The organism is Collinsella aerofaciens (assembly GCF_028206795.1).
Lineage (GTDB): Bacteria > Actinomycetota > Coriobacteriia > Coriobacteriales > Coriobacteriaceae > Collinsella > Collinsella aerofaciens_AX.
The window spans coordinates 1-83,968 of the sequence record NZ_JAQLFJ010000011.1 but is presented as its reverse complement, the minus strand read 5'-3'; the positions used below and the strand labels follow the sequence as shown (position 1 = coordinate 83,968).

The window sequence follows — 83,968 nt, the reverse complement described above, 5'->3', positions numbered from 1 at the left end:
GCTAGAAATCATATGACGGGGCGCGGGCCGTGTTCCGCTATGCGGTTGTCAATTTGCGAAAGAAATTATGCGTCACCCATTTGTTAAGCAACAAGTGCGAGCGGTAGGTATTGATCTACAACCGTTGGGGATTGAAAAAAGCAGTAGCCGAAAACGTAATATCTTCCGATTTGCGCGGCATAAAAAAATAGAGGGCGTCCCATAAAGAGAAGCCCCCTTGCAAAACGGCCGAACCGCTTTTCGAAGTGGGAAATATTTTGCACCAGATGCCTAGGAATCGCAAGAAGGCATATCTTCAGCGTCACAGAAATACCATGCGCCGATCACTTTCGACAAAAACGAGAAGGAGGAAGTTATGACCTCCGCACCTTTATAGTAGTTGATGTTGCGATTTGCCCTAGAAATAAACTTGGAAAGCGATTGTGCTTTGTGCTTAATAACGCCTTTAGAAGACACCTCTTTGTGCAGATATAGCGTTGTGACAATCTGGCGTATTCGCTCATTGCTCATCCTTGCCTTACGCTGATAAGAGCCAATCCCATCTATTTTGCTCAATGCCTTCATAACACCGTTATTTGCCCTTCGGGCATTCTCACCCGAAGCAAGACCATTAAGAATGCAACTATTGTGAGCACACGCGTTGCGGAGATCTTTTGCCACGCGAAGCAAATAAAACCTATCGCGAAGCTCATCATCGTCAAACCGTTTGGCGCAAAACAAAATGAATGAATTAAAGGCGCCAAAGGTAATAACTTCCAGAAAGGCCCAGACAGGCATATTAAAACCACTGTATTTTGCAAGAATGCCTGCAGAATAGGCACTCGACTCACAACGTGAAATCTCTTTTTTGACCCAGTTGGTCACATTCCCCTTGCTATCAAATGTATCCTGCTCGCTTAAATAGTCTTGAACGATTTCGTAACCGTCCTCGGCATGCTGCTCTATCCTGCCCAGCAAGTCAACTTTGCAGAAGTGCTCAATATCAAGAGTGCGCGAAATCATCTCGTTTCGAAGCAACATATCAATAATCGAAAGGTCAACAAGCATCTTGAAATCTAAGTTGACATATTCACCCTTGCGTTTTCCATCAGAAACCTTTGGAAATCCGGTGCGGTACGAGCGCAAGCGAAAGTAATTGTTGTTCTTCGTCAGATACTCGACCGCCTCTGCCTCGCTCATATAGCGGAAACGGACACCCTTGCTCTTAAGATGGGAGACTTGTTCCCAAGGAGTAAGCCAAGGCTTTTGATCGCACATATCTTGTTGACGAATAGGACTATTCATTGCGCTCTCCAGCGTATTTGATGAAATAACAAATCTAATTTTATCCTAACTGTAAATACCTAATAAACAGCCGGACGCTCATGCAAATACATCATGGCACGCCGCCGCCCTATGCTGGATTTCCACATCACCTCGCACTATAGCGAGAAGTACTCGCTCTCGGCAGATAGGTTCGGCCCCAACCATGGATCGCCCGTCAAGAAAAACTCAGGCCAGCGCTGCATGAACAGCGCTTGCTCGCGCTTCCAGCGGCGCAGCTTTTCCTCGTTGGCCTCTTCCCTGCCACGCGAGGTGAACTCGTAGTGATACAGCTCGGCATAGGGCGTATAGATGGTGCGGTAGCCCGCCTCCCATACGCGCAGGCAATAGTCTGCGTCGTTAAAGCCAACGGCGAATTCCTCGTTGTAGCCGCCGACGCGCTCAAATACGTCGCGTCGCACCATCTGGCAGGCACCCGTTACGGCGCTAAAGTTGCCCGGGCGCACAGCGCGGGCAAGATAGCCCTCGCGCTTTGCCGAGAAGTCCTGGTTGGCATGGGCAAGTGCGCCACGCACGCCAACCACAATGCCCGCGTGCTGCACCAGATGATCGGCAAAGTAGAGCTTGGCGCCCACCACGCCCGCATCGGGACGCTGCATATAGCCCATCATCTCTTCGATAAAGTAGGGGCTTATGACCTCGGTGTCGTTGTTCAGCAGCAGAAGGTAATCGCCCTTGGCATGCTCCACGCCAAAATTAATGATCTGAGAGTAATTGAACTCGCCCGGCCAGTACACAACGCGCGCGATGCCCTTGCCTTCAGATGCTGCAGCCACGCGCTCTGGCAGGGTTTCGTAATACGCAAACGTCTCCGGGGCTTCGCTGTTGTTCTCCACCAAGACAATCTCGTAATTGGCATACGTGACTCTCTGGGCGATCGACATTACACAGGCGTCGAGCGTCTCAATGTGATCCTTGGTGGGAATCACAATGCTCACCAGCGGCGCAGGCTCCGGCAGCGCATAGCGCATGCGGTAGACAAACGGCGTCTCGGTCTCCTCGACCGTCCCGTGAACGCCCAACGAATCAAAGTGGCGCTGCAGCGCAAGGCGCCCGGCCTCGATGGCATACGGCTTGCTATCGGCAGAACCATCGGCGGTCGATCCCGGATGCACGCGCCAGTGATACAGCACGTGCGCAACATGTTCAAACCGTGCGCCCGCCGCAAGGCAGCGGAGCGTCAGGTCGTAGTCCTGGGCACCCGCAACATCTTCCGGAGACATGCCAATGCGATCGATAAGTGCCTTCTCCACCATCAGAAAATGCGTCACGCAGTTATGGCTATAGAGCAGGTCGACGTTGAGCCGCGTCTTAAAGACCGGCTGGCCCCACTCCCCCGTTTTCTGGAACATGTCCTCGTCGCAGAACAGGACCTGGGGACGCTCGCCCTCGGCAACCTTGTTCAGCGCGGCAACATAGTGGAATAACGCGTCCGGTTCCAGGATGTCATCGTGGTCCAAGAACGCGATGTAGTCGCCCGTCGCTTGCTCAATACCAGCGTTGGTGTTGAGCACAATGCCGCCGTTGCCGGGAAGCTCGATGCGACGAACGCGCTCGTCATGAGCGCCTGCCGCAAGGGCGGCCACCGCGTCCCATTCGGGCGAGGCGTCCATAAGGAGCAATTCCCAGTTGTCATAGCTCTGGGCTAGCACCGAGTCCAGCAGCTCGCGCAGGTAGACCCGATCAGTCTTGTAGCACGGCACCACAATGCTCACAAGCGGCCTATAGGCAAAGGCCGCCGAAGCGACACGCTGGCACACCAAATCGGCCGGCTTTGCGCGATGTTGCTCAAACCAACGCCGATAAGCTGCGTCGTCTGCACGCGCGTCCTTCATGCGGTTCCAGCTATCGTCGACCATGCCGTTGTACAGGCGACCATCCATAGCGCAAAACCCGTTCTGGATCCGCTCTGTGGGATCGCTCACAATCGCGACAAAATCTCGTATATCCTGAGGCATCTCTACGCTCAGATACGTTTTATTGACACGGCATCCGTTCTGCTGCGGCACATTGACCTGCGATTCGAACACATGCACGGTGACATCGATGGCATTCATATGCGTATCGAAGATCTGGAGCTCAGGTGCGCACTGGGGGTCTCCCGCCCAGGTAACCTCATAGCGCCACACCGCGCCGGCGTCTGCCGGCAAATAGCGAATGGCATCGATCTCGTAGAGGCCGCAGTGTTCGCCACGCTGCGCATCGCGGATAAGCGCACACAGCGCAGGCTTAGCTTTGTAGTTAATCTTGGATTCCAGCTTGGCCACGCGGCTATCGAGGCGAATGGAGCCCAACCTTTGGTCACCGGATGCAAATGTGACGTCAATCGTAGAGCCGTCCAAAAAGGGAAGCACCAAGACGGCGAGCTCGCGCTCGTAATCGGAAACGGAAGGGCAAAGCGCCAGTACACGGCCATGATCGACCGGGAACGCCAGCGACGGCACAGAAGAACCGCTCGTCGTCGCATGGGCAAACGCTTGAGAACCCTCCCGCTCAATAAGCGCGGCGACATCCTGACCGGCAAAACGAAGCAGCACAAACAGACGGCCCTGACTGCGGCAAAGTGCCAAACGCTTGATACTCATCTACACTTCTCGCTTTCCCAGGGCGTTCGCTGCCATGCGCTTGCAGGCACCCAGACACCCAAACCTCAAGACGTCGTAATCGAACATGAGCTTTTTGCACGTGCGGCCACTGGGGGCCTCGCTGGCAAGCGCCGCACGCACCATGGCAGCAACCGAAGGTACGCACTGTGTGAGCGCGGCATCACTGCCCACGGGAGAACCGGCGAGCGCAGCAGCGGCGGCGGCAAACACCTTGCCGCAGCCCATCCCCAACAACCTGAGCGCGTCATACAGTACCAGATCGCACAGGAAATATGCCAGGTCGTCCGCATGCTTGGCATCAAGCCCATCGCGGTGCCAATCATTCAGTACCGCGGAGTATATCTTCACGTGCTCCAACAGGCGCGTCTCGTCGTCATAGCGCATGGTGTCCATGAGCGAGCCCTTGCGCGCCACGCGGTAGTCATACAGCCTGTTCGAGATAAGCGCGGTCTTGCGCGAACGACCGTACACGGCAAAATCGAAGACCTGGTCCTCGCCATACTTGACGGTTTCGTCGAACACGATCCCGTTGCCCAGCAAAAACTCACGCTTGCAAGCGGTGCGCCATGCAAAGGGGCGAGACGCTTCCTTAAACAGCAGGTCGGAGCCATAGCCTTCAAACGACACATCGCGCGGGCTCAGTACATAGTTAAGCCACGGATACCCCGCCTCCAGCGGATACGGATTCGCGCCAAAGGTCAACACGTCGCAATCCTCGCGTTCAAAGGCATCGACGATCACGCGGCATGCATCGGGCGTAAACCGGTCGTCGGAATCCAAAAACGCGACGATAGGCGCCGTGGACGCAGCGATGCCGGCATTACGCGCACTCGACAGGCCCCCGTTTGGCTTATCGACCAGCGTAAAGCGCGCGTCCTTTTCGCAATACGCAGCCGCAATATCGCGCGAACCGTCCGGCGAGCCATCGTTGACCAGCACGCCTTCCCAATCGGGCATGTCCTGCGCAAGCAGGGAGTCCAGGCACCAGGCCAGGCACTCCTCCACGTTATAGATAGGAACGACAACGGAAATCTTGGGGGTAGCCATAGTCAAGTGCTCCTACTGTGCGACCGGAACGTCATCGGGGTGCGGGTTGTCGCCGTAGGCGCGCTGATACGTCAGCACGCGCCAGACCAGCGGCAGGCCGCCGATCTTAAAGTAGTGTTTAAACGTATTGAGCTTGCCCGGCTTCTTAAAATCAAAGCGCGAATCGATATAGGCGCGGGGCGACTTGACCATCAGTCGCAAGTCGGTCTCGCCACGCGGGTCGAAGAGAGACAGGTCAAAGCGACCGGCATCCCAATCGGCCTTGAGCTCGGGAGATGCCTTCTCCCAAAACTGCTCGCGCAATTCATCGACCAGGCGCTCATCATTCCAACGGTACGTATCGACCTTCATGCGCATTAAAATACCCTGAAGCTGAGCCTTAAGCTCGGGGCGTTCATCCAAAAAGCGCTGCATCTCGGTATATTCGTCGCACACGCAAAACACCTTGTTAGGAGAATTAACGGAGCTCTTCTCGTTATCTTGGCGATAGCACAAAATGGGGTCCGCGATAAACGCAGCACGCTCGGCGCATGCCCAGACCTTAAAGTTAAAACCCGCATCCTGATACGAAGCACCTGGCGTGGGAAGAAACCGAATCTGATTGTCGTTGAGGAACTCGCGCCGGTAGATAGCCGACCAAATGGAAGGTTTGCGGTAGAAGATGCCCGGGCGATCGACGGGGCGATACGCGGCGCCCGTCATATGCTCGTCGATGATCCCAAACAGCTCACGCCGCTCGCTGGGCGTGGACCAATACAGGTAAAAGTCGCCCTTTACCACATCGGCATGCTCGGCATCGGCCTTGGCGACCAGCTTTTGGAGTGAATCCTCAAACATAAAGTCGTCGGACTCAAGGATGCCCACGTACTCGCCGCGCGCCATCTCCAGGCCGCGGTTCATCGAGTCGCCGTAGCCGCTGTTGGCCTTGTCGATCATCTTTACACGGGGGTCGCGCTCCATGTACTCGCGGATGATATCTGGCGAGCTATCGGTGGAGCCGTCGTTGATGCAGATGATCTCGATGTCCTTGAGCGTCTGCGCCACGGCGGAATCGAGGCACTCACGCAGGTAGCGCTCAACATTGCAGATGGGAACAAGAAGCGAAACTTTAGGGGTATCAGAGTTCTGCAAGAGAACCTCCTGTTGAATAGCGTGTAACAGGGTTATTTTAGCAGCCGAGTTGCGGCGGGCGGCAGCGCTTGGAATTAGATAAAACGCTCCAGGCAGGCTTTGAGACCGCGAGTCGAAAGATAGAACAGCGCGGCATCTGCCATCGAAACGCCCGAGGTCGCCGCAACGAGCTTGTGGGCAACACGGCGAACGGCGCCCTTAGCAGGCATATCCGCCCACTCCGTTCCCAAAAACGTCGTGAGGTCCATGTTGACGCGAGCCGCCACGCGATGGAAGTCATCGGCATCCAAGCGCGCCAGGTCGAACACAATGAGGTCCAGGAACCAGGTGATCAGCTCGCCGGGGCACAGGTCCAAAAGACCGTAGGCCGCCCAGCCCTCCAAGACCTCCTCGAGCATTCTCATGTGGGCGTCAAGCTTTTTGGCGCGAGCCTCGGCACTGTTGAACTCGTGCGTCGCCGATTCGCTCTCCATCACGTAGTGGTAGAACTTGTCCGGCATGACGACGGTCTTGCGGGCAAGCGCATAAGCCGCAAATTGGAAGACGACGTCCTCGCCCAAAGCCAAACCGGGGGCGAAGCGAATGCCTTCGCGATTGAGCAGCTCGCGCGAAAAAGCCACGCGGCAGGCATAGGGCTGCGCATTCGAATGGAACAGAAGTTGGGGATCACGGGCGTCGAAGGTACCGGCTTTGGGGCTCATGAGTTGATGGACGCGTTTGGGGGCAGCATCGGCTGGTTCACAGACGCCGCCAAAAACGGCGGCCTCGGCATCTGCAGACTCCATGGCATGCAGTACGCGCTCGACCGTCTGGGCATCGATATAATCGTCGGCGTCCACAAAAAAGACGGTCTCGCCCTCGGCGGCATCGATACCGGCATTTCGAGCACACGAGACACCCGCATTTTCCTGGTCAATCACCAGTACGCGATCGTCGGCCTGCGCGACCTGGCGCAACACGTTCAACGAATCATCAGTCGAACCGTCGTTGACGCAGACAACCTGAATCGAGCGTTCGGACTGAGCCAACAGCGAATCGAGGCATCGCTGAATGGAGCGCGCAGAGTTGTAAACGGGGACGACAATGGTCGCTTTGGGGGTCAAAGTCTCTCCCATGTCGACCTACCCCCTCAGCGATTCGATGAGGAAGGCAGCAACCACGCCTGGGCCTCCAACCGAGGCGTAATACTTAGCACGCCCCAAGGCACCATCCGTCGCAAAACTCGGATGCTCGTCAACCCAGCCCTCAGGATCTTTGAGGATGGCAGCGAGATTTGCGCGCTTCCACGGCTTGAGGTCGTCAAGCGAAAACTCCCCCGCGTCCAAGGCCGCTTGGAACTCCTTGGCCATCTGAACCAGGAACTCCTTATAGAACTTAGGCGCCAAGCGCACGTAGTTCCACATATACGAATCGTACTTAATGAGTTGGTTGAACTTGAGCATGCGCGCGACGTCATCACTTGCGTGGTCGCGGGCATAATCCTCTCGAATCCAACGCTCAATCTCGGCATACTCGGTATTGACGCAAAAGACCTTAGCCGAAGAATTGACCGAGGAATTCTCGTTGTCCTGGCGATACGACAACACGGCATCATGCAGGTAAATAGCCTTTTCGGCACACGCGATCACCTTAAAGGCAAATGACGTGTCCTGAAAGGATGCCCCCGGAGTCGGCAGGAACTTGATACCGTTGCGCTCAAGAAAATCACGACGGTACACGGCCGACCAAATCGACGGTTTTTGCTTAAAGAACTGCGTCGTATTGCTGGGATGCACCGGTTTGCCACAATCCCTTGCCTTAAACATCTCGTGCAGCGAACGACGCTCCTCGGGCTTAGACCAGTAGAAATCAAAGTTCGCCTTCGCAAAGTCGGCATTATTGCTATCGGCGGCCGAGACAAGCTTTTCGAGTGCGTCGGGCGCCATAAAGTCATCGGACTCCAAGATGCCAACGTACTTGCCACGCGCCATCTCCAGACCGTGGTTCATCGAGTCGCCGTAGCCGCTGTTGGCCTTGTCGATCATCTTGACGCGCCCATCGCGCTCCATATACTCGCGGATAATCGCCGGCGAGTTGTCGGTCGACCCGTCGTTAATGCAGATGATCTCAATATCCTTGAGCGTCTGCGCCAGGGCGGAATCGAGACACTCGCGCAGGTAGCGCTGAACATTGTAAATGGGAATAAGCAGCGACAGAACAGGGCTGCCAGAGGCGTTAGTAGACAAATGTGCTCCTTAGGAAATACCTGTCGTTTCATGGTATCAAAGGGTCAGCGCGCCAGCGGGCGTTTATATAATCTATGGAGCTCACAGAGGAGAAACCGATACGAAAGGACGTCATGCAGCCCAAAGCCGCACGCAACATACCCATCGAAGCGCTGCGCTTAATCGCGGTCGCCGGTATCGCGGTGTTCCACACCTTTCAGTGGACCTTCCAGGCAACCTGTGCCGGCTTGCCGGAATACGTGCCGCTTGCCGCCTTCCCCCATTCCGGCGTGCTCGGTTTTATTAACTTGCTGGGCTGCTGGGCCAACGAGGTCTTCTTTATGATCTCGGGCTATTTTCTCATCGCTTCTGCCGCGCGTGCTTGGGACGGTGGGGCAACGTGGAAGTCGCAAATGCAGCGAACGGCGCAGCGCCTAGGCAAGGTCGTTATGCCCACTGCGTTTTATTGCGTCGTGGCGCTCGCGTGGTCCACGGTCGTCTCCCCCATTCCCGATGTTACCCTCAACACGCACTACTGATACACGCTAGGCCTTGAGTTTATCTGGGTCTATGCCGCCACGGTCTTCATGGCGCCATGGTTTGGACTGGCTAAGTGTCGACTCTCCCAGAAGAGCTACACGACGACGGTCATCGCCGTTGGCATCCTCGCATTTGTTGTTAACGGGTATTTGGCCGCCATGAGTGCGACAAGCGCCGGCGAGTTTTCTTGGCTCCAGAAACTCATGAGCGCTGCCACGTACGTAATCGCGTTTTTGATCGGCGGGCTGCTCCGCGACGTTACCGATGCCGTGGATTCGGACAGGGCGGGCGCCTTGGGCATGCGGTCGCTCGCAGCGGTTTTGGCGCTCGCCACCATCCTGGAAGGAGCACTCTCCTTCACCGGCAACCTCACGGCGATGGCAGCCCTCTCCTACAAATCGACCTCGCTGATCTCGTTTGCCCTCGCTGCCGCCTCCTTGCTCTTTGCGGCAACCCGACGCAGTGCCTCAGGCAATCCGCGGACTGCGGGTGTCATCGTCACCTTATCGACCGCCACGCTCGGTTTCTATGTGATGCAGTCGCTCACCAGTAGCCTGTGGCGTCCCGTCTCCAATACGTTGCTCGCAAACATGCTGGCCAGCCAAAACAGCCCGGCAGCTATATGTATCATCACGGGTACCGTCATTAGCATCGTCTTTGCTCTGGCGCTCCTCATCATCGATGCAGCTAGAAGCCTTATCGTTCGCAAGCTCAAGCGGCAATAGACACGCTGCCGTCAGACGTCAAAGCCGCTACACCCGTGGCAGGTTCCTGCGTTTTATTCAAAGCTTGCCGTCAAGGTGCGCCGAGCCTTTACAATAGGACAGTCCCAAGGACGTATTCGATAGCTTCCGCGCAGCGCTCGCCCGCCGCGCGTGAAAGGATATATTGCCCCATGCCTTCAACCCTTCCCACTCCCATCGATAAGCTCGCCATCGTTGTCGTTACGTACAAGCGCCAGGAACTCCTGGCCAACCTGTTCGACTCCATGACCGAGCTCACGGCAACGCCCTGGCGCATCGTGATTGTCGATAACGAGAATTCGCGCGAGACCGAGGCCATGTGCACCGCATTCAACGAGCGCCTGGCCAGCCTGTGGGGCATCGACACCGAGCAGCCCGACGCGCAGGGCGGCACCGACCGTGTCATCTACGCGCCGCAACTCGAAAACGGCGGCGGCGCGGGCGGCTTCTCCGCCGGCACCAAATGCGCCTACGACCTAGGCGTCCAGTGGTTCTGGGTGATGGACGACGACGTGCTCGTCATTCCCGAGGGCATCGAGCGCCTTGCCAAGTGGACCGACCGCTACGACGTCATCCAGGGCTCACGCCTAGACTTCGACGGTGGCGCGTTCTTTTGGCAGTACCAGCTGATCCTTTCGCTTGGTATCCCCAATCCCATCGCCAAGTGGGACTTGGGCCCCGAGGGCTATCGTCCTATGAACCAGTTGTGCTTTGAGGGCGGCCTGTTCTCGCGTCGCGTTGTCGACAAGATCGGCCTGCCCGACGCGCGCTTCTTCATCTATGGCGACGACGCCTGCTACGGCTATGTCGCCAGCCAGCACTTCCCCGCCGCCGTGGTCGCCGACGTGGTGCTCAAGCGCGCCCGCGCCGTCTCCAACTGGGACATCGCCGGCAAGCGCCAACTCAACTCCACGAGCGACACCAACCGCTACTACATCATGCGCAACCGCGGTTATCTGGCACGCTACATGCAGATCTACGGCGACTACCACCCAGTGCTGTTCCGTCTGGGCAACGCCGCGACCTTCTGCAAGGAATTCATTCGCCTGGCCGCCGTTGACAAGTGCTTTAAGACCGGCATTCCGGCGCTGCGCCGCGGCATGAAGGACGCCCGCAAGATCATCAAGGACCCCAACTGGAAGCCCATGCCGCCCATGAAGGACGCAGAACAGTAAAGGGCTTTCGCCCGCCGCTACAGTCGTTGGCACACCACGGACACACGCTGACCGTCAAAACCAAAGCCCCAACGCATGCGCCCGACGGCGGGGCGCGGCACGCGGATATCATCGATGCCGTCGCGCTCTATGTCGAGCAGCGCCTGAACCGCTAACAGTTCCAGGCCCAGGGCATCGACGCCAGGGTCATACAACATGTTGATCGTAATGAGCGGTCGCTCATCGAGCATGCCGAGCGTGTCGGCCACGTCAAACACCCGACCGGTGGGAATCACCTGGATATCCCAGCGATCCGAGACGCCACTTCGCTTGGAGCTGGGATTGCAATAGCCGGACAGTCCAAAGCAAAGCCCCTGCAGCGCCAGATGATAGGCTGTCGGCATATCTGATTTGTCCACATCGATGCCCAGATCGCCGATAGCACAGCTCAAAGCTTGCTTTACAGCGTCCTCGTCTCCTCGACACAACCCGTCATGGAACGAGTCGATAACTCCAACGTCCTCAACGGCGCACTCAAACCATTCCAGAATTACAAGACGGAGCGCCTGACGCACTTCGTTGTTAGGCAGGCGCAGGGAACGAAGGCACGCGCCGTCCTCCGAATGCCCTGTCATGTCCGTCGTAAGAAATCCAGACAGATACAGCGCAGTCCAGATATCTTCGGGCTTGGCGGCATCGACCTCCTCGGCATGCACATGCACTGGCGCCTCAATAAACCCATGCGGCTCAACCAAATCGAACAATGCGGACAGGCGCATGAGATTCCAGTCACCGACGCATGCGCTCAGACGGTCGGCGTAACCATACAGATCCGCCCGAACGGGCGCGACGCAATCGCGCTGTGCGTAGTCCACCACGCGCTCCGGGCTCGAGCAATAAAAACCACCAAACAGATAGCCCTCGAGCCACTCACGCGCGTCATCCAGACAGCCGTTGCGACCGATGCAATCCAACAGCACTTGGACTTCGTCGTCCGAAAAACCGAACCATCGATCACACCAACTCGACAACGCTGTCGCCGACCGATAGGAAACCCCACGTTGGGACAACGCAAACTCGGCATGACCGGGGCGCTCGCCCATCAGACACGTCAATCGCAACGAGTCGCCGGCATCGGCAATGGTGTCGAACAACATTCGGCTGAGCGACTCTAGGGAATCCACGCTACCGTCGTCCTTAGCGTCCAAACGCTTTGGACATACCGCGTCGTAGTCGTCTATCAGAAGAACAACCTGCTCATCGAAAGCTGCCTGGAGCAGCTTGATAAGCACGCCAAGCGCCGCATCGATCTCCTTATCGCTGGCCACCCCACGCGCCGCCCTCTCGATAAGACGGACTTCACGTCTTGACAGATCAGGTGCGGCAAGCAGCGGCAGCAATCGGGCGCACTCGTTCGCGACAGCGCTGCGAATAGCCGCCGCAGCATCGGCGTCGCGCCCCGCAGCGGCAGCTGAAAAGTCGAGCGTGATGACCGGATAACTCGCGTACTCATCACGATAGCGACCGCCGCCCGCCTGCCAAATCTGGGTACCAGCGAACAGGCTTCGATCCGGCAGCCGGTGATCAGGTCGTTCCAAATAGCACTTGAGCATCGATAAATTCATGCTCTTGCCAAAACCCTTGGGCCGACAGCAAAACGCAACAGGTGCTTCACTGTCCAATATATCGGCAATAAACATAGTCTTATCGACGAGCAAACACCGATTGATTGCATCGGAAAAGTCGTGTGCATCAACCGGTAGAGCTGCGCTATCCGCATGATTGAGCAACCGTGCACCAAACGCATGAGTAAAACCACAATTCACCTGTTCAGACACCGTAGACTCTCCTTCTAACGCAGCACGATGCCCATTGTAGCGAGCGGGTAGAGCACAATAATATCGACATGCAAACGTTTCGGGCAACGGTAGCAACAGACCCCCGAGGGGGCATAACAAATCGTTGCACAACAAAAAAGGGGCCCGATGCCGCCGCACCGGACCCCGTCCCAAACTTTTATAGAAAACGATCTAGAAGATTACTCCTCCGAGCCGTCCTCCCCAGAAGCCTTCTTCTGCTGATCGAGCTTATGCTTACCACTTACGATAGACGTAGCGCCCAGTGTGGCCAAGCTTGCACTAGCAAGGCTCGCCATCACGATCAAGTCGCCCGTCTTGGGCATGTTGCCGCCCGAGGACTTGGTAGTTGTAGTCGTCGTGGTCGTGGTGGTCACCGTTTTGGAGTCATTTTGCTCTTGGACCCGGTTGTCAGCACCGCTCTTGTCGTCGTCTTCGGACTGTTTCTTTTCGCCCTCGGCCTTGCTCTTGTCCTTCTCCTCAGATTCAGACTTCTTATCCTCGTCCTTCTTCTGTTCGGACTTGTCGCTCTTCTCCTCAGAGCTAGAACCCTTATCGGATTCGGTCTTCTCGGAAGCCTTGTCCTTGGAGTCGCCCTTTGCGGCTTCGATCTTTTCCGTGGAAACCTGATCAGAGTTGCCCTTGTTCTGGGTCGAGCCGTTATTGACGCCAGCCATCAGCGAAGAGCCCAGCGTAGAACCAAGCTGCTCGGAGAAAGAAGGCTTCTTGTCCGGCGAAGCAACGGGAACGTCCGGCGCCTTATTCGAGTCATCCTTGGAAGCATCGGAACCAGGGGTTGCGTCAGAGCCGGAGCCGTTGTTAGAGCCGGTGCCAACGGACGAATCGCTCGAGCCGGTGGATGAGTTAGAGGTGCCAGCGCCGGTCGAACCAGAAGCGTCGCTGTCCGTATTGCCGGCAGAGCTTGAAGACGAATCGCCCGCAGCAGAGCCGTTTGAATCGGAGCCGTTCGAGGTAGAGCCGTTGTTGGTAGTGCCACCAGCAGAGCCATCACCGTCAGCACCGGTCGAGGGCGCATCCATCCTGTCATCGTTGGCATCGTCGCTCGAGTCGTCATTCGAATCAGGCGTCGGCGAGGGCGCCGGCGTGGGCTCGGGCTGCACGGGCGTCGCAGCGGCAGCGGCCTCGTCCTCGGCGATATAAACCAAGCAGTCCTTCAGCTCGTTGCGGTAGCGGTTCTTCCAGCCCTCATGATACTGGGGCTGGCTCGAATACTTGGTCGCCACGTTATTGACCACACTGTTGGAAAGCGCCGTCACAAACTCGCGATCAGTCATACTGTTAGAAAGGTTTGCCCAACGGAAGAAGTCCCTGCAGCCACCGGTGCCGCACATGTTGGTGATGCTCCACACCATGCCCTTAACGCAATCGGCACGGCCCGAAATATCAATGCCCAGGCCGCTCTTGAGCCACGCCTCGGTCACCGCATAGTACGAGTTGTACGCATACGCATCCTGCAGAGCCGAGAACTCAACAGGGTCGGTGTTATAAGCACCTTGGAAAGCCTCCTGCGCAATACGGCCCAACTCGGTGAGCTGGCCGTTCTCGTACATGGCATTGCTCGTGTTGGAAATCTCGCTGCCGCGATCAATCGCATCCTTGAGCATGCTGTATTTTTCGGGGTTGTAGTTGTAGGCCTGCTTCATAAACGGAATGAGCGACCATCGACGGTCGAACTGGTAATAACCCAGCGCGTTATAGCCGTCGCCATACGAAAAGCCCTGGTTATAGTTGCCATGGCTCTCGTACTTGGTAAAGTACTTCATCTCGGGGGTCACGTTAACAAACGAAACGCCCTGGACCGACCTCAGCACGCCCGAGAAGGACTGCTGGGTATAGAGACCCTTATCGATATCGGTCGCATCCGAGGCAACGCCCGGCGTGGGCTCCTCGGCAGCGGCGGGTGCCGGCACGGAAACGGCGCCAAACGAAAGCGCCAGCGTCAGGCCCGCGACAATAGCAGAATGCTTGCGCTGCATAAGATCCTCCCTGCATTGGTGTAGTTAAAGTGCAGTTTGCAAAGATAGAATTAAGTATTGCAGCTCACCCGTTGTTGCACAACAACCCCTCGGTAAACGGCAACAACCCTCCGCGAAATCTTAAGGAATTGCGCTAAACCTACAGCTTGATGTTGAAGTTGACTTCGGGGACGGCGGCCAGGTCGGCCAACGTCACGCCGTCGACGTACTTTTCGATCACGTCGTCCAGGCCGCGCCAGAACTTGACGGTTGAGCACAAATCGCTGCGGGTGCAGCTGTTGTCGATGCCGTCGCACGCCACGGGCGCCGTGCTGCCCTCGACAGCGCGCAGGATGTCGCCAGCACGCACCTCGGCGGGGTCCTTGGCCATCATGTAGCCACCGCCTTTGCCGCGCACGCTCTTAAGCAGGCCCGCCTTCATGAGCGGACGAACCAGCTGCTCCAAATACTTTTGCGAGATATGTTCACGGTCGGCAACCTCGCGCAAAGCAATCTTGCCCTCGGCGTCACCCAGCGCCGCGATATAGATCATTAACCGGAGGGCATAGCGGCCCTTAGAAGAAATGAGCATACCTACCCTCCCATCGCATCTGGAACAACATAACCAGGTTTGTTTGTCCCAAATCTTAAGTAAGTGGGACAAACACAACAGGTTATTTTGTCCCAGAATTTGAAAAGTCGAGTGGATTAGTCGGGTTTTCCCTTGACTAACGCCGAACCCATAGTAACTTTATTCCGAGAAGATTCCTAGGGTTTAGTACACCTATGAGTACACCATATACAGAGAGGGACAGCATGAGCGCAAATCCGCTGCTTTCCATCGAAGGTCTCACCGCCTCCGTGGACGAGAAGACCATCCTCCACAATGTCAACCTCAACGTCGCCGCCGGCGAGACCCACGTGCTGATGGGCCCCAACGGCGCCGGCAAGTCTACCCTCGGCCACCTGGTCATGGGCGACCCCGTCTACACGGTCAACGACGGCCGCATCGTCTTTGACGGCCAGGACATCACCGAGCTCACCACCGACAAGCGCTCGCGCGCCGGCCTGTTCCTGAGCTTCCAGGCCCCTGTCGAGATCCCCGGCGTGCCACTGTCGAGCTTTTTGCGCGCCAGTATCGCCGGCCGCCCCGGCCTGGAGATGAAGGGCAAGGAATTCCGTCGTCGCGTCAAGGAGCTCGCGGCCGAGCTTAACATGGATACCGCCTACCTCAACCGTGAGCTGGGCGTGGGCTTCTCGGGCGGCGAGAAAAAGAAGGTCGAGATGCTCCAGCTTCTGCTGCTGCAGCCCAAGCTCGCCATCTTGGACGAGACCGACTCCGGCCTGGACGTCGACGCCCTGTCCACCGTCAGCCACGGTATGGACGCCTACCGCAAGAGCTGCGACGGCTCCATGCTCATCATCACGCACAACACGCGCATCCTGGAGCACCTGGATGTCGACCGCGTCCACGTTATGGTCAAGGGCCACATCGTGCGCGAGGACGATGCCTCGCTGATCCCCTGGATCGACAAGAACGGCTTTGAGACCTTCGAGCGCGAGGCCGCCGAGCAGCGCGCCCAGGCCGAGGCCGCCGCTGCCGAGCAGCAGGCGTAAAGGGGCGACGCAATGACCAAGAACCGCACCGAGGTCGCGGACATCGACCGCAGCCTCTACGACTTCACCTACGGCGAGGAGGGATTCGAGCGCCTCGACGCCGGCATCACGCCCGACATCGTGCGCGAGATCAGCGCCAAGAAGGACGAGCCACAGTGGATGCTCGATCTGCGCTTAAAGTCCCTCGAGATCTTCAATCGTTTTCCCGACCCGACGTGGGGCCCCTCCATCGAGGGCCTGGACATGGACAACATCGTCACCTACGTCAAGCCCAACACCGACCAAAAGCACGACTGGGAGTCGGTGCCCGACGACATCAAGAACACCTTTGAGCGCCTGGGCATCCCCGAGGCCGAGCGCAGCTACCTGGCGGGCGTCGGCGCGCAGTACGACTCCGAGCTGGTCTACCACAACATGCAGGACACCGCGTCCAAGATGGGTATCGTCTATTCCGGCATCGAGGAGGCCCTGCACGACCCGCAGTGGGAGCCGCTCATCCACGAGAAGTTTATGACGCTCATCCCGCCCACCGACCACAAGTTTGCGGCCCTGCACGGCGCCGTATGGTCGGGCGGCTCGTTTGTCTACGTGCCCAAGGGCACCAAGTTGGACTTCCCGCTGCAGAGCTACTTCCGCCTTAACGCCAAGGGCGCCGGCCAGTTTGAGCACACGCTCATCATCGTCGAGGACGACGCCGACCTGCACTTCATCGAGGGTTGCTCCGCGCCCAAGTACAACGTTGCCAACCTCCACGCCGGCGCCGTCGAGCTCTTTGTGGGCAAGCGTGCGCACCTGCGCTACTCGACCATCGAGAACTGGTCCAAAAACATGTACAACCTCAACACCAAGCGTGCGCGCGTGGACGAGGATGGCGACATAGAGTGGATCAGTGGCTCCTTCGGCAGCCACGTGGGCTACCTCTACCCCATGAGTGTGCTCAACGGCCGCCGCGCCCGGTCGAGCTTTACCGGCATCACCTTTGCCGGCGCCGGGCAGAACCTCGATACCGGCTGTAAGGTCGTGCTCAACGCCCCCGAGACCTCGGCAACCGTCGAGACCAAGGGCATCTCCAAGAGCGGCGGCATTCAGACCTTCCGCAGCTCCATCGTGGCCACGCCCAAGGCCGAGGGTTCCAAGGCAACCGTGAGCTGCCAGTCGCTCATGCTCGACGACCAGAGCCGCTCCGACACCATCCCCGCCATGGACATCCGCGCCAAGAACGTTGACATCGGCCACGAGGCCACCATCGGCCGCATCGGCGACGACAAGGTGTTCTACCTGATGAGCCGCGGCATCTCGGAGGAAGAGGCCCGCACCATGATCGTCAACGGCTTTGCCAACCCGGTCTCCAAGGAGCTGCCGCTGGAGTACGCCGTCGAGATGAACAACCTGATCAAGCTCGAGATGGAAGGAGCGATCGGATAATGAAACAGGAAACCAACACCGCTGCTACCACCCTTGAGCAGGTCAACGCGATGCCGGCTGCCACTTGGGGCTGGCTGAAGATGAATCAGACCAAGCTCGAGCTCTCTGACGAGCTTGCCGCCGCTCCCGCGGAGGCCGTTGAGGTCGAAGGCTTGGGCGAGCAGTTTATTGGCGTGACAGACGCGTTCGACGCCACCATGGACGCCATGGCCGAGCACTTCCCCGAGCGCCGCTCCTCCGCCCCCGGTGATGCCGCCGACCGCGCCCGCATCACGCCCGAGACCGAGCTCGACGTGCCCGCCACCTCCGTCTACCAGGCCGGCGCCATCAAGCTCGAGGAGGAGCTCTCCCCTGCTGAAGCCTTCGAAACCGGCATGGGCGAGGCTGCCTACGCCTACTTGGCCGAGCACGCTACCAAGCGCATCGTCATCGATGTGCCCGCATACCAGCACGCCACGGTTACCGTCCGTGTGAGCGGTGTCGATGCCGCCGCGGCCATCGCCGCCATCGACGTCGTCGCTCGCCCGCAGGCAACGCTCGACCTGCATATTGCCCTAGACTCTCCTGTTACCGGCGAGGGTGTCGTGGGCTCCGTGCTACGCGTGTGCGCCCACGAGTACGCCACCGTCAACGTGACCTGCACGCAGACACTCGACGACAGCTGGATCGCACTCGACGACACCGGCCTGTTCCTGGACGAGGGCGCGCGCGTCAACGTGCAGCACACCGTCCTGGGTGCCGGCGCCAGCGCCACCGGCCTTGCCGGCGACCTGCTGGGCGACACCGCCAAGGTGACCATCGATACCGATTACCTGGGCGCCCGCGAGCAGGTGCGCGACTTTAACTACGAGCTGCGCCACCGCGGTCGCAAGACCGAGTGCGAGATCGACGCCAACGGCGTGCTGACCGGCACGTCCAAGAAGGTCTACCGTGGCACCATCGACCTCGTGCACGGCTGCAAGGGTGCAACCGGCACCGAACGCGAGACGGTGCTTTTGGCCAACAAGGGCGTCGACAACAAGACCGTTCCCGTCATTCTCTGTGACGAGGACGACGTCGCCGGCAACCACGGCGCCACCATCGGTCACGTCCGCGACGAGCAGCTGTTCTACCTCGCCTGCCGTGGCCTTGACCAAAACGCCGCCGAGGACCTGTTCATCCGCGCCAAGCTGGAGGACGCCGCGCTTTCCGCCACCGACGAGCGCACCCGCGCCGCCGTCGTCCGCCTAGGCAACAACCTGATCGACAACTTTGAAGAGGAGCTCGCATGATCGACACCGAGCACGTTAAATGCGATACCTGTACTGCCCCCGAGCCCATGGAGCTCGACGCCAGCGACGAGGCTTCGCGCTGCTGGCCCACCGTGGACATCGAGACCAACCCCTACAAGGGCCAGTTCCCGCTGTTCCAGCAGCACCCCGAGATCGCCTTCCTCGATAGCGCCGCCACCGCGCAGCGCCCTGCCTGTGTGCTCGACGCCGAACGCGACTTCTACCAGCGCATGAACGCCAACCCCCTGCGCGGCCTGTACTCGCTGTCCGTCGAGGCCACCGACGCCATCGCGAAGGTCCGCCAGCAGATCGCTGACCTCATCGGCGCCTCACAGGCCAACGAGGTCGTCTTCACCCGCAACACGAGCGAGTCGCTCAACCTGGTCGCTAAGAGCTTTGCGCCCACAGTGCTCGAACCGGGCGACGAGGTCGTCATCACCATTATGGAGCACCACTCCAACCTGATTCCGTGGCAGCAGGTCTGCCGCGAAACCGGCGCCAAGCTCGTCTACCTCTACCCCACCAAGACCGGCCAGCTCACCACCGAGGAGGTTCTTGCCAAGGTGGGTCCCAAGACCAAGATCCTAGCCGTGGGACAGGTCTCCAACGTGCTGGGCGTCGAGAACCCGGTCAAGAACCTCGGCAAACTCGTGCACAAGTACGGCGGCTACCTGGTCGTCGACGGCGCGCAGTCGCTGCCGCACATGCCGGTCGATGTGGCCGACCTGGGCGCCGACTTCTTTGCCTTTAGTGCGCACAAGGCCATGGGCCCCATGGGCATCGGCGTGCTGTGGGGCAAGATGGACCTGCTCAACGCCATGCCGCCCATGCTTACCGGCGGTGAGATGATCGACTCGGTTACTGAGCAGGACGCCGTCTGGGCTCCCGTCCCCGAGAAGTTCGAGGCCGGCACGCAGGACGCCGCCGGCATCTTCGCCACAGGCGCCGCCCTCGACTACCTCGTCAACACGGTGGGCTACGAAAACATCCAGGCACGCGAGCAGGCACTCGTCCACTACCTGATGGGCGAGCTCATGCAGCTCGACTTTGTCCAGATCATCGGCTCAATCTATTGGGATAACCACCACGGTGTCGTGAGCTTTAATGTCAAGGGCATCCACCCGCACGATGTCGCGAGCATCATGGACATGGACGGCGTCTGCATCCGCGCCGGTCACCACTGCGCGCAGCCGCTGCTCACCTGGCTGGGCGTCGAGAACCTTGCCTGCTGCCGCGCCAGCGTGGCCTTCTACAACGACAAGGCCGACATCGACAAGTTCATCGCCGGCCTGCATCACGTTTGGAGCACATTCAATGGGTAATCTGTACACCTCCACCACATTTATGGAGCACAACTCGCACCCCGACTATAAGTACGAGATGGATGCTCCCACGCACGAGCACGACGGCATCAACCCCAGCTGCGGAGACGAGCTCACCTTGCAGCTGCGTGTCGAGAACGGCGTGATCGAGGAGGCCTCCTTTACCGGCCACGGCTGCGCCATCAGTCAGGCCAGCGCCGACATCATGGCCGACCTCATCACCGGCGAGACGATCGAGGAAGCGCGTCGCTTGGCAGGGCTCTTCCTCGCCATGATCCGCGGCGAACAGCTCTCCGAGGAGGACCTGGAAGATCTGGACGAGGCCGCCCAGCTCCAGGACATCTCGCACATGCCCGCCCGCGTCAAATGCGCCGAGCTCGCCTGGCGCACCCTCGACGGCATGCTCGAGGGGCAAGCAAACCAGTAGCGTATGCCCCGAATCCAAGGTTTTTGATTGCCGAGCCGCCCGATACGGGCGGCTCTGTTTTTTCTAATGAGCGCGAACGCACAAAGTCCGCGCGTCCGGCACCCCGTCTGTCATTTACCACACAGCCAGACGCGAACACGGGCGTTTTCCACAGCACCAAAGGCCTGCGGCAGGGCCACGAGCACGCCTAGCATCGTCCCATGCCCCATCCAGCTGGGCTCCGATTCGCTTCGCGCCTGCTGCAGACGGGTCCCATAGGGAGCGACGTGCATTTTTGCGAATATTCAGCACGCCAAGCTGTGTGTATACGCATCGAAAGCGTTAATCAACGTCTCCAGGCGCATATATAGTGCGTTTTAGAACAAGCATCGTGGTCTCAGGGGCGCAAACATGAGCTTCGGGAGCGCATCGGCAGGCATAAATAGCTTCGGGGCCCGTATGTTGCAAAATTGCGACGGTAGTGGCAGTACCGCGATGCTGAAAACTCCATTTTTTGCACGGCGCAGATGGGGGTAGGCACGGGCAAACCCGGACTGAGCCCTTATTTTATGCAAGATGGCGATTGTTCTATGCATATTAAGAAGTGCAGTTGCCGCACCAAGCTTTTGAACGCTTGTTGCGGCGTATGGACGACCCCATCTGCGGCGCACAGGCGACCCTACATCACGTTTCCGCCAGTCCGCATCGCCGTCCGCGCGCGGGCACGCACAATACGAGAGACGGTACTTTTGCCAATCCCGGTATAGCGCTCAATCTGGCGCACCGTGAAACCGGCATCGTGCAATCCAAAAATAACGGTATCGCGCTGCGCCGGCGGTGCGGCTTTAACCCCGCGAAGCGGAACCCCGAGTTCCTTAGCCATCTTGCCGGCAAAGGCGTGGCGTTCCCACTCCGTCTCTTTCATATCGCCCAGCGCTGGCTCGCCGCCGTCGGGCGTCGAAAGTGAATAGGCAATAAAGCCCTCGGCAGAACCAAAGAGCTCAAGCACGCAAGAAGGATCGGAAAATCCCCTCGCGACATCAGCCGCGTCACCGTCGTAAGCGCGCAAATGCTCCGCAAAGCTGCTCCAGGGATAACGCTCGATTAGGCCAACGCCCGCCTCCTGTGGATCGGCGTGTACGGAGCGAATAGCCTCCATCACCTGCCAGTCGGTATCGAGCGAGCGCCGGTCAAAACGGTTCTGGAACAGATGACCCGTGCGCCCCGTGCGTTTATTGAACCGCCGCGCGTACGTCAAAAGCAGCCGGTGCATCGCCGCGCTCATCGCGTCCTCGTAATCTGCAAGCACCAGATGCACGTGATTGCCCATAAGGCACCAGGCGATAACCGTCACGCCCGCCTCGCGGCAGCACTCGCGCATCAGCTCCAAAAACTCCCACCGGTCTTCATCGCCCTCAAAGATGAGCTGCTTGCCCACACCGCGGGCACAGACATGGTAAAAGCCGGTAACCGTTCTCCAAACGCGCTGCATGGCGCTCCCTTCGCCGGGATCTGATTGCCATCCAATACAGCACGATTGAAGCGTGCCATCAAAACATTCACGCAAAACAATACACTCGCGCGGCCAAAGGCAGTAAACGGGCGGCGAACGGCACCGTTGCAACAGGTCAACCCCTGCAACGCTTACAAGAGCTGACCAAAAGCTTGCCCAAGACGAACCCCCTCTACGGAAATTCGCGACCACAGAACATATAGTTAAACCGTTTCAATTAAAACTTCCGGACTTCTCGCTACGAAAACTGAGCCGTTCGCCGAATATTCCGTGCATTTCGCGGTATTATAGGGGCTGCATGTCATGTCCCTTTCGAAGGGTCGCCCGGCAATCGCCAGCCACGACCCCCAGACGGGACGCCAACACGATAGAGAGGAGAGGCATGCAGTACTCACAGGAAGTGGAGAACATGTGCCCCGTTGCCAAGGGTGCATACCACGGCCCCGCACCCATCCCCGAGGAGGGCAAGTGGGTCCAGGCTAAGGAGATTTCCGACATCTCCGGTCTTACGCACGGTGTGGGTTGGTGCGCACCTCAGCAGGGCGCCTGCAAGCTCACGCTGAACGTCAAGGACGGCATCATCGAGGAGGCCCTCGTTGAGACCATCGGCTGCTCGGGCATGACCCACTCTGCTGCCATGGCTTCCGAGATCCTTCCCGGTAAGACCATCCTCGAGGCCCTCAACACCGACCTCGTCTGCGACGCCATCAACGTTGCTATGCGCGAGATCTTCCTGCAGATCGTTTACGGCCGCAGCCAGACCGCGTTCTCCGAGGGCGGCCTGCCCGTGGGCGCCTCCCTCGACGACCTCGGCAAGGGCCTTCGCTCTCAGGTTGGCACCATGTTCGGCACCAAGGCCAAGGGCGCTCGTTACCTTGAGCTCGCTCAGGGCTACGTCACCCGCATGGCTCTCAACGACAAGAACGAGATCATCGCATTCGAGTTCCTGAACCTCGGCAAGTTCACCGACGCCGTCAAGGCCGGCAAGACCCCCGAGGAGGCCATCGCTGGCGCTATGGGCCACTATGGTCAGTGGGAGAACGCTGCCAAGTACATCGACCCGCGCACCGACGAGGAGACTCACTCCGTCGCCAGCGTGTTCCCGGTTCACGAGTAGAAAGGGAGGGAAATAACTATGACTGTTACGTTCGAAGGTTACGAGCGCCGCGCTGACAAGATCAACAAGTGCCTCGCCGACAACGGCATCGCCTCCCTCGAGGAAGCTCTGCAGATCTGCACCGACAAGGGCTTCAACCCGCGTGAGATCGTCAACAACACCCAGTCCATCGCCTTCCAGAACGCCGAGTGGGCCTACACCCTCGGTTGCGCTCTCGCTGTCAAGCGTGGCGCCAAGACCGCTTCTGAGGCTGCCGCCATCATCGGCGAGGGCATCCAGGCCTTCACCGTTCCCGGCTCCGTCGCCGAGGACCGCAAGGTCGGTCTGGGCCACGGCAACCTGGGCGCTATGCTGCTCTCCGACGACACCGAGTGCTTCGCCTTCCTGGCTGGCCACGAGTCCTTCGCTGCCGCTGAGGGTGCTATCGGCCTGGCTCTGAACGCCAACAAGGCTCGCAAGAAGCCGCTGCGCGTCATCCTCAACGGTCTGGGCAAGGACGCTGCTCAGATCATCGCCCGCATCAACGGCTTCACCTACGTGAAGACCCAGTTCGACTACTACACGGGCGAGCTCAAGGTCGTCGAGACCATCCCCTACTCCGATGGTCCCCGCGCTGCCGTTAACTGCTACGGCTCCGACGACGTCCGCGAGGGCGTTGCCATCATGTGGCACGAGAACGTCGACATCTCGATCACCGGTAACTCCACCAACCCCACGCGCTTCCAGCACCCCGTCGCTGGCACCTACAAGAAGGAGCGCCTCGAGGCTGGCAAGAAGTACTTCTCCGTCGCTTCTGGTGGCGGCACTGGCCGTACCCTGCACCCGGACAACATGGGCGCCGGCCCTGCCTCTTACGGCATGACCGACACCATGGGTCGCATGCACTCCGACGCCCAGTTCGCCGGTTCTTCCTCCGTGCCTGCGCACGTCGACATGATGGGTCTCATCGGCATGGGCAACAACCCCATGGTCGGTGCCACCGTCGCCTGCGCTGTCGCCGTCGAGGAGGCCCTCAAGGCCTAATCGCGCCCGCGCGATGCTCATATAGTTGAGCTTTGGAGCCGCTACCTTTCGAGGTAGCGGCTCTTTTTGTTTGCGCTGCTGCAGGGTGGCTAACGCCAATATATCAGTTGGGGCGATATACGAGATGTGATGAAATGGAGCATCAGAACGCCCATGACGCCCACCTGCCATATGTGCCCTTTACCGATTTGCCGAGTCTTTGCGGCCCCATTGCCGATCACCCGTGCGACAATGCGCCGGACGAGAAAGGAATCCGATGGAATCGACTGATGTACTGGTAATTGGATCTGGCATTGCGGGACTTTGCGCCGCCATCGAAGCGACACGCACGGGTGCAACCGTCACTGTGGCAAGCGCCGGCAAGACTATGAGTGGATCGAGCTTCTTCCCCGGAACCTGGGGCCTGGGGCTTATCGGACCCGTTAACGAAGACGACGAACAAGACCTCATCGACACCATCCAGACCGTTGGTGGCGGCGTCGCCGACCCCGAGCTTGTCCAGACGTTTGTCCGCGGCATTCCCCAGGCAATTACATGGCTCGAACGGGATCTTGGTGTTGAACTTCAACGCCCACAAAATGCCGAGAGCGCCCAGCAAAAGCAGTTTATCCCCTGCTTTGACCACAAGACGCGCATGTGGCGCGGCCTCACCCGCAAGCCCCTTGAGGACGCTCTGACGACCCGAATCGAGTCACTCGGCATTCGCCTGCTCCCCCGCTATGAGCTTATCGACCTTGTTGAGGACACGAACGGTAGAATAACCGGAACCGTGCTCTACGACCTCACCGAAAATCGAATCGTGCCCTTTGCTGCCAAGGCCACGATCATCGCAACCGGTGGCACAGGCGGCCTGTTCGAGCGCAGCCTTACGTCGGCTGATGTGCTCAGCTCCTCGCAGGCCATCGCGCTGGCGCACGGCGCAACACTTACTAATATAGAGTTCATGCAGATGATGCCCGGTTTCATCGAGCCCAAGCGCAACCTGGTCTTCAACGAGAAAACCTGGCGCTACGTACATGTAGACCAGCCGGTAGATATTGCCGACGACAAGCTGGACGACCTGCTTGAGCAACGCTCCGGATACGGTCCCTTCACTTCGCGCCTGGCTTCCAGCGCCATCGATCTCGTCATCGATCAGGCAGGTGTCGAAGGCCTGGCACTCCACTACGACTTTCCCCGCGAGGATGTCCCAGAGTTTGTGCAGACCTTTGCCACCTGGCTGCAAGACGAGCACGGCATCGCCCCGACTGACGAGATGCGCGTTGCGATGTATGCCCACGCCGCTAACGGCGGCATCAAGATCGATAAGACCGCGCAAACGGGCGTTGAGGGCCTCTACGCTTGCGGCGAGGCGACAGGCGGCATGCACGGCGCCGACCGCATTGGTGGCTTGTCAAGCGCCAACGGCATCGTGTTCGGGCGCATCGCGGGCGCATCGGCAGCCCAAGCAGCGCTGGACGCTCCCGAGGCGGCCGCTCCGATGGATATCGCCCTCCCTCAGTATGGCATTGCCACAACGGATGCCGAACGCCTGACACACAGCCTAAGGCACACGATGAGCACCTATTGCATGATCAACAGGACCGAAGCAGGTCTATCCAAGGCCCTGCAACAGCTTGAAAGCCTGAAAGACGAGGCAACGGCGCTGAGCAAGCCGCATGCCAATGACAGCGAGATCGCAGCCCTCGCCCGCCTGCAATCGCAGAATCAGCTGGCAACGGAGATGGTCAAAGCCATGCGCAAGCGGACCGAAAGCCTGGGTTCGCACTATCGATCGAATTAAACTGGACACCTATCTAGAGCAGAGCACAACTAATCGATATCTATGGGCCCCGTGACCTCGAAGTGGCACGGGGCCCATTCGTGTCCGCACGGCAGCGTATCCTTATTCTGAGTACAGAGCGGGCAAAGCGCGCATAGACAATAGATCAGCGAGGAGGAGATATGGACAGCAGTGATATCGAGAAGTGGCGTGTCGAACTTGATAGCTACGCCAATGTGGAAGACGGCGTTGAGTATTGGCTCGCACGCGATTTAATGGAACCCATGGGATACACTCGATGGGAGAACTTCGCCGAAGTTGTTAAGAGGGCAAAAGTCTCGTGCGAAACAAATAAAACTCCAGTTGATTCCCATTTTCGTGACACCACGAAAATGATAACTGCCGGTGTCGCCGCTCGCGCGGTTAAAGACTACAAGCTTACGCGCTATGCATGCTATTTAATCGCCCAAAACGGAGATTCAAACAAGCCAGAGATCGCGCTCGCCCAGGCATACTTTGCCGTGCAGACGCGCCGGTTTTACTGATCCCCAGGGTAGACTCGATCTGTGAAAGCGGCTGTGCCCTTTCGGGTTCGACCCCAAGCGAGGTCAACAAAAAAGACGGCCAACTTTCGTTGACCGTCTTAACTTGCTTTGGTGGGCCGTCAGGGGGTCAGCCTGCTTTGCAGACGGCCGCTGCGGCGCTCCGCGCCCCGACGGGTTCGACCCCATGAAAGGTCAACAAAAAAAGACGGCCAACCTTCGTTGACCGTCTTAATCATCTTTGGGTGGGCCGTCAGGGGGTCGAACCCTGGACCTTGGGATTAAGAGTCCCCTGCTCTACCAACTGAGCTAACGACCCAAAGCTAAAGTCCGTGGTGGCGGACTTTAGAGGAGATATCGTGTGGTGGGCCGTCAGGGGGTCGAACCCTGGACCTTGGGATTAAGAGTCCCCTGCTCTACCAACTGAGCTAACGACCCGATATCGACACGAAGCAAGAACTGGGGTGGGTAAAGGGACTCGAACCCTCGACCTACGGGACCACAACCCGTCGCTCTAGCCAACTGAGCTACACCCACCGTGTCCTGTGCGCTTCGCGCTCGACTATTATTGCAAGGAACGCCACGCGATGCAAGCCCCAATTTTCAAGAATTTTGAAAAGAGTTTTTCGAGCCCGTTTCGAGCAAATCCCACCGGTTCCATAGGAGTAAACTTGCTCCACCCAATGCTCGAAAGGATAGGCATGAAAGAACTCTCCAACCGCACGGCGGCGTTTACCGATTCGGTCATCCGCCGCATGACGCGCATCTCCAACAAGTATGGTGCCGTCAACCTGTCGCAGGGCTTCCCCGATTTCGATCCCCCGGCGCAGCTGCTCGATAGCCTCAGCACCATTGCCACCGACCCCAAGCCGCTTTACCACCAGTACTCCATCACCTGGGGCTCCCAGGCCATGCGCGAGGCGCTTGCCGCCAAGCAGGAGCACTTTATGGGCATGCCGATCAACCCCAACGAGAACATCGTGGTCACCTGCGGCTCCACCGAGGCCATGATGGCCGCCATGATGACGGTCACGAACCCCGGCGACAAGGTCGTCATCTTCTCGCCATTCTACGAGAACTACGGCGCCGACACGATCCTTTCGGGTGCGGAGCCTATCTACGTGCCGCTCAACCCGCCCACCTTTGACTTTGACCGTGAGGTCCTGGAGGCGGCCTTCCGCGACAACGATCCCAAGGCGATCGTTCTATGCAACCCGTCCAACCCCTGCGGCAAGGTCTTTACCCGCGAGGAGCTCACCCTTATCGCCGACCTGTGCAAAAAGTATGACGCCTACTGCATCACCGACGAGGTCTACGAGCACATCGTCTACGCGCCCCACGAGCACGTGTACATGGCCACGCTGCCCGGCATGTTTGAGCGCACCATCAGCTGCAGCTCGCTATCCAAGACCTACTCCATCACCGGCTGGCGCCTGGGCTACACCATCGCCCCGGCCCAGATCACCGAGCGCATTAAAAAGGTCCACGACTTCCTCACCGTGGGTGCTGCCGCTCCCCTGCAGGAAGCTGTCGTCACCGCCCTCAAATTCGACGACAGCTATTACCAGGAGGTCCTCGACCTCTACACCGCCAAGCGCGACCTATTCTGTCAGGGGCTCGATAGCATCGGTCTCACGCACAACGTGCCGCAGGGCGCCTACTACGTGATGATGGATATCTCGGAGTTTGGCTATGACAGCGACCTCGACTTCTGTGAGGATTTGGCCTCCAAGGTGGGCGTGGGCGCCGTTCCGGGCTCGAGCTTCTTCCGCGAGCCCGTCAACCATCTGATTCGTTTCCACTTTGCCAAGCGAGACGAGACGCTCAACGCTGCGCTTGAGAACCTCAAGTCGCTACGTGATAAAATCAACCCGCGCGGGTAAGGACGGTCAGTAACTAAAGGCACTAAAGAAACCTCGTGAACCCGTTGGGCCATGAGGTTTCTTTTTATAGCGACCTCATTTATTTTTTAGAGCGCTATACTTTAGTCACGGAGCAACTCGTCCAGAGAGGAATACTATGGCAGAGCAGCAGCTTATCGGAGCGCTCGAGGCCGGCGGCACCAAGATGGTCTGCGCCACGGGCTATGCAGACGGCACGGTCCTGGAACGCGAGCAGATTGCGACCACGACCCCGCAGGAGACCGTTGAGGCCGTCAACGCATGGTTTGCCGACAAGGACATCGCCGCGCTGGGCATCGGCGCCTTTGGCCCCACCGCAGTCAACCCTGCCTCGTCCCAATACGGCAAGATCCTGGAGACGCCCAAAACGGCATGGTGCTACTTTGACCTGCTGGGCACCATCCAAAACGAGCTCAATATTCCCTGCGGCTACGACACCGACGTCAACGTCGCCTGCCTGGGCGAGGTCACCTTTGGTTGCGCCCAGGGCCTCACTGACGTGGTGTATCTGACCATCGGTACCGGCGTGGGCGCCGGCGTGCTCTCGGGCGGTAAGCTCGTGCACGGCATGATGCATCCCGAGGCCGGTCACATCCTGGTCACGCGCGACCCGCGCGACACCATCGGCGAGCACAGCGGCTGCCCCTTCCACGACAACTGCCTCGAGGGCCTCATCGCCGGTCCCGGCGTCAAAAAGCGCTGGGGTGGCAAGAGCGCCGGAGAGATGGCCGATGACCCGGAGGCCATGGACCTGCTCGCCGGCTATCTGGCGCAGGCGCTCATGACCTACATCCTGTGCTACGCACCGCAAAAGATCGTCATCGGTGGCGGCGTGGCCGACCACACCCCCATCGTGCCGCTCGCGCGCAAGAAGTGCGCCGAGATGCTCAACGGCTACATCGTCACGCCCGAGATGGCCGACATCGATAGCTATATCGTCAACAACAGCCTCGAGGGCAAACAGGGCATTATGGGCTGCTTGGCCCTGGGCGCTCAGGCGCTTCAGTAGCAGACGCACCCACAGGGCGTGGCGCACCCGGCAAATCCGACCTATGGAACGACGCCGCCACACCTCATATAAGCCCTCCAATAAAAAAGGCCGCCTAGGACCAAACAATGCGTCCTTAGGCGGCCTTTTTGGCGCACATCAGCGACCGTAAGAGATATCGGAGCACAACGCCCGTTGCCGCTCCACAGCAGTCGATCATCACATCGGTGATCATGCCGGCGCGTCCCGGCACAAAGAGCTGAATCGTCTCGTCGATCGAGGGAATCAGCAGCAGGAACACTGCCGTGGGCAGCAGCACGTCAAAGGTGCGTCGGCCCTCAAAATCAAAGGCGTGCGTTGCCAGGATGCCGAGCACCAAATACTCGGTAAAATGCGCGCACTTACGAACAACAAAGTTGGTCACCCATTCATATGGAAGTCCCACGCCGTGCAGGAAACCGCGGATAGCTTCCATGACCGTTAGGCTCAGTGAGCCCGACCCCGAGCCGGGAACCAGCGAATTGCCACAGATCAAGAGCGCCATCAGGCAGGTTACGACCGCCCATTTTCGATTGATCTTAACCATGCAGAAGTTATGCCTCCGCACGGAGCGGCGCGAAGCTGGCGGTACCGCCCTCGATAACGCTCAGATAAGCACGGCCCGTACGCTTGGCGGTAGAGGACTGAAGACGCTCGATCTCTTCCTCGAGGATCTGATTGACGCGCTCGTGACGACGATTTTCCATAATGCCGGCGGCAATAGCCTCGGCCCGCTCGATGCTCTCACGCGAGATACGGGCAGTATCCTCGGGGAACACAGCGCTGTGACGGCCGACATAGGCGGGGGCAGCAGGCTGAGGGGCAGCGACGGGAGCGGGGGCTGAAACAGGAGCAGGCTCGTCAATCTCATCCAGAATCGCGGTGGCGGCGGCCCACATACCCTCGTGGCCCGAGTAATCGGCCATGGGGACATCAACCTCGAGCGAGGCGTCCGGAAGGTCGCCGGTGTCGATGCGATCTTGGGCATCAATCGATGCGGTGATGGCTGCAGGCTCATCGAGGTCATCGAGATCGATGCCCGCGGCACCGGAGATGATAGGCATGCTGGCGAGGTTTGCATTGTACGGCGCAGCCTCAGCCGCCTGCTGCTGGGCAGGAGCGCCCCAAAGCGAGCTTTCGGCGGCACGGCGGGCGGCAACAGCCTCCTCGTCCGCGGTCATGGCTTCATCAACGTACGAATTATCGGCAGAAGCGTTCGCGTCCGCCGAGGTAGCGCTGTAGGCGTTATTGACCGCCGCATTGGCAACGAGTGCCACGAAAGCCGCCGTGCTGCCCGCAGGGGCGGCCTGGGAGCCCGACACGGCGCGTGCCGCGGCGGCGATATCATCGCGATTGAAGGAGCCGGTCTGCCCGCCGTTGGTGAGCTCGTCGATGGCGACTTGATAGACGTCGCGCGAGCGCGCAGGGTCGCAGCTCACCGGCGAATCGTCGTCGAGCATGCTGTCGATCATGGACCAAGCCTCGGCCTCGTCCATAGCATCTGCGGCTCGAGCGATGGTAGGGACACCATCATCGGCGTGACGGCGCTGGAACGCACCAGTCAGGCCGGAAAGGAATGCCGAGGTAGACTGCTCCGACTGAGCCTGAGAAGCAGAAGCCGCAGCGTACGGAATCGCATCCTGCTGCTGAGCTGAAATCGAGGCGGTCTTGAACTCGCTTTGATGCTGATTGAGATTGGCGGCACCGCCCATGGCATCGGGCTGGAACAGACGCTCTTCACGCTGCGCACGATACTCGGAGATACCCAGCGAGGCGGCATAGATACCCACGCCCGCCACCGCGCCCACGGCGAAGGGAACTGCACCCGCCACGACCGTCTCGTTCACCGACGAAAACGGCAGCGTCGCGGCATACATAACCACGGGAGCGGCAAGGCCGATCCCGCACGAAAGTCCGGCAAGGACTGCTCGTTGTGTTGCATCAGAAGAAGCCATGAGCTCTCCCCATCTTCCAGCACCCAAATCGCATCATTCAGTTGGCTGCGCGAGAGAAGATGAAGCGGGGCTATGCCCCAAAGCAACGGTATATGGTTCGTTTCATCTGCGTTTTCCGTCGCGAAGCTTAAAAGTTATTATGCGAAACCGTCCTGTCGATTGCAAGTGACGATGTCGGATTGAAACGGGAAACCTGCTGCTCGTCGGTCTTACGGTCAAAAATAAGCGCGGAGCGGCGCTATAGAAAAGGGCCGAGGCTCAAAGCCCCGACCCTTTATCGCATTGATGACTATCGCTGCGCGTGGATGACAACCTAGAACGTCTGCTCGTAGTCGCTGTGTTTTTTGGCCGAACGCACCAGGAACTCCTGGTTGGTGTTGGTGCCCTTAAGACCCTTGATAAACGATGCGGCTGCGCGCTCGGTGTTGTTCATGCCGGCAAGAATGCGACGCAGACCAAAGACAAACGGACGCATCTGCTCGTCGACCAACAGGTCCTCGTTACGCGTACCGGAGGCAACGGGGTCGATAGCCGGGAAGATGCGGCGGTCGGCCAGGTCGCGGTCGAGCTTAAGCTCCATGTTGCCGGTGCCCTTGAACTCCTCAAAGATGACTTCGTCCATCTTGGAACCGGTGTCGATGAGGGCAGAGGCCAGGATGGTAAGCGAGCCACCGTTCTCGATATTGCGGGCTGCACCCAGGAAGCGCTTGGGCGGATATAGGGCCGCCGAATCGACGCCGCCCGAAAGGATGCGGCCCGAGGCGGGCGCCGCCAAGTTGTAGGCGCGGGCGAGGCGCGTGATGGAGTCGAGCACCACCACGACGTCGCCACCCAGCTCTACGATGCGCTTGGCGCGCTCGATGACGAGCTCTGCCACGCGGGTGTGGTTGTCGGCAGGCATATCGAAGGTCGACGCCACAACCTCGCCCTTGATGGAACGCTGCATATCGGTGACCTCTTCGGGGCGCTCGTCGACGAGCAGGCAGATGAGGTGCACCTCGGGGTTGTTAATCGAGATAGACTGGCAGATCTTCTTGAGGATCGTGGTCTTGCCGGCCTTGGGCGGGGACACGATCAGGCCGCGCTGGCCCTTGCCGATCGGTGACACGATGTCGATGGCGCGGCCGGTAATAGAGTCCTTGCCGTGCTCCATGCGCAGCGGCTCGTTGGGATAGACCGGGGTGAGGTCGCCGAACTTGGGACGGTTGCGAATCTGCTCGGGGTCCAGACCGTTGACGGTCGTGATTTTGGCGAGGCCGGCGCGCTTGTCGCCGCCGCGCGAAGGACGCAGCGAGCCCTCGATGGCGTCGCCCGTGCGCAGGCGCGCGGAGCGGATGAGGTAGGCGGGCACGAAGGCGTCGTCGTTGGACTTCATGTAGCCATGGGCGTGGATGATGCCGGAGCTGTCCGGGCGAATCTGCAGAATGCCCTTGATGTCGCGGAAGCCCTCGGCCTTCGCAGCGGTGACGTAGATTTCCTCGACGAGCTCGGCCTTCTTCTTGCCGGTCGTCTCGATCTCGAACTCCTTAGCCTTCTCGCGCAGCTCAGCGACCTTCATGGCCGCGAGTTCCTCGCGCGAAAGCGTGGGCTCGGTGGGAGCGGCATTACGCTCCTTGTTGCGCTGTTTGCGATCGCGCTGGCGGTTGCGACGGTCGTTGTTGCGGTCGTCCTTACGCTCGTTGCGCTCGTCGTTGCGCTTGTGCTGGCGACGGTTGGGACGAGTGCCGTCTTCGCCCTCAGCGGGGGCGGCACCATCGGTTGCGGCGGTGCCAACATTGGCCGCGGCGGCGTCATTGGCCTCGGCGCCAGAATCAACCTGCGCTTCGACATCCTGCTGCTCGGACGCCTTGGCCTTAACGGACTTCTTACGACCGCGCTTGGGCTTCTCGGACGCAGGCTGTTCGACGTCCTGGGCCTTGGCGACATCAGTCGACGCATCGGCGGTCGTCTCGGCAGAATCCTCGGACGCACCCTTCTTGGCAGCCTTGGCCTTTGACGTGCGCTTAGCAGCAGTACGGCGGCTGCGACCGGGACGGACGTCGGCGGGCTCGGCATCGGCGGGAGCGGCCTCGGAAGTCGTAGCATCCTGGACGGGTGCATCGGCAGCGGTTGCAGACTCGGCGGTCGCCGCAGCATCCCGAGCGGCGGCGGCTGCTGCTGCGGCCTTCTCTGCCTCGACAAAGGCCTTGGGCTTGCGACCGCGACGGTGCGGGCGCAAAGCCGGATCGACAACGGGAACTTCGTTGGCCTCGACAGGCGCAGCGGGCTCAACAGGCAATGTGCCCTCCCCTGCCGCGGAACGGACCGAAGCCTCAGTGAGCTCGGGGGCTACCTGTTCCGCAACTTGCTCGGCCTTAGCAGCCGTGCGGCGGCGTGTGCGCGGTGCCGGCTTCTCGGTCGGCAGGTCGGCGGCAGGGGTCTCGATGGCGGCAGGCGTCTCGGGCACAGACGGAGCTGCAAGCTCGGTCAGAGCCGCGGCCTCGCGCTCGGCAGCACGACGGCGGGCGCGCACCACCTGAGCCTCGCTAATCTGCGCCAACGCACGTGCCTGCGCGACCTCATCGGAAATTGGAGCCGAGGAGTCAGCTGCAACGGTGCGCTTGGCGCGCGTCGTGCGCGTGGTACGGCGCTTGGGCTTGGTGACCTCCTCGCCGTCAGCGGCAGGCTTGGCCGTGCGGCGCGCGAGCTTGGGCTTTGCCGGAGCAGCCTCCTCACCAGTTGCAGGCGCAGGCGTCGAAGCAGCCTTAGGCGTCTCGGGAGCCGAGGCTTGCGCGGGCGCCGCGACCTGGTCCGACGCAACCGGTGCAGCGGGAGCGGCTTGCGTCGTCGTTATTTCGTTTTCTTGCTGTTGATCAGACACAGTGTTTGCTCAACTTTCTTTTCAAGCCCTGTGATCACATGCTCCCTGCATAAACCTTCAGGGCGGCTAAACAGTCTAGTTCCGTTCAAAACGACGGACATCATTGATCTGTATCGAGATGATTGCGTCATATACGCAGCGTTAGTGTAACACAACCGCCGCCACCTGCAACTTAGTCATTGGGGACGTTCTTAAACGACTAGTCAAAAGGGACACTCTTCCCCTAAGGCGCCTTGAAATGAAGCGACTAGGGGGCAAATCCGTGGCGTCGGGATTCGCCGCGCCACGAAACGCGCCTATCTACTACGCTTGCCCCCGGACCCCTGACCATACCCTTGTTTTATCAAAAACAGCGAGTCCGCTACCTGCGGTTTTAATATCGAACTTTACGGCATGGTTCGGGGTATGCGGCAAAACGTAGGAGATGGGCACGATTCGCGGCGGACGGTATCCCGCCACCCTTCCACAAGACAAAAATGATCCGTTCCCCCCCGTCCCCAAGGGACAATTTTCACAACTATGCCGGATTACGGGGCCAGAATGCTGCAAGCCAACCATACCCTGCATTTTCAAGAAACAATAAGCCATCTACCTGCGGGTTTAATTTTGCTATTGGCACCATGGTCGCCAGTTGGCGATTCAGCCCCGTAAACCAGTATAGTTGCGATTTGGTAGCATTTTCCAACACGCCTAAAAGCCCCGCCAAACGAAAAAAGCCCGACCTCCGCATGGAGATCGGGCTTATAGGGTTCAGCAAAGCCGAACTTACACGGTCAAATGACCCGCAGATTACATCTGCTCGGGCGCGGAAACGCCAACGAGGGTAAGCACCAGGGCGAGCGTCACGCGGACAGCGTCGCAAGCTGCCAGACGGGCGCGCGAAAGCTCGGGGTCGACGGGACGGCCCTCGCTCGGCAGAACCTGGCAGGCAGCGTAGAAGCTGTGGAAGTCGCCGGCGAGCTCCTCGGCAAAGTGGGTCAGACGGAACGGAGCGCGATCGCGAGCACAGCTGGCGATCAGGTCGGTGAGCTCGTTGAGCTTGCGCGAAAGGGCGAGCTCGGTCGGGTCGGTCAGCAGCGAGTAATCGACGTTCTCACCGATGGCCTTGGCGGCAACGGCCTTCATGCCCATCTCGTCGGCCTGCTCGGCGGTAACGTCGGCGGCACGGCGCAGGATGGAGCACACGCGGGCGTGAGCATACTGCACGTAATAGACCGGGTTGGAGTTGTCGCGCTTCTTAACGGCCTCGATGTCGAAGTCGACCATCTGGTTGGAGCTCTTGGAGATGAGCGTGTAGCGAGCGGCATCGGAGCCGACCTCGTCGACGAGCTCCTGCAGGGTCACCATGGTGCCCTTGCGCTTGGACATACGGACGGGCTTGCCGTTACGCAGCAGGTTGACGAGCTGGCCCAGCAGAACCTCAAACTTGCCGGGGTAACCCAGAGCGTCGCAGACGCAGCGTACGCGCTCGATGTAACCGTGGTGGTCGGCGCCCCAGATGTCGATGACGTGATCGACGCGCTGGAACTTATCCCAGTGATAGGCGACGTCGGAGGCGAAGTAGGTGTACTCGCCGTCGGACTTGATCAGGACGCGGTCCTTGTCGTCGCCCAGATCGGTGGAGCGGAACCACAGGGCGCCGTCCTTGGTGTAGAGGTAGCCCATCTTGTCGAGCTTCTCAAAAGCGCGGTCGACGGCGGAGGTGCCGGCGGTCTCGCCCTCGGTGTCCTTCACATACAGCGAGCGCTCGGAGTACCAACGATCGAAGTCGCAGTTGACGGCGTGGCAGAGGTCGCGCATGTTATCGACCATCTTTACATAGCCGCGCTCGCGGAAGCTCTCCATGCGCTCCTGAGGATCGGCGTTGACCCACTTATCGCCGTCGGTGCGCCAGAACTCGGCGGCCTCGTCGATGATGTAGTCGCCGCCGTAAGAGTCCTTGCCCAAGGTCTCGGCAAAGTTGTCCTGATACGGATGGGTCTCGGGGTGCTCGTCGTTCTCGTCGGCAACAAAGGCGTCACGGTCGGCGATCAGCAGCTTGTGAGCCTCGTCGATATCAACGCCCTGCTTGGCGATGATGTCGGCAAGCTGCATATAGCGCGTGCTGATGGAGTTGCCGAAGGTGTTCATCTGAGAGCCGTGGTCATTGATGTAGAACTCACGCTGGATCTCATAGCCGGCGTGGTCCATAACGCGGCAGAGCGAATCGCCCAGCGCGGCCCAGCGGCCGTGGCCGATGTGCATGGGGCCGACGGGGTTGGCGGAAACGAACTCGACCTGGGTCTTCAGGCCACCACCGACGTTGGACTTAGCGAAGTCCATGCCCTTCTCGCGAGCCTCGCCAAAGATGGCATTCTTGACGGCAACGGAGAGGTAGAAGTTGATGAAACCGGGGCCTGCGATCTCAACCTTCTCGATCGCGGGATCCTCGGGCATATGGGCAACGATGGCCTCGGCGATCTTGCGCGGGGCGCAGTGGGCCAGCTTGGCGGACTTCAGGGCCATGGTAGAGGTCCACTCGCCATGAGAAGTGTCAGCCGGTCGCTCGATAGCGCAATCGTCAAGTTCAAATGCGGAAAGGTCGCCGGCCTCCTGGGCCGCAGCAAGCGCAGCGCGTACCAGCTCTTCAATCTTCTCGGGCATAGATCCTCCTTGTGTTAAAGCCCCCGAGCTCTTGGTCACTCGTAGGGCAAAAGCCAGAGTTTGTAGCACTCTATCACAAGCGAGGGGCACTGTCGCAGGGTAAAGCCAATCGAAATTGCATATGCACAAAATTGACTACAGCTTGCATGGAGTCACTCAAAGATGCCGGTCTGCCTGCAGATTATGCACGCGTTGAAAATGCATAAAGGTGTGAATGAGCTGTGTCTTTTATCGAATACTCTTACCTATCAGAGTTGTGTGCTTTTCCTGCATAAAGTGAGGATTTGCGCACGTCAGCGTGTTATTCTAGACATACGTAAATTCGTATAAGTTGGAGGTAGCATGTTCTCAATCGGTCAACACGTCATTCATCCGGGTCAGGGAGTCTGCACCGTCGTCGGTTTTAGGGACGACACGCCGCAGCCCATGTTGTTGCTCGAAGCCAAGCAGGGGCATGCGCAGACGATCCTTATGTACCCCGTGGCGCAGGCCGACCGTCTGCATGCCGCCATCTCTCAGCAAGATGCCGAGCATCTGCTGAGCCACTATGACGAGCTGGAGTGCGACACCTTTACCGAGCGCAACAGCTCGCTTGAAGAGACACACTTTAAGCAGCAGCTCAAGCTGGGCGCGCCCGAGACGGTCCGCGTGGCAAAGACCATGATGCACCGCATTCGCCAGGCCGAGGAAGCCGATAAAAAGCCCAGCTCTTACTATATGCGTGTACTCAAGGAAGCCAAGCGCCGCTCCATCGAGGAGTTCGCCGTGGCATTGGGCGTCACCGAGGAGGCCGCCGAAGCCCGCCTAGCCCAAGCCGCCCTCAACTAACCCATCCGCGCCAAAAACCACCACAAAGGGGACAGGCACCTTTGTGGTGGTTTTTTCGTTCTAGTCGTTCTAGTAGTATTCATTCTTATTGATACCCACGAGCACAAGGAGTCTCTTATGGCAGAGCCGCTTACCGCCGGAATCACCCGCGACCGCGCGTTCGAACTGCTCAACGAACACAACAAGGACCCGTTCCACATCACCCATGGCGAGACGGTCGAGGGCACTATGCGCTACTTTGCGCGCGAGTTCGACCCCGAGAACGAGGAGTTTTGGGGCATCGTCGGTCTGCTGCACGACCTGGATTGGGAGGAGCATGAGGACGACCCCATGAACCACACCATCTATGCTGCCGAGATTCTTGAGGGCGAAGGTGCGTCTCCCGAGCTCATTCGCGCCATCCAGACGCACACGTCGGACTTCAACACCTCGCTGCCCAAACCCGAGCTGCAGATGGAAAAGATCCTGTTTGCCTGCGATGAGCTCACCGGCCTGATCGGCGCTGCAGTCATCATGCGCCCGAGCAAGAGCGTTATGGACTTTACGACCAAGTCGCTCAAGAAGAAGTTCAAGGACAAGCGCTTTGCCGCCGGCTGCTCGCGCGACGTGATTTCGCAGGGCGCCGAGATGTTGGGCTGGGAGCTCCCCGAGCTCTTTGACCGCACCATAGCGGCCATGCAGTCCTTCGCCCCCGACCGCGATACCTTCCAGGCCTAACCGCCCACGCCACCTAAAACCGCCACAAAGGGGACAGGCACCTTTGTGGTGGTTTTTGTTTGCGCGGGCGTTAGGGGCGGACCTGGCCGGTGCCTCGGAGCTTGTATTTGTAGGTGGTGAGGGCCTCGGCGGCAAAGGGGCCACGGGCGTGGAGCTTTTGGGTCGAGATGCCGATCTCGGCGCCCAGGCCAAACTCGCCGCCGTCGGTAAAGCGCGTGCTGGCGTTGGCGTACACGGCCGAGGCATCGACCGCGTCCAGGAAGCGCTCGCAAGCATCCGTATCCTCGGCAACGATGGCCTCGGAGTGCATCGTGCCGTAGCGATTGATGTGTGCGATGGCCTCGTCCTCGTTTGCCACGACCTTCACGCTCATCTCGAGCGCCAGGTACTCGCGACCCCAGTCCTCCTCAGTCGCGGCGACGTAGTCATCGCCCTCCACAAAGCCGGCATCGGCGCACGCGGCGCACGTGGCCTCGTCGCCGTGAATGAGCACGCCGTGGTCGTGCAGCACGGCAACGACCGCAGGCAAAAACACATTGGCCACAGCATGGTCGACCAGCAGCGACTCGGCGGCATTGCACACGCCTACACGCTGGGTCTTGGCATTAACGATAATATTGAGCGCTTTATCGAAGTCGGCGGATTCATGCACGTAGATGTGGCAGTTACCCGTGCCCGTCTCGATCACCGGAACGAGCGACTCGCGCACGCAGCGCTGGATCAGGCCCGCACCGCCACGCGGAATGAGCACATCGACGACGCCGCGGAGCTTCATGAGCTCGCCGGTGGCCTCGCGGTCGGTAGACTCGATCATCGACACGGCCTCGCGCGGGAAGCCCTTGGCCTCGAGCGCATCGGCCAGCAGCTCAGAAATCATGGCACACGAGTGATAGGCCAGCGAGCCGCCGCGCAGAATGCAGGCGTTGCCGGTGCGGATGCAGATGCCCGCGGCGTCGGCCGTCACGTTGGGGCGCGCCTCGTACACCATGGCGACCAGGCCCAACGGCACGCTCACGCGGGTGAGGTCCACGCCGCTTGCGAGCACGCGGTGGTCGAGCACGCGGCCGACAGGATCGGGCAGCTCGGCGAGCTTCTCCAGGCCGGCGGCCATACCCTCGACGCGCTCGGGCGTCAGCAGCAGACGGTCGAGGAGCCCCGCCGAGGTCCCCGCATCGCGCGCGGCGGACATATCGAGCTCGTTGGCGGCGACGATGGAGTCGACACCGTTGCGCAGTGCTGCGGCCATGGCGCGCACGGCCTCCTGGCGCTGCTCGTCGCTCGCCGTGGCAAGCGAGGCCGACGCTGCCTTAGCGGCAACGGCAAGATCGTGGACATACGTGGCCATATCGACCGACATGGGCGGCCCTTTCTCCTAGAAGTTTGCAACCATGGTAGCCGATTTGCGCATGGCCTCGCCCGCGGCGGTAGAATTGGTCAACCCGAAACACCGCAACGAACGGAAGACTCACATGGCCCTCATCACTTCGTACCACGTCCCCGGCCTGTATGTCGAGGACCACAGCATCGACGTCCCCCTCGACTGGCGCGGCCTGGAGCCGATGCTCCTGGCCGTCGGCAGCACCATGCGCCGCGGCGCTATACCGACACCCATCGCCGGCGCGCCCGAGAGCATCAAGCTCTTCTACCGTGTGGTTTGCGCACCCGACCGCATCAACGACGACCTGCCGCTCCTTCTCTTTTTGCAGGGTGGCCCCGGTGGCGAGAGCCCGCGTCCGCTGTCGCCCACAAGCGATGGCTGGATCGAAGAGGCCGTCAAGCATTTCCGCGTCGTGCTGCCCGACCAGCGCGGTACCGGGCGCAGCAGCTGTGTAGACGGGCGCACGATTGCCGCACTGGGCGAGCGCGCCGAGGCGGCAGGCTCCGATGCGGCCCGCTCGCAGGCGGACTTCCTCAAGCGTCACCTCGCCAGCTCCATCGTGCGCGATTTTGAGTACCTGCGCCTGGTGGGCTTTGGCGGCAAGCCCTGGGTCACACTCGGGCAGAGCTACGGCGGCTTTTTGACGTTGAGCTATCTGTCGCTCTTCCCCGAGGGCGTGGCGGCAAGCTTTACCTGCGGCGGCATTCCGCACGTGCCGGCGAGCGCCAGCGAGGTCTACGCGCACACCTTCCCACGCATGGCAGCCAAGACGCAGCAGTATTACGACCGCTACCCCGCCGACGTCGAGCGCGTGGCGACCCTGGCAGATGCCCTCGAGGAGCAAAAGCCCGTGTTGCCCGACGGCTCGCCAATGACGGTCGAGCGCCTACAGCTCATGGGCAGCGACTTTGGCATGAAGCCGAGCTTTGAGCGCATGCATTGGATTATCGATCACGCGTTTGTTACAGGCGACGGTACGCTGAGCTGCGGCTCCTCGGTATCCGACAGCTTTTTGATGCGCGCCTTCGAGCGCACCAACACGCGCACGAATCCGCTGTACTGGACGCTGCAGGAGTTCATATACGCCGACGGTGACACTATGCCCATTGGCTGGGCCGCAGCTGAAGAGAAGGCACACCGCGCCGAGTTCGACACCCTCGCGCGCCCGCTCATGTTTACCGGCGAGGCCATGTTCCCGTGGATGTTCGAGCAGATGCCCGAGCTCAAGCCCTTCAAGCCCGCCATGGACCTGCTGATGGAAGACACCAGCTGGGACAAGATCTATGACCCGCAGCGCCTGGCCTGCAACGAGGTGCCGCTCCAGGCCGCGGTGTACTTCGATGACATGTACGTCGATTCGAGTCTGCAGCTCGACACGCTCAGCCGCGTGGGCAACTCGCACGCCTGGGTAACCAACGAGTTCGAGCACGACGGTCTGCACGGCAGCGTGGTGTTCAAGCACCTCTTCGACGAAGCGCTCAACCGCGGAGACCTACGCCAGATCTTCTAGCAAAGGAGCGTCCCCGTCTGCCGGCACAAAAGGAACGTCCCCAAGTGCCGGCAACGACAATGCCGCTGGTAGAGGACAGAAAGCGAAAACGCCCCTAAGCGAGCAAGGTGACGTGAAAGAGGAGGGCATTGACCTTTTGGTCATGCCCGACGATTGAACGTCAGATTGCCGCTTAGGGGCGTTTGCAGCGTCAATTGGTTAGGCGAACACTATCAAGTTGTCCCTATGGATTGCGGGCTTCTCGGCTAGGTCTGCCAGTAGACGGTTGCCGGCAATCTGGTCCTGGCGGCGGCCGGCGGCAAGCTCCAGCACGTCCGAATCGGCCTCAGCGATACCGCGGGCGACAACCATGCCGCTCGGGTCGCACACGTCGAGCACATCGCCCTCGGCAAACTGGCCATCGACCTCGCGAATACCCACCGCGAGCAGCGACGATCCGCGGCTGACCAGCGCCTTCGCGGCGCCGTCATCGACCGTCACCGAGCCGTGTGCCTTGTCGCCCAGTGCAATCCACAACTTGCGCGGCGCAATGTCCAGGCGCTCCGCCGGCGGATCGAACAGCGTACCCACGCTCTCGCCGCGGGCCAGACGCACGAGCGCATCGGGCTCCTCGCCCGAGCAAATCACGCTTTGAATGCCCGCCGTCATGAGAATGCGGCTCGCGCGAATCTTGGTGATCATGCCGCCCGTACCCACCGATGTGGAAGAATCGCCCGCCGAGGCGATAATCTTGGCATCGATCTTATGCACGACCGGGATAAACTCGGCCGTCGGATCCTCATGCGGATTGGCGGTGTAGAGGCCATCGATGTCCGAGAGCGTCACGCACAGATCGGCAGAAACCAGGCAGCTCACAAGCGCCGCCAGCGTGTCGTTGTCGCCGAACTTGATCTCATCGACGGTAACGGTGTCGTTCTCGTTGACGACCGGCACCACGCCCAGCTCCACCAGGCGCAGCAGGGCGTCGCGCGCGTGCAGGTAGGACGTGCGGCGCGCCGTGTCGTGACGCGTGAGCAGCACGAGCGAGGTGAGCAGGTCGCGCGCATGGAACTCCTCGTCGTAGGCCGACGAGATGATGCACTGACCGGCCGAGGCACAGGCCTGCAGGCTCGGCAGGTCACCGACCGGCTTGCGGTCGAAGCCCAGCACGGGATAGCCGCAGGCAATGGCACCCGAGCTCACCACGACCAGGCGCCAGCCAAGCTCGCGCAGCGCTGCGGCCTGGTCGGCAAGCCCGCCGATAAAGGCGCGGTTGACCTTGCCGTCGGCGCCCACCACCGTGGACGAACCGATCTTTACCACCATCGTTTTATAAGAAGTCGTCATACGTCAAACCAATCGAATGTCGAGCGTTCGGGCGAGCTGGGGCAGTCGGGGCGCCTGGTGCGGAACGGACGAAAATGATCCGTTTTCCTCCGTCCCCTTCGGATCATTTTGCCCAGGGGAAGGCCGAAGCCGCAGCCATGTTCTTGCGCACGAGCTCGTCGCGCACCTGAGCCAGGCCCTGCTCCATGCCCACCACATAGGTCTGCGGGTACAGGAAGCGCTTGAAAGCTGCGTCCAGATGGTCAAGTGCCCAGGCGCGACGCTCGCGCGCGTCCTGGATGCTCTCACGCGGAGCCACCGCACTGCCATCGCGCACGATCGGCACCAGCAGCTCGCGATACTCAAGTTCGGACACGTCGGTCACCAGAGCGGCATCATTCACGGCCACGAGGGTATTGCCGCGCGCGGCGCCCTCCCCCGCCAGATGGTCCTCGTCGTAGATCATGTCGCAGACTGGGCCGCCAAAGCCGTCGTAATAACGGCGCACGCGTTGCACACCCGGGATCGTGCGCTTGTAGGGCTGCTCGGAGAGCTTGACCACCGGCGTCCACGGGTCCGTCTCACTCGCACGGCGGGCGGCGAGCTTGTACACGCCGCCCAGCGCCGGCTGGTCGTAGCAGGTCGCGAGCTTGGTGCCCACGCCAAAGCTATCGATAGGCGCGCCCTGGTCGAGCAGCGACTGAATCGTGTACTCATCCAAATCGTTAGAAACCGAGATCCCCACATAGGGCAGGCCCTCGGCATCAAAACGGCCGCGCACATACTTGGAGAGCTTGGCGAGGTCGCCGGAGTCGATGCGAATGGCCGACAGGCGCTCGCCCACCGCTTCCATCTCCTTGGCAACCGTAATGGCATGCTCGCAACCCTCGCGTACGTCGTAGGTGTCGATGAGCAGCGTGCAATTCTTGGGGCTCGACTTGGCAAAGGCGCGGAAGGCCTCGAGCTCGGAGTCGAAGCTCATGACCCAGCTGTGCGCATGCGTGCCAAAGACGGGAATACCGTAGCGGCGGCCGGCGAGCACATTGGACGTAGAGGAGCAGCCGGCAACGTAGCTCGCGCGCGCGACGGCCAGCCCGCCATCGGGACCCTGGGCGCGGCGCAGGCCAAACTCGGCAACGGGACGGCCGTCCGCCGCCAGCACCACGCGCGCCGTCTTGGTGGCGACAAGCGTCTGGAAGCCGACGATGTTGAGCAGCGCCGTTTCGAGCAGCTGGCACTCCAGCGCGGGACCGGTGACGCGAACCATGGGTTCGCGCGGAAAGACGAGCTCGCCCTCGGGGACGGCGTCGATGTTTACATGTGCATGAAAATCGCGCAGGTAGTCGAGGAATGCAGGCTTGAACATCGCACCGCCGGCCGGGGCCTGGAGTGAGGCGAGGTAGTCGATATCCTCGGGCGTAAAGCGCAGGTTCTCGACCAGCTCGGGCAGCTCGGCGGTGCCGCACATGACGGCATAGGCGCTGCCAAAGGGATGGTCGCGGTAAAACGCGGTAAAACAACCCTGCTCATTGGCCTTGCCGCTCTCCCACAGGCCCTGGGCCATAGTGAGCTCGTACAGATCGGTGAGCATTGCAATGTCGGTGGGATGCGAGATGTCGGTCAAAGCCATGGGGCGACCTTTCGGATGCGTTGTGCAGAGGTTGAGGGTTGGAAAAGGGCAGAGTGTTCGGGCATGGCACCCAGCGCGAATGGGCTAGAGCAGGCCCATGCTGGTCAGGATCGTGTAGCCCATAAAGATGACAAACGCGATGAGGGCAAGGACAATGATGATTTTTTGAGCCGGCGCCATGCCAGGGATCTCGTTCTCGCCCGTAGGCTCCTTGGAGGTAACCATGCGCTGGGCAAAGGTCATCTCGTCACGGCTCGGCTTGGGCTCGACGGACTTGGAACGAGCGACCTTTTTAGGCTGAGGTTTAGGTGCGGTGGGCGCGGGCTTCGCGGCGGCGGGCTTGGGCGCGGGGGCGACGTTCGCGGCGGCCTCCTCGGCCTTCTCGCGCTCGGCACGCAGGGCGGCCAGCTCCTCACGCTCGCGGCGTGCCTCTTCCTGGGCCTCGCGACGAGCTTTCTCGGCGCGGAGCTCTTCCAACTCGGCGCGTTCCTCGGCAGACAGTGGTTGGGACTCAAGCTTGGCCATGGTACAGCCCTTTCTTTTAAAAAAAGCCGCCGACACAATGTCAGCGGCTTATCAAATCCAAGGGTGGAGACGAAGGGAGTCGAACCCTCGGCCTCTGCCATGCGACGGCAGCGCTCTCCCAACTGAGCTACGTCCCCAGGACAAGTCGATATTTTACCTACGGCTCGCCAACTGTCAACGCCCAATACCCAGTCTTTTTGGGACGCGGCTGTTTTAGCTACCCCGACAGACAACGCGAACGGTTTGGTCGAACAGCGGCAGGGGTAGCTAAAACAGCCCCGTCCCAAAAAGACTACTCAAAGAGCCTCGTCCCAGATTAGCTGGTTTGAGCACTAGTAAGAACACCGGTGGTATCGAACGCCGGGGTAAAGCTCTCGTCTACCGCGCCGCCTTCTTGCCAAAACATCGTCGTAAAGCCCAGGTCGTCGGCATGGTCGAGCACCTGCTCGTACTCCTCGCGCGTCACGGCGCGCGCCAGGTCGCCGCCTTGTTCGCGCATGAGGGCATTGGGCGTGTACTGGTTCATGACCGAGATCGGCACGTCGCCCACCGTCTGCCACACCAGGTCCAACACGCGGCACGAATCGTCCGCATGCCCCGGCAGCACCAGATGACGCACGATTATGCCGCGCCTCATGAGCCCGTCCTCGTCTACCAGCTCTCCCCCGCGGCGCTCAATCTCGCGCGCCATCTGGGCCAGACCCGACACGGCCACGCGCGGGTAGTCCTTAATATGAGAAAGCGACTGAGCAAGCCCGGCATCGGCATATTTAAAGTCCGTAAGCCACACGTCGACAAGGTCGCCCAGCGCCGCCACGGCACTCGCGCGCTCGTAACCACTCGTGTTGTAGACAATTGGGATGACCAACCCGCGCGTCCGTGCCGCGGCAATCGCGGCAGGCAACAGGTGCGCATAGTGCGTCGCCGTCACCAGGTTGATGTTATTGGCGCCCTGGTCCTGCAGCTCCAGCATAATCTCGACCAAACGCTCGGGCAAAATCTCAAGACCGAAATTGCCCGTCGAGATCTCGTGGTTTTGGCAGTAGATACATTTGAGCGAACAGCCGCTAAAGAAAATCGTACCCGAGCCGGCCTCGCCCGAAATGGGCGGCTCCTCCCACATATGGAGCGCCGCGCGGGCGACCTTAAGCGTGTTGTCGGCGCCGCACACGCCACGCGCGCCCTCGTCGCGCGCCGCACCGCAACGGCGCGGACACAAATGGCAGGCGGGCGAAAAAAGTTCGGTCAACGACGTCGGCATAAAAACATGCTCCAAAACAATGATTCAGCAGCTCAAACGTAAAGGGACCAACCGCACAGACGGCTCGAGCCCAAGGCGCCGTAATCGTCCGACACGATTTTTGTAATGTCAAGACTGGAATCGATAAAGTGCCGCTTTATGATGTAGGTATTCCGCCCCCCGCGGAGCAACTGGGTGAACCGTCGCGTTTATTTAGGGAGCCCACACAGTCGTACCTAGTACAGGTATCCTTCGTTGTTAAGGACGCTGGAACAGTCGATGAGGGCACCCACCTGTTTTAGGTGGGTTCATTTTCGTAACGTGGGGGGTGGTTTTCATTTGCCGAAAACCACCATTACAGCCCATATGGATCCCCGCCGGTATCCCGACAAGCCATCGACAACATCCCAATATCTGGTAAGCGCGTGATTATCGCTGCATGCAATTCCATGCACCCCCCGTGGTCGAGTATCATGGTTCGGCTATGCCCTTTGCGCATGGCGTTCTTCTGACCTTTTCCTTCGACGCTTGGCGGTTTTTAGATTCATGGCTTCATCCCCGAGCTACATACCGTACCTATGCGTGGCAGCGGCGGCCTTTATCACGACCTTCCTCATTGTGCCCCTGGTCAAGCGCTTGGCAATTAAGCTCGACGCCGTCGACTATCCTTCCAAGCGCCGCATCAACACCAAGCCCATCCCGCGTTTGGGCGGAACGGCGGTGTTTTTGGGCCTGGTCGTTGCCTGCATTGTGCAAATCCTAGGCACCTGGCACCTAGGCTGGCCGCCCGTCCTGGTGCCGCACCCGCGCCTTCACATTAGCTATCCCATGCTGGCGCTCTCCTTTACCGTCATCTTTGCGACCGGCGCTATCGACGACGTCTTCCAGCTCAAGCCCAAGCAAAAACTGGCCGGTCAGGTCCTCGCCGCGCTCATCGCCTGCGTGGGCGGCCTGCGCATCGGCGTCATCGTCAACCCGTTTGCCCCCGGCGAGATCATGCTCGGATGGCTCGCCTACCCCATCACCGTGATCTATCTGGTGGCATTCACCAACATCATTAACCTCATCGACGGCCTCGACGGCTTGGCCACGGGCATCTGCGGCATCGCGTCGTTCACCATGTTTTCGATGGCCGTTCTCTCGGGCCGCATCGACGCCGCCGCGCTCTCCATTGCGCTCTTTGGCGCCTGCCTGGCCTTTTTGCGCTACAACTTCAACCCCGCAAGCATCTTCTTGGGCGACTCGGGGTCGCTGCTTCTGGGCTTTGCGCTGGGCTCCATCTCGTTGCTCAACGTGAGCCGCACCGCCGCGCTCACCTCGCTTATCATCCCACTCATCGTTGCCGGCGTGCCCATCATCGACACGTTTAGCGCCATCGTGCGCCGCAAGCGCGCCCACATTAGCATCGGGCAGGCCGACAAGGGCCACATCCACCACCGCCTGATCCAAGAGGGCTACAACCAAAAACAGGCAGTGCTCCTCATCTACGCCTGGTGCATTATGCTTTCGGCCGGCGCCGCCGCGATTAACCAGGTCGAGGTGCCCATGCGCGTGCTCATCTTTACCGTGCTCGCCATTGGCTCGGCGGCCTTTGCCAAGCATCTACATCTGTTTGAGCCCGTGCTGCGCCACCATTACAACAAGCGCACACACGAGGATGAGCTCGTCACCCCCGACGACCCCGCCTTTAAGCAGGAGGAGCAGGCAGCCGAAGAACGTAAGGAAGAGCGCCACCACAAGCTCTAGGGTAAGCTGCCGAGAATGTGCCAAGGCATCGCTGACCAAGTGCAACTACATCGCATCAATCGCGTAAGCCACCCCTTGCCAGCCCCTCGCCTACTTACGCCCCGCCCCTCCAATAAACGCGTTATCATCTTGACCCATGAACATACGTTAGGAGCAATTATGCCAAACGAGAACAGCTACGAAGTCGCGCTGCAAAAGAGCAACGCCATTCGCGAGGGCCTGGCCAAGACGCCCGACAAGTTCACCATGCTCACCGGCGACCGCCCCACCGGCCGTCTGCATCTGGGTCACTACTTCGGCACCCTTAAGGGCCGTGTTGAGCTGCAGAACATGGGCGCCAAGACCAACGTGCTCATCGCCGACTACCAGGTCATCACTGACCGCGACACGACCGAGCACATCCAGGACAACGTGTACAACATGGTCATGGACTACCTTGCCTGCGGCATCGACCCCGACAAGACCATGATCTACGCGCACTCCGCCGTGCCCGCCGCCAACCAGCTCATGCTGCCGTTCCTGTCGCTGGTCTCCGAGGCCGAGCTGGCGCGCAACCCCACGGTCAAGGCCGAGATGGAGGCCTCGGGCCACGAGCTCACCGGCCTTCTGCTCACCTACCCGGTGCACCAGGCCTGCGACATCCTGTTCTGCAAGGGCAATGTGGTGCCCGTCGGTCGCGACCAGCTGCCGCACATCGAGCTCACCCGCACCATCGCCCGCCGCTTTAACAACCGCTACGGCAAAGTGTTCCCCGAGGTCGAAGCGCTGCTGTCCGAGACCCCGCTACTGCCGGGCCTGGACGGTCGCAAGATGAGCAAGAGCTACGGCAACGCCATCAACATCTCGATGACCGCCGAGGAGACGGCCAAGCGCATCAAGAAGAGCCAGACCGACTCCGAGCGCATGATCACGTTCGATCCCGAGAACCGCCCCGGCGTGTCCGGCCTGCTTTCAACCGCCGCCATCTGCACTGGCCGTTCCGAGGTCGAGATTGCCGAGGAGATTGGCATGGGCGGCTCCGGCCAGCTCAAGAAGTACGTGACCGAGGCCGTCAACGAGTACTTCGCGCCGATCCGCGAGCGTCGTCAGCGCTATGAGAACGATCTGGACTATGTGAAGGACGTGCTGCACGAGGGCAACCGTCGCGCCAACGAGATTGCCGAGCAGACCCTGGCCGAGGTTCAGGACGCCATGGGCATGGTGTACTAGGCAAAGCGCCTTCGCACAACATAGACGGTGAGGCTGAATCCTCACCGAAACAGGAACAGGCCCGCTGGCAGATAGTTGCCAGCGGGCCTGTTCCCGAAGTACACCGTTGAATCGCACAGAGGGGAGGAATGCGAATCAAACTCAACAGGGCAGGCTTTTTCATCGCCTATTGCCTGCTCCGTTGCTGAAAACAATATAGTTCACCGTGGTTTACTTTGCTGCGACAAACCGCGCCGCCATACCTTCTCCATAAGTTAACCTCGGTAAACCTGCCAAAACCACCACAAAGGGGATAGGCACCTTTGTGGTGGTTTAAGCGACGGCAGAGCCGCTAGAGCCCTGCAGGCCAGCGACAGGCGGCCAAGTCGACGTGCATGTCGTCCTTAAACGCCACACCCTCCCCTAGCAAAAGCTCACGTTGAGCATCGGGACCGCCAAAAGCAAAACCATCGCATATGCGGCCATCGGCAAACACCACGCGGTGACAGGGAATCTCGCCGGGGCGCGGATTGCCATGCAGGGCATACCCCACGTACCGCGCACTTCGTGGACGTCCAGCAAGCAGCGCCACCTGACCATACGTGGCGACCATCCCCTCGGGAATCTGCTCGACCACCTCGTACACCCGCTCAAAAAAGCCCTCAGACGCCATTGCTCGCCCCCTTCCACCCGGAATAGCATAAACCACCACAAAGGTGCCTGTCCCCTTTGTGGTGGTTTTGGCAGGTGGGCTAGTTAACGGGCTGGAAGAAGGCTACGGCTACGGCGCCGGGGCCTACATGGGTGCCGATGGTGGCGCCGATGGTGTGAACGGGCAGTTCGCCCTCGGTATGGCCAGCCCACAGTGCCGCGCTGTCCTCGATATACTTCTTGAGCACCGCATCCGAAAGGCCCGTATAGCCGAGCGCCAGCGGCATGGAAAAGTCGATGCCGCCCGCCTTTTCGACCTTCTGGTTGAGCAGGTTACGTCCGTTCTTGGAACCGCGCGCCTTGCCCAGCTGCACGATCAGACCGTCCTCGGCAGCCACCACGGGCTTTACGTTGAGCAGCGTACCCACGGCACCGGCCGCAGCAGACAGGCGACCGCCGCGCACCAGGTACTCCAGCGTCTCGAGCAGGCCGATGACGACCACGCGGTCGCGCACGGCCTCGACAGCCGCCGCAACCTGAGCCGCGCCCTGGCCCTCGTCCACCAGGCGCAGCGCATACTCGACCAGCACGCGCTCGCCCAAGGTCACGTTATTGCTGTCCACGACGAACATGTCGCCGCCCGGCGCCTCGGCAAGTGCCGTACGAGCACTCTGGTTGGTGCCCGAGAGCTTGGCGCCCACGGTAATAATCACGGCCTCATCGCCGGCCTCACGCGCTTCGGCAATCGCCTGCGAAAAGGCGTACGGGTTGACCTGACCGGTCTTGGGCAGCTCATCGCGCTCCACAAGCATCTCGTAAAAGCGCTGGTGATCGATGTCGACGCCATCCATATACACATCGGTGCCAAAGGTGACGGACAGCGGCAGAACACGCAGAGCGGGGTGCTCCGCCGGCGACATATCGCTTGCGGAATCGGTAATAATGCGGACGGACATAACGAATCCTTTCTTGCGCAGGTCCCGCGCGGGGAATTTTGACAGCAATGCCCCGGCACGGCATACGCGCTCAAACGGGACTATGCAGTTTTTAATGGGAGGCAAATGCCTTGGCGGCCTTAGATCTCACGCAGGGTGTTGAGAATCGTACGCAGCGACGCATACATCTGCTCGCGCTGCTCCACACCCATAGCCTTACCGGTGGTGTCGAGCACCTCGCGAATGATGCGGTCCGCCTCGCTCATGCTCTCGCCGCCCAGAGCGGTCAGGCGCACCGGGGCACGATACTTAACGGCCGCATCACCCGAGTCGTCGACCTCGACGTAGCCGCCCTCCTCCAGATGCGCGAGCGTGCGCGAGACGGCGGCACGGGTCACGCCTGCCATGCGAGCCAGGTCAGCGCCAGTCAGGCCGTCCTTGCTGCGCTCAAGATAGTACAGGCACATAACGTCGGAGCCCTTGAGGCCCAGCCTTGCGCCCTCGGATGTCTTAATGCGCTGGATCTCCTTGTAGAGCCCGCTGATCAGTCCGACAAAGTCCTCGAAACGTGTCTCGTCGTTCTGCTGCATGGGAGACGACCGCCTTTCGCTTACATGATGCTAACGGGTAAACATCTTAGCCGCACGAGGCAACACCCATACCCAAATATCCCATTTGTTAACCCATCAACATAAAAACCACCACAAAGGGGACAGGCACCTTTGTAGTGGTTTTGACCGGCGAACATGATCCGCAGGCGTCGCTACAGTTCCACGCAGGGATTGTCGCGGGTCACAAGCGTCTTAACGACAACCGTCGCTCCCAGATAGCGCTCAAGCAGCTCGGCTAAGCGATCGATCGCGGCCTGGCAATCCCCCATCCGCTCGGGCTCCACGCACTCAATCGCCAGGAATGCATCGGCCGAATCGTCGGACAGCGCCGTGCGAACGCCATCGCGCCAGTTCCAGCAGCGGCATACGGCGCCCGCATCATCGATATAGGCGAGCTCGCCGGGCAGCGTCGGGTCATCCGTTTCCTCGCCAAGTGGCAGGAACGCATCGCCGCCGTCAGTCACCTTCAAGCGAAGATCCCCCTCAATCGCATGCAGGTCCTCGCCGCCAACGGGCAGCGCGTAGGTCAGCGACACCGTGTTGTAGATGTCCACCGCGGGCGTAATGTGGCCCACCGGTTTGCCCTTGAGCACGCGCTTGAGCAGGTTCTCAATTGAGCAACGCGCGCCCTTTTTGGTCTTGAACAGCCGATAAGCCTCGCGCCATGCCTTGACCGGTGCGTTCTCGCTGATAGTATCGCTGGTCAGATGACGCTCCGCGTCGATATTGGCGCGGTCGAGCAACGCCGCAATCGCGTCCACGTCCTCTTGAGGAATCTGAGCCGCGGGCTTCATGCCCTTTACGACCGCAACACCGACAGCCGCCTGCGGAAATAGCTCCCAAAACGAATCCTCGGCAATAAAGCTCTTCATGCGCTCTCCCTTCATCGTGCGCGCCCGAGCGAGGGCGCCTAAACAAAAAGCGCCCTTACGACGGCCACCTTCAAAGTCCTACGGTGCCGCCACAAGAGCGCTTACGCTGCCCCCATCCGGAGAAGGGAGCGATATGTTAGGCGTATTGTAACCCGAGTCATCCGCGCGAGTAAAACCACCACAAAGGTGCCTGTCCCCTTTATGGTGGTTTTGGGTCTGAGGCGACGCTAGTGGCGAAGTCCCAGCAGGCCGTGGCCGCGATGACGGGCGTCGGCGTGCACCTGAGCGTGCGGACCGGCGGCCTTGACAGATTCGGGCAGGTGCGAGTACTTCTTCTCGAAGTTCTCCTCGAACATCACGGCCAAGTTGTGCGCGGCCTCGTCGTAGCGAGCGGTGCTCTGCCAATACTGGCGCGGCACCAGGATGCCGTCGGGCACGCCGTGGCACGTGGTGGGAATGTCGACGTTAAAGATATCGTCATGCACGAATTCGCTGTCCTCGATGGTACCGTCGAGGGCGCGGGCCACCAGGGCGCGCGTGTAGGCAAGCTCGATGCGATGGCCCACGCCGTAGCCGCCGCCGATCCAGCCGGTGTTGACCAGGTACACACGCGTGCGGCCGTCGGCGATGCGCTCACCGAGCATCTTGGCATAGACCATGGGGTCGAGCGGCATAAACGGCTCGCCAAACAGCGAAGAGAACGTGGGCGTGGGCTCGGTGACGCCGACCTCGGTGCCGGGGATCTTGGCCGTAAAGCCCGTCACGAAGTGGTACATGGCGGCATCGGCCGTCAGGCGTGAGATGGGCGGCAGCACGCCAAAGGCATCGCAGGTCAGGAACAGCACGACGCTTGGAGTGGTGCCCATGCCCTTGGTCCACGCGTTGGGAATGTGCTCCACAGGGTATGCCACGCGCGTGTTGTGCGTGATCGAGATGTCGTCGTAGTTGGGCTTGCGGTTCTCGTCGAGCACCACGTTTTCGCAGATCGCGCCAAAGCGGACAGCGTTGAAGATCTCGGGCTCGTGGAAGGCGTCCAGGCCCTCGCATTTGGCGTAGCAGCCACCCTCGATGTTAAAGATGCCCATGTCAGACCAGCCGTGCTCGTCGTCGCCGATCAGCAGGCGCGTGGGATTGGCCGAAAGCGTGGTCTTGCCGGTGCCGGACAGGCCAAAGAACACGGCGGTCTCGTGCGTGACGGGATCCATACTGGCCGAGCAGTGCATGGGCAGCACGTCGTCCTCGACGGGCAGCAGGTAATTCATGACGCTGAAAATGGACTTTTTGATCTCGCCGGAGTAGCCGGTGCCGGCGACCAGAATCACGCGCTCCTGGAAGTTAATGACCACGGCGGCGCTGGAGTTGAGGCCCTTGATGGCGGGATCGCACTGGTAGCCCGGCGCGGCGAGCACACAGAAGTCCGGCTCGCCGGTGCGTGCGATTTCACGGGCAAGCGGGCGGGCGAGCATCTGCTTAATAAAGAGCGCCTGGCTGGCACGCTCGCAGGCGACAAGCAGACGACGCGTATGGTTGCGGTCGGCACCGGCCATACCGCGAGTGACGAACACGTCGCGCTCGTTGAGATAGTCGACGATGCCGGCCTTGATGGCCTCGTAGCTCTCGACAGACAGCGGGCGGTTGACGGCACCCCAGGCAATCTTGTCGTGAACATCGGGGGTGTCAACGATAAAGCGGTCATTAGGCGAGCGGCCAGTGCGCTCCCCCGTCTCGATCACCAGCGCGCCGTTGGAGGCCATACGACCTTCGTTGCGACGGATGGCGTGCTCGACGAGCTCGGCTGCCGGCAGGTCGACCAGCAGGCGGGGCTGGTTCTCGGCAGGATCTTCGACCAGCGTAATGCCAAAGTTGGACAGAACTTCTGCAGGGGTAATACCTGGCATGGGGCCTCCTTTAAAAGCGCGACACGTGGACGAGGCGCGCACTTTACTCACGTAAAGCCCGTTGTACCCGATATGCAAAAACGTTTTTGCGGCAACGGCGAAGCGCCCGCCCAACGGTCAAAAATCGCACGCAAGCGGCCTAGTCATTGGGGACGTTTTTAAACGACTAGTCGCTGGGGACACTCTTGAACAGGCAACAACCAAGGACCGTCCCCGGATGCCGGCACAGGACCGTTTTCGTAGATTCTCTGAAGGGCTGTGGCCAAAAAATGGCAAATATGAGTACTGTTACCGTTGCGGATGCATTTATTTTGTTTATAAAAGAAGTCCTTGATGAGATTTATTCACATCAAGGACTTCTTTTATTGAACATTTGAGGAGATACAACAGCATATCCACTCGATGGATACGTCGGATAGTCTTAAAAATGGCCAAAATTGCTGCTACTGAAAAGGTATCAGTACTCATATTTGACGATTTTTGGTCACGACTCTTTAAAGACACCCTGCACGGCGGCGCTAAACAGCCTCCAGCGGCAGGCCTTGGCCGAGCATGGCGATGGCGCTCATGAGGACCAGCATGCCGGCGGCGTAGGGCAGAATGGCACCCAGAAGCTCGGCATCCTTGCCGCGCACGTGAACGGCGGCAAGACCAATGGCGAGGGTCTGCGGCGAGATCATCTTGCCAGCGGCAACACCCAGGGCGTTCAGCGCGACCATCCAGTAGTCGCTCACGCCCAGCGCCTTGGCGGCCTGGCTCTGGATGGGGCCAAACAGCATGCCTGACGATGTGCCCGAGCCAGTCACAAACGCGCCAACCGCACCGATCCACGGAGCCAGGATCGGGTACAGACCGCCGGCGACCGCAATGCAAAATGCACTGATCGAAGAGATCATGCCGGCGTAGCCCATCACCTTGGCGCAACCCAGCACCGAAAGCATGGTTATGACCGTGGGCATCATCTGCTTGACGGTCGCGGCCAGCACCTCGCCCATCATGCGCGGCGACGCACCCTGAATGGCACCACCGACAAACGCCGCCAGGAAAATCCAGACGCCCGGCGTGTTGACCCACGAAAACGTGAGCGTACCGGGGTTCTCGCCGCAATACACCTGCACGTGACTCGCAAACGGCGCGAGCGCGGCGTGCACGTCGGGCACCAGGTTGGAGGTACCCAACAGCAGCACAAAGATCAGGATGAAGCACGACCAAGCCGAAAGCGCCGACTTAGCGGTGAGCTGTTCGCCGGCCTCGATATTCATATGGAAGCGCGCATCCAGATGTCCCGACTTCTCGGTGCGCATGGCAAGCGCGGCGGTCAGCGCAAGCGACACGATGGAGCCCACGACTACGGCCAGCTCGGGACCCACAAACATGGCAACGACCAGGGCCGCACCTACAAAGGACACACCGGAAAGCAGTGCCACACCGGCAACGCCGTGCAGACGCTCGCCCACGCTCGCAACGTTGCCTTGACCATCGCTGACACGGCCCGCAACCAGCACGATAAGCAGCGGCATCGCCACAAAGAAGGGCGCGAGCTGCACCAGCTGAACGGTCGCCAAGTGCAGGGAATCCAGGCCCACCAAGTCGGCAACGGACACCGTGGGAATGCCAATGGAGCCGTAGGGCGTGGGCACGCCGTTGGCCAGCAGGCAGATGAGCACGGCGGGTACGGCCTCAAAACCCAGGCCCGCAAGCATGCCGGCAGGAATGGCAACGGCGGTGCCAAAACCGGCCATGCCCTCCATAAAGCCACCGAAGCACCAAGCCACGAGCAGCGCCAGCAGACGGCGGTCGCTGCTGATGGAGGTGATCATGCTGCCAATCACGTCCATGGCGCCCGTGCGCACACACAGGTTATACGTAAACACCGCGGCGATAATCACCAACACAATGGGCCACAGGGCCATCAAAAAGCCCTCGAGCGAGGCCGAGGCAATCTGCATCACCGGCAGGCGCCACCATGCGAAGGCGAGCACGCACGAAAGGGCGAACGAGCCCATAGCGGCCTTCCAAGCCGGCCATTTAAAGCACAGCAGCATCACGACAAGCCAGATGATCGGCACAAGAGCCAGCAAAAACGCAGCGATATCCATGGGTAAAAACTCCTTGGTACCGCGCAAGCGGTATCGGGGGGGGTCACAAAACTTCAACAGGATACAGCACGTTAACCGACAAATTACAGCCGCACGCCGAAATTATTGAACAACCTGTTCAAAAACACGAATGGACACCACCGCGACTATACTAGAGCGCAGTAAGAGAAAGGAACCGCCTTGAGTATCACGCCCCTCGATAGCATCCGCCGCGCCATCGCCCGCCGCAATGGCGTCGCCGACCCCGCCATAGCGAGCAGCGGCACCGCAAAGGCCCAGGGCGGACGCATCGAGAACGGCCTGTTCCCCGCATCGCACACTGCCGAAGAGCTCGCGCGAATCCAAGAACTAAGCCAACGTAACGCCGGCGGTCCCGACAGCAGCCAGGCCACACACCGTCGTCGCGAGCGCGATCGCCAACCCGGCCCCATCCACCGCATGGTTAACGCATGGTGGAACCGCCTGCTCGGCGCTGTCTACGGCGGCGGCTTCTCCACGCAAGAAGCCGAGTACGAAGATCACGCCACCCGTCGCGACTACCTTTGGAACACCCTGGGTACCACCGTTTGGGGCATGGCGTTTCCGCTGCTCACCATTGTGTCGACGCAACTCGTAGGCGCCGAGGAGGCTGGCAAGTTCTCCATCGCCTTTGTCACCGGCACGCTCATCATGATCGCGTGCAACTATGGCGTGCGCAACTTTCAGGTCTCGGACATCGATGAAAAAACCTCCTTCGCCTCCTATCAGCTCAACCGCTGGCTCTGCGGAGCGCTCGCGCTGGCATGCGGCCTGGTATACAGCAGCGCCCGCGGCTACGATGCGCAGATGGCCACGATCGGCCTGGGCGTCTACCTGTATAAGGTGATCGACGGCATCGCCGACGTGTACGAGGGCCGCCTGCAGCAGGCCGACAAGCTCTATTTGGCCGGCATGAGCCAAACGTTACGCTCCGTCGGCGTCATCGTGGTCTTTAGCGTGGCGCTGTTCCTTACACGCAGCATGCCCATCGCGGCCATGGCCATGGGTGTCACCGCCATCGCCTCGCTCGTGCTGGTCACCGCCCCGCTCGCCCTGCTCGAGACCGAAAAATCGCGCCGCGTGAGCCTGCGCGAGGTCGGCCACCTGTTTGTCCAGTGCGCCCCGCTCTTTGGTGCGCTGTTCCTGTTCAACCTTATCGAGAGCATGCCCAAGTTTGTGATGGAGGGCACGCTGGCCTACAAGTATCAGCTGTACTTTAATGCCCTGTTCTTTCCGGCGCAGGCTATTTTGCTGAGCATCGGATTTGTCTATAAACCGCAGCTCCTGCGTCTGTCGAGCATTTGGGGGAACCCGCGCAAGCGTCGTCGCTTTGACCTGATTATTGTTGCCGTTATCGCACTGATCGTGGTCATTACTGGAGCGTGCGCCGCATTTATGGCAGGCCCCGGCATCCCCATCATGAGCTTTATGTACGGCCTCAACTTTGAGCGCTACCGCACGCTGGCACTGCTAATGGTTGTCGCCGGCGGCGTCACCGCGGCAATCGACTTTATCTACGCCATCATCACGGTGTTGCGCCACGCCGGCGACGTAACCAAAATCTACCTGATCTGCTTTGCCGTGAGCGTGGTGCTCCCGGTGATCATGATCAACCTGCTGGGCCTGATGGGCGCCGTGGTGAGCTACCTGGCGGTCATGGCCCTACTGCTGGTGTTGCTGATAATCGAGTACGCCCACATCCGCCAGCGCATCGAGCGCGACCGCAATCCGTACGGTGCCTAACCGGTGCAATGGGGAGCTAATTTGCGATGGAATCACCCCGGCTGGGGTCTCGTTGCGGACGATTTGCGACACGCAAAACTAAGTGAGTAGACTTTTGCCGAATCCCTGACCACACAGGCAAAACACAAGTCAGTGACCTGCGGTTTTGTTGAGGCAAATTTGCCGGCTGCTCGACATTTCCAAAAAAGTCTACTCACTTAGCCAGCGGGCAGCCAAAAAAGAACCGTCGCGACGTCGTTTGACTCCGTTGCGACGGTTTTTCGAGCATTTTCGCGCTGCCGAGGACGCAGACGTTCCTCGTTTCTAGCACTTACCGAGCAAGAAGGCGCTACTCTCCGAAAGTGGTAGAAAAAGCCCCGTCCCAAATTAGCTACCCTTAGCACCGATTACTCGCCCGGGTTGATGTTCGCGTAGAACTCGGCCCCGTCGTCTAGGCGCAGGATACCTACGCGGCCAAACTCCGACCCAGTGGCGGCGGCGCAGTCGATGTCGATGCGGTCGGGCACGCCGGCGGTATCCTCGCCGCCCAGGCGCACAATCTGCCCACGGCCGGACTCCTCATCGAGCCCCGCCAGGCCGCCTACCTCGCAATAACGCCCGAGCGACACCGTTGGCGTGTGGCCGCTCACCACGACCGGACCCTTGCCCTCGGCAGAAAGCAACCCCGTCGGCGCATCCCAATAACCGTGACGAATCCACAGCAAGTCATCGGACGACTGCACGGCAAGCATCTGCTTCAGCAGTTCGCGATCGGCATCCACCGCCCCCGCACCATCGGCACAATCAACCCCATGTTCAAGCAAAAACGCCCGCGCCGTCTCGGTCTCAATACCAGCATGTACCAGCAGGTACGGTCGCTCGCCAGTCTCGGCCACCGCATAAAGCGGCAGCGTCGCCATCCAACGCACGAGCTCCTCGTACGCCTCAAATTCCATATCGTTGAGCTGCTGACGGGTAGTCCAACCGCCGTTGATATCCCAGGTCTCGGCATCGAGCGGATCCTGGCCAATGATAGCGTCGAGCATGATCTGCTCGTGATTACCCTTGAGCACGCGGGCGTTGGGCAGCGAGCGCACGAGCTTAATAACGCCAACCGGATCGGGTCCGCGATCGATCATGTCGCCCAGCACGTACAGCGTATCGTCGGACGCCAGCGAAATCTTGGACAGGGCCTCATCAAGCGCACGCACATGCCCGTGAGCATCAGATGTCACATAGATCGCCATGGAACGCCTCTCTTTACTTTGCGGCCGAAGCCCGAAGCCGCAACTAAAACTTCAAGTTGAACTTAAACGTTACCCATTGTACTCCGTTGCAATAAAGCTGGAAAGGGTTGTATACCGTCAACGGTCACCAGCGCACGCCTGCCAACCCGCGCCGCTCACGTCACGCCGTCAGGCCCGGCGCCCCGACCAGCGTCGCACACGCCGCGCCTCGTGTCGAAAATGCGCACGCCCGCAATCCAGGTCCATAAACCCACCATCTTTGGGTACAAATAACCGCAGACAACTGACCGTGCCACGCCAACCACCCAGGAGCGGACACTATCCATGAACCAGATACTTCTCTTTATCGGCCTCGTCATCATTTTGTGCCTGACCATCAAACCCGTCGGCAAAAAACTCCCCTTCCCCACCCTCCTCATCTTTATTGCGCTCGGCATGCTGCTCGGCGTCAACGGTCCGGCGCACATCGACTTTAGCGACTACGCGCTCACCGAAACCGTCTGCAGCACGGCGCTGCTATTCATCATGTTCTACGGCGGCTTTAACACCAACATCGACCGTGCCAAACCCGTCGCCGCGCCCGCTGTGCTGCTGAGCACGCTCGGCGTTATCACCACCGCCGGCATCACTGGCGTGTTCGCACACTTCGCACTGGGCTTCGACTGGATTGGCGGCCTGCTGCTGGGCTCGGTCGTGGCGTCGACCGACGCGGCGAGCGTCTTTAGCGTGCTGCGCGAGCACAACCTGTCGCTAAAGGGCGGCACCGACTCGCTGCTCGAGGTCGAATCGGGCTCCAACGACCCCGTCGCCTACATGCTCACCGCGGTACTCGCCACCCTCGCGGCGGGTGGCAACATCGACATTCCCGTGCTGCTGACCAAGCAGATCATCCTGGGCGTGGGGTTGGGCCTTGCCATCGGCTGGACATCCAGCCGTCTGATTGAGCGCGCACACGCAACGGCCGAAGGCGCGCAGACCATCTTCTTGTTCGCCGTGGCGATCGTCGCCTACGCACTGCCGAGCTACCTGGGCGGCAACGGCTTTTTGGCCGTATACCTGGCAGGCATTGTGCTGGGCGCGAGCGACATCACCGGCAAGGTCGAGATGGCGCACTTCTTTGACACCCTTACCGAGATGGCCGAGATGACGATCTTCTTCTTGCTCGGCCTGCTCGTCACGCCCGCGCGCCTGCCGCAAATGCTGCTACCCGGCCTGGCGCTCATGGCGTTTATGCTCTTTGTGAGCCGCCCCATTGCCGTTGGCATGCTACTGGCGCCCTTTAAGACGAACCCCCGCCAAGTTGCGCTCGTAAGCTGGGCGGGCCTGCGCGGCGCGGCTTCAGTCGTGTTTAGCCTCTTTGCCGTGGTGGCCGGCGTCCCCGGTGGCCACGACCTATTTGACCTTGTCTTTGTGATTGCCGTGTCGAGCATTGTGGTGCAGGGCTCGCTGCTGCCGGCGGTGGCAAAGAAGCTCGACATGATCGACGCGGAAGGCGATGTGCGCCGCACCTTTAACGATTACCGCGACGAGGACGGTATGTCGTTCGTCAAGCTCAAGGTGGGCGCGGGCCATCCGTTTGCCGGACGCTCGCTCGCGGATATTGGCAGTGCGACGGATATGCTCGTGGTCCTGGTGCTGCGCGATGGAGCGCACCCGGTGCTGCCCAACGGCGATACCGTCATCGAGGAAGGCGACCTTCTGGTAATGGCCGCCCCGACGTTTGAGGAGCGCGCCGAGGTTACGCTGCGCGAGGTCACCGTGACTCCCCACGGTCGCCTGGCCGGCCAGCGCCTGCGCGACGTGCCGCAGGGCAAGCACCCGTTTATCGTGGTAATGCTCAAGCGCGAAGGCCAGACGATCATCCCCGACGGCGACACCCAAGTCCACGCCGGCGACGAAGCCGTCATCGCCACGCTCGCGTCGTAGCGGCCAGGGACAGCCGTCCCGAATTGGCTACATTTGCGCATCAATCGCCCCGTCTGGGATCTCGTTGCGGACAATTAGTGTCTCTCAAAACTAAGTGAGTAGACTTTTGCCGAATTGCCGACCACGTCACCAAAGCACAAGTCTGTTACCTGCGGATTTGCTGAAGCAAATTTGTCGTATGCTCAGGATTTTCAAAAAAGCCTACTCACTTAGCCTGCGGGCAGTCAAAATAGAGCAATCGCAGGGTCGTTAGACTCCATTGCGACGGCCTATCGTGTATTTTCGCGCAGCTGCGGGCGCAGACACCCGTCCCAAATAAGCTACCCTAGTCATCGTCGACGGCAAAGTCGCGGAGGTCGAGGCCTTCGCGTTCGGCTCGGGCTAGGAGCTCTTGGGGCGACTCGTCCTCGATATCCATCACGTCGAGCATGGCAGCGGGAAAGCCAACGCCTGCCGCACTCCCCGCGCGGTCGAGCAGGCCCTCGCGCAGCTGGTCAACATCGACTTCGATCTTCATGGTGCAACCTCCTATCGAGCCAAGCCCCTACTCACTAGCACCGAGCACTTCCACGGCAGCAACAAAAGCCGCAACCTGCTTGTCGTCCATCTGCGTGGCCAGGCGCCCCACGGGTTCATCGTAGGCGAACTGTACCTTATCGATAAAGCAATCCCAAGCACGCTCATCCACACGCACGGCGGCCTCGCAATACTGGCTGAGCTTTTTGAGTCCATACCAAAACGCATTCACATGGCGCGCGGGGTCCTCGTCCAGCACACCTTCGTAGCGGCGCGCATTAAACTCACGCATGCGCGCCACGGCAACCTCGAGCGAGTCGCCGCCCTCGGCCGAAACCTCATCCACAAGCTCGGGAATCGGAACCTCACGGCAAACATCATGCCTGGTAGCGCCATCGTACTCGCCCACCAGCACGTCTTCGTCAAGCCGAGAATCGTAGTCTAAATAGCACGAACCCCGGCATATCCCATGCGGCGAGCCAGAGCCAAACGCACAGAACAACCCGCCGTCGGCAACAACACGACGGTAGGTCTCAAACGACTTCTTAACCTGAACGAGCAGCTCGGCAAGCAAACCGGCATCGCACGCCGTCTCGCACGCAACGCACGAAGGCTCGGGCAACAATACCGGCTCCACCGTGCTCCCCGCAACGCGGGCGGCGCGCTCGGCCCGATACGCCTGCGCCGCCAAGCGCGCTCGCTGCGCAGCGCCGCGCACGTTGGTAAGTTCGCGCTCCAACGCCACGTCACCAGCAACATCGCCAGCCAAATCGCCCGTAAACCCATCAGCGCGCTGCGGACCAGTCGCACTCAGCTCGGACTCAAACGTCGCCGTAATCATGCCGGCAAGGTCCGTTGTATCGGCGGTGCAACGCAGCTGCTCCAGCTGCGTGCATAGCAGATCGGCATCCAAGGGTGCGGCATCCACAACGCGCGCGTCACTCAGACGCGCCGCGCCCTGCAACACCAAAGCCCCCGCAGCATCGTATGCCGCACGAACCCTGTCCGCCGTATTGGCACGCAGCTTTACCTCGATAAACGCAAGCGTCTGCTCCAAGCGGGCCAACAGTTCGGCCTTGTCCTCCATACGCAAAAAGGCAGCATAGCGGCGCTCCATCTGCAGCGGGCCCACAACACCCGCCTGCTTGCGAGCGCGCGCAAGGGCCGCGCCCTCGACACGGCGAACATACCCGTCAACAGCCTGCACGGCAGAGTCGCGCGCAGCGTGCTCGGCAGCCTCGACGCCCCTAAGCACACCCAGCAGCTCGCGGGAGCGCGCCTTGCGCACCAACTCCCCACGATCGTACTGCTCAAGCGCCGTCTGACGCTTGGCCACCGATTCAAAGCCAAACAGCTCGTCGAGCAGCTCGCCAACAGAACGCTCGCCCGCCATGGCAAGGCCTCCTTACCCGAACACGCCAATACGCTCGCGGGCCCACGCGCACGCAAGCCCGCTCGCCCGCACTTCTACAGATCCAGCGCCTTCTTTGCGGCGTCGACCGGGTCGCCATCCATGTAGAACACCGGGCTCAACCCCGAAATAATCTCGGACGAAACACTCTGTAGGCCCGCGATGGCGCTCAGCGGCAAAATCACGCGCTTAGCACCAGCGTTTTTGGCCACGCGCATAATGTCCTCGAGCCCACGGATCTCGTCCATAGAACCCGACATGCGCAAGATTCCAGGAATCGCCAGCGCGGGCATCACCGGGCGGTTGCAGGCCGCGGAGCACAGGCCCACAAACTCGGCGAGCGAAACTTCTTCGGACAGGCCCTTGCTCTGCAAGTCGTTGTAGAACAGCAGGTAGTCCTTGGAGCCAATGTGCATGCCCGGCGCCACGCGGTTCGCCAGGTTCACAAAGTTGTCGAACGCGGCCTCCAGCGTATCGCGCACCGGCTTGTTAAAGGCCACGCCCTCGTGCTTAAACTTGCACTCGCCGGCAACGGCCTTGTTCTCCAGCTTGTACACGGCGACCTCGCCGCCCTGCGATCTGCCCACGCCAAACACGTGACCGGACAGCAGCGGCCCGTCGGGAATCAGCGTGTCCTCGCTCTGCTCGGGCACGCGCACCACATGCACGTCCTGCGGGTTGTCGGCATCCATATAGCCCAGGTTGACGTCGATAAACTCGACGCCCGCCATAATCTTGAGCTGCTCCTTTACGCGGCGACGGCCCTCGATGGCATAGTCCAGCAGCCAGCGCACGTCGTCCTTGTCCATGGCCTCGTCGGGGAACAGCAGCTTGGCCAGGCCGCTAAAGGTCTTGCGCACGGCGATCTCGTCGCGCTTGTTAAAGTCGCTGTTAAAGCGGAAATACCGGTCGATATGGTGCGTAAAGTCCTTGCGGCGCATCTCCTTGCAAAACTCCGACAGGCAGTCGGTGATCAGGCCGTAATGCCCGGTCAGCAGACTCGAGCGCATCTTGGGAATCTCCCAGCCCGGCAGGTAATAATGGATACGGTCGAAAAAAGCCGAATCGTTGTTAAACTCCGGCGGGAACGGATCAAACAGGTGCGTGGTCTTAAGGACGTTTTGCACAGTGTCGTTGATGTTGCCCTCAAAGACCATGGAGGCATCGGCGTTGATCTGGTCGCGGCCGCGCGCGTAGCTGCCGCTCGCCATATAGTCCTTCATGATCTGCACGGCATTGGTGTCCTTAAAGCGCATGCCGGCGACCTCGTCGAACGTCACGCAGTCCCAGTGACCCACCAAGCCCACACGGTCGGCGCGCATGGAGTTCATGCGGCCGAACAGGTTGGCCGTAGTGGTCTGGCCGCCCGAAAGCAAGATGGCGTAAGGCGAGACCTCTTTGTAGATATGGCTCTTGCCGGTGCCGCGGGGACCCAGCTCGCACAGATTGTAGTTGCGCTCGATCAGCGGCACCATGCGCTCGATAAAGTGCAGGCGCTCCTTCTCGGAAAGCTCGCTGGGCTCATAGCCAGCCGAGCGCAGCAGCATGTTGAGCCACTCGTCGCGCGTAAAGTACTGGCGCTCGTCGACCATGGCATCCAGGTCTAGATTGGGCATCTGGATGGGCGTGAGCGACGCCACACTAAACGGAGAGTCCTCGGGTCCGCGCTTTTTGCGCTTGGCCTTGGAGCGGCGCGGCGCATCGTCGCCAAAGACCTCCATGCCAAACTCGTCTTCCTCATCCAAGGGGTGACGATACTCGATGCTCATAATGCACCAAATGCCGCCTTGCAGAATCTTGGAATAGTCGCGCACGTACTCGGCCGGCATCACAAACGGCTCGATGGTCAGATTGGCAAACGACGCCACGTAAATGTCTTTGTACTCGTCGAGCTTGGCCGTCACCTTATCGATGATGGTAAAGCGGCCCAGTTCGCGGATCTTGGACTTAATGCGCTCGGACTCGTCGGGACGCACGTAGTTATCGGTGAGGATCCTGCGGATGCGCTCCAAACCCTCTGCCACGGCATCCTCGTCGTCAGTTGAGCAGTACATGCCTAGCAGGTACTCCAGCACAAAGGTGGGCACGTTGGCGCCGCGCTTCATAAGGGCCGTCAGGTCCTTGCGCACGATCTTGCCAGCAAAGTGCTCGAGCAGTTTGCCGTCCAGCCCATCCATGTCGTAGCCGTCGCCCTCGGGGTCCTCGGCCACGGCCTGGTCATAGCCATCGGTCGAGGATTCACCCTCGGCGGGCGCGGCAGCTTCAACGGGCGCGGCAGTCTCAGCCTCCGCAGCAGGCACGGCCACCCCTGTAGGCACCGCAGCCTGCTCGGGCACATCCGCATCAATCGAGGGGACTTCCCACAGATCGTCGTCATGGCTATCAAACATAGGGCACACTCCTAAAAACCAAAATCAGCAACGGGGGCAAATGAAACAGCGATGGTGTACGTCTCGCGCCAAACGATCTTGCCCGTCTCGCGCTCGCGGCAGACCAGATAGTACGGACCCTTGGCCGAGAATCCATCCGCTGCATGCAACGCAAACTTGGCATGCACCACGCGCTCCTGCGAGTTAACAGAAGTCTTGTTGGCATGCGCCTTGACCGTATCGCTCACCTCGTTGCCACTTGCATCGGTAAACACCAACTCGTACTCGCACGGCAAGACCTTACCTTGGGCAGGTTCTTCCTGGATCAAATTGACCGAAAAGAGCGAGTTGGTCACTCGGCGTCCCTCACTAAGTACGCGCAGCGTCGCCGCACGCGCATCGACAAAGTCCTTGGAACCCGAGCGCGCACGCCAAAATCCGATAACGGGCACGCAAAGCTCCTGCAGGCTCATGCCGCCGTGTACGTAGTTGTTAGTACCGCCGGGTCGTTTGAAGTGCACGTTCTCACGCGGGGCAAACCCCTCAAAGCCGGCACCCAAACGCCCCATGTCAACATCAGCAAACACCCCGCGCGCCTCGTCCGAAAGCTTGGCCACGGCCTCGTTGGGCACCACCAGATGACGTTTGCCGTGCATGACGGGAGCGTCAAGGAAGGGAAGGTCTGGCTTGCCGAGCATCTGGCACTCGTTAAGTTCCCGACGCGTGTAGATAAAGCCATGATCCGCCGTTATAACAACACGCGCGCCCGGAGCGTCGGTGCACACGCGTCGCGCCAATGCGGCAAGTTCCTCCACGGCGTCCGCGCAGGCATCGAAAACGTCATCCTGCGTAGCGGCCTTCTCGCCCGTGGCATCGATCTTGTTGTGGTAGAGATAAACGAGCTCGGAGTCTTTGAGCAGCGCTTTACGCTCGGTTCCCGCCATGTTGAGGAATGCGCTCGAGCGCAAAGCGCGGGCCGTGGGCTCAACGTGGGCAAGTACGGCCTCGCGCTGCGGAGTCGTCGCAGTGGGCATGCCGTCAGCCAGCACAAACGAGCCATCCGCTGCAAGCTTAAGCGCTTGGTGTGGCAGCAGCGCGGGCATACCAACCTCGGTAATGGAGGGAAAGACCGCCTGCATGCTAGAGACCTTGACATTACCGCCACGCTCGCGCTCGAGCAGCGCCGCGACGTCGCGGGCCACCTCATAGCGCAGCGCGTCGCTCACGATAACGACCTTCGTTTTGGCAGAGCCCACAAAGGCGGGCAGCACGTGCCAGTAGAACTCATCCTGTCGTTCGGGCCCCTCGATGTAGCCGCAATCGGCCCACTCCCCTTGCGCAGCCGATGCCCAGCATGCATTGGCATCGGCCAAGAACCAGTTACTGTAGAGATTCTCCGCCCAGTCCACTACGGCTCGGGCAGGTTCCTCGAGCACATCGCACTCGACGGAGCGTGCCCGCAAATACGCGGTGCACATATGGCGATAGGCAGCGTCCATGACATACCAATCGGACGTGTAGGCATCCCACACCTGCTGGGGCTGCGCCAGATGGAACCCGCCCGCGTGCACCTGCCTAAACGCGCACATATCGGCCACGGCGACAAGCAGGTCAAAGTAGCTCTCGACACGGCGGTACCAGCTCAGGTCGCAGCGACGCGCCGCAAAGGTGCGCGCGTCCTCAACACGGTCCGCGCCCTGAGCAAACGAGCAGAACAGCTGCGAAAGCACGGCCTCGTTGACGCACGGGAACACATCAAGCGAGGCCAGCACATCGATCGGCAAGGCCTCAAACCGTGCAAAGAGCCCGCGAGCATCCTCTACCAAACGGCAGATCTCAAATAGGTCCTCGCTCGAAGCCTGAGCATCGGCAACCTGGTCCCACGTACGCACTGCCTCAAGACAATAGGGACCATAGGCAGGAGCCACAAAACGCTCGAGTCCCTTGAGCGCTCCCTCGGGAATCGCTGTGGATGCCGCCGTAAGGAACACGTGGGATGCCAGTGCAAGCAGCGAATCACGCTCATACAGCGGCCCCTCAAACCCATAGCAACGCACAATGAAGGCAGAGAGAACATCGCGCGCACAGTACTTGTCCGCCAACTCGGCCAGTGCCTCGGGCCCCTCGTGCAGCAGCATGGTCATACAGCCGCGCAGTACAAACGCGGGCCGCGCGTCGCCAGGCTCTTTACCGCCAAAAATCACCGTAAGGATGCCAAGTTCGATATCGGATGCGCCCGAGGCATGCGGAACACACGCGGCAAACTTAGCGCAGCGGGTCTTGGCATCATAGAACGTCTTGTGCTCGCGCAGACTCTCGCGCACGGCGTCAATATTCTCGATACCCAGCTGATCGGCCAAAAGTGAAAGATAGTCAGCCTGGAACTGATCGGCATACAGCTCAACATCGGCAAGCCAATCGCCCTCAAGCCTGCCGCGCGGGCAACGGCGATACAACAAGATATCGCTCGCAAGGTCATCGCGGTTGATTAGCTTCTTGACGGCAAACATGCGGCCCTCGCAGGCCTCAATAAATCGCACCGGGCGTTCAAAGTCACCTTGAACAGGCATAACGCCGTCATCGGTCCCCGCGCCATCGAATCCCTCGGCGGCCAATCGCTCAAACTCAGGGGCAAACTCGCCGTCCGCATCGTGCCAAACCACCACACGGCGGGGCATACATGCGAGCAACGGTTGCAAAAACCGCAGTTTGAGCTGTTCTTCTACATCGATCTTGGGCATGAATATCCTTACCGTATCTGCAGTTACTTGATCTTTGCCAGCACATCCTGAAACTTGGCGTAGTTGACCTTGACGCCGTCATCCAGGTCGATCTTAATCATCTGGTCTGCCAAGTGATGCAGCTTCTCCTCGTAGCCAATGGTCTCTTTGAGCTGGTCGTTGAGCTTTTTGACGCGCTTATCCAAGCGCACGCGCTCGCCGCGCTCGGCACTGGCAAGGGCATCGTTGGCATAGCCGATCTGCGAGCGATAGCGCTCCTGCTGCTCATGCACATAGTCGGTGCGGATGCGAGCCAACAGGTCGGGCTGATAGCGATGCATGTAAACAAGGCACTTGAAGCCGTTCTTTTTTCCACTGTCGAACAGCCAGTAGATGGGACGCTTCTTATAGGTCTGGCAGTGGTCCTTAAAGAAGTCCTTCAAAAAGTAGGCGCGGATTACCTCCCGCGAGGTACCCTTGCCGCCGATCGCCTCGGCAATAAAGGCCAGGTTCTGCTCGAGCGTCTCCTCGCCGTACACGGTGCGCACAAAGTCGATAAAGTAACGCACGATGTCGTCGTCAAAGTACTCGTCATCGGTAATGGGCAGCACGTTGTCGCTATCGGGCATAAAGGTCACGTGATCGGGATCGGGCATCTTGGCCAAATAGTCGTCGACCGTGGCGCCTTGATCGGCCAGAACCAGCCCGTCCACATCCAGCGAATAGCGGCCAAACATGCAGCCGACGGCATAGCTTATGAGCGAGGTGACCTCGTCGCGCTTGGTACGCACGTATTTGTTGCCCTTATAGCTCTCGGGAATCTCATCTGCGGTATCGAAGATGCGCGCCACCGAAACGTACTTGTCCTCGACCTCGATGGGTACCTCGCCCTCCATGTTGTAGATCTTGGCAAAGATTCGGTTGAGCTCTTCCTCGTTAGCGCGAAGCTGCTCAAAGCGAGCATTGACCTCGGCCTTGCGAGCCTCATATTTATCTTGAAGTAAAGTGGCCATGGTAGGCCATCCTTTCGTTGCTGTTGGAAACCACTGCGAAAAAATGGATTGCAGTATCCAAAAAAACCGCTAAAACGCTCTCCCCGCTGTACAGGAAGCTTGAGGAACTAAGGCGATGCAATTTCGCACCTATTCTAACTACTAGCTTTTATCTCTATATCTCTTGTCTCTTAGCGAGAGCAGATTCACCCATGCATCAAGCGTATCCTCTTTCAGTAGCATTCTTGCCGTGACGTTTCCTTTACCGTTTGCGTCCTGCAAAGCCCACCACACTGATCCATCGGGCTTAACAACTCGCAAATATTGACCATGAGCGAGAGCATTCCTCAGATGTCTAAAAACGGCGTCAAGTCTTCTAAATGAACTTTTATTCTGTTTTCTCCTGCCTGTTTTGGTCTTCGCACCCGGCTTGAATTCTGAAAGCCCAGCAATCCTTTTGTTAAGACAAGCCGCTGTTGATAAGCAAATGAGGGCAAACTCGTAATCTCGTTTAATAAAATCAGATGAATCGCTACCTGCTTCGTGGGCCGCTTTTGCAAGGTCATTAGGGGTATATGCCCATCTTGTTTTAACGGCACTGTCGAAACACATCTGTTCAAGAAACGCATTTGCCTGAACAGTAGTATAAATATTCAAATCAGTAATAAACCCATTGGTCTGCCTCGTAGCATCAATAGCTTCTGATTCGGATACAAATCTTTGCAAATATATGCGTAGTTTTTTCTTAGAGACATCGTCCTTATACGATTCATGAACCTGTTTTATCCACGACACATCATTCTTAAGAGGTGGATGTGCGCATTTATTATTGTTAGCCTTTTTCTTCTGCGACATGTGGACTCCTAAACGAGAGGATGACGCTTGAAATCCCAGGAGGTTTCAAACGAGTCCCAGTCGGTTTTTGATAATCCTCTGCTTTCCTTAAATAACCCGTCTACGAGATTGAAGCAACTCAGTAGGACGGGAAATTTATCCACATCACCAGCGTTAACGTTCAGAGTTGGAGCGATTAACGAAAAATACTCTTTAGAAACGCTGGAGTTAAGCAGCGACAACATATAACCGATTTTATCCTCAGGAACAAAAAGGCACATGCCGGCATGCTCTGAAAGACAATTGGACGCATACCTAAACGAAGGGATGGACGAAGTAATCGCCGACCATGAAATGGCGGGCTTGAATTTCAGTTCATCCGAATAATCTTGCGCATGGTTTCCTTCACGCGAGGCCGACTCAAACACACTGTGACCGTTATTTGACCAATCAATTACAGAGTCAAGATTACCGAACCATTTACGATAAGAGCCTCCCTTTGTGCAGGGGTGCCATTTTCTGCCACTAAATAAATCGGATACAGATGATGACGAAAAACCGATAGTCCCAACGGCGCACTCCCACCAAAGCCTAATGAACTTATCATTTTTACCAGTGATAATTCCTTTAGACGTTCTTCCGAACGAAGATAGTTTAACGCCATCAGCCATCGCAGAGAGTAGTCCGTCGCTTGCCCAGTAGGCGATGGGGATGCCGGGAATCTGCTTGAAGGTGCCGGCGTCGCGGCGGTAGAACCAGCCGCAATCGGGGTTTTGGATGGCCTCGACCAGTTTGAGCCTCTTGGCCTCAGAGCCGTTGATATCAACAAGGCGCACATAGGCGCCCTCGGCGTCCGAATGCTGGTTGTAGATCACGTCAGCTGTAACGTTGACGACCTCGCCGCCGATAGCATCAAACGCGCGAGGTCCCAGATGGGCCATGGAAACGATTGTCTTGTTGTCGATAACCTTGGCGCGCATCTTCTCAAAGCTGCCCAGGAACATCCAACTCTGCATGGTAACCATTGCGGCGTAGCCCTTATCCTCGACAAGGTTAAAACCGCGCTCGATAAAGCACGTGCAGAGGTCGCTCTTCACGTCGGGGTAGTTCTTCTTGATCCACTTGCTCATGAATGGATTAAAGCTGCTGCTGCCCATATACGGAGGATTCGCAACGGTGCAGGTAAAACGATGGGACAGCTTCTCGCAGATGGCGGCAGCGCTTTCGAGCTTAGTTTTGGCCGTAGCGGCAAAAAGGTCATCGGAACAACTCGCGGCGGCAGCCTTGAGCTCGTCGATCTCGTCCTCTGAAGGATTGAGCAGCGAACCGATCTCGCCCAAATGACTCAGCTCCTCGGCGAGCTTCTTGTTACCCGGCAGCTCGTCCTCCCCTAGCGGGATGCTCGAGAGCACGGTAACGTCGGCGCGAACGCCACGCCTAAAGAAGCGACGGTCGTGCTCGCGGGCGCACATGGCAAGCGCCAGCTCCGCGATCTGTGCCGCGCGGGAATCGATTTCCATGCCTGCAAGGTTTTTAGTAAGAATGAGCTCGGGAATCTCGCGCTCACGATAGCCGCGCTCCTCGTACATGGCAAAAAGCAGCTCAAACGCATAGACCAAGATATGGCCCGAGCCGCACGCCGGGTCGCAGAGCGTGATCTCCTCGGGGCTCGAGATGTAGATGAAGTCCTCGTGCTCCTCGTCGGGCTCGATGTAGTACTCCATGCGCTCGCGCAGCGAACTCCCCGGATTGTTGAGCATCCACAGACGGCCGAGCGAGTTCTGGACCATATAGCGCACGATCCACTCGGGGGTGAAGAGCTGCGTGGCAGGTGCGATATCCGCCGCCGCTGCCTTGCGCTTGGACTTGAAGAACTCGTCTTTAACGTCAGCGTTGTAATACTGATACATCCAGCCCAGAACGGTCACGCCCTCGCGCCAGTCCTCGTCAGCTAGGACGGCATTGAGTTTGCCCACCACACTGTCAGCCATCATGAGGCCCTGGGGCAACAGCAGCTCCATGGCTCCGCCCACGCGTTCAAAGACGCCCGGCAGGCAATCGGCAAGCTCCTCGCACTGAGCAACAAACAGGTAGCGCCACAACGGTTCATCCAAGCCCGCCATTTTGAGCTCGGCTATGCGATCGGTATCGGCCGTCGTTATCTCCACGTCCAGAGCATTCTCCACGGCCTCGCTACCATGGCTGCCGTCCGCACGGCTCAGCATACGCATGCGGCTGGGGAGCCATCCGCGTGCATCCATAAAGCGAATGGCCACGATGCGGTTGAACCAGGTGTAGGCCGCTCGGTCGCAGAGCGCCTCGTGACCCACCTCTGCCTGCATGCGCAGCAGTTCATCGCGTTGCTCAACCTCAGCCGGGCTTAGGGGCAGGCTGTTGACGGTCTCGGACCCAGCGGGCGCAGGTGCAGGTTCGGTGATGCCGTAGCGCACCATCTGCGCCTCAACGCCTTTGATGAGCTCCGTGCGGGCCCAGGTGCAGAAGCTCTTAAGAGCAGAATCGTTCATGGTTGATGAGCCTTTCTAAACGCCATAAGCAACCGGCGCACGTTTTGGCGCCGGTTGCCCCGCGGGTTAGTTGATACGGATCTCGTCGTTTGCAGCGAGTGCCTGCATAAGGCGGGAGCGCAAGTCATCCACATAGCGCTCCACGTCCTCTGCGGACAAGAGACGACTCGGCTTGGCCAGATCGGCGCGGCGCACGGTCTTGATCTTGCGCTGGGGCTTGGGCGCGGGCACGGGAGCAGACGATGCGGCGCCCTTGTTGGAGACCTTCTTGACCACCTCACCCGTACTCGTGACCTCAGTGGTGCGGCGCTCGTTGTCCATGCGCATGCGGGCCGCATCCACGGCGTCGTATATCTTGTTGGTTGCAGCAACGATCCAGTTGCCCCAGTTAGTCGCGGCAACACTCAGCTCGTTGAGGCTTTGAGCACTGTGGGCACGGTTTTTGAACGACTCGTATTTGGCGGCGGCTTCTGCTATGGCATCCTTGGCTTGATTGACAAAGCCCTTTTGACTCTCAGCCTGTGCCTGCAGGTCTTGCAGATCGCTCTCGATGCGGCACAAAAACTCATTGCGGCGGATGCCCAGCAGCTTTTTTATGTCGTCCTCAACGGGATCCATAAGCGGCTGCAGGTCTTTAATGCGGCCATAGGGCTTGGGATCTTTGAGGATCTCGCGCACCTTTGCCACGTTCTCCACCGCGCTGGGAATGTCATCGGAGGCATACTCGATACCCTCGGTGCGGCTCAAGAAATCCCTAGCGTGGTCAAACGCTGTTCGTTGGTTGGACTCTAAGAATTCAACCACCTTGTCAAAGTCTTCCTTGGCATCGAGCAAGCGCTCCTCATGCTTGGTGAACGTGGTCAAGAACGCCTCGGACTCGTTCTGGTCCTTAAGGACGTCGGCCACCTCCGAGCGCATCTTCTCACACTCGCTCTCGCCAGGATACGGATAGAGCGGTTTGATACCCGTATAGTAGTCGCGTGCTATGGCGAGGCACGACTCGCGCAAGTCCTCAAGGCGCTCCTTGAGCTCGACCACGAGCCTATCCTCGTTGGAGGGCACGGTCTTGAGATCAAACAGGTCACACATGAGTTCGCCCGTGGCGCGCAGCAACCGGTCGCTCATGCGCATGCGCAAGCGCACCTGAGCCTTATCGGCATCCTTGCGAAGGAGTGCCACCATGCGGCTGTCGTTAGCTTGAACCGTCTGACCGCCAAACAGCACCTGCGCGCGCTGCTCTACCACAAGCTGCGCCACCACATTTGCGATGTCGACCTCGCGCCAGCCAAAGGGCCTTTGCTGGTACTGGCGCTGGATATCGCCCATAGCGGTATCCAGGTGGCGCTGGTGCTGAACTTTGAGGTAGTCCTCGACCTCCTTGAGCGCACGCGTGTTACCCGCGTCCATGCCAGCGAGCCCCGCTTGAACGTTGCCCGCCAGAGTGGAGCGGATATCGGAATCGCTCATGACCGGCGAGCCGATATAGTCGGCCTTTTCAAAGACCACATCGCACAGCTGCGCCAGCACCTGCTCAAAGACCTGGGCGGGTTTGGCCGCGCGGACCTCAACCATGCGGTCGTTGACCGCGCAACGTGCATGGAGCACGGCCTCGCTCAAAAGGGTATCGGCCTCCTTCTCGTTATAAGCCGCCTCGCGCATCTTGGACTCGACGATCTGGCGCGTACTCGGCTGAAGCTCCTGGAGATTTCGCGTCTTGGCGTACTTGCGGATCTTGGCGGCGTTGACGAGCGTCTCCCAATAATCCGCCTCGTCGCTCAAGACCACGATGGCTTTGCCCGAAGAAGCCAAGGCCAGCTCGGTATCGTCCGCACGGCCCAGGTCGCTCGCCATAGTCGCCACGCAAAGCTCCATGCCGCCCATGCTGGTACCGTGGATTGAGCCGTCCACATAGCGGTCAAACGGAAAGTCATTGGCCCCACGGTTGAGTTTGCGCGCGGTATAGATGCTGTCGAACAGGCGCTTTTTGATAGACTCGATCACCTGCACGTTATCGATCGGGGTGCGTGCGATCTCCTGCGCTATCTCCTGCTCCTCGTCGGTGAGGAAGCTATAAGTATCGCCCTGGCGTGCCACGTAGTTCTCGCGCTCCAGGCGGGCAAGGGACTCCTTGACGCGGTCCTTGAGGGCGCGCATGTCCACGTCGAGGCCGTCGATCATGAAGATGGAGATGTTCTCGACCGTGGCCTTAACGTAGCCGATGTAGCGGATCAAGTACAGGAGCTTGAGCACCTGAACGTCGTAGGGCTCAAGGCCCTTTGCGTCCTCGGCCGCGCGGACCGCGCGGTCGACCACCTGGTTGATGCCGTGCTCCAGGTCCTTGGAGATGGTATCGAAGAAGCGCCAGAACGGCACGAGCGCACCGGCCCGGTCATGCTGGATGGCCTGAGCGCTCTCCTGGAACGCGCTCAGCATGGAGCGCTCGCCCGTTGACATGTGCTTGGCCTTGACACCGTGCTTGCGCACCTCGGTCATGACGTCGGGCAGGAGCTTAAACTGGTAGCCCACAAACGGGTAGCTAGCCACAAAATCCTTGGAGTTGGCGTAGCCGGCAAGGTCGGAGCGCGAGCCACCCTCAAAGGTAAAGTTGTTTTTGAGCACGGCGGCGTCTTGCTCGTAGACCTGTGCAAGCATATCGGCCACCGGCGCGGTCTTCTCGAGCACGCGGCGCTGGATGACCTCGTCCACGCTGGAGCTGGAGAGCGAAAGGCGGGTATTGAAGCGGCCCTGGATCTTTGAAAAGTCGTTGCCCACGGGCAGGCTCAGGTTGTCGATGGCCTCCTGGCTCGTGACCATCACCCACACGCGGCCACCGCAGGCGGCACCCAGCTCCTCGACGATGGTCTGAAGGCTCAGCATAAGGCTTGGGTCCTTGTCGTTTGTAATAAACTGACCCACCTCATCGACCATAAAGAGCAAACGGAAGTTGCCGCCGTGGGCCGCTGCCCGAGCGTCTACGTAGTCCTTGACCTTTTTGGCAAAAACATCGGGGGCCAAAACCTCGTCCTCAGAACCCTCGAGCCAGTTCCATGCGGCCTTTTCGCTCATGCCGAGCACGCTCTGCAGCACCTCGACCACGTCGTCCTCAAAGTAGCTGTAGGTGTCGCGGGTCTGGAGCCAGGACTCGCCGTTGACGCGCTCAAAGGCCTCGCGGAACTCCTGGGTCTTGCCCAGGGAATCGATGTAGTCCTCGAGCTTTGCAAGCTTGAGGTCCTCGCCGTAGAAGCCGCGCGCCTCGTAGAACATGCGCTCAAAGCCGCGAAGCAGCGCCGTGGGAGCCGTATCGCCCTGCTTCCACTGGCCCGCCTTACTATCGATGTTAAAGAGGATGGCCTGCGTGGGCACCGAACAGGCGCGCTCCATGGCCGCCGCGACCATGGGGTCGACGATCTTGCCGTCAAAGTAGCGGATGGCGCTCTTACCGCCGATCTGGCGATTCTCTAGCAGGTAGCTCAGCATCTTGAGGAAGTGCGATTTACCGGAACCGAAGAAACCGCTGATCCACACGCCGATCTTGTCGGTGCGCACATTGATGGCATCGCCGTAGGCCTTGAAGAACGTGGCAAAGTGCCTCTGCAACTCGCGCGTCACCACGTACTCGTCAAGCTCTTGGCGGATGGACCCATCTTTTGAATCCTGGACCTTGACCACGCCGTTGATGGAGCGGTTGATGTCTTTTGCAAAGAGGTCGCGAATGATCGTGTTGTCCATGGGTGCTCCTTTAGGTTTGGGAACGTTATGGCAAAGGGTTGTTACCGGCGGCAGGGACTTGCCTGCGGGGAGCCGTGCTTACGAGATATCGATGGCGCGGTAGTAGTTGTCGGCCGGCAGACGGTTAAAGAGCTGGAAAGAAGAGCCGTTGAAACTGCCCGGATAGGCGGCGACCACAGGCACCTCATCAAAATCCGCAAGCATGCAGTGGAGAAGCGTGTGCATGCGAAAGAACGGGAAAACCTCGCCCGCGCCGGTGAGGAGAATGACGTCTCCGGGCGCGAACGGCTCGGTCTGCTCAAGGATGTACGCGGCAACTTTCTCGGGCGAGGCGAACTTGGCCACGTCCTCGAGCACGCGTTGGGTACCGCGGCGCTCCTCTTGGTGCGGGATAGCCTTGAGGACACGGCGCTTTTCGAGAATTGCCAGCACGGCGTCGTAAAGGTTCACGACCTTGAGCGTGCACGGAAGCTTGTCGGCCTCGGCATCGCGTGAAAGGGTGTCAAATAATGCACGCGCCTCAAACTCCAGCGCGGGGTCATAGCAAAAAGTGTGGAAGCCGATCTCATTGCCTATGCCCTTGTTGGCCAAAAAGTCCTCGCTGCACAGGCACTCGCGCAGAAGCTGCGCACGGCGCTCAAATTCCTGACAGGCGTGCTGAGAGCGGGCATGCGCCGCCACGACGCTCTTGCGGGAATGGATGCCGATATTGGTGGTGAGATCCGTCGCCGGGGTGATAACAGGGTCGACGGCGCTTTTGACGGGAGCCACGCTACATCACCGCCCTGCCGGTAAGGGCCGCGATAAGCGACTGCTCGCCCAGCTGAACCAAGGCTCGCTCGACATCGGAATCGAGGAAGAGTGGTGACAGGCGCTCGGACTCCGGGCCCTGGCCCTCGCCGATAAGGCCGGCATGGCGGAGCGTCTGGCGGAGCGAGCCCTTAATGCGCTTGACCGTGGCCTCAGTCCAGCGGGCCGCGTCCGGATACTCCGTGGTAAAGCGTGTCATAAAGGCGTTGAGGTCAACCGCCGTAAAGGCATAATCGAAATTTTGTAGGCGCTCCCCTACCTCGACGAGCACGAGCTCGCGCACGATATCGTAGCGGCAGATCATGCTGTAGAAGATGGCCTGGTCCGCCTGCGTGGGAGTGCCGGATGCCATGAGCCTGGCTAGGGATGACGCAGCCTCGACGGCGGTTTTGGGGTCGATGCCGCGCGCGGCGCATACGGCGTCCGTGGGCACCATGGCGTCAAGGCGGCGAAGGCACACGGTTGCGCGGTTGGCGACCATGCGCTCCGTGGGATATTGAAAGAGGTTCTCGCTCTTTACGCGTACAATGACCTGCTCGTCACTTGCGCCCTGCATACGAAGGGCAGCGACGATGCGCATCTCATGCGGGAGGAATTGCTCGCGGGTGAGCACCCCCCCCCCGAACGCTTTTTGTGGTTACATCCACAGTACACGCTCCAAGGGTGTCAAAGGCTGTCACAAGTGCGCCGCGGCCCAGCAGGCAGGCGCGGCGCACTTGTCATTAATCATACCTGTTGGTAAAAAAGTTACCACGCACAGAGTGTCAAATGTTGAGTAACAAAATTTAATCCGGTTAACGGTTATTTTCTCAGCTCAGCAGCTTTGACGAGATCGCCCCAAATCACACTTGTCAGACAGGCGCGCTTGTGAATCTGTCCCCACCCTCCGCTACACTCAACATAGAGTGAAGGCCGAGACGGATCGGATGCGAGCCTCGAGCTAAGCCCTCCCCCATGTAACCATCCTGTAAATCATAGCGGCGCACTCGAGTTTTACCGTGATGCGGTCGCGCCTGACGCTGCACTGTGCTAAAGTATCCCGAACGTTCAAACGACTACGAGGGGAACTAGAAGATGGCACGTGTGCACAACTTCTCAGCTGGCCCGGCCGCGCTGCCTACCAGCGTGCTCGCCGAGATCGCCGACGAGATGATGGACTACCACGGTTGCGGCATGTCCGTGCTCGAGATGAGCCATCGATCTAGCATGTACCAGCAGATCATCGACGACGCCGAGGCAACCCTGCGCCGCCTGCTGAGCATCCCCGATAACTACCGTGTTCTGTTTTTGCAGGGCGGCGCCACGCTGCAGTTTGCGGGCATCCCGATGAACCTCATGCGCCGCGGCCGCGCCGGCTACGTCGTGACCGGCAACTTCGCCAACAAGGCGTACAAGGAAGCCGCCAAGTACGGCGAGGCCGTGCTGCTCGCGAGCTCCGAGGACGCCAATTTCGACCGCATTCCCGCCATGGCCGACATCAACGCGCGCATTGCCGCCGAGGCCGCGGGCGGCGGGCTCGACTACGTCTACATCTGCCAGAACAACACCATCTTTGGCACCATGTACCACGAGCTGCCTAACTTCGGCGACGTACCGCTGGTCGCCGATGTCTCGAGCTGCTTTTTGTCGCAGCCGCTCGACGTCGAGCGCTACGGACTCATCTACGCCGGCGCTCAGAAAAACGCCGGCGCCGCGGGCGTCACCGTGGTTATCGTGCGCGACGACCTGATCGCCGACGGTCCAGCCTTTGCGCAGACGCCGCAGTACATGGACCTTAAGACCCAGGCCGCCAAGGGCTCCATGCTCAACACGCCCAACACCTTTGGTATCTACGTGTGCGGCAAGGTGTTCCGTTGGGTTGAGCAGACCGGCGGACTTGCCGCCATGGCCGAGCGCAACTGGGCCAAAGCCAACCTGCTCTATGACTTGCTCGAGCAAAGCAAACTGTTCCATGGCACCACGCAGGCCGACAGTCGCTCCATCGCCAACGTCACCTTCCGCACCGACGACGCCAGGCTCGACGCGGCCTTTGTCGCAGGCGCGGCCGAGCACCAGATTCAAAACGTCAAGGGCCATCGCCTGGTGGGCGGCATGCGCGCCAGCGTCTACAACGCCGTCACCATGGAGGACGTGCAGGCGCTGGCCACGTACATGAAGGACTTCGAAGCGCAGCATAGTTTGAGCCCGCGATCTAACTAGCCCGCAGCACGCGGGCCGACCAGCCATCTCAAACCACCCTGTTTAGATCAAAACCTGCTAAGGAGTTTTTCCATGCGTAAGATTAAGACCATCGACGACATCACCAAAGACGGCAAGGTCGAGTTTGGCGAGGGCTACGAGTTTGTGGGCACCGCCGAGGAGGCCGACGCCATCCTGATGCGCTCCACCGACCTGCACGGCTACGAGCTGCCCGAGGGCATCCGCGCCATCGCCCGCTGCGGCGCCGGCGTCAACAACATCCCCGTCGAGGAGTACGCCAAGAAGGGCGTCGTCGTCTTTAACTCCCCCGGTGCCAACAGCAACGCCGTCAAGGAGCTCGTCCTGGGCATGCTGGTGCTCTCGAGCCGCGGCGTGGTACAGTCGATGAACTGGGTGCGCAACAACGCCGACGACCCCGAGATCCAGGTCGACGCCGAGAAGGCCAAGAAGGCCTTTGTGGGCCGCGAGCTCAAGGGCAAGCGCATCGGCGTCATCGGCCTGGGCAACGTGGGCTCCAAGGTCGCCAACGCCTGCGTCGACCTGGGCATGGACGTCTACGGCTACGATCCGTTCATTTCCGTCGAGCACGCGTGGGTGCTGAGCCGCGAGGTGCAGCGCGTGGGCACGCTCGAGGATCTGTGCCGCGGCTGCGACTACCTCACCGTGCACGTGCCCAGCAAGGCAGACACCATCGGCATGATAAGCACCGAGCAGATTAACCTGCTGGCGCCCGACGCCGTGCTCATCAACTACGCGCGCGAGACCATCATTGACGAGGACGCCGTCGACGCCGCCCTGCGCGAGGGCAAGCTCAGCTGGTTTAGCTGCGACTTTGCCACGCCCAAGACCGTCAAGATGCCCAATACGTTTATCACCACGCATTCGGGCGCCGGCACCGGCGAGGCCGAGGCCAACTGCGCCGACATGGCCATCAGCGAGCTCAAGGATTACCTGGAAAACGGCAACATCGCGCACAGCGTCAACTACCCCGCCTGCAGCATGGGCAAGGCGCGCGCCGCAAGCCGCATTGCCTGCCTGCATGCCAACGTGCCCAACATGATCGGCCAGATCACGGCCATTCTCGCCAAGGACAACGCCAACGTGCAGCGCATGACCAACGAGTCCGCTGGCGAGAACGCCTACACTATGTTCGACACCGATGAGCACCTGGACGGCAGCACGATCGAGGCGCTCAAGCAGATTCCGTCGATGTATCGCGTGCGCGTGATTAAATAGCGCCGGTGCCAAGCCTGCCAGACAGACCACGAAGCCCATTCGCCCCCCGTTTTCACGAAACGGGGGGCGATTTTGTTGCTCCGGACGACTTTAAAATGATACCCGGAACAAGTTTTTTCAGATAATCGATAGTGAGGCTCCAGTCGCTAAGCACACCCGCTTTGATAAACAGCTTTATCAGGGACTTTAGTAGGTAAAAATCGGTCTCTATGTGCCGAATGTAAGTTGACTGTCTATTTTCCGAAACAACTTATTCTAGATAGCATTTTTAGGGTCCCTCCAAGGCAAAATTGAAGCCTTTTTGCGACCAGAACTCTAGCTCGCGCTACCGTTTACCCACCGCGCGACTACATTCCCGCCCAATCGATAAAAATCTCCTCACGAAGCCGCCGTTCGAGCTCCTGCTGTCGCGGCGTCTTGTCTTTCAGCGGCACATCGAGATAGGACATGATGAGCTCCATCACCACGCGGAAGGCATCGAAGTCGGCCAGCTGACCATAGGTCATCAGAACGACGGGATATCCCATGGCTTGCAAGGCCGTCGTTCGATCGGAGTCCGAGATCTTGTATTCAATGGATCCGTGAATGGCTTTACCTTGGCATTCAACCAGACACTCTCGGCTGCCGTCCTTATTTGCCAGCAGGATATCGGCATAGCGCCTATCAAGCCCCGAAATCAGGCGGGCGCTGCGCGTCATACGAATCTCAACGTTATTGGTAAGGCTCAGCCCTTCGCCGCCGCGCAACCTCGTAAGGCCAAACAGCATCGAAGCCTGGACCTCGAGCGGCGATGCTGCCACCCCCGTAATGCATTTCGCGGCTCGTATGAACGATTTAGCGCCGCGGAGCCCCCGGACCTTATCGACGAACTCTATAAGCTCAGAGAGCTCGATCAAGGGAGGTCGTTTCCACAAGTCCGTTGGATTCCCCGAGACATCCTTTACGTTTTCCCAGCCCGACCGTGCGTCACTCCATCGGCTCCCATATGCCTGCTCAAGTGCCGACTTTACCTGAGGCGCAATCTTGCACACGGCAAAGGTGCCGCACATCTCATACATGCACATGATTAGACGCTCGTTTGAGACCGAGGAAGCCAGGGTCAGCAGGGTAAAGAGCGGGGACGCGACATCGAGGCCAAACTCCGTCTGCCGCACGGAATCAAACGGCCTCTCCCCGTTCCAAACATGCCTGACAATGCGATCGCCCTTGCGCCCGCAGACGCCCTGCGCCAACACGTGTAACGGGGTGCCCAGGAAATGCTTGACGAGCGGATGCTCACATAGGTGCTCCCTGCGCGGATCGTCCGCAGAATCGGGCAGGTCCGGCATTATTGCCAAGACCTGTGGGGGTATCCGGTGATACCGAAAGGCAGATATGTCGCACAGCATGTCGTCCATGAAGGGTACGTACCCACCGCGTCGTTTGTAAACCCGCCTGGACGGCAAACGCGCTGGCTCGGCCTGCGAACGGTAAATACCGCTGCGCGCACGCCGCGGATCTCTCAAGAGGCTTACAATCGGTTTGGAAAGCAGACTGATTGTGAGGTTGCATATGGTTGATGAGGACTTTGCCTGGCGGCTTGCGCAGGAGCTCGTGCGGATCGACAGCTCAAACCCGGGCGCGTATGAGGATGAAATTGAGCGCTTCATTAAGAGGCTCATTGAGCAGCAGCTGGCACAACTTGATAGTTCTGCGCTCGATGCCGTGCAGATTGAGGAGCTCGAAGTGCTGCCCGGGCGCCGCAACCTTAAAGTCACCGTGCCGGGCCAAAGCGACGAGCCGCGGCTGATCTATATCTGCCACATGGATACCGTCACCTTGGGCGATGGTTGGGACGCAGACATCGCACCGCTTGGGGCGGTTGTGCGCGACGATAAACTCTATGGCCGCGGTGCCTGCGATATGAAGGGTGGCCTGGCCTGCGCTATTGCCGCACTGATCCATACGCTCGAGCGCGTGGCGGCGGATGGCGCGCTGCCACGCCGCGGCTTTTCGCTCATCTGCTCGGTCGACGAGGAAGACTTCATGCGCGGCTCAGAGGCCGCGATCGATGCTGGCTGGGTCAGCTCGCGCGAATGGGTGCTGGACACCGAGCCCACCGACGGACAGATCCAGGTGGCGCACAAGGGGCGTACGTGGTTCGAGATTGAAATGGCTGGCGTGACGGCGCATGCGAGCCAGCCTTGGAAGGGCGCGGATGCCGTCGCCGCCATGGCCGAGGTCGTGTGTTCGCTTCGTCGCGCGTTTGCGGCGCTGCCCGCGCACGATGAGCTGGGGCCTTCGACCATCACGTTTGGCCAAATCGAGGGCGGATATCGCCCCTACGTCGTACCCGACCGCGCCAAAGTCTGGGTCGACATGCGCCTGACCCCGCCGACCGATACGGCCGCCGCAATCAATATGGTCGAGCATGCCATCGCCGTCGCCGAAGCCGCCGTTCCCGGTTGCCATGGCAGCTACACAGTGACGGGCGACCGCCCCGCCATCGAGCGCGACCCGAACTCTCCCCTTCTAGCAGCGCTCAAGCGTGCCGCCGATGACGTAACGGACGCGGACACGACCGTCGGCTTCTTTACCGGCTACACCGATACCGCCGTCATTGCCGGCAAGACAGGCAACCGCAATTGTATGAGCTACGGCCCCGGCTCGTTGGCGCTCGCGCACAAGCCCAACGAGTATGTGCCCCATGCCGATATCGTTCGCTGCCAAAACGTGCTCATCGCGCTTGCCGATAACACGCTCTGGGACGCAAGCGGCCAAGTTGGGGCATAATAAGCCGCGAACAAACCGACTCGTGCGTTAGGACCGCCCATGAAAGCACTTCCGTTTCCCTGCATCCGCCCGGCTCAGGACCGTGTGCTCGAGGCGCTGCCTGCGATGGGCGGTATCCTGAGCGGCAACGACGCCCTGCGCGGCGCCATTGCTGACGGCCTAATGCTCAAGGATCCAGGCGCGGCGTATTACGTGTACGAATGCTCGGGCGAGCCGGGACGTGTGACGGGTGTCGTGGCGATCTGCCCGACGAGTGTACTTGCGGGCGACAAGGGCGATGCCAGCGCCGACGTGGCCGCCGCCGCGCGCGCGATCGCCGAGCTCAAGGTGCAGCCGCGCCCCGTGTCGCTCGCCTACGAGGCCTCGCCCGTCATGGATATCATCCTGGGCGCTGCCAAAGAGGGCGCCTCGCTCTACGCCGTCACCGATCCTGCGGGCATTACGCACCACGTGTGGGAGGTCAAGCGCGAGGACGCCGTCGGGGCCATCCGCGCTATGCTCGACCAAGCACCGGAGCCGGCGCTGACCGACGACCCCGCCTACGCCGCCGCTCTGACCGGGGCGTCGCAGCTGCTGGCCGATGAGGCCCGTGCCGCCGGAACGTACACCGGCAAGGAGCCGTTCAACTTTACCGTTGCCGTGCTCTTCCCCGCCGCGCAGGTCAGCGGCGCCGCGCCGCAAGTTCCGACAGGTCTGCTCACGCACCAGGTCGCGCGGTTCTAGCAAGACCAGACCGCCCAGCACAAAAATCGGCAGCTCAACAAACAGGGGGGTGTTCCTATAGTTTTGTCAACGGTTTTCTCCGTTGAGCTACCTAGATTCTCTCCATGCTGGCGCCAGCCCAT

60 protein-coding genes, 4 tRNA genes and 1 pseudogene are annotated in these 83,968 nt (G+C 60.0%); 24 read left to right on the top strand and 41 right to left on the bottom strand.

The window, feature by feature from the left end; all coding sequences use genetic code 11:
* Window positions 1–270: 270 nt before the first annotated feature.
* The 6 genes from PMX70_RS08250 to PMX70_RS08225 form a co-directional block, all read right to left on the bottom strand.
* Complete coding sequence (locus PMX70_RS08250) at window positions 271–1,284, bottom strand: Abi family protein (RefSeq protein WP_271743338.1); 1,014 nt, start codon at window positions 1,282–1,284, stop codon at window positions 271–273.
* Between the two features lie 137 nt (window positions 1,285–1,421).
* Window positions 1,422–3,908, bottom strand: coding sequence for a glycosyltransferase family 2 protein (locus tag PMX70_RS08245; RefSeq protein ID WP_271743337.1), 2,487 nt, complete (start codon window positions 3,906–3,908; stop codon window positions 1,422–1,424).
* A complete protein-coding gene (locus PMX70_RS08240) occupies window positions 3,909–4,976 on the bottom strand; it encodes a glycosyltransferase family 2 protein (protein ID WP_271743335.1) in 1,068 nt (355 codons plus the stop codon).
* A 12-nt stretch (window positions 4,977–4,988) separates the two neighbouring features.
* Window positions 4,989–6,107, bottom strand: coding sequence for a glycosyltransferase family 2 protein (locus PMX70_RS08235; protein ID WP_158558594.1), 1,119 nt, complete (start codon window positions 6,105–6,107; stop codon window positions 4,989–4,991).
* A 74-nt stretch (window positions 6,108–6,181) separates the two neighbouring features.
* Window positions 6,182–7,222: a glycosyltransferase family 2 protein gene (locus PMX70_RS08230; RefSeq protein WP_117563896.1), complete on the bottom strand. Its 1,041-nt coding sequence runs from the start codon at window positions 7,220–7,222 to the stop codon at window positions 6,182–6,184.
* Between the two features lie 6 nt (window positions 7,223–7,228).
* Complete coding sequence (locus PMX70_RS08225; RefSeq protein WP_117772959.1) at window positions 7,229–8,332, bottom strand: glycosyltransferase; 1,104 nt, start codon at window positions 8,330–8,332, stop codon at window positions 7,229–7,231.
* Between the two features lie 74 nt (window positions 8,333–8,406).
* On the opposite strand from PMX70_RS08225, the pseudogene PMX70_RS08220 reads away from it, so the two are divergent.
* Window positions 8,407–9,576, top strand: a pseudogene (locus PMX70_RS08220) (acyltransferase family protein).
* 170 nt (window positions 9,577–9,746) lie between these two features.
* Window positions 9,747–10,769 (top strand): glycosyltransferase, encoded by a 1,023-nt coding sequence (locus tag PMX70_RS08215; protein ID WP_271738844.1) that lies wholly within the window; start codon window positions 9,747–9,749, stop codon window positions 10,767–10,769.
* A gap of 17 nt (window positions 10,770–10,786) precedes the next feature.
* Here the strand turns inward: PMX70_RS08215 and PMX70_RS08210 are convergent, their stop codons facing one another.
* The 3 genes from PMX70_RS08210 to PMX70_RS08200 form a co-directional block, all read right to left on the bottom strand.
* Entirely contained in the window at window positions 10,787–12,574 is a 1,788-nt protein-coding gene (locus PMX70_RS08210; protein WP_271738869.1) for an AAA family ATPase, read from the bottom strand.
* Between the two features lie 212 nt (window positions 12,575–12,786).
* Window positions 12,787–14,601: a VgrG-related protein gene (locus PMX70_RS08205; protein ID WP_271743332.1), complete on the bottom strand. Its 1,815-nt coding sequence runs from the start codon at window positions 14,599–14,601 to the stop codon at window positions 12,787–12,789.
* Between the two features lie 139 nt (window positions 14,602–14,740).
* The gene (locus PMX70_RS08200) at window positions 14,741–15,172 is read right to left on the bottom strand and encodes an RrF2 family transcriptional regulator (protein ID WP_117772965.1); all 432 of its coding nucleotides are present in this window, start codon (window positions 15,170–15,172) and stop codon (window positions 14,741–14,743) included.
* A 224-nt stretch (window positions 15,173–15,396) separates the two neighbouring features.
* Here PMX70_RS08200 and sufC point away from each other — a divergent pair, with 224 nt between their 5' ends.
* From sufC to sufU, 5 genes are read left to right on the top strand one after another with little or no spacing between them, the layout of a single operon-like run.
* Complete coding sequence (gene sufC / locus PMX70_RS08195) at window positions 15,397–16,197, top strand: Fe-S cluster assembly ATPase SufC (protein ID WP_006235561.1); 801 nt, start codon at window positions 15,397–15,399, stop codon at window positions 16,195–16,197.
* 12 nt (window positions 16,198–16,209) lie between these two features.
* Window positions 16,210–17,622, top strand: a complete 1,413-nt coding sequence (gene sufB, locus PMX70_RS08190; RefSeq protein WP_022094821.1) for a Fe-S cluster assembly protein SufB — start codon at window positions 16,210–16,212, stop codon at window positions 17,620–17,622.
* Complete coding sequence (locus PMX70_RS08185; protein ID WP_271743331.1) at window positions 17,622–18,893, top strand: SufB/SufD family protein; 1,272 nt, start codon at window positions 17,622–17,624, stop codon at window positions 18,891–18,893. The genes sufB and PMX70_RS08185 overlap by 1 nt, the downstream gene beginning before the upstream one ends.
* On the top strand, window positions 18,890–20,215 hold the full coding sequence (locus PMX70_RS08180; protein ID WP_206428119.1) for an aminotransferase class V-fold PLP-dependent enzyme: 1,326 nt from the start codon (window positions 18,890–18,892) through the stop codon (window positions 20,213–20,215). Before PMX70_RS08185 ends, PMX70_RS08180 begins: the two co-directional genes overlap by 4 nt.
* The gene (gene sufU, locus PMX70_RS08175) at window positions 20,208–20,642 is read left to right on the top strand and encodes a Fe-S cluster assembly sulfur transfer protein SufU (RefSeq protein ID WP_271743329.1); all 435 of its coding nucleotides are present in this window, start codon (window positions 20,208–20,210) and stop codon (window positions 20,640–20,642) included. Before PMX70_RS08180 ends, sufU begins: the two co-directional genes overlap by 8 nt.
* 658 nt (window positions 20,643–21,300) lie before the next feature.
* On the opposite strand, the gene PMX70_RS08170 is transcribed toward sufU, so the two are convergent.
* Window positions 21,301–22,113 (bottom strand): transposase, encoded by an 813-nt coding sequence (locus tag PMX70_RS08170; RefSeq protein ID WP_161194526.1) that lies wholly within the window; start codon window positions 22,111–22,113, stop codon window positions 21,301–21,303.
* Between the two features lie 403 nt (window positions 22,114–22,516).
* Between PMX70_RS08170 and PMX70_RS08165 the strand changes: the two genes are divergently transcribed.
* From PMX70_RS08165 to PMX70_RS08150, 4 genes are all read left to right on the top strand, one after another.
* Complete coding sequence (locus tag PMX70_RS08165) at window positions 22,517–23,251, top strand: iron-sulfur cluster assembly scaffold protein (protein ID WP_006235554.1); 735 nt, start codon at window positions 22,517–22,519, stop codon at window positions 23,249–23,251.
* 18 nt (window positions 23,252–23,269) lie between these two features.
* Window positions 23,270–24,274: a GGGtGRT protein gene (locus PMX70_RS08160; RefSeq protein WP_055252290.1), complete on the top strand. Its 1,005-nt coding sequence runs from the start codon at window positions 23,270–23,272 to the stop codon at window positions 24,272–24,274.
* Between the two features lie 256 nt (window positions 24,275–24,530).
* Window positions 24,531–26,057: an FAD-binding protein gene (locus tag PMX70_RS08155; RefSeq protein WP_271743328.1), complete on the top strand. Its 1,527-nt coding sequence runs from the start codon at window positions 24,531–24,533 to the stop codon at window positions 26,055–26,057.
* Between the two features lie 161 nt (window positions 26,058–26,218).
* Window positions 26,219–26,581, top strand: coding sequence for a BRO family protein (locus PMX70_RS08150; protein WP_271743326.1), 363 nt, complete (start codon window positions 26,219–26,221; stop codon window positions 26,579–26,581).
* Window positions 26,582–26,824: 243 nt separating this feature from the next.
* On the opposite strand, the gene PMX70_RS08145 is transcribed toward PMX70_RS08150, so the two are convergent.
* The 3 genes from PMX70_RS08145 to PMX70_RS08135 all read right to left on the bottom strand — a co-directional run bounded on the left by PMX70_RS08145 (window position 26,825) and on the right by PMX70_RS08135 (window position 27,115).
* Window positions 26,825–26,897, bottom strand: a tRNA-Lys gene (locus PMX70_RS08145).
* A gap of 43 nt (window positions 26,898–26,940) precedes the next feature.
* Window positions 26,941–27,016, bottom strand: a tRNA-Lys gene (locus tag PMX70_RS08140).
* 22 nt (window positions 27,017–27,038) lie between these two features.
* Window positions 27,039–27,115: transfer RNA gene (locus PMX70_RS08135), tRNA-His, on the bottom strand.
* 164 nt (window positions 27,116–27,279) lie between these two features.
* Between PMX70_RS08135 and PMX70_RS08130 the strand changes: the two genes are divergently transcribed.
* Together PMX70_RS08130 and PMX70_RS08125 are read left to right on the top strand one after the other, a co-directional pair.
* A complete protein-coding gene (locus PMX70_RS08130) occupies window positions 27,280–28,461 on the top strand; it encodes a pyridoxal phosphate-dependent aminotransferase (RefSeq protein ID WP_271743324.1) in 1,182 nt (393 codons plus the stop codon).
* Between the two features lie 136 nt (window positions 28,462–28,597).
* Window positions 28,598–29,488, top strand: a complete 891-nt coding sequence (locus PMX70_RS08125; protein WP_271743323.1) for an ROK family protein — start codon at window positions 28,598–28,600, stop codon at window positions 29,486–29,488.
* Window positions 29,489–29,603: 115 nt separating this feature from the next.
* On the opposite strand, the gene PMX70_RS08120 is transcribed toward PMX70_RS08125, so the two are convergent.
* From PMX70_RS08120 to argS, 4 genes are all read right to left on the bottom strand, one after another.
* The gene (locus PMX70_RS08120; protein ID WP_271743321.1) at window positions 29,604–30,053 is read right to left on the bottom strand and encodes a VanZ family protein; all 450 of its coding nucleotides are present in this window, start codon (window positions 30,051–30,053) and stop codon (window positions 29,604–29,606) included.
* A 7-nt stretch (window positions 30,054–30,060) separates the two neighbouring features.
* Window positions 30,061–31,461 (bottom strand): hypothetical protein, encoded by a 1,401-nt coding sequence (locus PMX70_RS08115; RefSeq protein WP_271743320.1) that lies wholly within the window; start codon window positions 31,459–31,461, stop codon window positions 30,061–30,063.
* A gap of 313 nt (window positions 31,462–31,774) precedes the next feature.
* Window positions 31,775–34,321, bottom strand: a complete 2,547-nt coding sequence (gene rho, locus PMX70_RS08110) for a transcription termination factor Rho (RefSeq protein ID WP_271743318.1) — start codon at window positions 34,319–34,321, stop codon at window positions 31,775–31,777.
* 789 nt (window positions 34,322–35,110) lie between these two features.
* Window positions 35,111–36,964, bottom strand: a complete 1,854-nt coding sequence (argS, locus tag PMX70_RS08105) for an arginine--tRNA ligase (RefSeq protein WP_117563961.1) — start codon at window positions 36,962–36,964, stop codon at window positions 35,111–35,113.
* Window positions 36,965–37,306: 342 nt separating this feature from the next.
* On the opposite strand from argS, the gene PMX70_RS08100 reads away from it, so the two are divergent.
* Both PMX70_RS08100 and PMX70_RS08095 read left to right on the top strand, forming a co-directional pair.
* Window positions 37,307–37,792, top strand: coding sequence for a CarD family transcriptional regulator (locus tag PMX70_RS08100; RefSeq protein ID WP_089572030.1), 486 nt, complete (start codon window positions 37,307–37,309; stop codon window positions 37,790–37,792).
* Between the two features lie 117 nt (window positions 37,793–37,909).
* Window positions 37,910–38,509 carry an HD domain-containing protein gene (locus PMX70_RS08095; protein ID WP_089572031.1) on the top strand — a complete coding sequence of 200 codons (600 nt, stop codon included), beginning with the start codon at window positions 37,910–37,912 and terminating at the stop codon, window positions 38,507–38,509.
* A gap of 70 nt (window positions 38,510–38,579) precedes the next feature.
* Here PMX70_RS08095 and PMX70_RS08090 read toward each other — a convergent pair whose 3' ends face one another.
* Complete coding sequence (locus tag PMX70_RS08090) at window positions 38,580–39,866, bottom strand: glutamate-5-semialdehyde dehydrogenase (RefSeq protein WP_117583748.1); 1,287 nt, start codon at window positions 39,864–39,866, stop codon at window positions 38,580–38,582.
* A 112-nt stretch (window positions 39,867–39,978) separates the two neighbouring features.
* On the opposite strand from PMX70_RS08090, the gene PMX70_RS08085 reads away from it, so the two are divergent.
* On the top strand, window positions 39,979–41,397 hold the full coding sequence (locus PMX70_RS08085) for an alpha/beta fold hydrolase (RefSeq protein WP_124786093.1): 1,419 nt from the start codon (window positions 39,979–39,981) through the stop codon (window positions 41,395–41,397).
* A gap of 198 nt (window positions 41,398–41,595) precedes the next feature.
* On the opposite strand, the gene proB is transcribed toward PMX70_RS08085, so the two are convergent.
* The 5 genes from proB to PMX70_RS08060 all read right to left on the bottom strand — a co-directional run bounded on the left by proB (window position 41,596) and on the right by PMX70_RS08060 (window position 46,118).
* Window positions 41,596–42,723, bottom strand: a complete 1,128-nt coding sequence (gene proB, locus PMX70_RS08080) for a glutamate 5-kinase (RefSeq protein WP_271743314.1) — start codon at window positions 42,721–42,723, stop codon at window positions 41,596–41,598.
* Between the two features lie 103 nt (window positions 42,724–42,826).
* Entirely contained in the window at window positions 42,827–44,332 is a 1,506-nt protein-coding gene (locus PMX70_RS08075; protein WP_271743312.1) for a nicotinate phosphoribosyltransferase, read from the bottom strand.
* An 84-nt stretch (window positions 44,333–44,416) separates the two neighbouring features.
* Complete coding sequence (locus tag PMX70_RS08070; protein ID WP_099431890.1) at window positions 44,417–44,857, bottom strand: hypothetical protein; 441 nt, start codon at window positions 44,855–44,857, stop codon at window positions 44,417–44,419.
* Between the two features lie 64 nt (window positions 44,858–44,921).
* Window positions 44,922–44,994 (bottom strand) — tRNA-Ala (locus PMX70_RS08065).
* A 179-nt stretch (window positions 44,995–45,173) separates the two neighbouring features.
* Window positions 45,174–46,118 (bottom strand): radical SAM protein, encoded by a 945-nt coding sequence (locus PMX70_RS08060; protein WP_117563965.1) that lies wholly within the window; start codon window positions 46,116–46,118, stop codon window positions 45,174–45,176.
* Between the two features lie 525 nt (window positions 46,119–46,643).
* On the opposite strand from PMX70_RS08060, the gene PMX70_RS08055 reads away from it, so the two are divergent.
* On the top strand, window positions 46,644–47,843 hold the full coding sequence (locus PMX70_RS08055; protein WP_117563966.1) for an MraY family glycosyltransferase: 1,200 nt from the start codon (window positions 46,644–46,646) through the stop codon (window positions 47,841–47,843).
* Between the two features lie 159 nt (window positions 47,844–48,002).
* On the top strand, window positions 48,003–49,052 hold the full coding sequence (gene trpS, locus PMX70_RS08050; RefSeq protein ID WP_195535893.1) for a tryptophan--tRNA ligase: 1,050 nt from the start codon (window positions 48,003–48,005) through the stop codon (window positions 49,050–49,052).
* Between the two features lie 331 nt (window positions 49,053–49,383).
* Here trpS and PMX70_RS08045 read toward each other — a convergent pair whose 3' ends face one another.
* From PMX70_RS08045 to PMX70_RS08020, 6 genes are all read right to left on the bottom strand, one after another.
* Window positions 49,384–49,704, bottom strand: coding sequence for an MGMT family protein (locus PMX70_RS08045; protein ID WP_089572047.1), 321 nt, complete (start codon window positions 49,702–49,704; stop codon window positions 49,384–49,386).
* A gap of 79 nt (window positions 49,705–49,783) precedes the next feature.
* On the bottom strand, window positions 49,784–50,638 hold the full coding sequence (locus PMX70_RS08040) for a DegV family protein (RefSeq protein WP_117641033.1): 855 nt from the start codon (window positions 50,636–50,638) through the stop codon (window positions 49,784–49,786).
* Between the two features lie 119 nt (window positions 50,639–50,757).
* Window positions 50,758–51,207, bottom strand: a complete 450-nt coding sequence (locus PMX70_RS08035) for a MarR family winged helix-turn-helix transcriptional regulator (RefSeq protein ID WP_022093866.1) — start codon at window positions 51,205–51,207, stop codon at window positions 50,758–50,760.
* A gap of 173 nt (window positions 51,208–51,380) precedes the next feature.
* Window positions 51,381–52,100 carry a B3/B4 domain-containing protein gene (locus tag PMX70_RS08030; RefSeq protein WP_117563969.1) on the bottom strand — a complete coding sequence of 240 codons (720 nt, stop codon included), beginning with the start codon at window positions 52,098–52,100 and terminating at the stop codon, window positions 51,381–51,383.
* Window positions 52,101–52,327: 227 nt separating this feature from the next.
* Window positions 52,328–53,998: a phosphoenolpyruvate carboxykinase (ATP) gene (gene pckA / locus PMX70_RS08025; RefSeq protein ID WP_271743308.1), complete on the bottom strand. Its 1,671-nt coding sequence runs from the start codon at window positions 53,996–53,998 to the stop codon at window positions 52,328–52,330.
* A 518-nt stretch (window positions 53,999–54,516) separates the two neighbouring features.
* The gene (locus PMX70_RS08020) at window positions 54,517–56,097 is read right to left on the bottom strand and encodes an L-lactate permease (protein ID WP_271743306.1); all 1,581 of its coding nucleotides are present in this window, start codon (window positions 56,095–56,097) and stop codon (window positions 54,517–54,519) included.
* 180 nt (window positions 56,098–56,277) lie between these two features.
* Between PMX70_RS08020 and PMX70_RS08015 the strand changes: the two genes are divergently transcribed.
* Complete coding sequence (locus PMX70_RS08015) at window positions 56,278–57,858, top strand: lipopolysaccharide biosynthesis protein (protein WP_271743305.1); 1,581 nt, start codon at window positions 56,278–56,280, stop codon at window positions 57,856–57,858.
* Window positions 57,859–58,244: 386 nt separating this feature from the next.
* On the opposite strand, the gene PMX70_RS08010 is transcribed toward PMX70_RS08015, so the two are convergent.
* A complete protein-coding gene (locus PMX70_RS08010) occupies window positions 58,245–59,084 on the bottom strand; it encodes a metallophosphoesterase (RefSeq protein WP_271743303.1) in 840 nt (279 codons plus the stop codon).
* 324 nt (window positions 59,085–59,408) lie between these two features.
* On the opposite strand from PMX70_RS08010, the gene PMX70_RS08005 reads away from it, so the two are divergent.
* On the top strand, window positions 59,409–61,010 hold the full coding sequence (locus PMX70_RS08005) for a potassium/proton antiporter (RefSeq protein WP_271743302.1): 1,602 nt from the start codon (window positions 59,409–59,411) through the stop codon (window positions 61,008–61,010).
* 325 nt (window positions 61,011–61,335) lie between these two features.
* Here the strand turns inward: PMX70_RS08005 and PMX70_RS08000 are convergent, their stop codons facing one another.
* The 10 genes from PMX70_RS08000 to PMX70_RS07955 all read right to left on the bottom strand — a co-directional run bounded on the left by PMX70_RS08000 (window position 61,336) and on the right by PMX70_RS07955 (window position 77,529).
* Window positions 61,336–61,527: a hypothetical protein gene (locus PMX70_RS08000; protein ID WP_271743301.1), complete on the bottom strand. Its 192-nt coding sequence runs from the start codon at window positions 61,525–61,527 to the stop codon at window positions 61,336–61,338.
* Between the two features lie 27 nt (window positions 61,528–61,554).
* Entirely contained in the window at window positions 61,555–62,919 is a 1,365-nt protein-coding gene (locus tag PMX70_RS07995; RefSeq protein ID WP_271743300.1) for a hypothetical protein, read from the bottom strand.
* Window positions 62,920–62,993: 74 nt separating this feature from the next.
* Window positions 62,994–65,327, bottom strand: coding sequence for a protease Lon-related BREX system protein BrxL (brxL, locus tag PMX70_RS07990; protein ID WP_271743299.1), 2,334 nt, complete (start codon window positions 65,325–65,327; stop codon window positions 62,994–62,996).
* A gap of 11 nt (window positions 65,328–65,338) precedes the next feature.
* A complete protein-coding gene (gene pglZ, locus PMX70_RS07985; RefSeq protein ID WP_271743297.1) occupies window positions 65,339–68,047 on the bottom strand; it encodes a BREX-1 system phosphatase PglZ type A in 2,709 nt (902 codons plus the stop codon).
* 23 nt (window positions 68,048–68,070) lie between these two features.
* The gene (locus PMX70_RS07980; protein ID WP_271743296.1) at window positions 68,071–69,039 is read right to left on the bottom strand and encodes a BREX-1 system adenine-specific DNA-methyltransferase PglX; all 969 of its coding nucleotides are present in this window, start codon (window positions 69,037–69,039) and stop codon (window positions 68,071–68,073) included.
* Window positions 69,040–69,180: 141 nt separating this feature from the next.
* On the bottom strand, window positions 69,181–69,873 hold the full coding sequence (locus tag PMX70_RS07975) for a hypothetical protein (RefSeq protein WP_124786085.1): 693 nt from the start codon (window positions 69,871–69,873) through the stop codon (window positions 69,181–69,183).
* Window positions 69,874–69,881: 8 nt separating this feature from the next.
* On the bottom strand, window positions 69,882–72,377 hold the full coding sequence (pglX, locus tag PMX70_RS07970) for a BREX-1 system adenine-specific DNA-methyltransferase PglX (protein WP_124786084.1): 2,496 nt from the start codon (window positions 72,375–72,377) through the stop codon (window positions 69,882–69,884).
* A 66-nt stretch (window positions 72,378–72,443) separates the two neighbouring features.
* Window positions 72,444–76,106 (bottom strand): BREX system P-loop protein BrxC, encoded by a 3,663-nt coding sequence (gene brxC / locus PMX70_RS07965; protein WP_271743294.1) that lies wholly within the window; start codon window positions 76,104–76,106, stop codon window positions 72,444–72,446.
* 78 nt (window positions 76,107–76,184) lie between these two features.
* Entirely contained in the window at window positions 76,185–76,877 is a 693-nt protein-coding gene (locus PMX70_RS07960) for a DUF1788 domain-containing protein (RefSeq protein WP_124786082.1), read from the bottom strand.
* A gap of 1 nt (window position 76,878) precedes the next feature.
* Window positions 76,879–77,529, bottom strand: coding sequence for a DUF1819 family protein (locus PMX70_RS07955; RefSeq protein WP_124786081.1), 651 nt, complete (start codon window positions 77,527–77,529; stop codon window positions 76,879–76,881).
* Window positions 77,530–77,990: 461 nt separating this feature from the next.
* On the opposite strand from PMX70_RS07955, the gene serC reads away from it, so the two are divergent.
* Complete coding sequence (gene serC / locus PMX70_RS07950; protein ID WP_118335359.1) at window positions 77,991–79,115, top strand: 3-phosphoserine/phosphohydroxythreonine transaminase; 1,125 nt, start codon at window positions 77,991–77,993, stop codon at window positions 79,113–79,115.
* Between the two features lie 72 nt (window positions 79,116–79,187).
* On the top strand, window positions 79,188–80,351 hold the full coding sequence (locus PMX70_RS07945; protein ID WP_117800446.1) for a phosphoglycerate dehydrogenase: 1,164 nt from the start codon (window positions 79,188–79,190) through the stop codon (window positions 80,349–80,351).
* 347 nt (window positions 80,352–80,698) lie between these two features.
* On the opposite strand, the gene PMX70_RS07940 is transcribed toward PMX70_RS07945, so the two are convergent.
* Window positions 80,699–81,679 carry a hypothetical protein gene (locus PMX70_RS07940; RefSeq protein WP_147351775.1) on the bottom strand — a complete coding sequence of 327 codons (981 nt, stop codon included), beginning with the start codon at window positions 81,677–81,679 and terminating at the stop codon, window positions 80,699–80,701.
* Window positions 81,680–81,890: 211 nt separating this feature from the next.
* Here PMX70_RS07940 and PMX70_RS07935 point away from each other — a divergent pair, with 211 nt between their 5' ends.
* The gene (locus PMX70_RS07935; RefSeq protein WP_271743291.1) at window positions 81,891–83,123 is read left to right on the top strand and encodes a M20 family metallopeptidase; all 1,233 of its coding nucleotides are present in this window, start codon (window positions 81,891–81,893) and stop codon (window positions 83,121–83,123) included.
* Between the two features lie 39 nt (window positions 83,124–83,162).
* Window positions 83,163–83,846, top strand: a complete 684-nt coding sequence (locus tag PMX70_RS07930; protein WP_124786077.1) for a DUF1015 family protein — start codon at window positions 83,163–83,165, stop codon at window positions 83,844–83,846.
* Window positions 83,847–83,968 lie beyond the last annotated feature (122 nt).

Bases quoted from the DNA above. Each gene is read 5' to 3' on its own strand.
- PMX70_RS08250 (WP_271743338.1), bottom strand. From the start codon at position 1,284: ATGAATAGTCCTATTCGTCAACAAGATATGTGCGATCAAAAGCCTTGG.
- PMX70_RS08245 (WP_271743337.1), bottom strand. From the start codon at position 3,908: ATGAGTATCAAGCGTTTGGCACTTTGCCGCAGTCAGGGCCGTCTGTTT.
- PMX70_RS08240 (WP_271743335.1), bottom strand. From the start codon at position 4,976: ATGGCTACCCCCAAGATTTCCGTTGTCGTTCCTATCTATAACGTGGAG.
- PMX70_RS08230 (WP_117563896.1), bottom strand. From the start codon at position 7,222: ATGGGAGAGACTTTGACCCCCAAAGCGACCATTGTCGTCCCCGTTTAC.
- PMX70_RS08215 (WP_271738844.1), top strand. From the start codon at position 9,747: ATGCCTTCAACCCTTCCCACTCCCATCGATAAGCTCGCCATCGTTGTC.
- PMX70_RS08205 (WP_271743332.1), bottom strand. From the start codon at position 14,601: ATGCAGCGCAAGCATTCTGCTATTGTCGCGGGCCTGACGCTGGCGCTT.
- PMX70_RS08200 (WP_117772965.1), bottom strand. From the start codon at position 15,172: ATGCTCATTTCTTCTAAGGGCCGCTATGCCCTCCGGTTAATGATCTAT.
- sufC (WP_006235561.1), top strand. From the start codon at position 15,397: ATGAGCGCAAATCCGCTGCTTTCCATCGAAGGTCTCACCGCCTCCGTG.
- sufB (WP_022094821.1), top strand. From the start codon at position 16,210: ATGACCAAGAACCGCACCGAGGTCGCGGACATCGACCGCAGCCTCTAC.
- PMX70_RS08185 (WP_271743331.1), top strand. From the start codon at position 17,622: ATGAAACAGGAAACCAACACCGCTGCTACCACCCTTGAGCAGGTCAAC.
- PMX70_RS08180 (WP_206428119.1), top strand. From the start codon at position 18,890: ATGATCGACACCGAGCACGTTAAATGCGATACCTGTACTGCCCCCGAG.
- sufU (WP_271743329.1), top strand. From the start codon at position 20,208: ATGGGTAATCTGTACACCTCCACCACATTTATGGAGCACAACTCGCAC.
- PMX70_RS08170 (WP_161194526.1), bottom strand. From the start codon at position 22,113: ATGCAGCGCGTTTGGAGAACGGTTACCGGCTTTTACCATGTCTGTGCC.
- PMX70_RS08165 (WP_006235554.1), top strand. From the start codon at position 22,517: ATGCAGTACTCACAGGAAGTGGAGAACATGTGCCCCGTTGCCAAGGGT.
- PMX70_RS08160 (WP_055252290.1), top strand. From the start codon at position 23,270: ATGACTGTTACGTTCGAAGGTTACGAGCGCCGCGCTGACAAGATCAAC.
- PMX70_RS08155 (WP_271743328.1), top strand. From the start codon at position 24,531: ATGGAATCGACTGATGTACTGGTAATTGGATCTGGCATTGCGGGACTT.
- PMX70_RS08150 (WP_271743326.1), top strand. From the start codon at position 26,219: ATGGACAGCAGTGATATCGAGAAGTGGCGTGTCGAACTTGATAGCTAC.
- PMX70_RS08130 (WP_271743324.1), top strand. From the start codon at position 27,280: ATGAAAGAACTCTCCAACCGCACGGCGGCGTTTACCGATTCGGTCATC.
- PMX70_RS08125 (WP_271743323.1), top strand. From the start codon at position 28,598: ATGGCAGAGCAGCAGCTTATCGGAGCGCTCGAGGCCGGCGGCACCAAG.
- PMX70_RS08120 (WP_271743321.1), bottom strand. From the start codon at position 30,053: ATGGTTAAGATCAATCGAAAATGGGCGGTCGTAACCTGCCTGATGGCG.
- PMX70_RS08115 (WP_271743320.1), bottom strand. From the start codon at position 31,461: ATGGCTTCTTCTGATGCAACACAACGAGCAGTCCTTGCCGGACTTTCG.
- argS (WP_117563961.1), bottom strand. From the start codon at position 36,964: ATGCCCGAGAAGATTGAAGAGCTGGTACGCGCTGCGCTTGCTGCGGCC.
- PMX70_RS08100 (WP_089572030.1), top strand. From the start codon at position 37,307: ATGTTCTCAATCGGTCAACACGTCATTCATCCGGGTCAGGGAGTCTGC.
- PMX70_RS08095 (WP_089572031.1), top strand. From the start codon at position 37,910: ATGGCAGAGCCGCTTACCGCCGGAATCACCCGCGACCGCGCGTTCGAA.
- PMX70_RS08090 (WP_117583748.1), bottom strand. From the start codon at position 39,866: ATGTCGGTCGATATGGCCACGTATGTCCACGATCTTGCCGTTGCCGCT.
- PMX70_RS08085 (WP_124786093.1), top strand. From the start codon at position 39,979: ATGGCCCTCATCACTTCGTACCACGTCCCCGGCCTGTATGTCGAGGAC.
- proB (WP_271743314.1), bottom strand. From the start codon at position 42,723: ATGACGACTTCTTATAAAACGATGGTGGTAAAGATCGGTTCGTCCACG.
- PMX70_RS08075 (WP_271743312.1), bottom strand. From the start codon at position 44,332: ATGGCTTTGACCGACATCTCGCATCCCACCGACATTGCAATGCTCACC.
- PMX70_RS08070 (WP_099431890.1), bottom strand. From the start codon at position 44,857: ATGGCCAAGCTTGAGTCCCAACCACTGTCTGCCGAGGAACGCGCCGAG.
- PMX70_RS08060 (WP_117563965.1), bottom strand. From the start codon at position 46,118: ATGCCGACGTCGTTGACCGAACTTTTTTCGCCCGCCTGCCATTTGTGT.
- PMX70_RS08055 (WP_117563966.1), top strand. From the start codon at position 46,644: ATGGCTTCATCCCCGAGCTACATACCGTACCTATGCGTGGCAGCGGCG.
- trpS (WP_195535893.1), top strand. From the start codon at position 48,003: ATGCCAAACGAGAACAGCTACGAAGTCGCGCTGCAAAAGAGCAACGCC.
- PMX70_RS08045 (WP_089572047.1), bottom strand. From the start codon at position 49,704: ATGGCGTCTGAGGGCTTTTTTGAGCGGGTGTACGAGGTGGTCGAGCAG.
- PMX70_RS08040 (WP_117641033.1), bottom strand. From the start codon at position 50,638: ATGTCCGTCCGCATTATTACCGATTCCGCAAGCGATATGTCGCCGGCG.
- PMX70_RS08035 (WP_022093866.1), bottom strand. From the start codon at position 51,207: ATGCAGCAGAACGACGAGACACGTTTCGAGGACTTTGTCGGACTGATC.
- PMX70_RS08030 (WP_117563969.1), bottom strand. From the start codon at position 52,100: ATGAAGAGCTTTATTGCCGAGGATTCGTTTTGGGAGCTATTTCCGCAG.
- pckA (WP_271743308.1), bottom strand. From the start codon at position 53,998: ATGCCAGGTATTACCCCTGCAGAAGTTCTGTCCAACTTTGGCATTACG.
- PMX70_RS08020 (WP_271743306.1), bottom strand. From the start codon at position 56,097: ATGGATATCGCTGCGTTTTTGCTGGCTCTTGTGCCGATCATCTGGCTT.
- PMX70_RS08010 (WP_271743303.1), bottom strand. From the start codon at position 59,084: ATGGCGATCTATGTGACATCTGATGCTCACGGGCATGTGCGTGCGCTT.
- PMX70_RS08005 (WP_271743302.1), top strand. From the start codon at position 59,409: ATGAACCAGATACTTCTCTTTATCGGCCTCGTCATCATTTTGTGCCTG.
- PMX70_RS08000 (WP_271743301.1), bottom strand. From the start codon at position 61,527: ATGAAGATCGAAGTCGATGTTGACCAGCTGCGCGAGGGCCTGCTCGAC.
- PMX70_RS07995 (WP_271743300.1), bottom strand. From the start codon at position 62,919: ATGGCGGGCGAGCGTTCTGTTGGCGAGCTGCTCGACGAGCTGTTTGGC.
- brxL (WP_271743299.1), bottom strand. From the start codon at position 65,327: ATGTTTGATAGCCATGACGACGATCTGTGGGAAGTCCCCTCGATTGAT.
- pglZ (WP_271743297.1), bottom strand. From the start codon at position 68,047: ATGCCCAAGATCGATGTAGAAGAACAGCTCAAACTGCGGTTTTTGCAA.
- PMX70_RS07980 (WP_271743296.1), bottom strand. From the start codon at position 69,039: ATGGCCACTTTACTTCAAGATAAATATGAGGCTCGCAAGGCCGAGGTC.
- PMX70_RS07975 (WP_124786085.1), bottom strand. From the start codon at position 69,873: ATGTCGCAGAAGAAAAAGGCTAACAATAATAAATGCGCACATCCACCT.
- pglX (WP_124786084.1), bottom strand. From the start codon at position 72,377: ATGAACGATTCTGCTCTTAAGAGCTTCTGCACCTGGGCCCGCACGGAG.
- brxC (WP_271743294.1), bottom strand. From the start codon at position 76,106: ATGGACAACACGATCATTCGCGACCTCTTTGCAAAAGACATCAACCGC.
- serC (WP_118335359.1), top strand. From the start codon at position 77,991: ATGGCACGTGTGCACAACTTCTCAGCTGGCCCGGCCGCGCTGCCTACC.
- PMX70_RS07945 (WP_117800446.1), top strand. From the start codon at position 79,188: ATGCGTAAGATTAAGACCATCGACGACATCACCAAAGACGGCAAGGTC.
- PMX70_RS07940 (WP_147351775.1), bottom strand. From the start codon at position 81,679: ATGCCGGACCTGCCCGATTCTGCGGACGATCCGCGCAGGGAGCACCTA.
- PMX70_RS07930 (WP_124786077.1), top strand. From the start codon at position 83,163: ATGAAAGCACTTCCGTTTCCCTGCATCCGCCCGGCTCAGGACCGTGTG.